Source organism: Allobosea sp. (assembly GCF_030695125.1).
In the GTDB taxonomy this organism is placed as follows: domain Bacteria; phylum Pseudomonadota; class Alphaproteobacteria; order Rhizobiales; family Beijerinckiaceae; genus Allobosea.
Window position 1 is genome coordinate 1 of sequence record NZ_JAUYTP010000008.1, and the last position, 114,392, is coordinate 114,392.

Consider the following 114,392-nt stretch of genomic DNA (forward strand, 5'->3'; position numbering starts at 1 on the left):
GCGACGGTCTTGGTGAAGCTCTTGGTCATGACGCTCATCCTCTGGCTGGGCGGCGATCCGTTCGCCGATGAATTGACCCTAGAGCCAGGCCCATCGGTGCGCTGTTCCCGCGGGAACAGGCCAGGACAGATCACGGTCCGATCTGTCGGTCACGAGTGGGAGCGGGATGGTCTTAGCGAGAGCGTGGGCGAACATTGGGCCTGCAAGTGCCGCGGTCTCGATGACGCCACTGGCGAGGAAGGCCCCGTCCGCGAGCTTGGCGGGAGCGCATCGCTCGTCAGAGAGGGCGCGCGGCAGGTCCGAAAATCGAGACGATGCTCGGCCTTTGGCGAGCGGGGCGGTCCACGCCTCGATCTGCGCGAACTGCGGCGCCTTCACGGGGTGTCGATCTCGGTTGCCGATGGTGATCAGGACGAGAAGCCAAGCGAATTGCGAAGGCCTTTCGCCGAGGGGCTGAACAGGTCGGCGATGAAAGCTTCAGCCTGAGCCCGGTTGGACGAGTTCACGCAGATGGCAGCCGAATAGAGCGTCTCGAGCGACAGTTCGTCGGGAAGGTAGCCCAGCAGTTCCACCCCCGGCTGGGAGATGATCTCGGTCGCCTGGGTGCAGCCAAGGGCGGGTTTTGCGTGCGTGGCAGCCAGCGCCGCCATCGCTGTGGCGCCGTTGGGATGAGGGCGGAGCGCCGATGCCAGACTTTCGGCAAGGCCGAGCCGTGCGAGCATCCCGGCGAAGTGGATGCCGGCGGTGGAACGCGCCAGATCCGGAACGTGGATCTCGGCCGCGTCCCGTAGCGCCGCGCTCAGCGCCGGCGCTGTCGTCACGTCGGGCCCTTCCTCTCCGCGGCGGATTGCGATCGCCGTCGGGACGACCCCGATATCGGCGACACTCCCGGCCATGACCGAGCCCTGGCGCGCGAGGTCGTCGATCAGGTCGCGCGTCAGAATGACGATGTCTGTCGGCCAGCCGGCCGAAAGCTTTTCGCGCATGGCGCCGACTGCGCCGAACTGGGCGCTCACCTTCATTCCCGTGCGGGCCTCGAAGGCCGGGGCTAGCGCCTTCACGAGGCCTTGGGCCGCGCCGCCGCTCAGCAGGACGATCGTGCTCACCTGTGTGTTCCTGTGCTGGGGGTCATAAGGCTCGCCGCCCGGCGTCGGCGGAGCGCGACGATCAGCGGCCAGACGAGAGAAGCGATGAAAAGCGCGAGCAGGATTGCCGAGATCGGCCGTTCGACGAAGATCATCGGGCTTCCCAACGAGAGCAACAGCGACTGCCGTAGCGAGGTTTCGAGCAGGGGCGCGAGAACGAGCGCCAGAACCAGCGGCGCACGCGGAATGTCGAGCTTCATCATCAGCCAGCCGACGATGCCGAACAGGAGCGCGATCACGACCGGGAACATGCTCTGCGTGCTGGACCAGGCGCCGAGCAACGAGATCGCCAGGATTCCCGGAGCGAGGTAGCCGTAGGGCACGCGCAGGAGCGAGGCGAAGACGGGCGCCAGCGGCAGGTTGATGACCAGCAGCACGAGGTTGCCGATGAACAGGCTCGCCATCAGGCCCCAGACCAGGTCGGGCTGCTCCGTCATCAGGCCGGGGCCGGGGCGGATGCCGAACAGGATCAGCGCAGCCAGCAGCACGGCCGTGCTCGACGAGCCGGGAATGCCGAGCGCCAGCATCGGAGCGAGCGCCCCCTGCGCCGCGGCGTTGTTGGCGGCTTCTGAAGCCGCCACACCGTCGATCGCGCCATGGCCGAACCGCTCCGGCTTGCGGCTGAGCTTGCGCTCGACGACATAGGCCATCATCGACGCGATGGTCGGTCCGGCGCCGGGCATCGTACCGACGACGAAGCCGACGACCGTTCCGCGCAGGATCGCGAGGCGGCTATCAGCCCATTCCTGGCCGGTCAGCCACATGTCGCGCAGCCGCGTCCGGATCGTCTGCATGCCGTCCAGCCGCTCCAGCGAGGACAGCACTTCGGCGATGCCGAAGATGCCGATCGCCACAGGCAGGAACTCGACGCCTTCGAGCAAGCTTGGCTGTCCGAAGGTCAGTCGCGGCAGGCCGACGATCGGATCGACGCCGACCTGCGAGATCATCAGGCCCAGCGTCGCGGCCAGCAGCGCCTTGACTGGCGAGACGCCGCCGAGGCTCGCTGTCGCGGTGATGCCGAGTGCGGCGAGCAGGAAGTATTCCGGCGAGGAGAATTTCAGAGCGAAGGCGCTCAGCGCCGGCGCGATGAAGACGAGCGCGACGGCCGAGACGATACCGGCGAAAAACGATCCGAGTGCCGCGACGCTGAGCGCGGCGCCGGCGCGTCCCTTGCGGGCCAGTTGATGGCCGTCGATGGCGGTGAGAAGGCTGGAAGACTCGCCGGGCACGTTGACCAGCACCGAGGTCAGCGTGCCCCCGTACATTCCGCCGTACATGATCCCGGCGAGCATGATGACGCCCGAGACTGGCTCCATGCCGTAGGTGAAAGGCAACAGCAGCGCCATGCCGGCGGCCGGACCGATGCCGGGCAGCGCGCCGATGATCTGGCCAAGGACGACGCCGATGATCAGGAAGCCGAGATTGCGCGGCGTCGTGGCGACGGAGAAACCCTGCCAGAGCAGGTCGAGGCTTTCCATCGGAGCGTTTTCCTGCCGGGGAGCGCTAGAAGCCGAGGACGCCGCGGGGAAGCGCCATCCCGAGCCATCGGACGAAGATGAGATAGGCGAGCCCGGTCGTGACGCAGACGGCGATCAGGCTCTGCGGCACAGGCTGCCGCAGTGCGACGACCGTCACGAACAGCAGCACGGCACCGACCGTCGGGATCATGCCCATCACGGGCGACAACGCCGGGAACGCGAGGGTCGCGACGAACACCAGTCCGAGTCGCAGCAGGATTGGCGTAGGCGGCCAATCGATCGCCTCGAACCGGCCGCTCGCCGCCTGGATGACGAGCAGGACGGAGAGGATCGCTCCGGCGATCGCTATCAGGGTGGGGAAGAAGGCCGGGCCGGCGGTGAAGCCGTCCCAGAAACCCATGCCCCAGGTGCCTGCGACCATCACGGTCGCGAGGACCATCATGGTCAGGCCGGGCGCCGCATGCGCGAAGCGGTTCATGGAACGAGCCTCATCGCTCGCAGCGCCCGCAGCCTCACTTGGCCAGACCGACGTCGCGCATCAGGTCGCCATAGAGCTTGGTGAGTTCGCCATGGCGCTGCTTGATGCGATCGAGGCCGTAATACTCGCTCGACTGCATCTTCGCCTTGACCGAGTTCTTCCAGGCGTCGGTCGCTACGACCTTGCGCATGATGTCGTCCCACCAGATCGCCACCTGCGGGTCGGTGTTCGGCGGCAGCGCGATCCCCCAGGACTGGCCGAAGACGATATCGAAGCCCTGCTCCCTGGCCGTCGGCACGTCCTTGTACTCGGGTTCGGTGCGGCGTGCGGCGGCCAGAACAGCCAACGCCTTGGCTTTGCCGCTGCTGATGAGCGGCACGCCCTCTTCGAGCGTCGCGAAGACGCCCTCGACATTGCCGCCGAGGAAGGTCGAGATCGCGACCGAGCCGCCGTCGAACGGCACATAGGTCAACTGGACTCCACCCGCCTTCATCAGCAGCGCGGTGGCGAGATGGTCGGTGCCGCCCGCCAGCGCCCCGGCGATGCGGACGCCGCGGGGCTTGGCCTTGGCCGCGGCCATGAAGTCCCCGAGCGACTTGAAGGGCGCGTTCGGCTGAACCAGGAAGACGAGGTCCGACTGGATGAAATCCGCCACCGGCACGACGCGATCGATGATCGCGGGCGTCCCCTGCATCATCGGGGTGGTGAAGCTCGACTGGTTCAGCGTCAGCACGAGGTTTTCATCGCCCGGACGCCCGACGACATAGTTGTAGCTGACGGACCCCGCTCCACCCGGCCGGTTCTGGATGACGATCGGGACCTTCGTGATGCCGGCCTCGGCGATGATCTTGGCCACCGAGCGCATGATCACATCGGGCGATCCGCCCGGGCTCGCGCCCACCGAAATGTCGATCGGGCCACTCGGCTGCTTGCCCTGGGCCAGCGCCTGCCCATGGGTGCCGAGGCCCAGCACCAACACGGCGGCGAGAGCGGCGATGCCGCGGCGCGACAAGCCCGCCTGCTGCGGAACGGTTTTCATGGCGTCTTCTCCCCTGAGAGATTGATTCAGGCCGTGCCGTGCGAGCGGCATGGAGTTCTCTCTGAGCCAAATCTGTGTTGATCGCGCCGGTTTGACAATCACGCAATGCTGTCGTCAGCTTTGCGCATCCTGCAAAGCTGATCGCAATCGAGGCGCCGAGATGGGCCGTTCGCGTATCGTTGGGGCCCTGCCACGCCTTCCGCTCGAAGTGCTCCGGCATGTCGTGCTGATCGCCGAATGCGGCTCGACGGTCGGAGCTGCGCAGATCGTCAACATGACGTCCTCGTCGCTCAGCCGAAAGATCGCGCAGCTCGAACACGATCTTGGCGTACCCCTGTTCGAGCGCCATTCGCGCGGCATGCGTCCCACCGATGCCGGGCAATTGGTGGCGGATGCGGCACGGCAGATCCTGGCGCGCATGGACCGGCTGGCCAGCGACATTGGCGATGTCGACGAGATGGGGCGCGGACTGGTCAGGATCTACGCCTCCCAGGCACTGGTGGAGTACTTCCTGATGCCGCATGTGGCGCGGATGGCGGTTCGCTATCCGCAGGTGAAGATCGAATTGCAGGTCGGGGCAGGGCGACAGGCCGAGCGGGCCCTGATCGACGAGAGCGCCGATTTTGCGCTGATCCTGACCGTGCCACGCCATCCCGAGATCGAGATCGTCGCGGAGCGCGCCAACCGCATCGTCGCCATCGTCAGCCCGGCCCATCCGGCCGCCGAACGCGGCCGGATCACGGTCGCCGAGGTGCTGGCACAGCCTTTTGCGGCGCTGCCACCGAGCTATTCCAGTCGTGCGGCGTTCAACACCCTCGCGCCCGAGGCGCTGCTCGGCGTGCAGCCCCAGTTCACCGCCAATTCGATTGCCGCACTCAAGGCCTATGCGCTCGCCGGGCTCGGGGTGGCCATCGTCCCCGAATTGACCGTTGGCGATGCCCCCGGTGAACAGGGTCTGGTCCTGATCGAAATCGCCGGCGCGGAGCGAACGGACACCCGCATGTGCCTCTGCCGACGCCAGTCGCGCATGTTGGGAAACGCAGCGAGCCGGCTGCTTGATGATTTCATCTCCGCTTTTGGATCTCGCGGGCCGTAGGAAGGCCACCAGGGTTCTTTGGAGGGGAGGGAGAGGCTTTTGCGCATGCCGCAGTCCCACGAGCTTGCGACTCCTTCCGATCTTGACTTGTATTGGATTTGTATCTTTCATGCGGCTTCCTCATCCGGGATGCGCGCGTGATCCGCTACCAGGAAATCGCCGAAAGCCTCGAACGCGGCCTCGCGGCCGGCGGCGGCGGCGCCCGTGCGGTGCCCTCCGAGCATGACCTCTGCGAGCGCTACGGCGCGAGCCGCACCACCATCCGCGCCGCGCTGAAGCAGCTTCAGGAGCGCGGGCTGATCGAGCGCCGCCAGGGCCAGGGCACCTTCTACCGCCCCCGCCACATCGCCAAGCATCTCGGCAGCCTCGTCGATTTCCACACCGAGGCGCGCATGGCCGGCCGCGTGCCGACCACGCGTGTGCTGTCGCTCCGCGCCCGCCCGGCCACCGCCGACGAGGCGGCGCTGTTCGGGCCGGCTGCCGCGGCCGGCCTCGTCGACCTCACCCGCCTGCGCGGCCTCGACGATCAGCCCGTCGTGCTGCAGCGCTCGCGCCTGGGGCTCGCGACGCTGGGCGAGACGCGCGCCGCCGATCTCGAGAACGCCTCGCTCTATCGCTATCTCGCCGAGTGCCGCGGGGTGCAGGTCGCCACCGTCGAGGAGACGCTGGAGCCCTGGTCCGTCAGCGCCGAGGAGGCCGGTCCGCTGGCGATCGCGCCGGGCACGGCGGTGTTTCGGTCCCAGCGCGTGGCGCGGGACGCGAATGGCGCGGTGGTCGAGGTCAGCGACAACCTGATCCGCGGCGACATCTACCGCTTCACCATCCATCGCGACGTCACGGACGCGGCCCCGGGAGCCACCGCATGAGCGTCGTCCTCGCCTGCGATCTCGGCGGCACCAGTTTCCGCGCCGCGCTGATCGACGAAACCGGCACGACCCGCGCCCAGGCCATGATCCTCGGCCCGACCGCGATCGACCGCATGGGCTGGTCGGAGATCGACGCGACCGCCTGGTGGCGCATCCTCGTCGAGGCGGCCGGACAGCTCGCGCAGGCCGAGCCGGACCTGTTTGGCGAGATCGAGGCCATCGCGATCTGCGGCGTCACCCGCACGCAGGTTTTCCTCGGCCGAGACGGGCGCCAGTTGCGCCCGGCGATGACCTGGAAGGACACGCGCTCGGAGGCCGCAGCAGGGCGGTTACGCGAGCGGCTGGGCGACCATCCCGAGGCGCAGCGCATCAACGCCTTTCATCCGCTGGCGCGCCTCGCCTGGCTGCGGGAGGAGGAAGAGGCCTGCTTCCGGGCGCTCGCCTGCGTGCTCGAGCCCAAGGACTATCTGAACGCCCGTCTGACCAGCCAGCACGCGGGCGACCCCGTCTCGATGGCACGGCTGCTGGCCTCCCGCGAGGCCGTCGGTGGCGTCGATCCCTTCGACGCGATCGGGCTTGCCTCCGGCATCCTGCCGCCCATGCTGGAGCCCTGCGACACAGTCGGGCCCGTGCAGTCGGGCTTGCCCGCGCCGCTCGACAGGCTGGCCGGCGTGCCCGTGTTCTGCTCGTCGAGCGACACCTGGGTCGCGGTGGCGGGGCTCGGTGCGCTGCGGCCGGGCTATGCCTACAACATCTCCGGCACCACGGAGGTGCTGGGCGCCGTCGGCCTGGAGCCGGTCGAGGCCGAGGGCCTGCTGAGCGTGGACTGGCGCGGCCTCTGGCAGATCGGCGGGCCGAGCCAGAACGGGGCCGACACGGTGTCCTGGCTGCTCTCGCTGCTGGCGCGGGAGGGCGCGGATCAGGGCTCCACCGGCCAGCGCATTGATGCGCTTTTGGCCGGGCGCCGGCATCCGCAGCCGCTGATCTTCCTGCCCTATCTCCAGGGCGAGCGCGTGCCCTACTGGAATCCCGCCCTGCGCGGGGCGATCCTCGGGCTCGGCCGCCAGCATGGCGCGACCGACCTGGCCTATGCGGTGCTGGAGGGCGTCGCCTTCCTGAACCGGATCGTGCTGGAGCGGGCCGAAGCCGCACTCGGAGCGCCGGTCGGCGAGATCCGCTTCGGCGGCGGCGCCGCGGCCAATCCGGTCTGGAGCCAGATCAAGGCGGATATCTGCGGGCGGCCCGTGGTCGTCGGCGCCTCCGGGGAGCCAGGCCTGCTCGGCGCCGCGATCGTCGCCTGGACCGGGCTCGGCCGCTTCGCCTCGCTGGCGCAGGCCCAGGAGGCGCTGGTGCGGCCGGCGCGGCGTTTCACGCCAGAGCCCTCGCGCCGGGCCGCCTATGGGGCGCTGTATGCGCTTTACCGGCGCAGCGAGGCGGCGCTCGCCCCGCTCTCCGCCGACCTCGCCTCGCTCTCGCGCAGCGCCGGCGCCCTGCCCGGCATCCACGCCGCGCCCCTGACCGCCAGCAAGGACTGACCGCCCATGAAGACCCTCGTCCAGACCGATTTCGGCCGCGACCACCTGCTGATCGGCTGTGTCCACACGCTCGCCCTGCCCGGCACCCCGCTCTATGACCGCAGCGGTGGCATGCGGAAGATCGTCAAGCAGGCGAAGGAAGAGGCGAAGATCCTCGAGGAGGCCGGCTTCCACGCACTGCTCTACACCAATGAATCCGACATGCCCTATGAGGCGAACATGCCGATCGAGGTCGTCGCCGCGATGACCGAGGTGATCGCCGAATGCCAGGCGCAGACCACGCTGCCGCACGGCGTCAACATGCTGATCGACCCGCCCGCCTCGATCGCGGTGGCCCATGCCACGGGCGGGCGCTTCGTGCGGGCCTTCCTGACCGGCGGACTCGTCGGCGACATCGGCATGATGACGCCGGACGGCGCGAGGGCGCTGCGTCTGCGCGCAAATCTCGGCGCCGAGCACATCCGGATCATCTGCAACGTCACGCCGGGCTTCTCGATCAACCTCGACACCCGCCCCGTCGAGCAGAAGGCCTCGGGCGCGGTCTTCATCGGGCTCGCCGACATCGTCTGCGTCGGCGGCCCGGCCGCCGGCAAGGAGGCCGACATCGCGGTGATCGAAAGCGTCGCCCGGCAGGTGCCCGACACGCCCGTCGCGGTCGGTACCGGCGTGGCCGAGGAGAACATCGCGCGGCTGGCGGAGGTCGCCGAGCTCTTCATCGTCGGCACCTCGATCAAATACGACCGCCAGACACTGAACCCGGTCGAGCCGCGCCGCGCCCAGGCGCTGGTGCGCGCCTATGAAAACCGGAAGGCGGCCTGAAGCCATGGCGGGACCGGTCACGCTCGTCACGGGCGCTTCGGGCGGCATCGGCGGCGCGCTCGCTGCGATGCTGGCGCAACAGGGCCACCGGCTGGTGCTGTCGGGGCTCGACCAGAGCGGGCTCGACGCGCTGGCTCAGGACCTCATCGAACAGGGCGCCAGCGTCGCGACGCTCGCCGGCGATGTCCGCGAGCGCGACCTCGCCCAGGCCTGCGTCGATCTCGCGGTCGAGCGTTTCGGCCGGCTCGACCATCTCGTGACGGGGGCTGGTGCGTCGCGCCCCGTCCCGATGGTCGAGATGGACGATGACGAGTGGGACCGGCTCGTCGACATCAATCTCTCGGCGGTGTTCCGCATCTCGAAGGCGGCCGCGCGCCAGATGATCGGCCAGGGCGAAGGCGGCACCATCGTCCACATCTCCTCGATCGCCCATGCCAATGGCGGGGCCAATCTCGCCTATGGCTCGGCCAAGGGCGGCGTCGCGACCCTCACCTACGGCATGGCCCAGCAGCTCGGCCCGCATGGGATTCGCGTGAATGCGGTTGCGCCCGGCATCATCGATACGCCTATGGTACGCGGCGGCTTCGCGCAGCAGTTCGACGCGCTGGTCGCCGGTGCGGCCCTGCGCACGCCGCTTGGACGTTTGGGACGACCTGAGGATGTCGCTGCCGTGATCGCCTTCCTGCTTTCGCCCTCGGCTGCCTTCGTGACCGGGGCGCTGATCCCGATCACCGGCGGCATCGAGATCCTCTCCCCGATCTCGACCATCGCGAAGGGGGCCTGAGGCATGGGCAGGCTCGATGTTCGCGAGGTGATCGGGCGCTACGGCACGGCCATCGCCGGGCTCGCGCTGGTCCTGTTCTTCCTGCTCTTCGCGCCGAATTTCGCCAGCACGATGAACATCATCAACGTGCTCAAGGATACGAGCTTCCTCGCCATCCTGGCGCTGGGCTTCGCGCTCGCCTTCACGGTCGCAGAGCTCGACCTTTCGATCGCCGAGATGGCGAGCCTGGCGGCGGTGGTCTGCGGCTGGATGGTGCATTCGCAATATCCGCCCGTCGTCGCCTTCGGGGCCGCCATCGCGGTCGGCATCGTGCTCGGCAGCCTCAACGGCTATGGCGTCACGGTGCTGCGCATCCCCTCGCTGATCATGACGCTGGGCACGGCGGCCATCGCCAAGGGGCTCGCCTTCATGATCACCCAGGGCGTCGCCTTCACCGGGCGCTGGCCCGTGAGCTTCACCGGTCAGGCGCGCGGCTACAGCTTCGGCATTCCCAATCTCGTGCTCTGGATGACCGGCGCGACGCTGTTTGCCTGGATCCTGGTGAAATGGACCCGCACCGGCGCGCATATGGTCGCGACCGGCGAGGCGGACGAGGCGGCAAGGCTCGCCGGCATCGCCACGGCGCGGATGAAGCGCATCGGCCTGCTGCTGGCGGGCGTCTTCGCCGGGCTGATGGCGGTGCTGCTCGCCGCCAACCTGTCCTCGGCGGCGCCCAACATGGCGGGCGACTACCTGCTCTACGCCATCGCCGCCGTGCTGCTCGGCATGACCATGTTCGAGCCCGGCAAGCCCAACATCGCCGGCACGGTCTTCGCGGCGCTGGTGCTGAAGGTACTCGGCAACGGCTTGGTCCTGCTCGGCGCGCCCTATTACATCCAGGACATCGTGCTCGGCGTCATCATCATCGGCTCGGTCGCCTTCTCGGCCAGCGCGATGAAGAAGGCGGCTTTCAAGGTCTGAGAACCACCACAAGAACGAGGGGAGAGGTCACATGTTCGGATTGAGGAAGATGCTGCTGGCTGCGGTCGCGATGGTCGCGCTGGGTTCGCAGGCGCAGGCCTTCGAGGTCGGGATCATCGGCTTCCAGTTCTCGTCGGAGACGCATGCCCGCGTCGCCAACGCCGCCGCCGCCGCCGCCAAGGCCAAGGGCTGGGGCGTGACGCTGCTGAACTCGGAGGGCGCGCTGCCCAAGCATGCCGAGCAGTTCGACGCGCTGATCGCCAAGAAGGTCGATGCCATCATCATCGCCATGGGCAAGCCGGTCGAGGCCGACGCCCAGTTCAAGGCGGCCAAGGACGCCAAGATCCCTGTCATCACCGTGCAGTCGGGGTCGAGCCCGCATGCGCTCTTCGACATCCAGACCAACGAGTACAAGGTCGGCGCGGATGCGGCGCTCTATCTGCTCGGCCAACTCGGCTACCAGGGCAACATCGTCACCGCCCGCTTCGACCTCAACGTCGCCTCGCGCATCCGCGGCCGCATCCTCGACGCGGTGCTGGCCGAGAACCAGGCGGTGAAGGAGGTCGGCAAGTTCTCGATGGCGCGCACCCAGAGCTGGCGCGACGACGTCCGGGCCGGCATGCAGGCGCTGCTGCTGCAGAACCAGGGCAAGATCAACGGCATCTGGGCCTCCTTCGACGGGCAGGCCTACATCATCGACGATCTGCTGCAGGCCCAAGGCGTCAAGAAGGGCCAGATCCCGCTCGTCTCGGTCGATGGCGGCAAGGAAACCTATGCCCGCATCGCCGACCCCGCCTCGACCTTCCTGGCGACCGTGGCCATCCCCTTCGAGGCGATGGGCAAGCAGGCGGTCGACGCGATCCAGACCATCGTCGTCGAGAAGAAGCCGAAGGAAACCGTCACCAGCGGGCCCTATCTCTTCACGGAGGCCGTGCTGGTCGACAAGACCAACGTCCAGCAGTTCCTGAAGTGAACCCATGCGCGTCATGCTCGGGCGAAGACCCGAGCATCTCGGAAACCAGTGCCTTCTCGGCATGAGATTCTCGGGTCGGAGCTGCGCTCCGCCCGAGAATGGCGCCGCGTTGCACCGTAGCCGGACGGACAGATCATGACCGATCCCACCCCCCTTCTCTCCCTGCGCGGCATCGGCAAGGCCTACGGCCCCGTCGTCGCCGTGCGCGAGGTCGATCTCGACATCTTCACCGGCGAGGTCGTCGCGATCTGCGGCGACAACGGCGCCGGCAAGTCGAGCCTGATCAAGGTGATCTCGGGCGCCGAGGAGCCGACCTCGGGGTCGATCAGCATGCGCGGTCAGCCGGTTGCCTTCGGCTCGCCGCATGACGCGCTGGAGCATGGCGTCGCCACGATCTACCAGGATCTCGCGCTCGCGCCGCGGCTCTCCATCGCCCAGAACGTGTTCATGGGCTCGGAGCTGACGAGGCCGCTGCTGCTACCCTTCCTGCGCGTGCTCGATAAGAAGCGCATGATCGCGGAATCGCAGCGCTACCTCTCGCAGCTTTCGGCCGCCGTCACCGACATGACGCGCCCGGTCGAGCGGCTCTCGGGCGGCCAGCGCCAGGCGGTCGCGATCTCGCGCGCCCTGCGCTGGAACGCCGAGATCATCATCATGGACGAGCCGACGGCGGCGCTCGGCGTCAAGGAAAGCGCGCTGGTGCTCGACCTCATCCGCAAGCTCAAGGCCGATGGGCGCACCGTCATCCTGATCAGCCACAACATGCGCGACGTGGTCGCGCTCGCCGACCGGGTCGTGATCATGGGGGCCGGCCGCAAATATGTCGACCGGCCGATCGGCGATCTCAAGGCCGACGACATCGCCCATCTGATCATGGCCGGCAACGCGAAGGCGGCGTGACGATGTCGATGCGACCCACACGAGCCCTCATCCTGAGGAGCCGCGAAGCGGCGTCTCGAAGGATGGTTCAGGAGGCTCTGGAAGCATCTGGAGCATCCTTCGAGACGCAGGCTGTGCCTGCTCCTCAGGATGAGGGCTGAGACATGCGCGAAGCCATCGTCATCGACACCGACCCCGGCCAGGACGACGCCGTCGCGCTGCTGCTCGCCTTCGCGTCGCGCGACCAACTCGACCTGCGCGCCATCACCACGGTGGCCGGCAATGTCCCGGTGGCGCAGACCTCCGCCAACGCCCTGCGCATCCGCGACCTCGCCGGGTCCGCGGCGGCGGCCGTCCCCGTCCATGCCGGCGCTGAGGGGCCGCTGCTCTTCCCGCTGGAGACGGCCGAATTCGTCTGCGGCCCCGACGGGCTCGCCGGCGCCGACCTGCCCCCGCCCAAGAGCGCAGCCGCGCCGGGCCATGCGGTCGAGGCGATCATCGCGCTCTGCCGCGCCGCGCCGGACGACGGCATCACGCTGTGCCCGCTCGGGCCGCTGACCAATCTGGCGCTCGCTGTCCGGCTCGCGCCCGACATCCTGCCCAAGGTGAAGCGCATCGTACTGATGGGCGGGGCGCTGGGGCTCGGCAACATGACGCCGGCGGCCGAGTTCAACGTTCATGTCGATCCGCATGCGGCGGCGATCGTCTTCGGCTGTGGCGCACCGATCGTGATGATCGGGCTCGGCGTCACGCTGCAGGCGATCGCCAGCCATGAGCAGGTCGCGCGGATCGGCGCGCTCGGCACGGCCAGCGGCCGGGCCGTCCACGGCATGCTGACGCGCCCGCGCCCGGGCGGGCTCGGCACGGCCGGCCACCCGATGCACGACCCCTGCGTCATCGCCTTCCAGCTCTGGCCGGAGCTGTTTGCGGGGCGCGACTGTCACGTCGAGATCGAGACCGGCGCAGGCTCCCTGCGCGGCCGCACGACGATCGACTGGAACGGCCGGCTGAAGCGCCAGCCCAACGCCCATGTCGTCGCCACCGTCGAGGCGACAGAGCTGTTCGAGCGGATGATCGAACGCCTCGCCACCCTGCCCTGACCGCCGTCGAGGATCAGCCATGCCCCATCTGGTCGAGGAATTGCGCGCCGAGGCGGACGCCGCCATCGCCGCGATGCGCGCAGCGGCCCTGGCCGCCCGGCAGATCCATGCCGGCGCCGAACTGATGCGCCACATGCTGACGACGGCGCGCAAGGTCAAGGACAGGCCGAAGGCGGAGGCCGTCGAGACCGTGGTGCGCGAATGGATGGACGCCTGGAATCTCGACCGGCACGACTGGCCGCACATCGCGCGTGAGATGGAGGCCTTCACCGCCGCCTTCCATGACTACGCCAATGATCCCTCCGACGCCCATGATGCGCGGCTGCGCGAGGCCTGCGCCGCCCTCGATGCGGCCCTGGCGAAGCAGGACACCTCGATTTCGGAGCAGATGGCCTTCCGCTCGCAATGTGCGCATGGCTGGTGGGAACTGGTCGCGCCGACGCCGACCGATCTCCCTGGAAAAAAGCCACGCCCATCGGTGCCACAGCCCGGACCCGGTCAACCATTCTGGCAAGCGGGCTGCGCCGATTTTTGCAGATGACGGCCGTCGAATCGGCGCTCGCAGTGATGAAGCTGGCTAGGGGGACTCCCCAACCCCCGAGATGGCGTTTGGCGGCGCGCCTCACCGCGCAAGAGTTCACCTGACGAGACCCATTCCTGCCGCGCCCCAACGCCTGGCTATGAGTTCGGTTGTGACGTCAGCCGTACGGCCGCGGCTTCGGCATCCAGAGAAAGCCGCGTCACGGAAAAGACATGGGCCTGGCTCGCCGCCATCTGCGTCCGGTCGCGAACATCGGCCAGGAACCGGTCGAAATAGGTCAGCGGCTCGGCGCTCGCGTCGATATGGCGCGTGCCCTCATGGTTGGAGAGGAAGACATGGTCCGTGCCGGGGCGGCCGGCGATGTCGAGATATTTGCGAAGCTCGATGAAGCCCTTGGTGCCGAGCAGCGTCAGCCGCCCGTCACCCCAGCTCGGCAGGCTGTCGGGCGTGAACCAGTCGACGCGGATATAGCCGGTCGCCTTCTCGCTGCGCAGCAGGATCTCGCCGAAATCGGAGAAGTCGGGGACATCGGGCATGGCATGATTGGCGGTGCTGCTGGCGACGATGTCCGCCGTGGGCGCTCCTGTGTAGAACAGGAACTGGTCGATCTGGTGCGAGGCGATGTCGATGAGGATGCCGCCATAGGCCGCGCGATCGAAGAACCAGGCCGGGCGGATCGCCCGGTTCAGCCGGTGCGGCCCCAGGCCGACGGTGTTGACGACCTCGCCGATGGCCCCCTCCGCCACCAGCTTCGCGGCGATCTCCGAGGCGCGCACGATGAAGCGCTCTGAAAAGCAGATCGAAAAGATCCGCCCGGTCCGCGCGACACACTCCATCACGTCGGCGAGCTGCTCGGGTGTCGTCAGCCCGGGCTTGTCGACCATCACGTCCTTGCCATTGGCCATGGCGCGCAAGGCGATGCCGGCCCGGTCGCGCGGGATCGCCGCGCAGCAGATGATGTCGATCGTGGGATCGTCGAGCAGGCGCTCGCGCTCCAGCGGGCGCAGATATGGGAAGCGTTCCTGGAAGCCTTCGAGCACGCGTGGGTCAGAGGTCCGCGGGCAATAGCCGGCGCATTCCGCCCCGGCCGCGATCAATTCCGCGACCATGTGGTAGATGTGCCGGTGGTCGAGACCGATGGCGGCAAAACGCAGCATGTCGTTCGCCCTCAACCCGTCGCGACGGTGACGCGGCCGGAGCTTTGCCCGGCGGCGATCAGCGCGTCGATCAGACGATGGACCCGGAGTGCGTTCTCGCCGGTGATGCGTGGCGGACGCTTCTGCCGGATGGCCTCGGCGAAATCGGCCATCACCGCCCGGTGATAATCATGCGGGAAGGCCATCGGATCGGCGCCCGTACCGCCCGCACTTTTGTCGGCCTCGATGGTGGTGCGCGTGCCGTCATGCCAGGCGATATCGAGCGCGGTGCCGACCAGCGAGGCCGTCGCATGGCGGCAGATCAGCTCGATCCGCTCGGGGAAGCCCGGATAGGCGGCCGTCGTCGCATCGATGGTGCCGACCGCGCCATTGGCGAAGCGCACCGCCGCGCAGACCATGTCCTCGGTCTCCATCGCGTGGACCGGGCTGGTCAGGGCGTAGCCGCCGACTTCGGTGATGGGACCGGCCAGGCTCAGCATCAGGTCGAGCGTGTGGATGCCCTGCGAGAGCATCACGCCGCCGCCATCGCGCGCGAAGCTGCCGCGGCCGGGCTCGTCGTAATAGGATTGCGGCCGCCAGAGCCGGATCACGGTCGAACAGCCGACGATCTCGCCCATGCGGCCGGACGTGAGATGCTCCGCCAGCGCGACGGCCGCCGGCTTGAAGCGATGCTGCAGCACGATGCCGAGCGTCACCCCGGCGGCGCGGCAGGTCGCGACCAGCTCCTGCGACCGGGCGGTGGTGATGTCGAGCGGCTTTTCCAGCAGGATGTGCTTGCCCGCCTGGGCGCAGCGCCGGGCGATGTCGAGATGGGTGTTGGCGGGGGTGAGCACCAGCATCGCCTCGACGGACTCGTCCGCCAGCAGGGCGTCGAGATCGTCGCAGAGCGGGAAGGGGAAGCGCGCGCCGAAGGCCGCCCGCCGTTCGGCGCTCGGGCTATAGGCGCCGACGACCTCGACCTCGTCCTGCAGATCGACGAGGCCCCGGGCATGGGGCGTCACGGCCATGCCGAGCCCGATGATCCCGATGCACAGCCTGCTCATGCTCTCACTCCGCCATTCAGGGGCCGAGCCAGCGCAGCGGCGCCAGCGTCAGCGACGGCACATAGGTCACCAGCATCAGCACGGTCACCAGCGCCAGGATGAAGGGCAGGATCGCCCGGAAGACCTCGACCACATTGGCCCGGCCGACGCGGGCCGTGGTGAAGACCAGCACGCCCAAAGGCGGCGTCAGCGCGCCGATGACGAGGTTCATCACGAGGACAATGCCGAACTGGATCGGGTCGACGCCCGCTGACACGACGAGTGGCACAAGGATCGGGACGAGGATGACCATCGCCGCGATCATCTCCATGAATAGCCCGACGACGAGCAGCAGCAGGTTGATCAGCAGCAGCAGGACGATAGGGCTGTCGATATAGGCGCTCATCGCGGCGGCGATCTTCTGCGGAACCTGTTCGGCCGCGAGCACCCAGGCGAAGGGCGAGGCGGCCGCGATGATGACGACGATCGACACCGTGTCGAAGGTCGATTCGCGCACCGCCTCGTAGAAGCCGTGCCCGCTTAGGCAGCGATAGAACAGCAGCCCGCAGAGGATGGCGTAGACCAGCGCGATGGCGCCGGCTTCGGTGGCGGTGAAGATGCCGAAGCGCACGCCGCCGACAATCAGCAACGGCAGCAGCAGCGCCGGAATCGCGGTCGCCGCCGCTCGCCCGCGTGCGCCCCAGGAGGCCGGGGCGATGGCGCCGCCATAGCCCTTCACCCGCGACACGACATAGACGACGAGGATCAGCGAAGCCGCCGCCATCAGCCCCGGAATAATCGTGGCGACGAAGAGCGCGCCGACCGAAACCGAGGCCAGCGCCGCATAGATGATCAGCCCGAGGCTGGGCGGAATGAGGTTCGCCAGGGTCGAGGAGGCACTCGTCAGGGCGCAGCTGAAGGCACGGGGATAGCCGTGCTTCTCCATCTCCGGCACCATCAGCTTGGCGATGGCGGAGGCGTCGGCGGTGGAGGAGCCGGAGACGCCCGCAAGCAGCGTGTTGGTGACGACATTGGCCTGCCCGAGCCCGCCGCGGAAATGCCCGACCAGGCTCGTCGCCAGCGCCACCAGCCGCGTGGTGATGCCGCCGACATTCATCACGGCAGCCGCCATGATGAAGAAGGGGATTGCGAGCAGGGTGAAGGAGTTCAGCGAGGACGCCATGTTCTGCGGCACGATGACCAGCATGATGTCGCCCAGCGGCGCGAAGGCGGCGAAGGCGCCGAAGGCGAGTGCGAAGGCGATTGGCACCTCCAGCAGCACGAGCAGCCCCGCCACCAGCATCAGCGCGGTCGGGCTGCCGGCCTCCTGCCAGACCAGCGCCGCGCCATGGCGGACCGCGAGATAGATCGCGCCGCCCGCCACGACCGCAAGCAGGCCCGACAGCTGCGGCAGGCCCCCGGCCGGGCGGATCAGATAGACGAGGTTCAACGCGCCCCCGACGGCGATGGCGATGAACAGATAGGAGAGCGGCCACTGCATCGCCGGCGAGACCTGAATCGCGCGCCCGGCGAAGTCGATGCCATGGACGACCATCATGACGCTGGTGGCCGCGATCATCGCCGCGACGAAGCCCGCATGGAGGCGCTGCAGCGGCGCCGGCAGATAGCGGCTGACGAGGTCGATGGCGATATGGGCATGCCGGCCGACGGCGAGCGCCATGCCCAGGAACACGGCCCAGGTGAACAGCCAGATCGAGACCTCTTCCGGCCAGGGCAAGGCGGCATCCAGCACGTAGCGACAGAACACCTGCAGCACCGCGACCGACGCCGACCCGAGCATCAACGTCACGCACAGCGCCTCGAACGCCTTGTCGAAGCCGAGCAAGAACCGGGCGGACGCATCGGGCGCTCGAGACGTCATCATCGGGGCTTGTTCAACCATGGTCAGGCCATCGCTCACTGCACGGGAGAAACGCCGGCCCTCAGCAGAAGGGCCGGCGCAAGGCGTCGCCAAACCGGCGTCAGGCCAGCTTGCGGATCTTCTCGATCATCGCCTTGGTTTCCGGGCTCTTGGATCCGAACTGGTCGAAGAGCGGCGCGGTCATCTCGGCCCATTTTGCCCGCTCGGCCTCGCTGATGCGGTTGACCTTGCAGCCGAGCTTCTCGAGATCGGCCAGCGCCTTGTCGGCATTGGCGCGGTTCGTCGCCCGCTGCTCGGCGAAAACCTCCTTGGCGGAGGCGCGCACCATGTCGCGCAGATCGGCCGGCAGGCTGTCCAGCCAGCGCGCATTGACGCGCACGGCCTTCGGCAGGAACCAGTGCGCCGTCGGGGTCACCTCCTTCGCCTGCTCGTGCCATTTGAAGCCAAGGATGGAGAAGTAGTCCGAATCGAGCCCGTCGATGACGCCGGTCGAGAGCGCCGAATACTGCTCTGAATAGGGCAGGGGCGTCGGATTGGCGCCGAGCGTCTTCCAGAAATCGACCCAGATCCGCAGCTCCGGCACGCGGATCTTCAAGCCTTTCAGCGTCTCCAGCGAGTTGACCGGCCGCTTCGAAAGGATGTGGCGGAAACCGGTCTCGCCATAGGCGACGAACTCGACACCCGTCTTCTTGCGGGCGATGTCGGAGACCTCCTGGCCGAGCGGGCCCTGCAGCACGCGGTCGACATGGGCCTCGTCCTTGTAGATGAAGCCCGGCGCGCCACCGAAGGCCGCGATCTCCGGCGCGATCGCCTCTTCGCTGTCAGGCCCGGCGGTGGTGACCTGGATGGTGCCGATCCGGCTGCCCTCGAGCGCCTGCGCCAGCCCGCCGAGCTGGGCCGCGGGAAAGTGCTGCGCGTCGATGCGCCCGCCGCTGCGCTCACGCAGGATGCCCGTCCACTTCTCGAAGCCGAGCGTGATCGGCGTGCCGATCCCCTCGGTATGGGCGATGCGGCAGGTGAATTTCTGCTGGGCGCGTGCCGATGTCAGTACGGCAGGCGCGGCGACCGCTGCGAGGCCGAGCCGGCCGAGAGCGCGACGGGTAAACAGGCCATCCGACGATGAAGTCATGGTGTTTCCTCTCCTGGTGCCGTTGTGTACGGCCGGCATGCTCCGGCCTTGATGGGACGCATGCCCGCCCCGGGCTGGTTTCTGGGTCTGCTCTTGCGTCTCGCCGCGAGGTCGCGAACACTCATCCCGGCCTCGCCGACGCCGCTCGCGGCAGGGCTCGAACCGCTCCTCCTGAACCGGACGCTATGCGCAATCGATTTCACTGTAAACCGCTTGCTTTGCAGGCACGCCGCGATGGTCTATGCAATAGAGAGCGCAATCGATTGCGCAATTCGGGGCGTGCTCCGACGAGGCATGGCCGATGAAGCGCCCTCCCACCATGAAGGACATCGCGGCCGAGCTGGAGCTGTCCGTCTCGACGGTCGCGCGGTCGCTGGCGGATTCGCCGCGGATCAGCCGCGAGACGCGGGCGCGGGTGGTCTCGGCGGCCGAGCGGCTCGGCTACGTCGTCGATCTCGCGGCCCGGGCCATGCGCAGCGGTACGAGTTCGATCGTCGGGCTGATCGTGCCCGACATCCGCAACGATTTTTATTCCACCGCAGCCAAGGCGATTGCCGATTGCTGCCAGGAGCGGGGCCACCAGCTCGTGCTCGCGGTCACCGACGACGATCCCAAGCTGGAGCTTGAGCATCTGCGCAATCTGCGCTCGGCCCGGGCGTTGGGTTTCATCATCATTCCCAGCGTCACGCCGGCGCAGGAGACGCTGCGCCTGATGCGGGCGACGCCGCATGTCCAGTTCGTGCGCAACTGCGCCAAGGTGGAGTCGGACTGGTTCGGCATCGAGGATGGCGAGGCCATGCGCCTGGCGGCGCGCCATCTGATCGATCTCGGCCACCGGCGCATCGCCTATATCGGCTCGACGGTCGCGATCTCGACCGGGCGCGACCGGCTCGAGGGCTTTCGCCGGACCCTGCAGGACGCCGGCATCGCCATCGACGACAGGCTGGTCAAGGCGGGCAGCTGCGACACCGAATTCGGCTTCGCCGCGATGCAGGCGATCCTCGCGGAGCCGCAGCGACCGACCGCGGTCGTCACGGCCGGCGCCCGGATGAGCATCGGCGCCTATGATTGCGCGCGCGCCGCGGGCGTCGACATCCCGTCCGAGTTGTCATTCGTCGGCTTCAGCGACAGCCCGACGCTGCGCTGGTGCGGCAACGGCCTGACCACCATCGCGCTGCCGGTGCGCGAGCTCGCGATGGCGGCAACGGATTTCCTGTTTCGGAAGACGGCATCGGACCAGCAATCCGAACGCCCCTGCCGCGTCATGCTCGCGCCGGGCCTTCTGCTGCGAGGCTCGACAGCAGCGCCGCGCTGCGCGCTCGTGACGGCCTGACAGATCTCGGTCAGTCGCGGCAGTCAGGCTGGCCCCTGCGACGGCCGGCAACGCGTCGTCGCAGCGCCATTGCTCGCTCGAGCGGCTGGATCGAGATCGCGTCTAACGGCCTCGTGGTGCGTGTCGGACGCCGCGCCCACGCGAAGACGATTGGCGTGGTAATATCGACGTTGAAGGGCGCCTCTTGAACGGTGCAACCAGCGGTTTGCGTCACGATCGCGACGCGTCAGTCGACTTCCGGAACTGCTCCGGGGCGCTTCTCGGCGACACCCTCACAATCATGGCCCAGCGCCGATCGGAGCTCGCCCTTGCCTTCCAAGGAGGGTCAAAGCTCTCTCGAGATCGCGATCCTGACGAAGAACCGGCCATCACCATCGAGCAGATATGGGTGCTTGGCGGCCATGGACTTCGATCTGATTTGTTACAGGTTTTGTAACGTCAGAATGGACGGAAGCCTTTATTCGCCAATGCCTCAGCCACATCAAGGAGATGGGCTGGTGCTGCGAGAGAGGATTGAACTCTCGACCTCACCATTACCAATGGTGTGCTCTACCACTGAGCTACCGCAGCAGGATCGTCGGCCTTGGCGTCTGGCGGTCGCGCAAGGCGAGGACAGGCGGGCGTCGTTCCGAAGCGGCGTCCTGATGCCACAAGCCCCGGGCCGACGCAACCCGTCTCGTCGCTCCGCACGACGATATTGCCGGGCGGGGCAGTCGCGGGGCTGCCGCAACGCGGTCGGCGCCGGTGCGGGTGGGGCGCGGTGAAGCAAGGTCCGGCGGGGACGGCCGGCCTGTCTCAGTCGGGCAGCAGCAGGCGCGGGTCGATGCGGAAGAGGCGCGCATCGCCCATCAGATGGGCGCTGAAGCCCGGCCCCAGCAGCGGGCGAAAGGCTTCGTCGCGCAGGTTCAGCCCGCCGGCATATGCGCCCATCGCCGGCATGACGCAGCGCCGCGCCGAGAGCGCGAAGCAGCGCCGCCGCAGCGCCCGCCCGCGCATCCTGATTTTGGCGGCCGGGTGGAGATGGCCGGCGATCTCGAAGCCCGTCTCCTGCGCATCGGGCTCATGGCGCAGGGTGACGCCGCGCAGATCGACCGTCGCGGCGCTGTCGCCTCCCATCGCCGCGCCGATCTGCGGGTCGTGATTGCCGGTCACCCAGAGCCAGTCGCGGCCCGCCTGCAGCCGCTGCAGCGTCGCGCGGTTGTCCTCGCCGAGGCGGATGTCCGCCTCGCGGTCGTGGAAGCTGTCGCCGAGCGCGATGACGCGGGTCGGCGCATGGCGGGCGATCGCGGCTGATAGCGTGGCCAGCGTCGCCGCCGAATCATAGGGCGGCAGGAAGACGCCGCGCCGCGCATAGGAGGAGCCTTTTTCCAGATGCAGGTCGGCGACGACGAGCGTGCGCTCGTCGGGCAGCCAGAGCGCGCCCGAATGATCGGGAACGACCACGAGCCGGCCGAGCAGGAAGACTGCCTCGGCCGGTGCCCGGTCGCTCGCCGCCACTGCGTTCACGCCATCGCCTCTTCGGTCAGCATCGCCTCGGCCTCCGCCAGGATCTCATCGGCCGCCTCGCCATAGACTGCCTCGCGGCCGATCTCGAGCATGACGGAGACGCCCAGCGGCGACACATGATCCAGCGGCTGATGCACGATTCGCCCGCTGATTCGTGTCAGCATCTGGCCCAGCCGCTTGATGTCGAGCAAGCCCGTCGCGGCATCCGCGCGTGTGGCCTTGAGCAGCACGTGCTCCGGCTCGTGCCGCCGCAGCACGTCGTAGACGAGGTCGGTCGACATCGTGACCTGGCGGCCGTTCTTCTCCTGGCCCGGAAAGCGCCGCTCGATCAGGCCGGCGATCACGGCGCATTGCCGGAAGGTGCGCTTCATCAGCGCCGATTCCGCCAGCCACTCCTCGAGGTCGTCGCCCAGCATGTCCTGCGAGAACAGCTCGTCGAGGCTCAAGGCCCCGCGCGCGATCGCGGCGGACATGTCGCCGAGCCCCCAGCAGGCCATGCCGTAATCATTGCAGACGAAGCCGAGCGGCCGCATCTTCGCGCGCTCGAGCCGGCGCGTCAGCAGCATGCCGAGCGTCTGATGCGCCAGCCGCCCCTCGAAGGGATAGGCGACGAGATAGAACCGCCCCCCGCGCGGAAAGGTCTCGACCAGGAGCTCGCCGGGCTGGGGCAGACGCGACTTCAGGCGCTGGGCGTGCAGCCAGGACGAGACCTCCTCGGGCAGGCTGTCCCATTCCCCGGGATTGGCCAGCATGGCGCGCACGCGGGCGGCGAGAAAGGTCGAGAGCGGGAACTTGCCTCCATTGTAGGAGGGGATCTTCGGGTCGGTGCCGGGCGGCGCGCGCGAGCAGATTGCCTCGTTGCCGGCGATGCCCTCGAAACGCAGGATCTCGCCGGCGAAGATGAAGGTGTCGCCCGGCGTCATCGTCTCCGCGAAATACTCCTCGACCTCGCCGAGAATCCGGCCGCCGCGGGTCACCCGCGAAGGCTCGCCCGGCTTGCCCGCGCGACCGCGTCCGAGCCGGACCTTGAGCATGGTCGATTCGACGATGGTGCCGACATTCATGCGGTATTGCTGGATGATCTTGGCGTTGCTGGCGCGCCAGTGCCCGGCCTTGTCCTGCCGCAGTTTGGCGAAGCGCTCATAGCTTTTCAGCGCGTAGCCGCCGGTCGCGACGAAATGGACCACCGCATCGAAATCTGCACGCGCGAGCCCCGCATAGGGCGAGGCGGTGCAGATCTCGGCATAGAGCGCGTCCGCTTCGAAGCCGTCCGAGCAGGCGACGCCGAGCACATGCTGGGCCAGCACGTCGAGCGCGCCGATGCGGGCATCCGCCGTGTCCTGCGCGGCCTCGGCCACGGCATCGAGCGCGGCGCGGCACTCCAGCAGCTCGAAGCGGTTGGAGGGCACCAGCAGCGCCTGCGAGGGCTCGTCCATGCGGTGGTTGGAGCGGCCGATGCGCTGCATCAGCCGGCTTGCCCCCTTGGGCGCACCGATATTGACGACGAGGTCGACATCGCCCCAGTCGATGCCGAGGTCGAGCGTCGCCGTGCAGACGACCGCCTTCAGCCGCCCCTCGGCCATCGCCGCCTCGACCTTGCGACGCTGCGTGGCGTCGAGCGAGCCGTGATGCAGCGCGATCGGCAGGTTGTCGTCGTTAATCGTCCACAGTGCCTGGAAGGCGAATTCCGCCTGCATGCGCGTATTGACGAAGACCAGCGTCAGCTTGTGCGCCTTGATCGCCTCGTAGATCGCGCCCATCGCATGGCCGGTGGTGTGGCCGGCCATCGGCAGTCGTGTTGGCGTCTGCAGGATGCCGATGCGCGCCGCCGCCCCGCCCTTCACCGTCACCAGCCCGGCCGGCGTCTCGCTGCCGCCGAGGAAGCGCTGCAGGTCCGCCGGCTCGCGCACCGTCGCAGACAGCCCGACGGCGCTGACCTGCGGAGCGAGGCTGCGCAGGCGTGCCAGGTCGAGCGAAAGCAGGTCGCCGCGCTTGGAGGTGACGAGCGCATGAAGTTCGTCGAGCACGATCCGGCGCAGACTGGAGAAGAAGGGCGCGGCGTCGCGATGCGAGACCAGGAGCGCGAGCTGCTCGGGCGTCGTCAGCAGGATGTCGGGCGGGCGCTGCATCTGGCGGGTGCGCTTGGCGGCGGAGGTGTCGCCGGTGCGGGTCTCGACCGTGCTGGCCAAGCCCATCTCGCGGATCGGCGCGTCGAGATTCCGGGCGATATCGACGGCGAGCGCCTTCAGCGGCGAGATGTAGAGCGTATGCAGGCCCTCGCGCTTGCCTGACCGCTCGGTCAATTCGACAAGCGAGGGCAGAAATCCCGCCAGCGTCTTGCCGGCGCCGGTCGGCGCGACCAGCAGCGTCGAGCGCCCGGCGCGCGCCGCGTCGAGCAGCGCGAGCTGATGGGGACGCGCAGTCCAGCCGCGGCTTGCGAACCAATCGTCGAAAGCGGGCGGGAGCGGGGAGGGGGCTGGCATCCCCCCAGAGATAGGATGAGACGCAGGGGAACGAAAGGGGAATGAGGGCGCGGTGTGCGCCTCTCGCGGAACGGCTCCACACAGCGGCCACCGGTGACCTTGCGGTGCGCGCTGGAAGCGACCTCGACCATTGTCGAGCGGCTGGCGAACGCCTCGGGGAAAAGGCGCGCATCGCCTGCCCTATTTGCCTCCGCGAAACCACTATCGGTCATAGCTGAGGCTTGTGATTGGAGGCCCTCGTGGAAACGTCGCTTTACCTGCCCGTCAAGACCTTCCTCGAAAGCCTGGGCTACGCCGTCAAGGGCGAGGTCGGGCATTGCGATCTCGTCGGTCTCCGCGACGAGGATCCGACCGTGGTCGTGATCGGCGAACTGAAACTGACCTTCAATCTGGAGCTCATCCTCCAGGGCGTCGACCGGATGAGTGTCGGCGACGAGATCTGGCTGGCGGCCAGGCTCTCCGCGCGCGGCAAGGGCCGCGAAAGCGATTCGCGATACCGCGCCTTGTGTCGGCGCCTGGGTTTTGGACTTCTGGGCGTCGACGGCTCCGGCGGCGTCGAGGTCCTCGTTTCGCCGGTGGCGCCAATCCCCCGCAAGGACCCGCGCCGTCGGTCGCGTCTCGTGGAGGAGCACAGGCGGCGACGGGGCGATCCGTCGGTCGGCGGCGGCACGCGCACACCCGTCATGACCGCCTACCGCCAGCAAGCTCTCGGCTGCGCGGCCGCGATGATGTCGGCACCGCAGCGACCGCGCGACCTCAAGCCGCTGTTTCCCGACGCGCAGAAGATTCTGCACCGCAACGTCTATGGCTGGTTCGAGCGCGCCGAACGCGGCGTCTACGCACTCACCGCCACCGGCCGTCTCGCTGCGGCAGGGTGGGGAGTCGAGCCGGTGGCCTGTCAGGGCGGGAATTGAGCGTCCCGGCGCCGCCACACAACGAAAGGAGCGCGCTGCTGCCGCTGTTGCGACGAGAGCCCGAAAGGCCCGCGCACTACCCCCGCTCCGCCACCACCAGCAGCCCTGGCACAGCGATGTCGCGATCCTGCCGCGTGCTGGCGGGCTCCAGCGCGACGATGCGAAGCCCCGTCTCGGCAAGCCGCTGTCGCAGCCAGGATTCACCATGCGCGAACCGCCGATCCGCCCCGACGACGACGCCTTCGCCGTCATGGCTCTGGACGGTGAAAGCGAAGAGCCCGCCGCGCTTCAGCACGCGGGACGTTTGCGCAAAGGCCGGGCGCAAGTCGCCGAGATAGACGAAGACATCGGCTGCGAGGACGAGATCGACGCTGGCATCCGGACGGCTCGACAGGAAGGCGGTCAACCCGGCGACGGCCAGTTTGTCGTAGAGAGGCCCGCCAGCATCCGTCGTCTTCGCCCGCGCCCGCTCGATCATGCGCGGCGAGACATCGCAGCCGGCGAGAAAGCCGGCCTCGTTGCGGATCGCTTCGCCCATCAGCCCGGTGCCGCAACCGAGATCGAGCACCGTGTCGAACCGAAGGGCCCGGCCGGCGTTGTCGCAGGCGGTCGTGAGCGCGGCCATCAACAGGGTGGGGGCGTTGTAGTGCAGAGCCTGCGTGAGATGGCTGTCGAAGCGCTCGGCATAGGCGTCGAACAGCGTGCCCGAAAAGTTCTCGGAGGTCGCGTCCTCGGCAGGCATGGCGCCGATGCGGGCGAGATCGAGCCGCGCGCCGAAATGGTCGTTGGGGTCGAGATCGAGACATTGCCGCCAGGCGGTCGCGGCCTCCTCTCGGTGGCCGAGCGCCTCCTGCGCCAGCCCGTAGAGATGCCAGGCGGCCGTGAAATGGTAGGCCTGCGCCAGCGTCTGGTCGAGGATCTCGACGCAGGCCTGAGCGTCGCCCTCCTTGAACGCAGCCTCGGCCCAGGCATAGCGCCGGTCGAGTGTGGGATCGCCCGAGCCGGCGGAATGTGCGGTGGAGCCCTTTTCGATCATGGCAGAGGGTCTATCTGAGGAGCATGACACTGGCCAGACTGCGCCCTGCACCAAGCCTGCGACCGTCCGAACTGCTGTTTCCGACGCCGGCCGGACTCTGGTGTCCACCGGCCGACATCTACATCGACCCCGTCCGGCCGGTGGATCGGGCGCTGATCACGCACGGCCATTCCGACCATGCCCGCGCCGGCCATGGCGCCGTGCTGGCGACGCGCGAAACGCTCGCGATCATGGCCCTGCGCTATGGCGAGGGCTTCACGGGCGAGCGGCAGGAGGCTGTGATCGGCGAGACCACGCGCATCGGCGCGGTCGATTTCACCTTCGTTCCGGCGGGCCATGTGCTCGGCTCGGCGCAGATCGTGGTCGAATCCGGCGGCCTTCGGATCGTCGTCTCCGGTGATTACAAGCGCGAGCGCGACCCGACCTGCGCAGGGTTCGAGCCCGTGCGTTGCGATGTCTTCATTACCGAGGCGACCTTCGGCCTGCCGGTCTTTCGGCATCCGCCGGCGCATGGCGAAGTCGCCAAGCTGCTGGAATCGGTGCGCGTCTTTCCCGAGCGGACGCATATCGTCGGCGCCTATTCGCTCGGCAAGGCCCAGCGCGTCATGGCCCTGATCCGTGAGGCCGGCTATGAGCGCCCGATCCATGTCCATGGCGCCATGGAGAAACTGACGGATTTCTACCTCTCGGAGGGAGCCGTTCTCGGCGAGATCCGCAAGGTCGCCGCCGCGGAGCGCAAGAGCCTGGGCGGCGAGATCGTGATCTGCCCGCCGAGCGCGATCCAGGACGTCTGGGCCCGCAAGTTTCCCGATCCGGTCACGAGCTTCGCCTCGGGCTGGATGCGCATCCGCGCCCGCGCCCGGCAGAAGGGCGTGGAACTCCCGCTGATCGTCTCGGACCATGCCGATTGGGACGATCTTCAGGCGACGATCCGCGAGACGCAGGCCGGGGAGATCTGGGTCACGCATGGCGAGGCCGAGGCGCTCGTGCATTGGTGCGGCACGGTGGGCCTGAAAGCCAGGCCGCTGCATCTCGTCGGCTATGGCGACGAGGGCGAAGCGGAATCGTCGGGAGCGGATGCGTCGTTGGAGGCCGCCGATGCGACCGCGGTCTGATGCCGGGCTAGCGGCCTTGCGCCACGATTGGGCGTCCCGTGGCGGTCAGCGAGACAAGCCCGGCGGCCATGTCGCGGGCAAGGCAGTCATAGCCGGCATCGCTCATGTGGAAGCTGTCGGGAGCCAGCGCGGCCGCGAAAGCCCGCTCGTCGGCGGCATGCCATTCGCGCATCGTGTCGTAGCGCGTGAACACCGGAACGCTCTGGCCCTTGGCGATGGTGCCGATGGCCTCGACATAGGCGCGGTAGCGGGCGGGTTCGCGGATGCCGGGGAAGAATTGCGGGTCGAGCAGGGCCAGGCTCGGCCCCGCCTGACGCACCAGGGCGATGCCGTCGCTGACCATCGCCTTGAAGGCGGCCATGTCGCCGCCCCGGACCGCGTCATTGGTGCCGACCTGCCAGATCACGAGATCGTAGCGCCGCTCGGTCAGCGCCTGCTTCAGGCGTGCCAGCGTTTGCGGAGCGACTTCACCGCCGATGCCGGCATTGGCGACCGTGACCTGCACGCGCGGCCAGGCTGCCGTCAGCAGGGCCTGCAGCCGCGAGGGATAGCTCTTCTCGCGCGTCGAGGCTCCGACACCTTCGGTCGAGGACGAGCCGATCGCGAGGATGTCGAGCTTTCCGCCTGCCGCGATCTTGGGGGCGAGCCCATTCAGTCTTTCGGTCGCGGTGACGATCGGCGTTTCGCGGCAGACAAAGGCGCCGGCCTGGGCGGCACCCGCCAGAGACGCCACCGCGATGAGGTTCAAGGCCAGAATCCGCATCGCAGAGCGCATCGGCAGTCGATCTCCCGTTCGGTCCGAGAGCCTGCCGGCCCTTTCATGAACGGAAACTGAATGATGCGCCGCACCTGCCCACTCGCATGCCCCCGGGTCCGGTCCCGCCGGGAGGCAACGCCGTGAACCGTTTTGCCTGGCTGCTCGATCGGCTGGCCTATGAACCGCGCCGCAACGCCAAGCTGGCGCTGATCGCGGACTACCTGCGTACGACGCCCGACCCCGATCGCGGACTGGCGCTGGCGGCGATGACGGGCGGTCTGGTTTTCCCCAACGCCAAGGCCGGGCTGGTCCGCGCGCTGATCGCTGCACGCACCGACCCTGCGCTCTTTGCGCTGTCCTACGACTATGTCGGCGATCTGTCCGAGACGGTGGCGCTGATGTGGCCCGCGATGCATGGCGCCAACGCCGTGCCGCATCTCCCCGACGTCGTCGAAGGCCTGCGCAGCGCCGGCAAGGCCGAACTGCCGCGCCTCGTCGCCTCCTGGCTCGACGCGCTCGACGAGAACGGGCGCTGGGCGCTGCTCAAGCTCATCACCGGTAGCTTGCGCATCGGCGTGTCGGCGCGGCTCGCCAAGACGGCGGCCGCGAGTCTGGGCGGTATCGCCCCCGACGAGGTCGAGCAGGTCTGGCACGGGTTGGAGCCGCCCTACGCAACGCTCTTCGCCTGGCTCGAAGGGCGCGGGCCGAGGCCCGAAGCGACGGATCCCGCCCCGTTCAGGCCGGTGATGCTGTCGCATCCGATCGAGGACGGCGATTTCGAGAAGATGGATCCGGCCGTGTACCAGGCCGAGTGGAAATGGGATGGCATCCGGGTTCAGGCGGTCAGCGGCACGCGGCCCGACGGGCAGCGCGTCACCCGCCTGTTCTCGCGCACCGGCGAGGACATCGCCGCTGCCTTTCCCGATGTGGTCGAGGCGATGACGCAGGACGGCGCCATCGATGGCGAACTGCTCGTGCGGCGCGGAGACGCGGTGCAGAGCTTCAACACGCTGCAGCAGAGGCTCAATCGCAAGAGCGTGACCGCCAAGATGCTCGTCGAGCACCCCGCGCACATCCGCGCCTACGACCTTCTGGTCGATGGCGAGGAGGATCTGCGCGCCTTGCCCTTGTCGGAACGCCGCAAGCGGCTCGAGGCTTTCGTCGGCAGGCTCGCCAGCCCGATCGTCGATCTCTCGCACCCGATCGCCTTTTCGACCTGGGAGGATCTGGCCGAGGCCCGGGCGCAGCCGGCTACGGCCGGTGCCGGCACTGACGCCGAGGCCGTCGAGGGCTGCATGATCAAGCGGCTCGACTCGGCCTATCTGCCGGGCCGCCCCAAGGGCTACTGGTGGAAGTGGAAGCGTGAGGCGCGGCTGGTCGACTGTGTGCTGATGTATGCCCAGCGCGGCCACGGCAAACGCTCGTCCTTCTATTCCGATTTCACTTTCGGCGTCTGGCGCGCCGGCGAGGCTGGCGCGGACGAACTGGTCCCGGTTGGAAAAGCCTATTTCGGTTTCACCGACGAGGAACTGGTCGAGCTGGACCGCTACGTCCGCAAGCACACCCTGAATCGCTTTGGGCCCGTGCGCGAGGTCACGCACACCGTCGAGAGCGGGTTGGTCTTCGAAGTGGCGTTCGAGGGGCTGCAGCGCTCGACGCGGCACAAATCTGGCGTCGCGATGCGCTTCCCCCGCATCAGCCGCATCCGCTGGGACAAGCCGCCCCGCGAGGCCGACCGCATCGAGGCGCTGGAGGCGCTGCTGCCGCCGAATGGCTGATTGCGCCGCGGCGTGGGATGGTTCACAGCCGCCGGATCGGCAGTCGCGACGCGGCATGCTTGAATGAGGCCCCGATTGGGTCACAATGCGCGTCGGGCATGAGGATGGGTTCCAATGAAACGGCAGCCTGCGACTCGGATCGTCATCGCGGACGATCATCCGCTCTTCCGGGGGGCGCTGAAACAGGCCGTCTCCACGGCGATCGAGGGAGCCGAGGTCAGCGAGGTCGGCTCGCTCGAGGCCTTGACCGCTGCACTCGATGGCGGCGGCGACGCCGATCTGGTTCTGCTCGATCTCACGATGCCGGGCGTGCAGGGCTTCTCGGGGCTGCTCTTCCTCCGCGCCGACCATCCCGAGGTGCCGGTCATCGTGGTGTCCGCCAATGACGATCCGGCCGTCATCCGCCGCTGTATCGAATTCGGCGCGCTCGGCTTCCTGCCTAAGACCGCGGATGTCGAGCAGATGGGGGAGGCCATCCGCGCCGTGCTGGAGGGGGGCGTCTGGACGCCGCCGGGGATCGACCTTAACGCGCCCGTCGACGCCGAGACCGCCACCATGGTCCGCAATCTCTCGACGCTGACGCCGCAGCAGGTCCGGGTGCTGATGATGCTGTCGGAGGGTCTTCTGAACAAGCAGATCGCCTATGAGCTCGGCGTGTCCGAGGCGACGGTCAAGGCGCATGTCTCAGCGATCCTGACCAAGCTCGACGTCGACAGCCGGACGCAGGCCGTGATCGCCGCTGCCAAGATCGCGGGCACCGCCTGGGCGACGGCCGGGGCATCGGCGACCTCGTAGGGCTGCGCTGGCGCGAGGTCTTCCGCATCGGCGGAGTTGACAGCCCGTTCAGCCCCGGTTCAACCGTCACGGCTCTTGATGGAAGCGGATCGAGGATCAGAACCGGCCATGGCCAACGGCAATATCGAACGTTTTCTCGGCGGTTCGCCGCTCGGCGTGCTGGTGCGCCTGATCTTCATTTCGCTGCTGGTCGGCGCCGCGATGGCCTTTCTCGGCCTGTCGCCGCGTGCGCTCTTTGAGGCTGCGGCGCGGTTCGTGCGCTCGCTCGGCGATCTCGGCTTCGGCGCGCTGCGCGAGGTCGGCCAATGGGTGATCGCCGGCGCGCTTCTGGTGGTGCCGCTCTGGCTTCTGTCGCGGCTCTTTGCGGCGCGGCGCTGAATCCGCGACATGGCCTGATCAGCCCGGCAAGGCGCGCAGCGCCGCGCCCAGGCAGACGATCAGCATGATCGCCGGCAGGGCCCAGCGCAGATGCAGGCGCAGCGCCGCAGCCTCGCCGTTCCAGCGTCCCCGCGGATTGGCGACGGCGACCGACAGGATGATCTCGAACATCAGCACCGCGACCAGATAGAGGTAACCCAGCGAGATCATTTCCGCGATCGGTGTGTTCAGCGAGATCGAGCCCGGGAAGCTCGATTCGAAGGTAAAGCTGATGGCTGCGAGCGCCAGCAGGGACGAGAAGATCAGGCCGCCCTTGTCCTGCTCTTTCAGCCCCGGGGACCACAGCACGAACAGGGACACTGCCAGCACGGCGATGATCGGGACGAAGACGCGCAACACATAGCGTTGCGCTTCGCGCGCCATCGTCACCGTCACGTTCAGCCGGGAGTAGGAACGCGCATTCCAGCCCATCGCCAACTCATGGGCGAAGCGCAGGCCCAGGGGGCGCCAATCGACGACGGAGGGTGCGTTGTCGATCCCGGAAAACTGCCGGTCGGCCTCTGTCGTCAGCAGCACCGCCTCCTGCTGGGCATAGCGCGGCAGCGAGAGCGACAACGTCAGATTCTGCTGGTCGAAGGGAAAGGCGTCCATGTTCATGCGAAAGCGGAAATCGCTTTCGAAACGCTCGATCAGCACGACATCGCCATGGGCATAAACGGACAGGGCGACGGTGCGGGACTCCTTGTCGCCGATCTGGTTGTCGAGCGAGAGGCCCGGCGTCCAGATCGTCTTGAGGTGCTCATCGGCCTCCTCTCCGACGCGGTCTTCCCGGCCGAGGCCGCGCGCAATGGCGTCGAAGGCCAGGCGCGGATCGTGCCAGCGTTGGGTCAATTCGACCTGAAGCCGCCCCTGGCCGGCGACCTCTTTGATGTCCAGCACGTTGAGGACGCGCAGGGCCACCCGCACCCGCACCGGCAGTTCCACGGCCTGCGGTAGGGTCTGCCGGGCACCTGGCGGGGTCTCCTGGGCACCGGCGTCCCCGCCGAGCCCGAGGACGCAGGCCAGCAGCAGGGCGGCGAGACGGAGGATCATGCGTCCTGCCGCCGCTTGCGCGCCAGGACCAGGAACCCGACGAAGGCGAGGATGCCGCCGCACAGGGCGATCACCCAGAGCTCGGTCGTCAGGCGGCGCCAGTCCGAACTCGGCTCGTCCTTGAGCATGATCGTCATGCCGATCAGGCGACCGGAAAAATCTACGAGTGGCTGCGCCATGACGCCGTAGGAGCGCCCCGCGAAGGCGCGCGTCCCGGTCTCCACATCGCGCAGCGGCTTGGTCGGAAAAGCGCGCAGATACGTGCTGAACAGAGCTTCGTTGGTCGAGGCCATCACGGTGAGATCGCCGATGGACGGCAGTTTCGGGTCGAGCGCGACCCCGCTCAGCGAGTGCGCCGCCACGACGGCGATCTCGGTATTGGTCGAGGCCTTCACGAGTTCGAGCAACGGGCGGATGTCGAGCCCGGCTTCGACGCTGCCGATCAGCGCCCCGGCCTGTTCGACCGGGGCGACGCCCCGGATGCCGATCCCCGCAAGGCCGATCTCCACCCCTGTCTGCGAGCGGCGCAGCCTGTTTGCGGCGACGATCATGGCGCGGAATGACGAAATGTCGTCGCCATGCTGGTCGGGCCGGTGCATGCGCAGCAGGTAGCGCAGGTCAGGCGTATGGTAGCCGAAGATCTGCACGCCGGCCTGGCGGTTGAGGTACTGCCAGGCGTCCTTCGACAGGGCTTCGAGCCTGGGCCGGTCGCCGGCGGCCAGGGCCTCTCGGGTCTGCGAATTGCGCGCGAAGGTTTCGGCCAGCGCCAGCGAGAACTTTGCCGCCTGGTCGAAATTGGCGTCGAGCAGCGAGCCGACGAGGCGCATCTGTGTCGTGCGGTCGCGCTCGACGACTCTCTCGAGGCTGTCGTGCTGGTGCCACAGCATGGCGCCCAGAATCAGGGCGATCAGCAGAGCGGGAGCCGACGCGCTCGAAACGAGCGCCTTCCAGTCGAGTTTAGGCAAGGCCAGGCCCTTCGGTCGCATGACGTCCCGTTGCGGCGGAGAGGCAAGGCGGGCGCATCCATGCGAAGGAACGTGATCGCGCGATAAGGCAGGTCCGCGACTTCCACAAGACCCGGGTGTCGCGTGCCTGCCAGGGGCCGCCCTACAATTTGTCCCCGCGCGCGATCGCGGCGGCATCGCGCCCCACCAGCGCGCTGAGCCTCGGCAGGCCGGCGTTGCGGGCCTCGGCCGCGAGCCCGGCCTTGATCGTCTTCACCAGTCCCGGCCCCTGGAACACCATGGCCGAATAGAACTGCACCAGATCGGCGCCGGCGCGGATCTTGGCGAAGGCGCTCGCCGCCGAATCGATGCCGCCGACGCCGATCAGCGGGAACTGACGCTCGACCCGCAGGAAGGTTTCGGCCAGGAGCCGCGTCGAAGCCTCGAACAGCGGCTTGCCCGAGAGCCCGCCCGTCTCGGTCCGGGCCGCGCTGCGCAGGGTCGGGGATCTGGCGATGGTGGTGTTGGAGACGATCATGCCGTCGATGCCGCGCTTGCGCGCCACGGCGACCATGCCGTCCAGTTCGGGCAGCGTCAGGTCCGGTGCGATCTTGAGCAGCATCGGTGTCGGCCGGCCCCCGGCCGCGGCCTCGTCGCGGGCTTCGAGCGCGCGGGCGATGAGGTCGTCGAGGGCCGATTCGGCCTGGAGATCGCGCAGGCCCGGCGTGTTGGGCGACGACACGTTGACGGTGACAAAGTCGGTGACCGGCGCCAGTCGCCGCGTCAGCACGGCATAATCGGCAGCGCGATCGACCGATTCCTTGTTGGCTCCGAGATTGACGCCGACGATGCCGCCCCGTGCGCGCCGGGCTGCCAGCCGCTGCGCCACGACCTCCATGCCGTCGCTGTTGAGGCCGTAGCGGTTGATCACGGCTGCGTCTTCGACAAGCCTGAACACGCGTGGCCTGGGATTGCCGGGCTGGGGCAGGGGCGTGACGCCGCCGACCTCGACGAAGCCGAAGCCCAGTCCCAACGCGCCGTCCACGGCCTCGGCATGCTTGTCGAAGCCCGCCGCGAGCCCGACCGGGTTGGAAAACGACAGCCCGAAGGCTTCCGTGGCCAGAACCGGGTCGTCGGCTCCAGGCCGCAGCGAAGGTGCGGCGGCCAGCGCCGCCACCGTAAGCCGATGCGCCGTCTCGGCGTCCATTTTGTGGATCAGCGGCCGGGCGAGGTTGAACAGCGAGCCGATCACGCGATGTCCTCCGAAATCAGGTGCAACCCGTCCGGCCCCGCAGCGAGCGGCACGATCCAGCGCACGGCCCGGGGATCGAGCGCGGCATAGAGATGCGGAAACAGGGCGCCGCCGCGCGAAGGCTCGTAACGCAGCGCCTCGCCCAGCCTCTCGTCATCGACCGCGATCAGCAGCAGATCCCGCTGTCCGGCAAAGTGCTTCTCGGCGGTCTCGCGCAACTGCGCCCCGGTCGAAAAATGGATGAAGCCGTCGCTCAGGTCGATGGCCGCGCCGGCAAAGCGCCCGGACGCCTCGGCCTCGCGCCACAGGCCTTCAGGGCAGATCTTGTAGATGAGCGGCACGGGAACCTCGGCGGACGGGGGTTGCGCAGGACATAGCGGCTGTCAGGAGCTTTGGGCAATTTTTATCCGCCGACAGATCGAAATCAGATTGAAATCTTAGGATATAGGGGATATTTCCTATTTCTATCCCCGCCGATCGGCAACATCTCTGCGAGGCTCCCGCGGTGCTGTCCCACGACCAGATCTGGAGCGCGATCGACGCGCTCGCCCAGCGTTACGGTTTCACAGCCTCGGGGCTGGCGCGCAAGGCCGGGCTCGACGCGACCACCTTCAACCGTTCCAAGCGGGTCGGGGCGGATGGGCGCGAGCGCTGGCCCTCGACCGAATCGATCGCCAAGATCCTCGCGGCGACCGGCGCCTCGCTCGACGAGTTCATGAGCGTGGTGATGCGACGGGGCGCGGCGCCATCGCGCACGATTCCGCTGATCGGCTTCGCCCAGGCCGGTTCCGGCGGCTTCTTCGACGATGGCGGCTTTCCAGTCGGCACCGGCTGGGAGGAGGTCGCATTTCCCGGCGTCGCCGACGAGAAGGCCTACGCGCTCGAAATCTCCGGCGATTCGATGCTGCCGCTTTATCGCGATGGCGACACCATCATCGTTTCGCCCACCGCCACGGTCAGGCGGGGGGACCGGGTCGTGGTCAAGACGATCGAGGGCGAGGTCCTGGCCAAGCAGCTCAAGCGCCAGACGGCCAAGACCGTCGAACTCGCCTCGCTGAACCCCGACCATGCCGACCGCGTCCTGGGCCTGTCCGAGATCGCCTTCATGGCCCGGGTGATCTGGGCGAGTCAGTAGACCGACAGGCGATCAGACGGCCGCGGCGCGCCGCCCCGGCAGCGTCACCTTGAACACCGCACCGCTCTCGGACGGCTCCAGCGCGATCGTGCCGCCATGGAGCCGCACCAGCTCGGCCGCAATCGCCAGCCCCAGCCCCGTGCCGCCGGGCGTCACCGAACCACGAAACGCCTGGAACAGATTGGCCCGGGCGCGCTCGGGCACGCCGGGGCCATTGTCGGCGACGCGCAGGATGACCGAGCCGTTGTCGCGCTCCGCCCTGACGGCGAGCACCGGCCGCCCTTCGAGCTCGGCCTGAGCCTGGGTCAGCGCCTGCACCGAGTTGCGCATCAGATTGAGCAGGACGCGCGCGATCTGGTCGGGGTCGCAAGGCGCGACCATGTCGTGGGGGACGTCGTTGTTGAAGTTGACCGGCGCAGTCTCGGCCAGTCCGAGCATTTCGGCCTGTTCCGCCACGAGCTGGCGCAAGCTCACATCCTTCAGCACCGGCGTCGCCTCAGCCGCCCGGCCATAAACCAACGTCGCCTCGCAGAACTCGATCGCGCGGCCCAGCGTCGCGATCAGCCGCGGAGCAAACCGCTTGATCTTGGCGTCGCGGGTCTCGGTCAGGCGGTCCGACATCAGCTGCGCGGCCGCCAGCATGTTGCGCAGATCGTGGTTGATCTTGCTGACCGCGAGGCCGAGCTCGGCGAGGTGCTTCTTGGCGCGCAATTCGTCTGCGAGCGTGATCTGCATCCGCGCCAGCGCGCGCTGGGCCTCGCCGATCTCGTCGGCGCGGCGCGTCGGCTCGATGATCCGGTGCGGGTTCTCCGGATCGATCTCGAACTCCATCACGTTGGCGGCGAGCTGGCGGATCGGCCCGACGATCATCCAGTTCAGCGCCACATAGACCGCCACCGCCGTCAGCCCCGAGATCACCAGCGAGATCAGCAGCAGATTGGTCGAGAACTTCAGCATCGCATATCGGAGCGGAGCCTCGTCGATGACGAGCTCGACGAAGTCGGCGCCGCCGACGGCTTCGCCGATCACCCGGATGGGCATCGGCGCCGGCGGCAGCACCATGGTCTCCAGCGCCTCGCGGATCGATCTGGCCCAGCCCATGCTGCGCAGGTCGACGGTGCGCGAGACGGCCGCCGGCGGCATCGAATCGAGGCTGAGCAGGCGGCGCGCCCCGCCGACGCGCGCCGCGATCGCCCGGGCGCCCACGCCCGTCAGCAAGCGGTTTTCGCTGCCTTCGGGGAGCCCTTCCTGCGGCGAACCCTCCAGGACCAGCACGGCGATCTGTGCCGCCGCGAGACGGTCGTTCAGCCAGTTGCGCCGGAAATTGGCGACTGATGGCAGGTAGATCAGCACCTCCGCCACCATCACGAACAGCACCGTCAGCACGAGCAGCTTCGCCGACAGCCCAAGCCGCGTCAGGCCGCGCGGCAGGCTGATGGAAAGCTGATCCCGATCGGGTGTGTGAGGCTGCATCGGTGCCGACCTTACCCGAAACGGCGCAGGAAGCCGATGAGCCGCCGCAAGGAGGGCTTCGTCGCCAAGGGCGTCAGATAGGAGGTGGCGGCGCGCTTGCCGATCTCGGACAGGGCGGGATGGGGCATGATCAGCTGAGCCATCTCCGGGGCGGTCTTGCCGCTTGCCAGGGCGAGGCTCCAGGTCGCGACCAGATCCCCCGCCTGCGCGCCGACGATGCAGACGCCGAGCACCTTGCCCCTGGTGTTGGTGATCAGCTTGACGAAACCATCCGTCGTCCGCTCGGCCTGGGCGCGCTCGCTCTCGGCATAAGGCCAGCGCAGCACGCGGATCGCGCCGGCCTGGGCGCGGGCCTCGGCCTCGGACAGGCCGACGGCGGCGATCGCGGGCTGGGTCTGCGTCGTCCGGGGCGCGGCGCGCCGGTCGAACCGTCCGGGCTGACGGAACAGGGCGTTGCGCAGCACGAGCCTGGCCTGTTCCTCGGCGACGGCTCCGCCTCCGACACTGCCGGCCTGGCCGCCTGCGCAGTCGCCGATGGCATAGACGCGCCGGTTGGTGCTGCGCAGCCCGCGATCGACATGGATGCCGTCCGTGCCGCTGGCGATGCCGGCGAGCTCGAGGTCGAGAGCCTCGATGGCTGCGGTTCGGCTGGTGGCGAGCAGGAGATGCGTTCCCTCGATCGCATGCTCGGCGCCTTCTTGTTCTCCGGCGAGAACGAGCGACACGCCCCCCTTGCGCGGGTGGGCGCTCAGGATCGCCGCGTTCTCATGCAGGGCGACGCCGTCCCGCAACAGCGCTCGGCGCAGGATCGCGACAGCCTCGGGATCATCGCCTGCCAGCAGCCCGCCGGCGTCGACGAGCGTGACCGCACTGCCGAGCCGGACCATCGCCTGCGCGATGGCGACGCCGGTGGCGTCACCGCCGAACACGATCAGGCGCTCGGGTCGCCGGGTCGCGGTCGCCAGGCTCGCCGCGGTCAGCCAGGGGATCGTGTCGAAGCCCGCAATGGCGGGGGCGACGTGACATGCGCCTGTCGCGATGACGAAGCGGCGGGCCTTGATCGTCTGCTCGCCGACCACCACCGTACTGCGGCTGACGAAGCGGGCCTCGCCCCGGATCACGGTGGCGCCCAGGGCCGTCAGCCGCTCGGCCGAGGCATTGGGGGCGGCTGCGGCGATGGCATGCTGGACATGGTCGTGCAGCCGGGCGTCGTTGACGGTCGGCTCGGCCGTGACGAGGCCGAAGCCATCGGCGTCGCGCACTGCCTGCGCCCTCGCTCCCGCCGCGGCAAGCGCCCGCACGGCGCTGCTGGCGACCTCCCCGCCCATCCTGTCGCGCTCGATCAGGACGACAGGGACGCCGAAGGCTGCAGCCGCCGTGGCCACGGCCAGTCCGGCCGTGCCGGCGCCGATGATGCAGAGATCCGGAGTCAGGACAGCCGCTTTGCCTGGAAGGATCGAACCCTCACTCACGCCGGCCTCCCGATGCCGATGGCTGGAAGAGGATCTCAGATCGGTCGAGCGCGCCTTGCGGCGGCGAAAGCCTGTCGTCGGGCGAGATCATTCTGTCTCCCGGGTTGCTGACGGACATCTACGCCGCTGATGCGTTGTCGGATGAGCGGAATCAAGGCCGTATCCGCCTGGGAGCGATCGCAGCCGTCAGGAAGGCGGAAGAGCTGTCGTGCCCCAAGCGTTGGCAGCGTCTGTCGACGGCCGGCGAGGCGGCGCGTTTCAGGCGACGTTGCGGCTCTTGTCCATGAAGCTCGCCAGCGGCGCGGGCCTGCCGAAGAGATAGCCCTGAGCGCGCTGGGCGCCCAGCAACTGAACGGCGATGCGCTGCTGCTCGGTCTCGATGCCTTCGACTACGACATTCATGGAAAGGCGGCGCGCAAGCTGGCAGACCGCCTCGATGATCGCCTTCGACGCCTCGCTGGAGTGGACCGTACGGGTGAAGCTCTGGTCGATCTTCACCTGTGCGAAGGGATAGGTCGAAAGATAGGCCAGCGACGAATAGCCGGTGCCGAAATCGTCGAGCGCGAAGGTGACGCCGAGCGTGCGCAACTCGTCGATGACCCCCAGCGTCGTCTTGTTGTCCTCGATCAGCAGCGACTCCGTCACCTCCAGCGTCAGGCGTTGCGAGGACAGGTTGGCGGAAATCAGTGCGTTCTTGACCGCATCCACGATGCGCCTGGGCTCGCGGAACTGCAGCGGCGAGATGTTGACGGAGACGCCGATATGCTTCTCCCAGGTCGCCGCATCCCGGCAGGCCTGCCGGATCGCCCAGTCGCCGATCGTGGCGATGAGGCCCGACTGCTCCGCCACCGGGATGAACAGGCCGGCCGGCACCATGCCGCGTGTCGGATGGCGCCAGCGCATCAGCGCCTCGCGCGACACCACCTCGCCGCTGCGCAGGTCGATGATCGGCTGGTAGAACAGTTCCAGCGAGCCGTCCTCGCAGGCCTTGCGCAGATCGACCTCGAGTTCGTGGCGCTCGAGCATCTCCTCGGCCATGCCCGGATTGAAGAACATCAGCGTGTTGCGGCCGGCCGCCTTGGCCTTGTAGAGCGCCGTATCGGCATGGCGCAGGAGATCGGCGGGGGTCGCGCCGTCGAAGGGCGCCATCGCGATGCCGATGCTGGCGGTGACGTAGACCGTCTTGTTGTCGAGCGTGAAGGCCTTGCTCATCGCGTCGATCATGCGCTGCGCGATGGCCGTGACAACGGCATGGTTGGCCGCCGGCAGGATCAGCAGGAACTCGTCGCCGCCGAAACGCGCGAGCAGATCGCTGCTTCGGATCGCGCCGCGAAGGCGTTCGGCCGTCTCCATCAGGACGCGATCGCCGATATCGTGGCCGAGGCTGTCGTTGACCTGCTTGAAGCCGTCGAGATCGACATAGAGCAGCGCGAAGGAATCGCCCGTGCGCTCCAGCTTGCCGAAGGCTTCGACGATGTTGTTGTTGTATTCGAAACGGTTGGCGAGCCCGGTCAGCTCGTCGAAGCGGGCCATCTGCTCGATGCGCGCCTCGGTCGCCTTGCGTTCGGTCGCGTCCTCCGTCGACATCAGGACGCCGCCTTCGGCCGCCGGAGCGAAGGTCACGACGAGGACCCGCCCCCCCCGCGTCTGGACCTCGCGGCTGGTGGTCTGCTGCGTCTCCTGGATTTCAGCGAGCGCCTCGCGCAGGTCGCGCATCTGGCCGGCAGGAACGACCTGTCGCTCGATCAGGAACCGCCCGATCGCAGTGATCGGGGTTCCCGGCAGGGCAAGCGTTTCGGGCAACCCGTAGAGCGCGCGATGCGGTGCGTTGCTGACGGCGAGTTTGAGGTCGCGATCGAACATCGCCAACCCATGGATCATGGTGTTCAAGGCGGCGTCGAGCGTGAGGTTTTGCGAGTGCAGCGCCGAGGCGAGCGCTTTGGACTGCTTGGTTGCGTCGCTCAGCGCCAGCAGATTGCGATGCAGCGAGTTGGTGATGGCGATGTTGGCCGCCAGGTAGAGAAACGCGAAGTAGCCGATATATTGATAATAGACGTTGTGCGCCTGGATCAGGCCGACCGCCATCGGAACGCAGAAGGTCAGCAGCTGAACCGCCACGAATTTCGGGCGGCCGGCATTGCGCGAGACATAGCCCGAGGCGATCGCAATCGTCGAAGCGACGGAGGTGATATGCGCCGCCGGATCGTCGGTATGGGCGAGCGCGGCATAGCAGCTATAGCCGAGAGCGGCGCTGAATGCGGTCGCGCCGAGGAAATAGTCCCGGTCCCACCGCCGCGTTTCCTCATAACCGTCGCGTGAATGGTCGTGGCGGCGATAGGACACGAAGGTCATCAGACGCAGCGCGACGATCGCCATGACCAGCCAGGTCAGATGCAGGAACATCGCGACATCGGTCGCGATCCAGCACAGGAAAGGCGTCAGGATGCCAGCGACGCCGCCCGGTATGATCGAGGCTGGCGAGGAAAACAGGGAATTGACCAGCAACTTGTAGCCGGGCAGGTCAAAGCCTTCGCCGGGGCGATTGAGTCTGGCGTTCCACCATTCCTTAAGAGCGCCCGCCATTCCATTCCGTCCCGGCGCGCGCAGATAAAGCGCCCGCAGCCCGCAATTCGACCCGTCTAAAAAGGTTTAAATGCGGAGAGGTAAACGTTTGGTGTGTGACGGGGCCAGTGTCTGACGTCTCACAGGCCGATCGCGAGCCCGGCAGCGTCGGGGCGCTGATACATCCGCGCCAGCATCCGGTCCTGGGTCTGTACGATCCGCTGGAGCTTCGAAATCGCGCTGGGGTTCAGCCGCAGCATGCAGTTCGTCCAGATCTCGCCGAGATGGTCGAGTTCCTCCTGCAGATCGCCGGCGCGGCGGTTGAAGGCCGAGAACAGCGCGGTCTTGGCGGCATGGACGGGCAGCGAATCATGCGCGTATTTCCGGATCCAGGCCTCGCCGGTTCCCGTCGGGACGACCGCCTCGAGACCGCCGGCCTCCATGAACGCCTGGGCGCTCATCTCCTCGCCCGACAGCAGCATGCGCTCGGCGGCGCGTGCTCCCATGCGGCGCGACAGGATCGCGACAGCGGTGATCGGGAAATGGTTGAACTTGATCTCGGGGTAGACGAAGGACGCCTGCTCTTCGGCGATCATGATGTTGCAGGAGCGCGGCGCGTCGATCCCGCCGCCGATGGCCTTGGCGTGGATCGTCGAGAGCGTCACCACCAGCCCGTTGAGACCGCTGGCGTTCAGCACGGCGCCGGCGCCCGAGAGCCGCGCATATTCGGCCAGGGCTGCGCGGTCGTTCTTGGCCAGGCAATCGAGATAGAAGTCGAGATCGCCGCCCAGCGTGAAGAACGGCCCGGCGCCGCGGAAAGCGACAAACCGCACCGGCGCGCGGTGATACTGATCCGGCGCGCCCCAGAGCGCGATGATCGCCTGCTGGATTTTGACCAGGCTGTCGAGCAATTGCAGCGTGAAGACCGGCTTCAGCTCGGGGCGGATCGTCACCCAGAGCGTCTTGATCTCGGGCTCATAGGCGAGCTGCGTCTCCGGCAGGAACCCGGCTTTCTGCCGGAGGGTATCGATGACCTCGCAGCTTTCGAGCACTGCTGCCGGTGTAGCGTCGATGACCGAAGCAAATGACTGAAACATGCCGCTGATCCCGTATTGCCGTGCATCGAGGGCGATGGCCTCAACGTACGTGAAGTTAACGAATTGTAAACGAAATCCCCGAGGAATGGTTAATTGCGTTAACGGTTATTACCTAGCGTCATCGTTATTCTTTGGCGTGTCGTAATCGCACGTCGCGCTTGATCACGCCGTTGCACGCAATTGGCGTGCCGTGCGTCCATGCGCTTGTCGGAATCGTCGCAGGCGGCTAACCATGCGCCGCGATTTCGCCGCGATCGAAGCGTTGAACCCGGTGCCGAGTTGTTGCCGTGAACCGCCAGACAGCCGCAGATGACGAGAAGAGGGCGCGCCTCGCCGCCGCCCTTCGGGAAAACCTGAAGCGCCGCAAGGCACAGGCCCGGGCTCGCCGCGCGGAGGAGGCGACCGTGCAGGACGAGACGCCGCAAGCCCAGGCCGAGCCCAACCGGTCCTGATGTCTTTTTATGCGCCGCCGGCACGCCTGCCGGGCGGTTTTTCAGGACCTGACGATGGACAAGATCCGCATCACCGGCGGCCAGCGCCTCAATGGCACGATTCCGATATCCGGTGCGAAGAACGCCGCCCTGCCGCTGATGATCGCGAGCCTGCTCACCGACGAGACGCTGACGCTCGCCAATGTGCCGCGGCTTTCCGATGTCAGCGCCCTGTCGCGCATTCTCTCCAACCATGGCGTCGATCGCTCGATCGCGGGCAAGCGTGTCGGCCAGTCCGCCGAAACCGGCCAGACCATCTCGCTGACGGCCCGCCAGATCGTCGACACCTGCGCGCCCTACGAGCTCGTCTCCACGATGCGCGCGAGCTTCTGGGTGATCGCACCGATCCTGGCCCGCATGGGCGAGGCCAAGGTCTCGCTGCCCGGCGGCTGTGCCATCGGCACCCGCCCGGTCGATCTTCTGCTGATGGCGCTGGAGAAACTCGGCGCTGAGATCACGATCGAGAACGGTTACGCTCTGGCGCGGGCGCCGAAGGGCCTCAAGGGTGCCGAGATTGCGTTCCCGAAGGTGACGGTGGGCGGAACCCACACCGCGCTGATGGCCGCCGTGCTGGCGCAAGGGACGACCGTGATCGAGAACGCGGCGCGCGAACCCGAGGTCGTCGATCTCGCCGCCTGCCTGATCAAGATGGGTGCGAAGATCGAGGGCGCCGGGACGAGCCGGATTGTCGTCACCGGCGTGGCGCGCCTCGGTGGCGCCCACCATGCCGTGCTGCCCGACAGGATCGAGACCGGGACCTATGCCATGGCGGTGGCCATGACCGGCGGCGACGTGCTGCTGGAGGGCGCGCGGCCCGATCTGCTGCAGGCGGCGCTCGACGTGCTCGTGAAGGCCGGGGTCGAGGTGACCTCGACCAATGAGGGCATCCGGGTGCGCCGCAATGGCCAGCCACTCGAATCGGTCGATGTCGACACCGATCCGTTCCCCGGTTTCCCGACCGATCTCCAGGCCCAGTTCATGGCGTTGATGACGAAGGCGAAGGGCACCTCGCGGATTCGCGAGACGATCTTCGAAAACCGCTTCATGCATGTGCAGGAACTGGCGCGGCTGGGTGCGAAGATCCGCCTCGAAGGCGATGCCGCCTATGTCGAGGGCGTTGCCAAGCTGACCGGCGCTCCGGTGATGGCGACGGATCTGCGGGCTTCGGTGTCGCTCGTCATCGCCGGTCTCGCCGCCGAGGGGGAGACCACGATCAATCGCGTCTACCATCTCGACCGCGGGTTCGAGGCGCTGGAAGCGAAGCTGACGCGCTGCGGCGCGCAGGTCGAGCGCATCACCGGTTGACGTTCCGAAGCGGCACCGCCAGAACACCGCCATGTCCGAAGATGCCGCAGACCACCTGAAGCTCATCGCGCTCGATGCCGATGATCTCGCGATCCTATCGGCCCATCTCCAGGATTCCGTCCTGAAGGTGGCCGACATCGTCTGGCTGCCGGCGGAGAAGCGCTTTGCCCTCGCGGTCCGCCGCTTTGACTGGGAAGGTGCTGCGCGTGGGCAGCGCCGCCGCCGGCTGACAGCTTTGCATTTCGACCGCGTGCGGTCGGTTCGCAGCACCGGCATCGATACGGCGACGCCCGACCGCGTGCTGAGCCTGCTGGCGATCGGCTTCACCGAAGGTGACAGCCCCGAGGGCGACATCACGCTGCATTTCTCCGACGGTGCCGCGATCAGGCTGGCGGTCGAATGCGTCGAGAGCCAGATGAAGGATCTCGGCCCGGTCTGGGAAGCGCTCGGCCTGCCGGGTCACCCCGACGAAGCCTGAGCGGCTTTTTTTCGTCATCCATTCCAGCGCCTTGAACACCAGACCCGGGGACAGCGATGCCGATCAGGCTCGACGATAGCAGCAGCGCTTTCGAACTGGGATTTCGTGATCTGCTCTCGGCCAAACGCGAGGTCTCGGAGGAGGTCGATCGCGTCGTGGCCGACATCATCGCCGAGGTGCGCGCGCGCGGTGATGCCGCCGTGATCGACTACACGGCGCGCTTCGACGATCTCCGCCTGACGGCCGGCACGCTGCGCGTCTCGTCGGAGGAGATCGACGCGGCGGTGGCCGCCTGTGCCCCGGAGCAGCTTGCGGCGCTCGAGACGGCGCGTCATCGCATCGAGGCCTATCACGTCCGCCAGAAGCCTCAGGACGCCTGGTTCACCGATGCGGCCGGCGTCCAGAGCGGCTGGCGCTGGAGCGCGATAGAGGCGGTCGGTCTATATGTGCCGGGCGGTACGGCGAGCTATCCCTCATCCGTCCTGATGAATGCCGTTCCCGCAAAGGTCGCCGGCGTCGATCGCGTCGTGATGGTGGCGCCGACCCCGCGTGGCGAAACCAATCCGCTCGTCCTGGCGGCGGCGCGCCTCGCCGGCGTCGACGAAATCTACCGCATCGGCGGCGCGCAGGCCGTGGCCGCGCTCGCCTATGGCACGGCGAGCATCGACCCTGTCGCCAAGATCGTCGGCCCCGGCAACGCCTATGTCGCCGCCGCCAAGCGCCGCGTCTTCGGGCAGGTCGGCATCGACATGATCGCAGGCCCCTCCGAGGTTCTGATCGTCGCCGATGGCAGCGCCAATCCCGCCTGGATCGCCGCCGACCTGCTGGCCCAGGCCGAGCATGACGTTTCGGCCCAGTCGATCCTGATGACGGACGATTCGGCGCTGGCCGACCAGGTCGAGCAGGCCGTGCAGGCGCAGTTGCAGACCCTGCCGCGCGCGGCCATCGCCAGCCAGAGCTGGAAGGATTTCGGCGCAATTCTGCTAGTGGCGGACCTGGAAGCCGCCGTGCCGCTGATCGATCGCCTCGCGCCTGAGCATCTCGAGATCATGACCGCCGACCCGCAGCGTCTCTCGGCCATGATCCGAAACGCCGGCGCGATCTTTCTCGGCGGCCACACGCCCGAGGCGATCGGCGATTATGTCGGCGGCCCAAACCATGTCCTGCCGACGGCCCGTTCGGCCCGCTTCTCGTCGGGGCTCGGCGTGCTCGATTTCATGAAGCGCACCTCGCTGTTGCAGTGCAGCCCGGAGGCCTTGCGCGCGCTGGCGCCGGCTGCCACGCAATTGGCACAGGCCGAGGGCTTGCACGCGCATGGCCGTTCCGTGACGATCAGGCTCAATCTCTGAGACAGGGCCTGCTCCGGGGATGGGCTGTCCTTGTCGAGTAGCATGACGAGCGGAACCGGAGGTAGGATGCCCCAGGCCGAGACATCCGCGAAGCAGTGCCTCGTCGGGGTCACGCTGGACCCTGCGTCGCTGGGCGGCGGCTCCGCCGATCAGGAGCATGAGCGGGCGGTCGCGATCTACGATCTGATCGAGCGCAACCGCTTCATCCTGCCGGGGCATGATGGCGGGCCCTATCTCGCCCATCTGGCGATGATCGAACGCCGCCTTGTCTTCGAGATCAGGCTGGCGGACGGCTCGCCCGTCATCACGCACCATCTCTCGCTCACGCCGTTTCGCCGCATCGTCAAGGACTATGCGATGGTCTGCGAGAGCTACTACGCCGCCATTCGCACCGCCACGCCCTCGCAGATCGAGGCGATCGACATGGGCCGGCGCGGCCTGCATGACGAGGCGGCCCATATTCTGGTCGAGCGGCTCGCCACCAAGGTCGAGATCGATTTCGATACGGCGCGGCGCCTCTTCACCCTGATCTACGCCCTGCACTGGAAGGGCTGAGCGTTTGGAGCCGCCGCCCTCGCGCAAGGTCCAGAGCGTGCTCTTCATGTGCGCGCAGAACGCCGTGCGTTCGCCGATGGCCGAAGCCATGGCCAAGCACTTCTTCGGCAAATCGGTCTATGTCCAGTCGGCCGGCGCCAGGCGTGGCGAGGTCGATGCGTTCGCGCTCGCGGTGCTCGACGAGATCGGCATCGACGCCCACAAGCACAAGCCGAAATCGATCGAGGATCTCGAGGAGTGGGAGGGGCTGAACTTCGACCTGATCGTTTCGCTCTCGCCCGAAGCCCATCACAAGGCGCTCGATCTCACGCGCACGGTCGCCGCTGAGGTCGAGTATTGGCCGACGGTCGATCCCACAGCCGTCCAGGGCTCGCGTGACCAGGTCCTGAACGCCTACCGAGACGTGCGCGACGGGCTGATGCGCCGGATCAAGACGCGCCTGACGGGGTAAAACATCCAACGCGACCAGGATGTGGCGAAATGTCGCCATCTCGCCTTGGCGACATGGCTCGAACCGCGGCTCAATCGGAGGTTGCCGGCGTCGCCATCCCCGGTGCTGCAGGCTCGGTAGCCCTTCTTTCGCCGTAGAGCCGTTTCGCCGATAAATCGGCTGCCGGCGTCCGCCTGCGCGTAAAACCTGGCCCCGGCCGCAGCTCTCCCATCTGCAATCCCACGTTGGTGCGCGTGAGCCATGACGGTCGCGGCAGACCCGCTGCACCGTTCGGCGGCCATCGGAGAGGTTTGTAACGGACACAGACCTTTAACCGGTATCCCATCCATTGGGAGGGTCTGCTGGGGGGCTTGCGGGCAGTCGTCGAGCTTCGGGCCATTCATGACGTCGACCACGATATCCAGCTCGCCCTGCGGGACGAGCCTGTCCCGTCGCGCCTGCGCAGGGCTGGTCCTCATGGGCTTCGCCAGTCCGCTCGTTGCGCTGGCTGCCTTGCCAGGAGCGCAGACGCAGATCGGCGGCACGCCGGCCGTGATCGTCTTTGCGCCCTGGGTCACGGCCGAGGACGCAGTGAGCCGCACCTTGTCCGCCGGCCATCGCGTTCTGCGGTCTGGTCGCTTCGCCTCCATCGTCATCGCAGCGCCTGCGCCGGGACAGGCACTGTCCGCAGCCAGGCCGCAAGGCGCCATCCTGCTGGTGGCCCTGGGCGGGCTGGCCGGCTGTCTCGACGCCGTAGCGTCGCAGGCTGCGTCATGATCTGGACCCTCGATGCCGTCCGCCAGCGCGTGGCCTGCGTCCTCCTGGGCCTGGCCTTCCTGCATGTGCCGCTGCTGGCGCTGACCTACTGGCTGCGCGGGGAGACCGGGCTTGTGCCGGTCGCGCTCGCCTTCGTCATGGCGGCGGGCGCGCTCCTGCTCTATGCCGCCCGCGGCGCTGCCCCCGTGACACAGCTCGTCATGGCGATGGTGCTGGTCGGGCAGGTCTCGATCATGGTGTTCAGCCTGGCGGGGCACCCCTGGCAGCCGGACATGCATATGTATTACTTCGCGGTTCTGGCGCTGCTCGCCGGCTTCTGCGATTGGCGCCCGATCGTCATGGGCGCGGCGTTGACGGCTGCCCATCACCTCGTGCTGCAATATGTCCTGCCCTCGGCTGTCTTCTACCAGGGGGGCAGCCTGCTGCGCGTGCTGCTCCATGCCGTCATCGTCGTCATCGAGACCACCTTCCTGGCGACCATCGCGATCATCATGGAACGCATGTTTCGGATGAATGCGGACAGCCTGGCCCTGGCCCGTGACATCGCCGAGCGTGAACGTGCGGCGGGCGAGCGCGAGAGGCTGCTGGCCGACGAACTGAGCCGGCGCGCGCAGACATTGCGTACGATCGTCGCCGGCTTTCACACCAAGATGGAGCAGGAGATGGTGGTGCTCGACCGGTCGGCCGACGTCATGCAGGCCGAAGCGGTGGCGTTGATCGAAACGTCGGACCATGCGCGGCGCAAGACTGTGGCCGTCTCGGACGCCGCATCCGAAACGATGCTCGGCATCGATCATTTGTCTGCGGCGAGCGACGAACTCGCCATGTCGATCGGGGAGATCGGACGCAGCGTGACCCACTCCGCGGAAGGTTCGACAACGGCGGCCGAACTGGCCCGCAGAGCCAGCAGCGAAGTCGAGGTTCTCGCCCGCAACAGTGAAAATGTGGGAACGGTGGTCGAACTGATCCGCAGCATTGCCGCGCAGACCAGCCTGCTCGCGCTCAACGCGACGATCGAGGCGGCGCGCGCCGGCGATATGGGCCGCGGCTTCGCCGTCGTCGCCAGCGAGGTCAAGATATTGTCCGCCCAGACGGCCAAGGCGACGGACGAGGTCTCAGCCCAGATCGGCGCCATGCAGGAAGCCTCCCAGCGTTCGCTCATGGCCATCCGCGACATCGTCAGGGCCATCGGCGATGTCGAGCGCGTCTCCGAAGCGATCTCCGTCTCGGTGCAGCAGCAGGGTCAGGCGACCTCCGAGATCGCCCATCAGGTCAGGATGTCGTTCGAAGGCGCCAGGCGCAGCGCCGACATCGTCGGCAGCTTCGAGGCGATGACCGAGGGTGCCCATCATGCCGCGCAGCAGGTGCAGGACTCGGCCGAGGCGCTGGCCGCCCAGGCGCGCGGCATCCGCGAGGAGGTCGCGGCCTTCTGCGAGCGCGTCGCCGCCGCCTGAATTGCTACCAGCCCCGGCCCGGGCCGACGGCGCCGACGCCGAGCCAGTGGCCCAGCGTCGCCGCGATGTCGGCGAAGCTCTCGCGCCGGCCGAGGGGTTCAGGCGCGATGCCGGGCCCGAAGGCGAGGATCGGCACATGCTCGCGGGTGTGGTCCGTCCCGGGCCAGGTCGGGTCGTTCCCGTGGTCGGCCGTGAGCACCGCCAGATCACCCGGGCGTAGCGCCGCCTCGAGCCGCGGGAGCATCGCGTCGAAGGCTTCGAGCGCCGCTGCATAACCCGGCACATCGCGGCGATGCCCGAACTCGGTGTCGAAGTCGACGAGGTTCACGAAACAGAAACCGCCATCCGGCAAGCGATCCCAGGCTGCCAGCGCCGCCTCGAACATGGCTGCGTTTCCAAACGGCTTGATCTCCTCGCCCGTGGCGCGATGGGCGAAGATGTCGCCGATCTTGCCGACGGTGATCACCGGCCGGCCCAGCGCCGTGAGCCGATCGAGGATTGTCTCGTCCGGAGGCGGGATGGCGAAGTCCTTGCGGTTGCCCGTGCGGGTATAACCGGTCTCGGCCGTGCCGATGAAGGGCCGCGCGATGACGCGCCCGATCCGCAGGGGATCGACCAGCACGCGCACCTTTCGACACAGGTCGTAGAGGCGCTCGAGCCCGAAATGCTCTTCATGCGCGGCGATCTGCAACACGGAATCGACGGAGGTGTAGCAGATCGGTTTGCCGGTCTCGATGTGCTCCGCGGCGAGATCGTCGATGATGGCGGTGCCCGAGGCATGCCGGTTGCCGAGGATGCCCGGCAGGTCGCCCTCTCGAATGATGGCGGCGACCAGATCTGGCGGAAACGAGTTCTCCAGCGCAGTGAAATAGCCCCAGGCGAAGGACACAGGGCAGCCGGCGATCTCCCAATGGCCCGAGGGCGTGTCCTTGCCCTGGCTGCGCTCGACGCCATAGCCATGCCGTCCGCCGGGCCTGGACGGCTTTAATGCACCGGCCAGGGGCAGGCCCGTCGAGGCTTCGCAAGCGTGGGCGAGACCCAGCCGGACCAGATTGGGCAAGGCGAGGGGGCCGCGGCGCAAGCCGGTCCGGTCGCCGCGTCCGTCATGGCAGGCCTGCGCGATGTGGCCGAGCGTATCGGCGCCCGTGTCGCCGTAGAGATGCGCGTCTTCAGCCCCGCCGCAGCCGACGGAATCGAGCACGATCAGGATCGCCCGCGCCATGCTCAGTCCCTCACAGCGGTGGCGCCGACCGGCTCCAGATTGAGCGCAGCGGCCAGCAGGGCCTGAGTGTAGGGCTCGCGCGGCCGCGAGAAGACGTCTTCCGCGGCGCCTTCCTCGACGACCTTGCCGTTCTGCATCACCAGAACCCGGTGAGCCATCGCCCGCACGACCTTGAGATCATGGCTGATGAAGAGATAGCCGAGCCGTCGGCGCGCCTGCAGGTCGCGCAGCAATTCGACGATCTGCACCTGCACCGACATGTCCAGCGCCGAGGTTGGCTCGTCCAGCACGATGAAGCGCGGGTCGAGCGCCATGGCGCGCGCGATCGCGATGCGCTGGCGCTGCCCGCCCGAGAACTCGTGCGGGTAGCGGTCCATCGCCGAGGGATCGAGGCCGACATCGTTGAGGGCCTGCGCCACCACCTCGCGACGCTGCCCATAGCTCTGCTGCTTCGCCTGGACCGTCAGCCCCTCGGCGACGATCTCCGCCACCGACATGCGCGGGGACAGCGAGCCATAGGGGTCCTGGAAGACGACCTGCAGGTCCTTGCGCTTCGGCCGGACCTGAGCGCTGGAGAGCCCGTCGATCCTGTCGCCGAGGAAGACGATCGGTCCCTCCGACGAGATCAGCCTGAGAATGGCGAGGCCCAGCGTCGTCTTGCCGGAGCCGGATTCGCCGACCACGCCGAGTGTCTCTCCCGCGCGGACCTTCACCGAGATGCCATCGACCGCCTTCACATGGCCGGTCGTCTTCCGCAGGAAGCCGGTCTTGATCGGGAACCAGACCTTGATCGGCCCCGCCTCGACGAGCGTCGCGGCATCGTCGGGGACCGGGGCCGGGCGTCCCTTGGGCTCGGCCGCCAGAAGGCGCTGGGTGTAGGCGTGCTGCGGGTTGCCGAAGATCTCCGCCACGGGCCCCTGCTCGACGATCTGACCCTTCAGCATCACGCAGACCCGCTCGGCGATGCGCCTGACGATGCCGAGATCATGGGTGATGAACAGCATGGCCATGCCGAGCCGCTCCTGCAGTTCCTTGAGCAGCTTCAGGATCTGCGCCTGCACGGTGACGTCGAGCGCCGTGGTCGGCTCGTCGGCGATCAGGAGATGCGGCTCGTTGGCCAGCGCCATGGCGATCATCACACGCTGGCGCTGGCCGCCGGAGAGCTGGTGCGGATAGGCGTCGAGCCGGCTTGCCGCGTCGCGAATGCCGACCAGTTCCAGCAACTCGAGCGTGCGTGCCCGCGCGGCCTCGCCCCGCAGACCCTTGTGAAGCTCGAGGATCTCGCCGATCTGCCGCTGGATCGTGTGCAGCGGGTTGAGCGAGGTCATCGGCTCCTGGAACACCATGGTGATGTCGTTGCCGCGCACCTTGCGCATCGCGTCCTCATCGGCCGCGATCAGGTCCTGCCCCTCGAACAGCACCTTGCCGGAGGGGTGATGGGCGGACGGATAGTTCAGCAGCTTGAGGATCGACAGCGCCGTGACCGACTTGCCCGAGCCCGACTCGCCGACGATGGCGAGCGTCTCGCCCCGGGCGAGGTCGAAGGACACCCGGTCGACGGCCAGCGTCTCGCGCCCACCCTGGCGGAAGGCGACGGAGAGATCCTGGACGGAGAGGAGGGGGAGGGAGGTCATGCGAACGTCTTCCGCGGGTCGAACGCATCCCGCACCGCCTCGCCGATGAAGATCAGCAGCGACAGCATCAGCGCGATCACGACGAAGCCCGAGAGTCCGAGCCAGGGGGCCTGCAGGTTGGATTTGCCCTGCGCCAGAAGCTCGCCCAGCGAGGGCGAACCCGGCGGCAGGCCGAAGCCGAGGAAGTCGAGCGAGGTCAGGGTCGTGATCGAGCCATTGAGGATGAAGGGCAGGAAGGTCAGCGTCGCCACCATCGCATTGGGCAGCAGGTGCTTGACCATGATGGCGCGGTCGGAGAGCCCGAGCGCCCGCGCCGCCCGGACATATTCGAAGTTGCGCGCCCTCAGGAACTCGGCCCGTACCACGCCGACCAGCGCGACCCAGGAGAACAAGAGCAGGATGCCGAGCAGTACGAAGAAGCTCGGCGTGATGATCGCCGCGACGATGATCAGCAGGTAGAGCGCCGGGATCGAGGTCCAGATCTCGATCACGCGCTGGAAGATGAGGTCGGTCCAGCCGCCGAAATAGCCCTGGATGGCGCCGGCCGCGATGCCGATCACCGAGGAGATCCCGCACAGGATCAGCCCGAACAGGATCGAGATGCGGAAGCCGTAGATCAGCCGGGCGACGACGTCGCGGCCCTGGTCGTCGGTGCCGAGCCAGTTCCATTCGATATCGCGGCAGCCTGTCCCGCCGGTCCGCTCGGCGATGCCCTTGCACTGCTCGTCCCTGAGCATCCAGGTCGGCGGCGCCGGCGCGGGCACCGGCAGATCGAGATTATGCGTGCGGAAGCTGTAGCGGATTGGCGGCCAGACCGAAAAGCCGTTGGCGCCGATCTCCTTGGCGATGACGGGGTCGCGATAGTCTGTGGTCGCGAGAAAGCCGCCGAACTTCTCCTCCGGATAGTTCACCGCGACCGGGAACAGCCATTCGCCCTTGTAGCGCACGATCAGGGGGCGGTCGTTGGCCAGGAACTCGGCGAAGAGCGACAGGACGAACAGCGTCAGGAAGATCCAGAGCGACCACCAGCCGCGCCGGTTGGCCTTGAAGTTGTCGAGCCGGCGCCGGTTGATCGGCGAGAGCTTGAGCCAGCCCTGGGCGGCCTCGGCCGGGGCCAGCGGCGCCTCGCCGCGCAGAGCCGCGGGGGGTAGGGCGATCAGCGTGTCGCTCATCTCAGGTCTCCCGCGTTTCGAAATCGATGCGGGGATCGACCCAGGTATAGGTCAGGTCGGTGAGGAGATGCACGACGAGGCCGATCAGCGAGAAGATGTAGAGATTGGCGAAGACCACCGGATAGTCGCGGTTGACGATCGCCTCGAAGGAGAGAAGCCCGAGCCCGTCGAGCGAGAAGATCGTCTCGATAAGCAGCGAGCCGGCGAAGAGCGCCCCGACAAAGGCGCCGGGAAAGCCCGCGATCACGATCAGCATGGCGTTGCGGAAGACATGGCCATAAAGCACGCCGCGCTCGGACAACCCCTTCATCCGCGCCGTCAGGACGTATTGCTTGCGGATCTCGTCGAGGAAGGAGTTCTTGGTCAAAAGCGTCGAGGTCGCGAAGGCCCCGAGCGCCATCGCCGTCACCGGCAGCGCGATATGCCAGAGATAATCGGCAATCTTTCCGAAGAAACTCAGCTCTGAAAAGTTGTCGGAATGGAGCCCCCGCAACGGGAAGATCTGCCAGAACGAGCCGCCGGCAAACAGCACGATCAGCAGGATCGCGAAGAGGAAGCCGGGAATGGCGTAGCCGACGATCACCACGGCGCTCGTCCAGGTGTCGAAGCGGGAGCCGTCCTTGACCGCCTTGCGGATGCCGAGCGGGATCGAGATCGCATAGGACAACAGCGTCATCCACAGGCCGAGCGAGATCGAGACCGGCAGCTTCTCCTTGATCAGTTGCAGGACGGGGGCGTCGCGGAAATAGCTGCGGCCGAAATCGAAGCGGATGTAGTCGCCGAGCATCTTGAGAAAGCGCTCATGCGCCGGCTTGTCGAAGCCGAACTGCTTTTCGAGCTCCTTGATGAAGGCCGGGTCGAGCCCCTGCGCGCCGCGATAGGCCGAGCCGGCGTCGCCGGCTGCCTGCGCGCCGGCATCGCCGCCGGAGCCGCCGCCGACGCGATCGGCCGCGCCGCCGCTATTGGGATTCTGAAGCTGCGAGATGACCCGTTCCACCGGTCCGCCCGGGGCGAACTGCACGATCACGAAGGAGATCAGCAGGATGCCGAACAGGGTCGGCACCATCAGGGCCAGGCGGCGCGCGATATAGCTCAGCATGCCGGCTCAAGCCTTCCCGATCCGCTTCGCCTTGTCGGCGTCGTACCACCAGATCGACGGCGCCCCCGAGCCGAACTTGGGCTTGGTCTGCGGCCGGTCGAACATGTCCCAATAGGCCAGCCATTCGGTCGGGTTCCACCACATCGGAATCCAGTAGCGCCCGGCCCGCAGCACGCGGTCGAGGCATTTGGCCGCGATCACGACCTCGGCATAGCTGTCGGCTTGCCCAATCTTCTCGATCAGAGCGTCGATCGCGGGGCTGGCGATGCCGCCGACATTGCGCGATCCGCGCGTCTTGGCGGCTTCCGAACCATAAACGATCCGCAGGCTGTCGCTGGGAATCGCGCTGCCACCCAGCGCCCGGCTGATGATGTCGAAGTCGAACTCGTCGAGCCGGCGCTGATACTGCGCGCCGTCGACGATGCGCGAGGTCGCGGTGATGCCCAGCCGCTTCAGATTGGCCTGGAAAGGCTGCGTGTGCGGCTGCAGCGCGCCTTGCGAATCGAGGAACTCGATTTCGAAGGGCTGGCCGTTCGGCAGTTTGAGAACAGCGCCATCGCGCTTGCAGCCGGCGGCGCGGAACATCTCGTCGGCACGGCGCAAAAGGGCGCGGTCACTGCCCGAGCCGTCGGAGACGGGCGGCAGGAAGGGCTCGCCGAAGACTTCGTCTGGAACCTGGCCGCGGAAGGGCTCGAGCAGCTTGAGCTCCTCGGGCGAGGGCAGGCCGACAGCCTTGGAATCCGAATTCTCGAAATAGGAGGTCATCCGCGCGAAGGAGGAGAACATGATGTTCTTGTTCGTCCATTCGAAGTCGAAGCAAAGGCCGAGCGCCTCGCGAATGCGCGGATCGGCGAATTTCTCGCGGCGCAGGTTGAAGACCCAGCCCTGGGATCCCGTCGGGTCGGTCTTCGGCAGGCTCTCCTTCTTGACCTTGCCGTCATGCAGCGCCGGGAAGTCATAGCCGGTCGCCCAGATGCGGGAGGTGAACTCCTCCTGGAAGGTGATGACGCCGCTCTTGAAGGCCTCGAACGCCACCTGCCGGTCGCGGAAGTACTCCCAGCGCACCCGGTCGAAATTGTTGACGCCGATGTTCACCGGCAGGTCGCGGCCCCAATAGGTCGCCACGCGCTCGAACTCGATGAAGCGGCCCTGCTCGAAACGGCCGACCTTGTAGGGGCCCGAGCCGAGCGGCGGCTCGAGCGTCGAGGCCTCGAAGTTGCGGGTCGACCAGAAGGCTTCCGAAAACACCGGCAGCCCCGCGACGATCAGGTGCAGGTCGCGGCTGCGCTTGGGCGAGAGTTGCGCGACGAAGATGTCGTCGCTCTCGGCCGTGGCGGAGACGAGCTCGTTCAGCATCAGCCGGTAGGACGGGTGCCCCTTGCTCTTGAGCAGGTTCATGCTGAAGGCGACGTCGCGGGCGGTGACGCGGCTGCCGTCATGGAAGCGCGCCTCCGGCCGCAGGCGGAACCGATAGGTCAGCTTGTCCTGGGAGATCGCGACACTCCTTGCGAGCAGACCGTAGAGCGTGCCCGGTTCGTCGCCCGAGCCCGACATCAGGCTGTCGAAGCAGGAATCCATTCCCGCCGCGCCGTCGCCCTGCAGGACGAAGGTGTTCAGCGTGTTGAAGGTGTCGAAGCTCTGGTTGCCGCTGGCGCGCTTGATCTGGACGGTCAGCGTGCCGCCCTTGGGCGCCTTCGGATTGACATAAGGAAAATGCGGAAAATCGGCGGGCAGGCCGAGTTCCCCGAAGGTCGAGAGACCATGCGTTTCGGCGGCCTGCGCGAAGGCGCGTCCGCCCAGACCCGGCAGCGCCGCTCCCGCCGCGGCAAGCGCGCCGGCCTCCAGGATTCTGCGGCGGCTGATGCGGATCGTCATCGTCTCGCGTCTCCTCGTCGGGCGTCTCGCGAATCGCCGGGATTCATCTCACCTGCCCCGTGAGCCGGTGCAACCCTGACACTCGACGACATCGTGGCGGCAAGACCAAGGCGCAGGCAAGCATCACGCCGACAAAGGAAAAAGCCGGGCGCGGGGCCCGGCTTCACGAAGTCATCGGCATTATCGCGGAAAACCGGCTCAGGGCGTCGGCAGCGGCTTGGGCGCGTCGGCGAGCTTGTTGAGATAGGCGACGATGTCGGCGCGGGTGTCGGCGCGCCCGATGCCGGCATAGGCCATGGTCGTGCCGGGCATGTAGGCCTTGGGATTCTTCAAGAAGCCGTCGATCTGTGCCGCCTCCCAGTTTTCGCTGGCCTTGGCCTTCATCGCGGCCGAATAGGCAAAGCCGTCAACGGCGCCCTTGGGGCGGGCATAGACGTCGTAAAGATGCGGGCCGATCTTGTTGGCGCCGCCCTTCTCGAAGGTATGGCAGGCCTTGCAGGCGCCGACGGCCTTTTCGCCCCGGGCGGCGTCGGCCTTGGCGAGGCGCACGGCGATCGGCTCGTCAGCAGCAGCGGCGGGGGCGGCAGCAGCGGCGACCGGCTCGTCGCTGGGCAGGTCGAAGCCCGGGATGGCGGGCTTCTTCGGGGCGAACACGATACCGGCCATCATATTGAGGCCCATCACCACCAGGAGCGTCGAGAGAACCGCGCCGGCGATCTTGTTGGTTTCGATATTCATCGTATTCCGAACCCTCGGCCGCCAAACGCCAACGGCGCGGGAGGCAAGACAGCTTTAAACCGGGCTGCTGGAGCCCCGTCACCACGCGTTGCTTAACCGCTTTGCGCGCTGGATTGCAACTCGTATAAGCACGCTCCGCTTTGAGACCTTTTGACGCTCGCCGCGGCGCATCTCGCGCACGGTCCCGCTTCAGACCCCTGGCTGCCGACAGACCCCAAGAGCTTCACCGATCCCGATGTCCGACCCGCTGATCCTGATACCCGCCCGCATGAAGGCCACGCGCCTGCCGGGAAAGCCGCTGGCCGACATCCATGGCGAACCGATGATTGTTCGTGTCTGGCGGCGCGCGGTCGCCGCCGGCATCGGTCCCGTGGCGGTCGCAACCGATTCCGCCGAGATCTGCGCGGCCGTCGAGGCCGCCGGCGGCTGCGCCGTGATGACCCGGGACGACCACCCCTCCGGCTCCGATCGCATCAAGGAAGCTGCCGACCTGCTCGACCCGGAAGGGCGCCACAACGTCATCGTCAACGTCCAGGGCGACTTCCCGACGCTCGAACCCGTCGCGATCGCGGCGGCCATCACCCCGCTGGCCGATCGCGCGGTCGATATCGCGACGCTGGTCGGTCTGATCGACGACGAGGAGGAGAAGACGGCGCCCAGCGTGGTCAAGCTGGTCGGCAGCCATGTCTCGCCTGGCCGACTCCGGGCGCTGTATTTCACGCGTGCGACCGCGCCCTATGGCGAGGGGCCGCTCTATCACCATGTCGGGATCTACGCCTATCGCCGCTCGGCGCTGGACCGTTTCGTCAGCCTGCCGCAGTCGCTCCTCGAAAAGCGCGAGAGCCTGGAGCAGTTGCGGGCGCTGGAGGACGGCATGCGCATCGACGCGATGATCATCGACCACGTGCCCCGCGGCGTCGACACGCCGCCCGACCTCGATCGCGCCCGCGCGATCCTCAAAGACAGCGCCGGAGCCTGAATTCATGACCGTCATCGTCTCCTATCAGGGCGAACCCGGCGCCTTCTCGTCGCAGGCTGCCTTGCAGGTCTTCCCGGATTGCGAGCTTCTGCCCTGCGCGACCTTCGAGGATGCCCTCGCAGCCGTCTCGGACGGCACGGCCCGCTACGGCATGATCCCGATCGACAATTCGATCGCCGGCCGCGTCGCCGATATCCACCATCTGCTGCCGCGCTCGGGGCTGCACATCATCGGCGAGCATTTCCTGCCGATCCGCTTCCATCTGATGGCGGTGAAGGGCGCGACGCTGGCGACGCTGACGCGGGTGCAGAGCCATATTCATGCGCTCGGCCAATGCCGCAAGATCATCCGCAAGCTCGGCCTCAAGGCTGAGGTCGCCGCCGACACGGCCGGCTCCGCCCGCCAGGTCTCTGAAGCCGCCGATCTGACCCGCGCAGCGATCGCCCCGCGCATCGCGGCCGAAGTCTACGGCCTCGACATCCTGATGGAGGATATCGAGGACGAGAAGCACAACACCACGCGCTTCGTCATCTTGTCGAAATATCCGGAATTCACCCGCCAGGGCGCCACCAAGACAGTCACGACGCTGATCTTCCAGGTCCGCAACCTGCCGGCCGCGCTCTACAAGGCGATGGGCGGCTTCGCCACCAACGGCGTCAACATGACCAAGCTCGAAAGCTACATGGTTGACGGCCATTTTGCGGCGACGATGTTCTATGCCGATGTCGAGGGCCATCCCGACGATCCGGCCCTTCGCCGCGCGCTCGACGAACTCGCCTTCTTTTCCAAGGAGGTGAAGATCCTCGGCGTCTATCCGGCGCATGCGTTCCGGTCGACGCTGGCCGAGCTGGGCGAATAAGACGCGCGCCCTCGTGCCTCGCGCAGCTTCGGCGACGAATCGATCGTCGCCCGGGCGCAGCGGCTGGCGATCATCGTGTGATTGCGGCGAAGGGCGATCATCGCTGCAACCAATGTGACGCATCGGCGTTCACTCCCCGTCATGTCATTGCTGCGCTGCAGCGATCGGGAGTGGGCCAATTGTCTTATCTGAAAATGACTGTGGCCGCTTGGGCCGGTCTGGTCGTCATGACGGGTGGAGCCACGGCGGCTGACCGGGTCGTGCCCGTCTTCGCCGAGCAGCCCGTTTCGGGCTGGACCGTGACGATCGGCGCCACTGGCAAGTTCGGCCCCCGCTATATCGGCTCGGACAAGATGGGCTTCTCCGGCTCGCCGAGCTTGAGTTGGCGCCGCGCGGGCGAGCCGCTTTCGTTCAGCGCTCCCGATGACGGCTTCGGCCTTGCGCTCTACAAGACCAGCGTCTTCAGCGTCGGCCCGGTCGGCGCGTTCAAGAGCGGCCGCTATTTCGGCGACGACAGGCGCCTGTTCGGCCTGCGCGATGTGCCCTGGACGATCGAAGGCGGCGCCTTCGTCGAGTTCTGGCCGATCCAGGATCGCCTCCGCACGCGTCTCGAGGTTCGTCAGGGCTTTCATGGCCACCGCGGCGTGGTCGCCGATGCGTCGGTCGATTGGGTCGAGCGTTTCGGCGCCTTCACCCTCTCGGGTGGCCCGCGCCTGTCGCTGGCCAACGGCTCCTACATGGATCGCAATTTCGGCGTATCACCGGGGGAAGCCGCCCTGAACGGAACCCTGACACCCTATCGCGCCAAGGGCGGGTTGAGGTCGGTCGGGGCCGGGGCGGCACTGGACTACCGCTGGACGCCGGCCTGGACGACGCGGACCTTCGTCAAATACGATCGCCTGATCGGTTCTGCCAACGACTCGCCGATCGTTCGTCTCGGCGACCGCAATCAGTTCACTGTCGGCCTGGGGGCCAGCTACACCTTCGCCTGGGGGCAGTAAGCGCCCCGCTCCCGAGAGTTTGACCGGGCCCGGGTGGTGAACGAAAGTCGCGCCCCGGGCCCTCTTTTTAAGGTCGATCTCGGTGCGGATCCCTGGCGCCTCGCGAGAGGCAATGCTCCATCTTGATCATCTCACCGTTATCGCGCCGTCGCTGGCCGAGGGCGTCTCGCATGTCAGGGCCTGCCTGGATCTCGACGTCCCGTTTGGCCAGCGCCACGGCTACATGGGCACGCACAACCACCTGCTGCAGCTGGGCGAAACGGTCTATCTGGAGATCATCTCGCTCGATCCCGAAGGTCGCGCGCCGGCACGGCCGCGCTGGTTCGGCCTGGATGATCGGACCGGCGTCCGGCGGGCCTGGGACGACGGGCGGCGCCTGCGCGGCTGGGTCGCTCGGACCGATGGCATCGACGCGTTTCTGGCCGGGCGCGAGAGCATCTTCGGCCGGAAGGTGGCATTGCCGCCCGACAGCCCGTCCTTCGACTTCGCGATTCCCGATGACGGATCGCTGCCGCTCGGTGGCGCGATGCCTTCGATCATCGATCGGCGCGGAAAGCCGCGTTCGATGGCGACAATCGCCGATCTTGGCGCCCGGCTGCGGTCGCTCGTTCTCGCCCATCCCGAGGGGGCCGCGATCGTGAAGCTCTATCGCGAGCTCAACATCGACCGTCCGCCCGAGGTCGTGATGGGCGCGGATCTGCGCTATGTGGCGCGCATCGAAACGCCGGACGGCTTGAAGGAACTGGTCTGAAAGTGCGGTCGTCCGCGTCTCAGGCCCGCTCCCCCTCGATCGCCCAGGCCCTGAGCAGGGTGTGGGCGATGGCCAGGTGCTGCGGGCTCGTCAGCCCGTCGGGATGGGCGCTCTCCAGCATTTGCAGCGCCTCGTCGCGCTTGAACCAGCGCCCGGCTTCGAGTTCGGTCGTATCCAGCACGATCTCGTCGTTGAGCGCTTCCGCGATGCAGCCGATCATCAGTGAGGACGGGAACGGCCAGGGCTGCGAGGCGATGTAGCGGACGGTGCCGACGCGCAGACCGGCCTCCTCCCAGCTCTCGCGGCGCACCGCATCCTCGAAGGTCTCGCCCGGCTCGATGAAACCGGCGATGCAGGAATACATCCCCGGTGCAAACCGGGCCTGCCGCGCCAGCAGGCAGGTTTCCCCGCGCGTCACCAGCATGATAACCACCGGGTCGGTGCGGGGGAAATGCTGCGCGCCACAGGCGCTGCACTCGCGCTTGGTGCCGGCGGCGCCCGACGTCGTCGGGCCGCCGCACTGGGCGCAGAAGCGATGCCGGGCGTGCCAGTCGAGCAGCGCCTTGCCCTGGCCGAGCGGCCCGAGTTCGTCCTTCGGAACGAGCTTCTTCAATGCGACGGAGCGCAGATCGGTCACGAAGAGTTCAGGGCGCTCGCGTAGCCCATCGGCCAGAGACCGATCGAGCAACCTGGCGAAGCGCGGGGCACCGTCCGGAGCCAGCCCGAGGAACACCTCCTCGAGCCCGTCTCCCAGCGATTGCGTCTCGCCATGGCTGAACCAGACCGAGAGTGCCTCGCCGTCCAGCCGCTTGAGGATCGGGGTCTCGCCAGCGACGACCGCGATGCGCGTATCGGAGCGGTGGCGCAGCGCGTTCACGGCGTCTGGCTTGTTCCGCAGATCCTCTCGGCGGTCGAGCATGTTGACGGCGAAGCCCGTGAGGGCGGAGCGTTCGCGAGGACGGGAGGCGTCGTTCATGCCGTCCGTCCTAAACCCGCGCTACGCCGTCTTGCAAGCCTCCTTCACGAGGCGTCGCGCCCGCGCAGCAGATGGATGATGGCCGAAAAGTCCGCCCCACCTTCACCCCAGCCATTGTGCAGGCCATAGAGTTGCGTCGCTGCCGCGCCGAGCGGCGTCGAGGCGCCGGCCGCCTGGGCCGCCTCCTGCGAGAGCTTGAGGTCCTTCAGCATCAGGGCCGAGGCGAAGCCGGGCTTGTAATCGTTGTTGGCCGGCGAGGTCGGCACCGGGCCGGGCACCGGGCAGTACGTCGTCAGCGACCAGCACTGGCCCGACGAGGTCGAGGCGACGTCGAACAGCGCCTGATGCGAGAGGCCGAGCTTCTCCGCGAGCACGAAGGCTTCGGACACGCCGATCATCGAGATGCCCAGGATCATGTTGTTGCAGATCTTGGCGGCCTGGCCGTTGCCGGCGGCGCCGCAATGCACGATGCGCCGGCCCATCGCCTTCAGGATCGGCTCGCCCAGCGCGAAGGCCGCTTCCGTGCCGCCGACCATGAAGGTCAGCGTGCCACCCTTGGCGCCGCCGGTGCCACCGGAGACCGGTGCGTCGAGCGAGAGGCAGCCGTGCTCGCCGGCCAGCCCATGCGCCTTGCGCGCGCTTTCGACATCGACGGTCGAGCAGTCGATCAAGAGGGCGCCGCTCTTCACGCGGGGCAGCACGTCGCCCCAGACGGCGAGCACATGTTTGCCCGCCGGCAGCATGGTGACGACGATATCGGCGCCCGCGACGGCCTCCTGCGCCGAGCCCGCGATCGCGACCCCCAACTCGGCAGCGGCATCTTTCGACGCCTGAACCAGATCGAAGGCGCGGACCTCATGCCCCGCCTTGACGAGGTTCCCGGCCATCGGGCCGCCCATATTGCCGAGGCCGATGAAGGCGATGCTGGTCATGGTCTTAATCCCCATTCCTGTTGACGGAATACCTTTGGCGGAATACTTTTTTGCTGTGATTGGATCGTTCGCGCAGAGAGAGGCCGAACTCCTGTTCCACGACAAGCCGGTCCGGCGGTTCGCCGCGATCGAGCGCGTGGTCAGGCGCAAGCTGCTGCTGCTTCATGCGGCCGCCAGGCTCGATGATCTGCGTGTGCCGCCCGGCAACCGGTTGGAAGCCCTGAAGGGGGACCGCGCCGGGCAGCATTCGATCCGCGTCAACGACCAGTGGCGGATCTGCTTCATTTGGAAGGAGGGCGAGGCGCATGACGTCGAAATCGTCGACTATCACTGATGCGGTCGAACGCGACGAGGCGGTGCTGGACCTGATCCCGCCCGGCGAGGTCCTGCTCGAGGACTTCATGAGGCCGCTCGGTGTCAGCCAGAACCGGCTGGCGCGCGACATCGATGCGCCGGTGAGCCGCATCTCGGGCATCGTCAAGGGCGAGCGCACCATCACGGCCGACACGGCCCTGCGCCTGGCGAAGTTCTTTGGGACGACGCCGGAGATGTGGATGAACCTGCAGACGGACTATGATCTGCGGGCGGCACGGCGCGCGTCCGGAGCCGATATCGACAAGCGCGTGAGGCCGCTTGCCGCATAGCCCTCAATTCCCCTTGGCCCGGCCGACCAGCCCGCGCGCCACGATCATCCGCATCACCTCGTTGGTCCCCTCGAGGATCTGGTGGACGCGCAGGTCGCGGACGATCTTCTCGATGCCGTAATCGGCGAGATAGCCATAGCCGCCATGGATCTGCAGCGCGTCGTTGGCGACGGTGAAGCCCGTATCGGTCGCGACGCGCTTGGCCATGGCGCAAAGCTTCGTGGCGTCCGGCGTCTTGGCGTCCAGCGCCGCCGCGGCCCGCCAGAGCAGGCTGCGCGCTGCCTCCAGTTCCGTGGCCATGTCGGCGAGCTTGAACTGCAACGCCTGGAAATCCGCGATGCGTGAGCCGAAGGCTTTCCGCTCCTGGGCATAGGCCAGCGCCTTGTCGAGCGCGCTTTGCGCGCCGCCGAGCGAGCAGGCGCCGATGTTGAGCCGCCCGCCATCCAGCCCCGCCATCGCGATCTTGAAGCCGATACCCTCGGGTCCGAGCCGGTTGGCGACGGGCACCCGGCAGTTCTCGAAGATCACGGCCCGCGTCGGCTGCGCGTTCCAGCCCATCTTCTTCTCATTAGCGCCGAAGGACAGACCGGGCGTGTCCTTCTCGACCACCAGCGTCGAGATGCCCGAGGGGCCGGCCTCTCCGGTGCGGACCATGACGACATAGAGGTCGGAGACGCCGGCGCCCGAGATGAACTGCTTCTGTCCGTCGAGGATGTAGTGGTCGCCGTCGAGGACCGCCTTCGTCTTCAAGGCCGCCGCGTCCGAGCCGGCCCCCGGCTCCGTCAGGCAATAGCTCGCCAGATGCTCCATCGCGCAGAGCTTCGGCAGGAAGTCCGCGCGCTGCTCGGCCGAGCCATAGCGGTCGATCATCCAGGCGCACATGTTGTGGATCGAGATGTAGGCGGCCACCGTCGGGCAGCCGGTCGAGAGCGCCTCGAAGATCAGTGCCGCATCGAGCCGCGTGAGGCCGGAGCCACCGACATCCTCGGCGATGTAGATACCGCCCATGCCGAGCGCGGCCGCCTGGCGCATCTCCGCGACCGGGAAGTGCTTCTCCTCGTCCCAGCGCATCGCATGGGGCGCCAGCGTATCGTTGGCGAAGGCGGTGGCCATCTCCTGGATGGCGAGTTGGTCCTCGCTCAGCGCGAACATGGCCACCACCTCCTTGCCTGACTCAACCCATCGTCGGGATGACGAAGCTCGCGCCGTCCTTGATGCCGCTCGGCCAGCGCGCCGTCACCGTCTTGGTCTTGGTGTAGAAGCGGATCGAATCCGGCCCGTGCTGGTTGAGATCGCCGAAGGAAGAACGCTTCCAGCCGCCGAAGGTGTAATAGGCCAGCGGCACCGGGATCGGCACGTTGATGCCGACCATGCCGACCTGGACCTTCGAAGCGAAGTCGCGCGCCGCATCGCCGTCGCGGGTGAAGATGGCGGTGCCGTTGCCGTATTCGTGGTCGTTGGTGAGCTTCAGCGCCTCGTCATAGCTCTCGGCGCGCAGCACGGAGAGGACGGGCCCGAAGATCTCCTCCTTGTAGATCCGCATGTCCTTGGTGACGTTGTCGAACAGGCAGCCGCCGACATAGAAGCCGTTCTCGTAGCCCTGCATGGTGAAGTCGCGGCCGTCGACGACGAGGCTCGCGCCCTCCGCGATGCCGGTGTCGACATAGGCCTTGATCTTCTCCATCGCCGCCTTCGTGACGACCGGGCCGTAATCAGCGCTGGCGTCGGTCGAGGGGCCGATCTTCAGGCTCTCGACGCGCGGGATCAGGCGCTTCACCAGTTCGTCGGCGGTCGCCTTGCCGACGGGAACCGCCACCGAGATCGCCATGCAGCGCTCGCCGGCCGAGCCGTAGCCGGCGCCGATCAGCGCGTCGACCGCCTGGTCCATGTCGGCGTCGGGCATGATGATCATGTGGTTCTTGGCGCCGCCGAAGCACTGCACGCGCTTACCGGCCGCGCAGCCGCGGGCGTAGATGTACTCGGCGATCGGGGTCGAGCCGACGAAGCCGACGGCCTTGATGTCGGGGTCGTCGAGAATGGCGTCGACCGCCTCCTTGTCGCCATTGACGACATTGAGGATCCCGGGCGGGCCGCCCGCCTCGATGAACAGCTCGGCCAGGCGCATCGGCACGCCCGGATCGCGCTCGGAGGGCTTCAGGATGAAGGCGTTGCCGCAGGCGATGGCGGGGCCGAGCTTCCAGAGCGGGATCATCGCCGGGAAGTTGAACGGGGTGATGCCGGCGCAGACGCCGAGCGGCTGGCGCAGCGAATAGATGTCGATGCCGGGGCCGGCGCCGTCGGTGAACTCGCCCTTCATCAGGTTCGGTACGCCGAGCGAGAACTCGACCACCTCGACGCCTCGCTGGATGTCACCCTTGGCGTCGGGAATGGTCTTGCCGTGCTCGCGGGCGAGCAGCTCGGCCAACTCATCGTTGTTCTGCGCGATCAGGTCGAGGAACTTCATCAGCACGCGGGCGCGGCGCTGCGGGTTGACCGCGGCCCATTTCGGCTGGGCTTCGGCGGCGTTCTCGACGGCGGCGCGCATCTCGGTGGCCGAGGCGAGCGCGACCTGGCCGATGATCGTCCCGTCCATCGGCTGATAGATGTCGGCGGTGCGGCCAGAGGTGCCTGCGACATGCTTGCCGCCGATGAAATGCCCAACCTGACGCATCGCGCCCTCCCTACGAATGGTGATGTCTCGAACTGGTGGCCACCACTACCATTCACGTTTGCGCACGGCTATAGCGACCTTGGACGAAGCGGCGTGCGCAAAAGCGAATATCGGGGAGCGTGACGATGGAGCGGTTCGACTGGGATGATCTGCGCTTCTTCCTGGCGGTCGCCCGCTCGGGCCGGCTCACGGCGGCTGCGCGCCGGCTCGGCGCCGACCATGCTACCGTCTCGCGGCGCATCACCTCGCTGGAGGATTCGCTCAAGGCCAAGCTCTTCGAGCGCCGGCCGCAGGGCTACACCCTGACTGCCCATGGCGAGCGTCTGCTGACCAAGGCCGAGAGCATGGAAACCGATGCGCTGGCGATCCAGAGCGACATCGGCGGCGCCGACATGGCGCTGGCCGGGACGGTCCGGATCGGTGCACCCGACGGCTTCGGCACCGCTTTCCTGGCGCCGCGTCTCGCCAAGCTGGCGAGCGCCTATCCCGGGCTCGAGCTGCAGCTCATCGCCATGCCGCGCCTGCTCTCGCTGTCGAAGCGCGAGGCTGATGTCGCGATCACGCTCGCCCCGCCCAAGGAGGGCAAGGTTGTCGCCCGCAAGCTGTCCGACTACCGCCTCGGCCTCTACGCGACACAGGCCTATCTCGACACGATGCCGACGGTCGACAAGCCGGAGGACCTCTTCGCCCATCGCATCGTCGGCTATATCGACGACCTGATCTTCACGCCCGAACTCGATTATCTCGACGAGATCGCCAAGGGCCTGCGCGCTCAGGTCCAGAGTTCCAGCGTGCTGGCGCAGATGAACGCGGTGGTCGGCGGCGCCGGCATCGGGGTGATCCACCATTTCATGGCGGAGGCCGAGCCGCGCCTCGTGCCGGTTCTGCCCGAGACGGTGTCGATCACGCGCTCGTTCTGGCTGCTTGTGCATGCCGATCTGAAGGACGTCGCCCGGGTGCGGGCGATCGTCGATTTCCTGGTGCGCGAGGCCAAGGCCAGCCGCGCCCTGCTGATGGGTGAAAGCCGGGTCGGGGCAAGCGAGGCCAGTTAGCCTCTCCGCAAAAAACTCAGATCCGCCAGGGCAGCACGTTCTGGGAAAGCCGCTGCGCCACCCTGTCCAGCGCCAGCATGGCGATCAGAATGACGGCTGAGGCGCTGATGGCGACTGCCGCCGCCTCACCCGCGAGCCCGGCTTCCTTCAGCGAGAACAGCACCACGCCGAGCGTCTCGGTGCCCGACGACCACAGCAGCGCCGACACGGTCAACTCGTTGAAGGCGACAAGGAAGACCATCAGCGCGCTGACGGTCGCAGCCGGGGCGAGGATCGGCGCCACGATGAAGCGCAGCATCTGCCAGAGTGTCACGCCGTCGAGCTTCGCCGCCTCCTCGTGATGTGCCTCGATCTGCGCCATCGCCGCCAGCGGAGCCTTCAGTGCCAGCGGCAGGAAGCGCGCGAGATAGGCGAAGAGGATGATGAAGGGCGTGGCGTAGATGCTCACCCCCAGCAGCGGCAACGGCTTCAGGAACATCAGGATGCAGGCGATGGCGAGCACGACGCCGGGCAGGGCATAGGGCAGCTCGATCACCACCTCGACGATGCGCCTTAAGCGTCCCATCCGCCGCTCGAGCGCATAGGCGAAGGCGATCGAGGCCAGCGCCAGGATCAGCGCGGCGCTGCCGGCGAACAGGAAGGAGTTGCGGAAGGCCCGGATCGTCACATCCTGCCGCAGCAGAACCTCGGCGAATTTGTCGAAGGTCAGGCTCTGCCAGTTCAGCGCGACGCCGAGCGCCGGCGTCAGCGCCTCGCCCAGCAGCGCCAGGAAGGGCAGGCCCAGCTTGACCACCAGCAGCAGAAGAAGGCCGCCGAGCACGAAGGGCCTGGCGCGCCCGAGTTCCCAGAACGGCTGCAAGGGCCGTTCGATCTCGACCTTGCCGCCGGCCCGCCGCGTCGCCAGCATGCCGGCGATGATGCCGAGCCCCGCGACCAGTGCGACGAGGATTGACAGCGCCGCCGCGTCGGGCAGCCCGGCCGGGCCGAAACTCGACAACCGACGGTAGATCAGGGTCGGCAAGGTCAGGTAATTGACCGGCAGGCCCAGCAGCGCCGGAATCCCGAAATTCCCGACGCCCGCGACGAAGGCGAGCAGCGCGGCGGCGATGATCTGCGGCCGCAGCACCGGCAGGAGGATACGGGTCACGATGCTGCGCGGACCCGCGCCCTCCATCTGGGCGGCCTCGATCAGCGAATGCGGCACGCTGCGCAGGCCAGTCCAAAGCGTGATCGCGACCAGCGGCGCGTGATGCAGCGCCATCACCAGCGCGATGCCGCCGCGCCCAAGCAGCGGGTTGGGCGTTCCGGGCGCCGGCGACAGGCCGAGCAGCGACAGGATCGGGGAATGCGGCGCAAACAGGCTCAGGAAGGCCAGCGCGGCCACCTGCGGCGCGATCATCATCGAGAAGACGAGCGCAAACGCGATCGGCCGCTTGCCGCGCACATCGGTGACCCCAAGCAGGATCGCGGCCGCGCCGCCGATCAAAAGCGCGCCGATCGCCGAAAGGCCGGCGGTCTCCAGCGTGTGCAGCGTCGCATTGACAGCCGCCCGGCTGCCGATCTCGGCCAGCGCGGCGTCTGGCGCAAACTGCCAGCCCGGCGCGAAGGCGGCCGCCGCCAGCCGCAGGAAGGGCAGGCCGCCGAGCAGGATCGCGCAGGCGGTCACCAGCAGCGGCAGGCCAAGGCCGGTTGGCAGAGTCAGGCCCCGCCACGGAGGGCGGGGCCTGGTCTCCTGCCAGCCCGTTGGGGCGGCGAGCGTCACTCGAAGATCGCGCTGAAGCGCTTGCGCGCCGAAGCCTCGTCGGCGAGCGCCTTGGCGGCGTCGAACGGCATCAGCTTGATCGCGCTGCGGGCGGGGTAGCCGGCGGGCAGGGCGACGTCGGGATGAGCCGCGACATAGCCCTGCTTCAGCGCCAGTTCCTGACCGTCCTTGGAGAGCAGGAAGTCGACGAAGGCCTTGGCGGCCTCCGGGTTCTTGCTGGTCTTCAGGATCGCGACCGGCTCGCTGACCGCCGAGACGCCCTCGCTCGGGAAAACGAACTCGACCGGCGCGCCCTTGGCCTTTTCACGGATCGGCATGAAGTCGACGATCATGCCGTAGAGCTTCTCGCCGGTCGCGACCTGGCGCAGGATGTCGCCATTGGAGCCGGCGGCGAGCGCGCCATTGGCCTTCAGCGCCTCGTAGAAGGCCCAGCCGGTCGGCAGGTTGCTGCTCAGCGTGATCGTGTGGATCATCGCGGCGCCGGAGTTCAGCGGGCTTGGCATCGCCAGCAGGTTCTTCACGTCGGGCTTGGTCAGATCGAGCCAGCTGGTCGGCTTCATCGGCGCCTTGGTGTTGTAGACGATCCCGGTGGTGATCAGCTTGGTCGCGAACCAGAACTTGGCGGGGTCGTGGATGCCGGCCGGATAGGCCGAGGTCTGGGCCTTGTCATGCGCCAGAAGCCGGTCTTCTTTCTTGAGGCCCTCCATCGTCACCGCATCGGCGATGAGCAGCAGGTCGGCCTGCGGCGCGCCCGCCTCGAACTCGGCGCGCAGCTTGGCCATCACGCGCGGCGTTCCGTCGCGCACGAAGCTGATGTCGACCTTGGGATGTTTCGCCTTGAACGCATCGATCGTCTGCTGCGCATCGGTGTTGGGCTGGCTGGTATAAAGGACCAGCTTGCCTTCGGCCGCCAAGGCCGGTCCGGCCAGCAGGGCCCCGGCGACAGAGACGATCGTGAGCGCTGACAGTGACGCCTTGAAACGCATGGTGCTCTCCTTTGCGGATGTCCTGAATTGAGGCTGCGCTGGCGGTAGTCTCCGCATATGACATATCCATGAAGCCGCCGTCATGGTGCCGACGCGGCGTGGCGCCAAAATCGCAAAGCCCATCACGCCGCCCGGAGGCCGTGCGGGTGCGCAAGGCTGATCTGCCTGCCGACAGCTTGACCCCGCTCCCCCTGCGCCCCACGTTCCGTCCACCTTCTGCATCCGCTCTGCGACAGGACAATCATGACCGCCTCCAAGCTCGACCAGCTCCGCCAGATGACCACGGTGGTCGCCGATACCGGCGACATCGAAGCCGTCCGCCGGCTCAAGCCTGTCGATTGCACCACCAACCCGACGCTGATTCTCAAGGCGGTGGAGAACCCTGCCTATGCCGGGCTCGTCGACGAGGCGATCGCCTGGGGCAAGAAGGCCGGCGCTGGCAACGAGGACACGGTCCATGCGGTTTGCGACCGTCTCGCTGTCACCTTCGGCGCCGAATTGACCAAGATCGTGCCCGGCCGGGTTTCGACGGAGGTCGATGCCGACCTGTCCTTCGATACGCAGGCCACGATCGCCAAGGCACGTGCCCTCATCGCCGCCTACAAGGAGCGCGGCATCGAGAAGGACCGGATCCTGGTCAAGATCGCCTCGACCTGGGAGGGCATCCAGGCCGCCAAGGTGCTGCAGGCCGAAGGCATCGACTGCAATCTCACGCTACTGTTTTCGCTGCCTCAGGCCGTCGCCTGCGCCGATGCGAACGCTTTTCTCATTTCGCCCTTCGTCGGTCGCATTCTCGACTGGCACGTCAAGGCCGGGGGCGGCCCCTACACGGCCGAGACGGATCCGGGCGTTGTCTCCGTTCGCGCGATCTACGCCTATTACAAGACGCATGGCATCGAGACGGTGGTGATGGGCGCTTCGTTCCGCAACACGGGCGAGATCGAGGCGCTGGCCGGCTGCGACCGGCTGACCATCGGGCCCGGCCTTCTTGACGAACTCGCCGCTGCGACGGGCGATCTGCCGCGCAGGTTGATGCCCGAATCGCCCGGCGAGGCCCCCGCGCGACAGAAGCTCGACGAGAAAGCCTTCCGCTTCGCAATGAACGAGGACGCGATGGGCACCGAGAAGCTTGCGGAAGGCATCCGCGGTTTCGTCAAGGATCTGCGCAGCCTGCGCAAGCTCGTCGCCGCCAGGCTCGCCTGACGAGGCCCGTCTGTCAGCGCTTGGGCGCGACTTCGGCCTGAACCGTCAGGCCCGGCTTGGGCGGAGCGGAGGCCGGATCGAAAAAGCTGCGGCCGCCGGCCGCGGCCGTCTCCAGCTGGTGTTTCCAGCCCTTGGCATCCTTGCCGCCGCCCAGGGCGGTGAATTCGGCCCTGCGATTGTCTTCGCTGCCGCGCGCGCCCTGGTAGACCATCACGCCCTGGGCGGTGACGACGATGTCGCCGCGGCGCAGCGTCGGATCCTTCAGGTACCAGTTCGGGTCGGTGGCCGGATCGAGCTGGACCACGGGCGGCTTCGGCTTCGACGAGACCTCGGGCGCCTTGGCCCTGGGCAGGCGCTGCTGCGGTTCGTCATATTCATAGATCGGCGTCGCCCGCAGGCGCGGGCCGCCGCCGAAGATGGCCCGGCCGAGCTCTTCGAACAGGTTCGCCGCCTGGACCGACGGCGCGCCCGAGACGGCCATCGCCGCCGCAAGCCCCAACATCGTTATCCGCTGCGCCGCCATCGTCATCATCCTCTGCCAATCGGCTGATCAACGAGGAATGGTCGCAAAAGGTTCAGCGCAGGTTCACCGATGCGGTTAACATTTTTTTCGCGATGCGGCGGGGCGCCAGCGTCACCCTTTCGCCGCCAGCGCCTCCGCGCGGATGGTCGAGAGCGACTTGGCCGGCGTGATCGCCTCCGGATCGAGCAGGCAATGAATGATCGAGGGCTTGCCCGAGGCGACGGCCCGCTCGAAGGCCGGGCCGAACTGCTCGGTCGTCTCGACGCGCTCGCCATGCCCGCCGAAGGCGCGCGCGTAGGCTGCGAAATCGGGATTCTTCAGCGTCGTCGCCGAAATGCGGCCCGGATACTCACGCTCCTGATGCATCCGGATCGTCCCGTACATGCCGTTGTCGACGACGATGACGATGACCGGGAGGTCATACTGGACGGCGGTGGCGAAATCCTGCCCGTTCATCAGGAAGCAGCCGTCGCCGGCGAAGGCCACGACGGTGCGCTCCGGATAGAGCCGCTTGGCGCCGATCGCAGCCGGCACGCCATAGCCCATCGAGCCAGAGGTCGGGGCCAGCTGCGTCGCGAACTTGGTGAAGCGGTGGAAGCGGTGCACCCAGGTCGCGTAATTGCCGGCGCCATTGCACAGGATCGCATCGTCCGGCAGGTGGTTGCGCAGCCAGCGCACCATCTCGCCGGGATGGAACGTACCAGCCACCGGCGCAGGCTGCTCGCTCCAGCCGAGATAGGCCTCATGCGCCGCTGCTGCCGCACCGGCCCAGGCGATTTCCTGCGGCGGATGCACCGTCTCCAGCGCGGCGCAGAAGGCGGTCGGCGAGGCATTGATCGCCAGCGACGGCCGGTAGACCCGGCCCAACTCCTCGGCGTCGGGATGGACATGCACCAGCGGCCTTCCCGGATTGGGAATGCCGAACAGCGAGTAGGACTGGCTCGGCATCTCCGAGAGCCGCCCGCCGACAAGGATGACGAGGTCGCTTTCCTTGATCCGCGCCAGCAGCTTGGGATTGGGGCCAATGCCGAGATCGCCGGCGAAATTCGGGTGGTCGGCCGGAAACAGCATCTGCCGCCGGAAGGAGACGGCGACGGGCAGGTCGAAGCGCTCGACGAAGCGCTGGAAGCGCGCGATCGCCTGCGGGTCCCAGCGCGAGCCGCCGAGGATCGCGACCGGCGATTTCGCCGCCCAGAGCCGCTTCTGCAGGTCGATCGTCTGCAGCAGAGACGGGTGGGTCTCGGTCACCTGATAGGGTTCGGCATCGACCGCTTCGACGACGTCGGTCAGCATGTCCTCCGGCAGTGCGATCACGACCGGGCCCGGCCGGCCCGAGGTGGCGACATGGAAGGCGCGGCTGATGATCTCGGGAATGCGCTCGGCCTGGTCGATCTCGGTCGCCCATTTCGTCATCGTGCCGAAGACGGCGCGGTAGTCGAGTTCCTGGAAGGCTTCACGCTCGCGCATCGAGCGGTCGATCTGGCCGACGAACAGGATCAGCGGCGTCGAATCCTGATGCGCGATATGGACGCCCGGCGAGGCGTTGGTGGCGCCAGGCCCGCGCGTGACGAAGCAGATGCCGGGCTTTCCCGTCAGCTTGCCGGCGGCCTCGGCCATCATGCAGGCGCCGCCCTCGGCCCGGCAGATCGTGACCTTCAGCTTGGCGTCATGCAGCGCGTCGAGCACGGCAAGATAGCTCTCGCCGGGCACGCAGAACGCGTCGGTCGCGCCATGGATCAGGAGTTGGTCGACGAGGATCTGCCCGCCGGTGCGTAGTGCCATAGCCACATTCCTCTCGCGGCGCCTCAAGGGTGAGGGCCGGGTACGTCACATTATCCGAGGGGCCCGCCCCAGGCCGGGTCGTTCAGGATTTCATCGACATGTTCGCCCAGCCGCGGGCTCGGGCGCGGCGACACCTGCCGGACACCGTCCATGACGATCGGCGATGCGACCGTCGGGATCGCGCCGCCCTTCGCTTGCTCGCTCTTGAGATCCACGCGCACCCCGCGCGCGACCACCTGTTGATCGGCGAAGACCTCGTCGACGGCGTTGATCGGGCCGGCCGGGACACCGACCTTCTCGAGCGCGGCCAGCAGGTCGACCTTGAGATAGCGCTGGCAAAGGACGTGCAGCCGCTCGGTGAGCGCCACGCGGTTCTTCACCCTTGAGCGGTTGTCGACATAGGCCGGGTCGTCCGCCAGGCCTGCCTCGCCCAGCACCTCGCAGAGCTTGCGCCACTGCCCGTCATTGCCGGTCGCGATGATGATGTGCCCGTCCGCGACCGGGAACACGTCATAGGGCACGATATTAGGGTGCGCGTTGCCCAGCCGCGGCGGCAGATTTCCCGAGACGAGATAGTTGAGCGCCTGGTTGCCGAGCACGGCGATCTGGCTGTCGAGCAACGCCATGTCGAGCGTCGCGCCCTCGCCGGTGGCGTCGCGCCGGCGCAGTGCCGAGAGGATACCGATCGTGGCGTAGAGCCCGGTGTAGATGTCCGCCGTCGCATAGGCCGCCTTCATCGGCGCGCCCTCGGGCTCGCCGGTGAGCGACATCACGCCGCCCATGCCCTGGACCAGGAAGTCGTAGCCGGCGCGCGGCGCATAGGGACCGGTCTGGCCGAAGCCCGTGACCGAGCAATAGATCAGCCGCGGATAGGCGGCCCGCAGCGAGGCGGCGTCGAGCCCGTACTTCTCCAGGCCGCCGACCTTGAAGTTCTCGACCACGACATCGGCATGGGCGGCGAGCTTTCGTACCAGCGCCTGGCCTTCGGCTGTGCGGAAATCGGCGGTGATCGAACGCTTGCCGCGGTTCGCGGAGTGGAAATAGGCCGCAGACAGGTGGTCATCGCCCGCGCCCTCGACGAAGGGCGGCCCCCATTTGCGGGTGTCGTCGCCCTCGGGCGCCTCGACCTTGACGACATCGGCACCGAGATCGGCCAGGACCTGACCGATCCAGGGCCCGGCGAGGATGCGCGCGAGTTCGAGGACACGCAGGCCGGCGAGGGGAGGTGTGACGGTCATGGCGCCTTTGGCTCGACGTCATGGTCGGGCTTGACCCGACCATCTCCGGGGAAGTTCACGCGGGACGAGATGCCCGGGTCAAGCCCGGGCATGACGGCTGCCGGATACGCTCAGAAGAACGCCTGCAGCCCGGTGATCGCCCGGCCGAGGATCAGCGCGTGGACGTCATGCGTGCCCTCATAGGTGTTCACCGTCTCGAGGTTCGCCGCATGGCGCATGACGTGGTACTCGATCGAGATGCCGTTGCCGCCATGCATGTCGCGGGCCTGGCGGGCGATGTCGAGTGCCTTGCCGCAATTGTTGCGCTTGACGAGGCTGATCATCTCGGGGGCCATTTTGCCCTCGTCCATCAGCCGGCCGACGCGGAGAGAGCCCTGCAGGCCGAGCGAAATCTCGGTCAGCATGTCCGCGAGCTTCTTCTGGAACAGCTGCGTCTGGGCGAGCGGCTTGTTGAACTGCTTGCGGTCGAGACCATACTGGCGCGCGCGGTGGAAGCAGTCTTCCGCCGCGCCCATCACGCCCCAGGATATGCCGTAGCGCGCGCGGTTGAGGCAGCCGAACGGACCCTTCAGGCCCGAAACGTTGGGCAGCAGATTCTCCTCGGGCACGATCACGCCATCCATGACGATCTCGCCGGTGATCGAGGCGCGCAAGCTGAGCTTGCCGCCGATCTTCGGCGCCGACAGGCCCTTCATGCCCTTCTCGAGGATGAAGCCGCGGATCTGGTTGTCGTGCGCGGCCGACTTCGCCCAGACGACGAAGACGTCGGCGATCGGCGAGTTCGAGATCCACATCTTCGAGCCGGTCAGGCGATAGCCGTCGGCGACCTTCTCGGCGCGGGTCTTCATGCCCGCGGGGTCGGAGCCGGCATCGGGCTCGGTCAGGCCGAAGCAGCCGACCCATTCGCCCGAGCCGAGCTTGGGCAGGTACTTCTTGCGCTGGCTCTCGTCGCCATAGGCGTAGATCGGATACATCACCAGCGAGGACTGGACCGACATCATCGAGCGATAGCCGGAATCGACGCGCTCGACCTCGCGGGCGACGAGCCCGTAGGAGACGTAATTGGCACCGGCGCAGCCATACTCCTCCGGCACGGTCACGCCGAGCAGGCCGAGCGCGCCCATCTCGTTGAAGATCGAGCGGTCGGTCTTCTCGTCGAGATAGGCCTCCGAGATCCGGGGCTGCAGCTTCTCCTGCGCGAAGTCGCGCGCCGTGTCGCGGATCAGGCGCTCGTCCTCGGTCAGCTGCTCATCGAGCAGGAAGGCGTCGTCCCAAGTGAACTCGGCCAGCTTGTGGCTCGTGCTGTGGCTGCGGGCGGCTTCGGCCATGGTCGTCTCCCTCATGGTTCCTGCGTCATGGTCGGGCTTGACCCGACCATCTCTCAAAACCAGCGAGCTGGTCTAAGAGATTCTCGGGTCTGCACTGCGCTTCGCCCGAGAATGACGTGTTGTTGGATCACGCACCCACATCGAAGCTGACGCCCTGCGCCAGCGGCAATGTCGTGCCGTAATTGAGCGTATTCGTGGCGCGGCGCATATAGGCCTTCCAGGCGTCGGAGCCGGCCTCGCGGCCGCCGCCGGTTTCCTTCTCGCCGCCGAAGGCCCCGCCGATCTCGGCGCCTGACGGGCCGATATTGACGTTGGCGATGCCGCAGTCCGAGCCTTCGCCCGATATGAAGGTCTCGGCCTCACGCATGTCGAGCGTAAAGATCGAGGAGGACAACCCGGCGCCCACCGCGTTCTGGATCGCAATCGCCTCGTCCAGCGTCTTGTACTTCATGACATAGAGGATCGGCGCGAAGGTCTCACGCGCGACCGGGCCGGTCTGCGCGGGCATCTCGACGATCGCGGGGCGGACATAGAAGCCCCCCGTTCCGACCGTGACGCGCTCGCCACCATGCAAGGTGCCGCCGGCGGCCTTCGCCTCCGAGAGCGCCGCCTGCATGCCCTTGAAGGCAGCCTCGTCGACCAGCGGGCCGACCAGCACGCCCGCTTCGCGCGGGTCGCCGATTGTCACCGAGCCATAGACCTTGATGAGCTTGGGGATCAGCGCGTCATAGACGCTCTCATGGACGATGAGGCGGCGCAGCGTGGTGCAGCGCTGGCCGGCCGTGCCCATGGCCGCAAAGGCGATGCCGCGCAGGGCGAGATCGAGATCGGCCGACGGCGCCACGATTGCCGCGTTGTTGCCGCCGAGTTCGAGAATGGCGCGGGCGAAGCGGGCTGCGAGCTTCTGGCCGACCTCCTGGCCCATCCTCGTCGAGCCCGTGGCGGAGACGACCGGCACGCGGTGATCCTGCACGAGGATGTCGCCGATCTCGCGGCCGCCGATCAGCACCTCCGAGAGGCCAGCGGGCGCCTCGGGGCCGAAGCGCTTCATCGTCTTCTGGACGATCGCCTGGACCGCGAGCGCGGTCAGCGGGGTCTTCTCGGAGGGCTTCCAGACCACGCTGTCGCCGCAGACGAAGGCGAGCGCGGCGTTCCAGGACCAGACCGCGACGGGGAAGTTGAAGGCCGAGATCACGCCGCAGACGCCGAGCGGATGCCAGGTCTCCATCATGCGGTGGTTGGGCCGCTCGGTCGCGATCGTCAGGCCGTAGAGCTGACGCGACAGGCCGACCGCGAAATCGCAGATGTCGATCATCTCCTGGACCTCGCCGAGGCCCTCCGACGTGACCTTGCCGGCTTCCATCGTCACCAGCAGGCCGAGATCGTCCTTGGCGGCCCGCAGTTCCTCGCCGAGCAGGCGCACGAACTCGCCGCGGCGCGGCGCCGGCACCTTGCGCCAGGCCAGGAAGGCGGCGTGCGCCCGGCCGATGGCAGCCGAGGCCTCGGCGGCGCTTGTCTCCCGCAGCGTCGCGACGGCCTCGCCCGTGATGGGCGAGCGGGCGGCGAGACCGGCGGCGGCGAAGGCGGCATCCGTGACGCCGAGGCGCTTCAGCAGCGCGAGCGCGTCCTGGGGGAAGCTGGTTGTCATGATGCGTCCTGGGCGAGGCTCGGCCGGATGAAGGTCAGGACAGCGAGAATGCCCTCTTACGCCCTGCGCGGGCAACCGATATGTTCTCACGACTTGATGAGAAGGGCTCATGAACCTCGAGATCGTGCCAGGACGCCTCACCGTGCCGTCGCTGTCCGCGCTGGCGGCCTTCGAGGCCGCCGCGCGCCATGGCAGTTTCACCCGTGCGGCGGAGGAGCTGAACCTGACCCAGGGCGCCGTCAGCCGGCAGGTCGCGCATCTCGAGACGGTGCTGGGCGTCGCCCTGTTCCAGCGCGCAAGGCAGCGCGTCGCGCTGACGCCGGCGGGTGCCGCCTACGCCGCCGAGATCCGCGACGGACTCTCGCGGCTGGCGGCGGCGACCGTCTCGACGATGGCCTTCCGGGGTGCCGGCGGTGTGCTGAATCTTGCCATTCTTCCCACCTTCGGCACGCGCTGGCTGATCCCGCGCCTGCCGCGCTTCACCGAGGCGCATCCCGGCATCACCATCAACTTCACCACGAAGCTCGTGCCCTTCGATTTCGCGCGCGAGCCGCTCGATGCGGCGATCCATTTCGGCGACCCGGTCTGGCCCGGCGCACGGCTGCACCGCCTGATGGGCGAGGAGATCGTGCCCGTCGCGGCGCCCGGCCTGGTGGCACGCCTGGGCCTCAAGGAACCCGCCGACATGCTCAGGGGCTCCCTCCTGCAGCAATCGACGCGGCCGCGCGCCTGGGCGAACTGGCTGGAGCAGCAGGGTCTGCCGCCGCAGCGGGCGCTGATGGGGCCGCGCTTCGAGCAGTTCGCCATGGTCTCGCAGGCCGCCGTCGCCGGTCTCGGGCTGGCCATCGTGCCGCGTTTCCTGGTCGAGGAGGAGTTGCGCTCCGGCTCCCTGGTCATTCCCTTCGATCGGCCGGTCACCGGCACGGAAGGCTACTACCTGGTCTATCCCGAGACCCGCGCGGAACTGCCGACGGTCGCAGCCTTCCGCGACTGGCTGCTGGCCGAATGCGAGATGGCGAGCTGACTCGACAAGTTTCGCCGGCCGCGCCATTCATGCGTAGCGTTCATCAACCGGGTCGCAGCGCGCACCCGTCTCTGGCTTGGGACCCGCCATGTCGTCTTCGTCCGAATCCGCCGACGTCGTTATCTGCGGCGGCGGTGCCCTTGGCTCCTCGGTCGCCTATCACCTCGCTGCCGATCCGGGTTTCAGGGGCCGGATCGTTGTCGTCGAGAAGGACCCGACCTATCGCTACGCCGCCTCGGCGCTGTCGGCCGCCTCGATCCGCCAGCAATACTCGAGCGCGGTGAACATCCGGATCTCGCTGCACGGCATCGATTTCCTGCGCAACATCGGCACCCGTCTTGCGGTCGAGGGCGAGGCGCCGGTCATCGATCTGCACGAGGGCGGCTATCTCTATCTGGCGGGGGAGGAAGGGGCTCCCGTGCTCGCCGCCAACCAGGCGTTGCAGGCCGCCGAGGGCGCCGATGTTGCACTTTATGCTGCACCCATGCTGCGCAGCAAATTCCCCTGGATGAACACAGAGGACATTGCCTGCGGCAGCTTTGGCGTCAGCGGCGAGGGCTGGTTCGACGGCTGGGCCGTGTTGCAAGCGTTTCGCAAGAAGGCGCGATCGCTCGGCGTCGAATACCGCCAGGGAGAGGTGGCCCGTTACATCGTCGAGGGCGGCCACGTCACCGGCGTCGCACTCGCCGATGGCAGCCGCATCGCCTGCGGCGCGGCGGTCAACGCATCCGGAACCCATGGTGCGCGGCTTGCCGCCACGGCCGGCGTGACGATCCCCGTGCGGTCGATGAAGCGCTACGTCTTCTCCTTCCTCTGCAAGGGCGAGGTCGAGAACTGCCCGCTGTTGATCGACCGCAGCGGCTCCTGGTGCCGGCCGGAGGGCAAGCGCGGCAGCGACGGCCAGCTCTTCATCGGCAGCTGCTCGCCGCTGACGCCCGAGCAGGACCGGGAGTGGATCGAGACCGACGCGGATGTCGAGGATGTCGACTGGGGCTTCTTCGAGGAGGTCGTCTGGCCCGCGCTCGCCCACCGTGTCCCGGCCTTCGAGCAGATCAGGCCCGGCCGCGCCTGGGCCGGCCCCTATGACATGAATGAGCTCGACCACAACGCCATCGTCGGCCCGGCGGTCGGCCTCTCGGGCCTCTACCTCGCCAACGGCTTTTCAGGGCATGGTCTGCAGCAGGCACCGGCGGTCGGGCGCGGCCTCGCCGAGCACATCCTGCATGGTGGCTATCGCAGCCTCGACCTGTCCGATCTCGGCCATGAGCGCATCGTCGCGGGCAGACCGCTGCTGGAAACGAACGTCATCTGAACGGAGGCGGCCATGATCGACACGGGCTATGTCCGGACCATGGCGCGCTACAACGCCTGGCAGAACGAGAGCCTCCTGAAGGCAGCGGCCACGCTGGACGACGCGGCCCGCCGGCAGGATCGCGGCGCCTTTTTCAAATCGATCCATGGAACGCTGTGCCACCTCCTCTGGGCTGACCGAATGTGGCTGTCGCGCTTCGCCGGTACGCCGAAGCCGACCCTGCGCATCCACGAATCCGGCGACCTCGTTGCCGAGTGGGATGATTTCGTCGCGCAGCGTTCGGAGTGGGACGGGAGGATCGCCGACTGGGCGATGAGCCTGTCCGCCGACTGGCTCGCGGGCGATCTGGTCTGGTTTTCCGGGGCGACGCAGCGCGAAATGCGCAAGCCGCGTGCCTTGCTGGTCGCCCATCTTTTCAACCACCAGACCCATCACCGCGGGCAGGTCCACGCGATGCTGACGGCAGCCGGCGCCAGGCCCGACGATACCGACCTGATGCTGCTGGAGCGGGACGCCTAAGCGGCGCGCGCGAGCGCATGACGGCATCCCGACCTCATGTTACGCTGCCTCCGCGTAGGCTGGCACGAGCCAGGCATGAGGGAGGTTGGCATGGCCTGCTCGTTCACGCGTATCGCCTGCTGGGCAGGGCTGGTCGCATCTGCGGCAGCCCTCTGCTTCCACGCCAGTCCGGCCCTCGCCCAGAAAGCCGAGACCGTCGCGCTTTGCAGGGCCGAGAAGACCGAGCGGGCGATCGCCGCCTGCACCACGATCATCAAGGGGCGCGGGGATCGCAAAGCGAAAGCCTCGGCTTTGCTCAGCCGCGCCCAGGCCTACTGGGCGCTCAACCGCCTGACCGAGGCGGAGAAAGACTACAGCGAGACGATCAAGCTCGCTCCCACCGCGATGGCCCTCTATCGCGACCGCGCCCAGATCCGCTTCGGTCTGGGCAACACTGAAGGCGCGATGGCGGACTTCACCACAGCGCTCGAGATGGCGCCCTTCGACGCCGACAACTACGCCAATCGCGGCTATCTGAAGATGCTGCAGTATGACTTCGCCGGAGCGGGCGCCGATCTCCGGCAGGGCCTGTTCTGGCAGAAGGACCATCCCCGCAGCGCCTATACGCTTGGGCTGCTGCACTATTCGACCGGCCGCTATGGCGATGCCGTAGAGCAGATCGACAAGGCCCGCGCCGCCGGCTTTCGCGGCCCCGAGGCCTTCATCACCAAAGCGCGCAGCCTGTTTTATCTCGGGACCTTCGATCCCGCGATCCGCGAAGCGACGGAGGGGCTGCAGGCCTTTCCGACCCAGTCCAGCCTCACCGAAATCCGCGCCCGGGCGCGTCTGGCCCGGCGGGATCTCGAGGGGGCGCTGGCGGACGCCGAGACGGTGGTCCAGGCCGCCCCGCGCTTTGGCCGTGCCTATGCCACGCGCGCCGCGATCCGGCTGGCGATGAAGGATGTCGCCGCGGCGACCGCCGACGCCGACAAGGCGATCGAACTCGATCCGTCGCTGTTCGACGCCCATGAGCTCAAGGCCGACATCCTGCTGGCTTCGGGCAACGAAGCGGCGGCCCGCGCGGTCCTCGCGGCCTCGGCCGCGCGCACCGATGCGAAGATGGGCTACGACATCGCCTCGCGTGCTCGCCACGCCGCCCGTGTCGCGGAACTCGACAAGCCCAAACCGATCCTCGTCACCGATCTCGACGAAGCCGAGTTGAAGGCCCGTTGCGACAAGCGTGACGATCCATTGCGTTTCCAGAGTTGCAACCGGCTGGTCGAGACCGCGACGACGCCGCAGGAGCGGGCCGAGCGGCTGATCCTGCGCTCGCGGGCGCGCCCTTTCGCCGAGCAGCTGGGCGATCTCGATCTCGCCGTCGCCGCGGCGCCGGAGCACCTCCCGGCGACGATCGCCCGCGCCTACGCGCACATGGCGACCTATCGCTACAATTCCGATCTGAAACCCTATGAGCGGGCCTGGGCGGACGCCGACAGCGCCGTGCGTCGTGCGTCCCCCGGGGCACCGGCGTATGAGGAAGCCCTGCTGACGCGCGCGACGGCGGCTCAGGGCAAGGGCGATTACGAGGCGGCCATCGCGGACCTGACCCAGCTTGTCACGCGCGAAGGGGCGGCTCCCTTTTTTCTCGAAATGCGCGGGAAGATGCAGCTGATGGCCGGCCTCGCAGCGGCGGCGCTGGTCGACCTGCGGGAAATCCGGCGCGTGGCGCCCGAGGACCGCCGCCGGTTTCTCGATGACGATCTGTTCGTCATCGCCCTCATCGAGACCGACAACACCGATGAAGCGCTGGCCGCCCTCGATGCCCGGCCGCAGGAGGGCCATCTCGGCAACGAGATGACGCGTCAGGCGCTGCGCGCGCGGGCCCTCCTCGCGCGTGGCGAAGCGGCTGCGGCACGCGAGGTCGCTTCGGCCGCCCTCACCACCAATCGCGCCCACAGCGGCGCCAGCGCCGTCCGCGGGATCGCCTCCGCCCAACTGGGGAATGCCCTCGATGCGGTTGCCGACCTGACCGCCGCAATCGACGAGACTGTCGCGATCCCTCTTAAAGCTGCGAGCATGGGCATCACGCCTGGGCACATGGCGAATCTGTTCCTGCATCGCGGGCTCGCGCGTGTTCAGCTGAACCAGAGCCGGGCCGCCCATGCCGATTTCAGCGAGGCGATCCGGCGCGCTCCCGATCGCGCACGCCCCTATGGCGAACGGGCCAGACTGTCCCTCGCCGCCGACAATCCTGCCGCACTGACCGACATCGCGATGGCGCTGCGCATCGAGCCCAATGAGCCGCGCTGGCTGGCGCTCGCCGCGCGCATCAATCTCGCGACGGGCGATCTGCCCGCCGCCGAGCGCTTCGCCGGCCTGGCCCTGGCGGCTCCCGCCCCGGAGCCGGGCCTGCTTGTGCTGCGCGCGAAAGCCCGGCTCGGGCTGCGCAACTTCGGCGGCGCAGCGGAGGACACGACGGCGCATCTGGCTTCGCGCGCAACGGATGCAGAGGCGCTGCTGATCCGGATCGAGGCACGGACGGGGCAGGGCGATCTGAAGGCGGCGCTGGCCGATGCGGAGGCGGCTCGCAATGTTCGCAGCGACGACGCCAGGATCCTGCTGGCGCTGGCCGAACTGAGACGCCGCAACGGTGACGCGCCGGGCGCCATCGGCGCCTTCGAGGATGCGGCAGGGAGGCCCGACGCCGCCCTGCTCGCCAACAAGCGGCTGGGCGATGTCTATGCCGAGATCGCCTCGGACCAACTGGCGCTGGGCTATTACGCCAAGGCGCTCGAGCAGCCGGTCAGAACACCCGACGACGAGGCGCTGCGTGCCCAGGCTCGCGCCGCGCGGGACGCGCTCATCCGGAAAATGGCGGCGCCGAAATAGGCGCTCCGCGCTTTTTGCGCAGCCCCGCTGGCAGCGATGCGCTTCCGATCTGCTGGCACGTTGTCTAAGGTCCAGACTAGTCCCGTCCGGAACCATGAGAACGAGCGATGAGCGCGATGACGCCCGAGGAAGCCAAGGTCACAGCGTGGCTCGCCGACCGCAAGGACGCGATGGTCGCGCTCCTGCGCGAGATGGTCGATACCGATTCCGGCTCCTACGACAAGGAGGGCGTCGATCGCGCCGGTCAGGTGCTCGCCCGCTTCCATGAGCGCAACGGACTCGAGGTCGAGATCATTCCCGATAGCCGCTATGGTGATGCGGTGAAGGCGCGCCTGCCCAACCCCACCGCCAACGACCAGCGCCCCGTGCTGCTGCTCGGCCATCGCGACACCGTCTTCCCCAAGGGCGAGCCGACGCGACGGCCGTTCTCGATCAAGGACGGCCGGGCCTATGGGCCGGGCGTCGCGGACATGAAGGCGGGCCTCGTCATCGAGGCGTTCGTCGCCGCGGCCTTCGCCGAATGCGGCGGCCTCTCCGCACCGCTGACGATGCTGACGACGAGCGACGAGGAGATCGGCTCGCCCTCCTCGCGCCCGGTGATCGAGGCGGCGGCGCGCGAATCGCGCTGCGTCTTCAACGCCGAGCCCAGCCGCCTGCCGGTCGGCAGCGATTTCGCCCGCGACCGGCGTCAGTCGGTCACCAGCGGCCGCAAGGGCGGCGTCTTCATGCGCGCCGAGTTCACCGGCAAGCCCGCCCATTCCGGCGCGAATTACGAGAAGGGCGCCTCGGCCATCGTCGATCTCGGCCACAAGATCCCCAAGCTCCAGGGCCTCACCGATCTGGAGAAGGGCATCACGGTCAATGTCGGGCTGATCGGCGGCGGCCAGACCGTCAACACGGTCGCGCCCCATGCCTGGTGCGAGATCGACCTGCGCTACGTTACGGCTGCCCAGCGCAGCGCGATGGTGGATGCCATCCGCAGCATCGTCGAGATGCCGGTCGTGCCGGGCACGGGCGCCGTGCTCTCGATCAAGGGCGAGTTCCTGCCGCTGGAAGGCACGTCTGAATCTCAGAAGCTGTTCGAGACCTATCGTGAGGCGTCCGCCGGCTTCGGCATCGCGACGATCGCCGAGTTCACCGGCGGCTGCGCCGATTCAGGCTTCACCGCGGCGCAGGGTTGCCCGACGCTCTGCAGCGTGGGCCCCATCGGCGGCATGGCCCATACGCCGGACGAATTCCTCGAGGTCGAGAGCATCGTGCCGGCCGCGCAGGTGCTGGCGCTGTCGGTGATGCGCGCGGCGAAGCTGATGGAGTGAGGCCGCCCGAAACGTCATGCTCGGGCGACGCAAAGCGGCGACCCGAGCATCTCCGGCCGGAGGACTTATTTCAGGAGATGGTCGGGTCAAGCCCGACCATGACGCTACCCCTGTTCAGAATGCCTCTTCCCAGTTGCGGCTCAGCCGCATCGCCGAGTTGATCAGGCCGACATGGGAGTAGGTCTGGGGAAAGTTGCCCCAGAGTTCGCCGGTCTCCAGATCGGCGTCCTCCGACAGCAGGCCGAAGCTGTTGCGGCGCTTCAGGATTCGGCCAAACAGCGCCTTGGCTTCCTCTGTCTTGCCGATGGCATGCAGCGCATCGACATACCAGAAGGCGCAGATCAGGAAGCCGGTGTGCATGTAGCCGAAATCGTCCTGTGTCGCGTAGCGCAGCAGCAGGTCGCCGCGCGTCAGATCGCGGCCGATCGCCTCGACGGTCGCGACGAACCGCGGATCGTCGGCTTTGAGAAAACCGAGTTCTGAAAACAGCAGCAGCGTGGCGTCGAGTTCGGCTCCATCGAAGGTCGAGACAAGATGGCCCTTCTGCGGGTTCCAGATCCGCTCCAGGATGACGGCCTTGAGCCGCTTCGCCTCGCGTTTCCAATAGTCCTTGCGGTCGGCCAGTCCGAGCGTTCCGGCGATCCGGGCCAGCCGGTCGCATGCCGCCCAGCACATCACGCTGGAGAAGGAATGCACTGCCTCCTTCTCGCGCAGCTCCCAGGGGCCGGCGTCGGGCTTGTCGAAATAGGCGATGGCGAGTTCGCCCATCCGCTCGAGCTGGCCGAACAGGGCCTCCTTGCCCGGGCGGATCAGGCGCTGGTCGAAAAAGGCATGCGTCGCCGCTAGGACCACGGCGCCATAGCCGTCATTCTGGATCTGCGTCGCCGCGCCATTCCCGAACCGCACCGGCTGATGACCGCGATAGCCCGCCAGCTTGGGCGCTTCGAACTCGTCGAGCACGCCGCCGCGCGTGATCGGATAGAGTGGCGGCAGGTGCTGGGCGCCGCTTTCGGTGAAGCTGTCGACGATATTGGTGATGAAACCGAGATAATCCTCCATCGTCCGCGTCGTGCCGAGACGATTGAGGGCATGGACGACGAAATAGGCGTCGCGCAGCCAGCAGAAACGATAATCCCAGTTGCGCTGCGTTCCCGGCGCCTCGGGAATCGACGTGGTCAGCGCGGCGACGATCGCGCCCGTCTCTTCGAAGGCGCACATCTTCAGGGTGATCGCGGCGCGGATGACCTCGCGCTGATATTCGAAGGGCAGCGACAGCGAGCGCACCCAGTCGCGCCAGTAATCGGTTGTCTTGTCGAGGAACTCGCGCGACGTTTCCTCGATCTCCGCGCGCAGCGCCTCGTCGGAACCGACGAAGAACGAGAAGGGCCGGTCGACCGCGAAGGGCACGCCATCGACGACATAGGAGATCGGCGCATCCGTGGTCAGCCGGATCGTTTGGTCGGCGCCGACGAAGCGGACATGGTTGGAGCCGCGTGTGATGTCCGCTGGCTCTTCACCGAGCCCGAGGCAGGGTTTGACGACGGTGCGAATGCGCGGCCGGCCGGAAATCCGGCGCACGCGACGCACCAGCTGGGGCGGCCGGAAGAAGCGTTCGAACCGGACGAAGCGGGGCGCAAAATCGAGAATCTCGATGGCGTTGCCGTGATCGTCGGACAGCACCGAGGACAGGATCGCGGTGTTGTCGAGGTAGGACTGCTCGCAGCGCGTCATGCCGACGAGTTCGATCGCGAAGACGCCCTTGCTCGGCATCGCATCGCCGTCGCCGGGCTGGTTGTCGATCAGCGCACAAAACACGGGGTCGCGGTCGAAGCGCGGGAAGCAACCCCAGACGATCCGGGCGCGCCGGTCGATGAGGGCTGCGATCGAGCAATTGCCGATCACGCCGAGGTTCAGCGAGGCCGAATGCAGCCCCGCAGGCATCGTCGTCGATACTGTCATGGTCACCCTTCTGAGAAATCGGAGGCTGTCAGACGGCCGCGCTCGGCGGCATTCAGCAGAATGGACCGCAGCGTGGTGGGAGAGGCGATGCGACCAGCGGCTCGGGTTTCGCCATCGCCGATGCGGATCGAGAGGCCTCCGAGCGCATTGACGGCGGCAAATCCGTGTTCGTCCGTAACGTCGTCCCCGATGAAGACGGGCCGGCGTCCCGCATAGGGCGGCAACTGCATCAGCTGCGAAATGGCCGCGCCCTTGCTGGCGCTGGCGGGGACGATTTCGGCAACCGACTTGCCCTCCTGCAGCCGGACACCCGGCCCCATCCGGGACGCCACCGCCCGCAGCAGATCGAGCGCCTCGTCCGCGAGTTGCGGGGCCAGCCGCCAGTGCATCGCGACCGAGATGTGCTTGTCCTCGACGATGATGCCGACATGGCTGTTGGCGAACCGCACCAGATCACGCAAGGCGGAGCGCATCTCGGCGGGAACCGCGGCACGGGAATGGACGTCACCGCCAAGCCGGATTTCGGCGCCATGGAGCGCGGCCGTGTCGAACCGGTACGGATCTAGCGCCGAATCCAGGAACGAAATCGGGCGGCCAGAAACCAGGGCGAGCGCCCCGCCGAGGCTGTGGCGCAGCGTATCGAGGGCCGCGGGCAGGCGCCTGTCGACGTCAACATCCGCGGGCGACGGCGCAATCTCGACCAGCGTGCCGTCAAAATCCAGGAACAGTGCGATCTCGGCCTCGGTGGGTGCCAAGTCACTGGTCGAATTCATCATTTCTGACGTGGTCAGTGTCATCACAAAAGCCCGTTCGTCTGCTGAAAGCCGCGAGAAGGGTGCAACGCTCGAACGTTGACGCTGCAGCGCGGGCGAAGCTGCGGCGCAGGCGAGGCTGCCCTTCCCACGCTCGCCGCATTTCGGCGTCACCCTCAGCGATGTCACCCATCTTCGACGCATGGTCGTGCTCGCGACACCGGGGACGGCCGCACGCCATGGAAACATTACGCTCTCGGGAGCGTTCTGTTCCTGCGTCGGTGGCGAAATTCGGGCCGCCGCGACATTCCCGCCAGGGGTGCAACCCCGGCCGGGGTGATCCGGTCAGGGCCCTATGGCCTACAGGAGGACCCAGGTGCCATGCGTCTCGTTATCGTTTCGAACCGCGTCACGATCCCCGACCGCCATGAAAAGGCGGCCGCTGGTGGGTTGGCCGTCGCGTTGCGCGAGGCGCTGGAGAAGCAGGGCGGGCTCTGGTTCGGCTGGAGCGGTGCGGTCAGCGAGACGGCGGCGGCGCCACGCGTGGTTCAGCGCGGCAAGGTGACCTATGCCGTGACCGACCTGACGGAGGCCGAGCGACAATCCTACTATCTCGGTTTCTCCAACCGCGCGCTCTGGCCGCTGATGCACTACAGGCTCGGCCTGACCGAGTTTTCGCGCACCGACTATGCCGGCTATCTGGCAGTCAACCGGCACTTCGCCAAGGCGCTGATCGCGTTGCTCCAGCCCGACGACATCATCTGGATCCACGATTATCATTTGATCCCGCTCGCCGCCGAGTTGCGTCGTCGCGGCGTCACCAATCGCATCGGCTATTTCCACCACATCCCCTGGCCGCCGGCCGAGGTCTTCGGAGCGCTCCCCTTTGCCGCCACCTTGGCGAGCACGATCGCGGCCTACGACCTCGTCGGCATGCAGACGACGCTCGACGTCACCAATCTGATCGGCGGGCTCGTCGGGATGTGCGGCGCCCGCAGCGACGGCCGAAAGGTGAGGATCGGGCGCCGCGAGACCATCGTCCAGGCGTTCCCGATCGGCATTGACGTCGAATCCTTCCGCAAACTGGCGGCGGCTTCGGTCCGCTCGGCCACGACCCCGCTCAAGGCGACGCGCCAGTCGCTCGGTGAGCGCAAGCTCGTGATCGGCGTCGATCGGCTCGACTATTCCAAGGGGATCGTCCAGCGGCTGGAGGCTTTCGGTCGTTTCCTGCGCAGCCATCCCGATCAGCGCGGCCGCGTCGGCCTGCTGCAGATCGCGCCACCCTCGCGTTCGGATGTTCCCGAGTATGCCGAGCTCGACCGCCAGTCCGACGAGGTCGCGGGCCGTCTCAACGCCGCGCTCGGCGAATTCGACTGGACCCCGATCCGTGTCGTCAAGAAGGCCTATTCCCGCAATGCGCTCGCCGGCTTCTATCGCCGGGCCCAGGTCGGGCTGGTGACCCCGATGCGGGACGGCATGAACCTCGTCGCCAAGGAATACATCGCGGCGCAGGATCCCGCCGACCCCGGCGTCCTGGTCCTGTCGCGCTTCGCAGGCGCGGCGCAGCAGATGGGCGAGGCGCTGATCGTCAACCCGTTCGACACCCATGAGGTCGCGGAGGCGATCCGCACCGCGCTCGCCATGCCGAAGTCGGAACGCCTGCGCCGGTTCGAGCGGCTCTATGCGACGATCGACGCCACCGACATCGGCTGGTGGACCAGACGCTACCTGGACGCGCTGTCGGGCCTCGACATGACCGCGGGCGAAACCCCGGCCAGCAACGCAGAAATGTCGGGCGCGCCCCGACGGTCGTCGTCCAAAACCAGGCCAGTCGCCGAAAAGGCGCCGCCGAAGCGGCAAACCAGGGCCCCGGGCGCGAAAGTCGTGGCGAAGACGAAGCCCCGCTCCGCAAAGCCGGGTAGCCGGGTGGGGCCGGACGTCGCGTGACGGCCCGATCGCCGATCATCCCCGGTCGCGCGATGCCATGGCAAATGCAACGACCACCGCGCGGCCTTATCGGCGTGTCTTGCCGCCGGGCCTTGCCGAGTGCGGCCTCGGGTGGATAGAAGGCCTCGATTGCGGAAGCGCTTGCGACTCGGCCGTGACAGGTGTCAGGTCTGCGGTGGACGGCGGCCATGACGGGCCGGCCGGCGGGGGGCTCTAGATTCATGCGAGGTGCTCACGGAGGATCGGGCGTTCTGCTGCGCCGTCTTCGTGAGGTGATGGCGGCGTCCATCAGCCCGCAGGAAAGGCTCGATCGGCTCGTCGTTCTGATCGCCGGCAATCTCGTCGCGGAAGTCTGCTCGGTCTATGTCCTGCGCGAGGATGGCTCGCTCGAACTCTTCGCCACCGAGGGCCTCAACCGCGAGGCGGTGCATCTCACCACGATGCGCGCCGGCGAGGGCCTCGTCGGCCTGATCGCGCGCGAGGCGGAGCCCCTGGCGCTCTCCGACGCCCAGAACCATCCGGCCTTCTCCTACCGGCCTGAAACCGGTGAGGAGATCTATCGCTCCTTCCTCGGTGTGCCGATCCTGCGCGGCGGCGCGGTGATGGGCGTGCTCGTCATCCAGAACCGCGCCACGCGCCTCTACAGCGAGGAAGAGGTCGAGTCGCTGCAGACCACCGCCATGATCATGGCGGAGATGATCGCGGCCGGCGGCCTGAAGTCGCTGGCCCGGCCGGGCGCCTCGATCGGGCTCGACCGCCCGATTCATGGCGTCGGCGTCTCGCTCGCAGACGGCGTCGGGCTGGGCCATGCCGTCCTGCACGAACCGCGCGTCGCCATCACCAACCTGATCGCCGAGAACCCGGCCGCCGAGGTGCAGCGTCTCGAGGCGGCGATCGGCGAGATGAGGGCCTCGATCGACGAGCTCATCGAACGCGGCGACGTGGCCCATATCGGCGAGCATCGCGACGTTCTCGAAACCTTCCGCATGTTCGCCCATGATCAGGGCTGGCTGCGCCGCATGCGCGAGGTCGTGCTCACCGGGCTCACCGCCGAGGCTGCCGTCGAGCGCGTCCAGTCGGACACGCGCGCCAAGATGCTGCGCCAGACGGACCCTTATCTGCGCGAGCGTCTCCACGATCTCGACGATCTCGCCAACCGGCTGCTGCGCACCCTGGTCGGCAAGGCCAATGGCGTGGCGCGGGAGGAGATGCCCGAGAACGCCATCCTGATCGCGCGCTCGATGGGCCCGGCCGCGCTGCTGGACTATGACCGCGCCCATCTGCGCGGCCTCGTGCTGGAGGAGGGCGGTCCGACCAGCCATATCGCCATCGTCGCGCGTGCGCTCGGCATTCCCGCGGTCGGCGAAATCGTCAACGCCACTGCGCTGATCCAGGCGGGCGACGCCGTCATCGTTGACGGGCAGGCCGGTGAGGTCCAGATCCGGCCGCAGCCCGATGTCGAGAACGCCTACAAGGACAAGGCGCGGCTGCGCGCCCGCAAGCAGGAACAGTACCGTAAGCTCAAGAGCCAGCCGGCCGTCACGCGCGATGGCGTGCCGATCGTGCTTCAGATCAATGCCGGCCTGCTCGTCGACATGCCCAATCTCGAGGCGACGGCGGCGGCGGGCATCGGCCTGTTCCGCACGGAGCTGCAGTTCATGGTCGCCGAGCACATGCCGACGACCAGCGAGCAGCAGGCGCTCTACACCGCCGTGCTCGACCAAGCTCAGGGGAAGCCCGTCACCTTCCGCACGCTCGACATCGGCGGCGACAAGGTGCTGCCCTATATGGAGCGTGTCGAGGAAGAAAACCCGGCTCTGGGCTGGCGCGCCATCCGCATCGGGCTCGACCGGCCGCGTCTGCTGCGTGCGCAGGTGCGGGCGTTGCTGCGGGCGGGGTCGGGCCGCGACATGAAGATCATGCTGCCGATGATCGCCACCGTCGACGAGTTCCAGCGCGCCCGCACCATCGTCCGGCGCGAGCAGGCCATGCTGGCAAAGCAGGGTCATGTGCCGCCGCTCAGCCTCCAGCTCGGCGTCATGGTCGAGGTGCCCTCGCTCCTGTTCGAGCTTCCAGAAATCGTCCGCGAGGCCGATTTTCTCTCGATCGGCACCAATGATCTGATGCAGTTCCTGTTTGCGGCCGACCGCGAGAACAAGCGCGTCGCCGACCGGTTCGACCCGCTGGGCGTGGGCGCCTTGCGGGCTTTGCGCAGCATCGTGGACGCGGCGGCGGAAACGAACTGCCCGGTGACGGTCTGCGGCGAGATGGGTGGCAAGCCCATCGAGACGATGGCATTGATCGGCCTCGGCTACCGTGCCTTCTCGATGTCGGCGGCGTCCATCGGTCCGGTCAAGGCCATGCTGCGGGCGCTCGACGTGGCGAAGCTGTCCGAGCGGCTCGACTGGATGCTCGCCTCGGGCGAGGGGGCTGCCAGCCTGCGCCCCCAGCTCGCCGCCTTCGCAGCCGAGTTCAAGGTTCCGGTCTAGCGACGCGGCGCGCGCCGGCCGAGCCCTTCCCATGTCGTTTTCGAGTTTGCCATGTCCCTTCAGCTTCCGCAGGATCGTCTCGACGCCATCGTGGCGCGTCACGCCGCAGCCTCCGCCGAGATCAACACGGCCACCGACTCCACGCGCACCGTCGAACTGGCCAAGGAGCTCTCCGAACTCGACCCCGTGGTTGCGGCCATCGCGAGTTGGCGCCAGGCGCAGACCAGCCTGGAGGAGGCGGAGGCCCTGATCGCGGACCCCGCGACCGATGCCGATTTTCGCGAACTCGCCTATGAGGAGCGCGAGGCGGCGCGCGTCGAAATCGACTCGCGCGCCCGCGAAATCCTGATCGCCCTGCTGCCGAAGGACGCCGCCGATGAGCGCGGCGTCATCCTCGAGATCCGGGCCGGCACCGGTGGCGACGAGGCCTCGCTGTTCGCCGGCGATCTGTTTCGGATGTATCAGCGCTACGCCGCCCAGAAGAACTGGAGCGTCGATCTGCTCTCCGAGAGCGAGGGCACGGTGGGCGGCTTCAAGGAGGTCATCGCCGAGATCGCCGGCAAGGGCGTCTATGCGAAGCTGAAATACGAATCCGGTGTCCATCGCGTCCAGCGCGTGCCCGACACCGAGACCAGCGGGCGCATCCACACCTCGGCGGCGACCGTCGCCATGCTGCCGCTCGCCGGCGATGTCGACATCGTCCTCAATGACAGCGACATCCGCATCGACACCATGCGCGCCGGTGGCGCCGGCGGCCAGCACGTCAACAAGACCGAATCGGCCGTCCGCCTGACCCATCTGCCGACGGGGATCGCCGTCGTCGTCCAGGACGAGCGCTCCCAGCACAAGAACAAGGCGCGCGCCTATGACTTACTGCGGGCGAAGCTCTACGACATCGAGCGCGGCCGGATCGATGCCGAGCGCTCGGCCGACCGGCGCTCGCAGGTGGGTTCGGGCGATCGCTCCGAGCGTATCCGGACCTATAACTTCCCCCAGGGGCGCGTCACCGACCACCGCATCAACCTGACGCTCTACAAGCTCGACGAGATGATGCAGGGGCTGGTGCTCGACGACGTCATCGACGCCCTGACGGCCGAGCACCAGGCAAGGCTGCTGGCGACGGAGGGCATCGCGTGACCGATGATGATCCGCCCGGGTCGATGCAACCTCTTCGCCCGCCCCGCGTTGCACCTGCATCGACAGTGCAACTGGGGGAACCCTCCGATGATCAAGATCTTTTCAAGCTTCGCCGTGGCCGGTCTCATGGCGGGGCTGCTGGCGATGCCGGCGCAGGCGCAGGGCACGGCAGAGCGGGTGGAACGCTCGATGGAGCGAGGCCTGAAGAGCATCACGGCCGGCGAGCCGGCTCGCATGAACAAGGCGATGACGCAGTCCCAGGCGCGACGCACCTGCCGGGCGGAGATGCGCGGCTCGGGCGAGAGCCGCTCCTCGATCCGCACCAAGACTCGCGACTGCATCATCCGCAAGACGCAGGGCAACTGACCACCCGCTCGCTTCCCAAGGCGACGCTCGACGCCAACGCCGCGCTTTCCCCGAGGGAGGCGCGGCGTCTCGTCTTTGCGCGCTTGACAGAGGCGGGCTTTGACAATGCCTTCCACGAGGCGAAATGGCTCGTCGATCACGTCGCTGGAGAGCGGCTGGGCGAGGCCGAGCCGCTATCGGAGGCGGATCGCGTTCGGCTCGATGACGCTCTGGCGCGGCGGCTGGCGGGTGAGCCGCTCTGGCGTGTGCTGGGCGAGCGCGAGTTCTGGGGGCTTACCTTCAGGCTGTCGCCCGCGACCCTCGAGCCACGGCCCGACAGCGAGACCCTGATCGAAGCGGCGCTGGAGCGTATCGGCGATCGCCGGCACGCGCCTCTGTCGATCCTCGACCTCGGCACCGGCACCGGATGCTTGCTGATCGCCCTGCTCAGCGAATGCCCTGCCGCAACGGGTCTCGGAATCGATCTGTCGCAGGAAGCTGTCGAGACTGCGCGTCTGAATGCGGCGGCCAACGGCGTGTCAGACCGCGCCGCGTTCCGGCAAGGCGCCTGGACCGCAGAGTTGAACCGCCGGTTCGATGTGATCGTGTCGAATCCGCCCTATATCCGCACCGCCGACATCGCAACCCTCGACGCCGCGGTGCGCGAGCACGACCCCAGACTCGCTCTCGACGGCGGCGCGGACGGCCTCGGCCCCTACCGGATTTTCGCGCAGACGCTCGCAGCCGTGCTCGCCGATGACGGTTTCGTCGTGCTGGAGATCGGCGCGGACCAAGAAGACGACGTCAAGGGCATCATGCAACAGGGCGGCTTTGTCTGGCAGGGTTCGCGCCGCGATCTGGGCGGGCATCCACGCGCACTGATCTTCGCTCTCCCCTGAAATAGCACGATCAACGGTGTGATTTTGCTTGGAGCGGCGCGGAAAATCCTCTATGCACCATCTCAGCCGAAGCTGGTGCCGGCAGCCCGAAGTCGCAGACAATGACTGTGGCGATCAATCGTTTCTTCCGGACATGTCCGTGGATCGGCGGGGCTGACGAGCCGAATTGGATACCGAGGGCGCCGAGGCGCTGATCGGCTCATGGGACTGGAAGTCCTTTTTGGAAAGAGCGCGTGAAGACCAGGAACGGCGCAAAGCCACTTCAGGTCACTCTCACCCGGCGCAGCGACGCAACCCGCTGTGCGCCGAAACACGCATGATGACCCCACGGTTGCCTTGAGCATAGAGCGCGAGATTCACGCGAATGAGACCAGGTCAGAACCGGCGCATGCGCGGCCGTAACAACAACAATAACAACAATAACAATAACAGCAGTGGCAACCGGAAGGCTCCCAATCCGCTACAGCGGAGCTACGAGTCGAACGGCCCGGACGTGAAGGTTCGCGGGACCGCGCAGCATGTCGCGGAAAAGTACCTGCAGCTGGCGCGCGATGCGCAATCCTCGGGCGATCTCGTCTCCGCCGAGAACTATTTCCAGCACGCCGAGCATTATTACCGGATCCTGTTGGCTGCGCAGGAGCAGATGGCCCAGCAATTCGGCCATAGCTTCCCGCCCAATCGCGCCTTCAATGAAGACGCCGATGACGGCGAGGAGGAGGGCGACGAGGATGGCCAGCCTTCGCAGCAGGGCGGACCGCAGCCCGAGATGCGCAATGCTCCCATGGGTGGCGGCAACGGCAATGGCTACAATGGCAACGGCGCCCGCTATGAGGGCGAGGCCGGCGAAGGCCAGCCGGGCGGACAGCGCTTCGACCGTCCCCCGCGCAACAACGACCGACCTAACGACCGCCCGAACAACGACCGCCCGAACAATGATCGCCCCAATAGTGATCGAAACGGCAATCGGCGGTTCGACCGCAACGAGCGTCCCGATCGGAATGGCGAACGCCGCTTCGAGCGTCCCGAGGGCGGGCAGAACGTCCAGGGCGGTTATGCCCCGCGTCCCGATGCGCCGCGCTCCGACATTCCGGTGTCTGGCGATCAGCCCGATCTGGCGCCGCAGCCGGTTCAGGGCGAGCGCCGTTTCGAGCGCCCCGAGCGCGCCCCGCGCCCCGAGCGTCGCCCGCGCCGCGACCGCGATGCCGATCTCGATGGCGATCAGCCGGGCGATGTGGCCGCTGCGCTGCCGTCGTTCCTGACGACGCCGGTGCGCGTGCCCGTGGCGGAAGCCGAGCCGGTCGCGATGGCGGAGGACGTTCCCGAGGCCGGCCCGGCCGAGGACGCCCCGAAGCGCCCGCGCCGCCGCCGTTCCCCCCGCGAGGTCATGGACGCTCTCGGTTCTGAGACCGACGGCACGCCCGAGTGATCGGGACGAGGCCTTGATCGACGACGAAAGGGCCCGCAAGGGCCCTTTTTCATGGCCTATGCGATGCCGAGCCCGGCCGGCGCTGCGGGCGTCTCGACGACGTCGAGCCGCTCGCCCTCGGCCAGGCGGCCGCCAGCGATGATCCTGCAATAGATCCCGCAATCGACATGGCCGAAGGCGGTCATCAGCGCCTTGGGCAGTTGCAGGTCGCGCGCGCCTGTCTGCGGATCGACATTGGTCGCCGCGCAGCGCTCGATCCGCTTGATCACCTCCAGCCGCACGCCGGAGGCCGCCGCCAGCTGGCTGCCGACGAGAGCCAGTTCAGCCCAGGGCTCCAGACCCTCGACCATGATGTTGCCGCGGAAGCGCAACGGATCGACGGCTGAGCCGATGCGCTTTTCCAGATCGGCGACGCTGGCGAGGTTGATGAGCGACACGAACCCAGAGCGCGAATCGGTGAAGCGGTAACTCTCCGGCGCCCGCAGCAGCCGCGGTTGGCCCCGCAGGGCCTGCGGCATGAAAGCTTCGAAGAACGCACTGATGGCGCCCTGGCCCTCGGTCGTGACGGTGTTGGCCCGCAACACCTCCTCGCCGTCTCGGGCGATCACGAGATCGCCGCTGGTGTCGTCGAAGCGGGTGCGCAGCGTCGCCAGCGCCTCGTGGCGCATGAGCATCAGATACTTGATCTTGGGCTGGTGGACCGGCTCGGCCGGATCGAAGCCCGAAGGCCCGTTCTCGATCGCAAACAGCCGGTCGCCGGGGAAATAGGCGTTCGCTTCGAGCGGCGCCGAGGTCAGGCGCTCGGGCGACAGGCCCTTCACGGGATAGCGGTAGAGCGAGGCGATGCGCATGGAGAAGGCCCTGGAGCGAGACGGATCGAAAGAATAGCGCGCCTCAGGCGCGATGAGCGATGAATTCCTCGCATGGCCGCAATCAGCCCCGCGAGATGCGGGTGCGGACCGCGTCCTCCTCGACCTCCGGCAGATCCGCCACCGAACGCTGGCAGCCCCAGCCGGCCAGCACGGCATCGGTGTCCTCCACCACGAAGAAGCGCGCCGCCTCGCGGTCATAGCCATCCGCCAGCAGCTGCTCGTAATCGGTATGGACATGCCGGACATGGCTGCCGAGCGCGAGCCAAAGCGCCGTCGTCGGTGGCAGATCCTTCATGTGCCGCCGCTCGGCCAGCGCCACCACGGCCTGCGCATCAGATAGCGGGATGCCGGGCGCGAGCGCCCGTAGCGCCTTGCGGATCGATTGCTGTCGCTGCGTCCCTGCCATGGCCCATGGTGCGCCCGCGATTTGACCCAGGTCAATTCTGGATCGCAGCTCTTCCGTTGCGCAGATGCCACACCTATCTCTGGTGGCGAGAGGCGGCCCGAGCGGGAGCCTCATCCAGACAAGAGGCAACCGGAACACGTCGCTACGGGGCGTGCCGGTGGGCGGGAGTGACGAGATGAACATCGAAAAATACACCGATCGCGCCAAGGGCTTTCTCCAGGCAGCGCAGACCATCGCGCTGCGCGAGGGCCATCAGCAGTTCACGCCGGAGCATCTGCTCAAGGCGCTGCTCGACGACAGCGAGGGCATGGCGGCCGGGCTGATCGACCGCGCTGGCGGCAATGCGAAGCTCGCGCTGCAGCTCACGGATGTCGCGCTGGCGCGGCTGCCCAAGGTCAGCGGCGCCGGGGCCGGTGGCGTCAACCTGACGCCCGGCTTGGCGCGCGTATTCGACACGGCGGAGAAGGCGGCCGACAAGGCCGGCGATTCCTTCGTCACGGTCGAGCGGCTGCTGCTGGCCTTGGCGATCGAGAAGGACAGCGAGGCCGGCAAGGCGCTGGGCAAGGCCGGCGTCACGCCGCAGGCGCTAAATGCCGCCGTCGAGGCGATCCGCAAGGGCCGCACCGCCGATTCGGCATCCGCCGAGCAGAGCTATGACGCGCTCAAGAAATACGCGCGCGACCTCACCGCGGCTGCCCGCGAGGGCAAGCTGGACCCTGTGATCGGGCGCGACGAGGAGATCCGCCGGACGATCCAGGTCCTCTCGCGGCGAACCAAGAACAACCCCGTGCTGATCGGCGAGCCCGGCGTCGGCAAGACCGCGATCGCCGAGGGGCTCGCGCTGCGGATCGTCAATGGCGACGTGCCGGAAGGCCTCAAGGACAAGGAACTCCTCTCGCTCGACATGGGCTCCCTGATCGCCGGCGCGAAGTATCGCGGCGAGTTCGAGGAGCGGCTGAAGGCTGTGCTGAACGAGGTCTCGGCGGCCGAGGGCGGCATCATCCTGTTCATCGACGAGATGCACACCCTCGTTGGCGCCGGCAAGAGCGACGGCGCGATGGACGCCTCGAACCTGCTCAAGCCCGCTCTGGCGCGCGGCGACCTGCACTGCATCGGCGCCACCACGCTCGACGAGTACCGCAAATATGTCGAGAAGGACGCGGCGCTGGCGCGGCGCTTCCAGCCCGTCTTCGTCGACGAGCCCTCGGTCGAGGACACGGTCTCGATCCTGCGCGGGCTGAAGGAGAAGTACGAGCAGCACCACCGTGTCCGGATCACGGATTCGGCTCTGGTCTCGGCCGCGACGCTGTCGAACCGCTACATCACCGACCGCTTCCTGCCCGACAAGGCGATCGACCTCGTCGATGAGGCCTCGGCGCGACTGCGCATGCAGGTCGACTCCAAGCCCGAGGAACTGGACTCGATCGATCGCGAGATCGTCCGGCTCCGGATCGAGCAGGAGGCGCTCAAGAAGGAGAACGACGCAGGCTCGAAGGAGCGCCTGAAGCGGCTCGAATCCGAACTCGCTGATCTGGAGTCACGCTCGGCTACGATCACGGCGAAGTGGAAGGCCGAGAAGGACAAGCTCGGTGCCGCCGCTGAACTGAAGACGAAGCTCGACAACGCCCGTAACGAACTCGCCCAGGCGCAGCGCAAGGGCGAGTACCAGCGCGCCGGCGAACTGGCCTATGGCGAGATCCCGCAACTGGAGAAGGCGCTGGCCGAGATCGAGGCCATCGGCGACAGCTCCGGCATGGTCGAGGAGGCCGTCACCTCCGATCACGTCGCCCAGATCGTCAGCCGCTGGACCGGCGTTCCGGTCGACAGGATGCTGCAGGGCGAGAAGGAAAAGCTGCTGCGCATGGAGGAGGTTCTGGCGTCGCGCGTCGTCGGCCAGCGCGAGGCGGTCGAGGCCGTGTCGACGGCGGTTCGCCGCGCCCGTGCCGGTCTGCAGGACCCCAACCGGCCGATCGGCTCCTTCATGTTCCTGGGGCCCACCGGCGTCGGCAAGACCGAGCTGACCAAGGCCCTGGCCTCGTTCCTGTTCGACGACGACACCGCGATGGTGCGCCTCGACATGTCCGAATACATGGAGAAGCACTCGGTTTCCCGGCTGATCGGCGCGCCTCCCGGCTATGTCGGCTATGAGGAGGGCGGGGCGCTCACCGAAGCCGTGCGCCGCCGGCCCTATCAGGTCGTGCTCTTCGACGAGGTCGAGAAGGCGCATCCGGACGTGTTCAACGTCCTGCTGCAGGTGCTCGACGACGGGCGCCTGACCGACGGCCAGGGCCGCACGGTAGACTTCCGCAACGTGCTGATCATCATGACCTCGAACCTGGGCTCCGACTATCTGGTGAACCAGCCCGAGGGGCAGGATTCGGAGGCTGTCCGCGACGAGGTGATGGGCGTGGTCCGGCAGGCCTTCCGGCCGGAGTTCCTGAACCGCATCGACGACATCATCCTGTTCCACCGGCTGCGGCGCGAGGACATGGGCGCGATCGTCGACATCCAGATGGCCCGCCTCGCCAAGCTCCTGACCGACCGCAAGATCGTGCTGGAGCTGTCGAGCGAGGCCCGCCAGTGGCTCGCCGACAAGGGCTATGACCCCGCCTATGGCGCGCGCCCGCTCAAACGTGCGATCCAGAAGTCGGTGCAGGACCCGCTGGCGGAGCTGCTGCTGTCCGGCAGGATCCATGATGGCGAGACCGTGCCGGTGACAGTCGGTCCCGGCAGCTTGATGCTGGGAGACATTGCGGCGGTGAGGGAGAAGCGCCCCGCGGGCGTGCCGCTGAACTGACCGGCGTAACCGACGTCATCCTCGGGCGGTGCGCAGCGCCGACCCGGGGATCTCCGGCAGGATCAATCTCCGGCGAGAGATGCTCGGGTCTTCGCCCGAGCAAGACGCCTTCACCCCCGCTTCAGCAAAAACACCGCCTGCGCGCCAAACAGGTTCCAGAACCACCAGGGCGCGCTGACGCCGACGCGGCCGCCCGCCGCGTCGAGCGCGACCGCCCGCTCCTTTTCGGCGCCGATCGTGTCGCACAGCGTTACGAAATCGCGGATCGTGCAGAAATGGATGTTGGGCGTGTCCCACCAGGCATAGGGCAGTGAATCCGTCACCGGCATGCGGCCGAGGAAGAAGACCTGGCTGCGCATTTTCCAATGCCCGAAATTGGGGAAGGAGATGATCGCCCGCCGGCCGATCCGCAGCATCTGCTCGAGCACGAAGCGGGGATTGCGCGTCGCCTGGATCGTCTGGGACAGGATGACGTAGTCGAAGGCGTCGTCGGGATACTCGGTCAGGTCGGTGTCGGCGTCGCCCTGGATCACCGAGAGCCCGCGCGCGACGCAGCCGGCCACGCCCTCGCGCGACAATTCGATCCCGCGCGCATCGACATTCCGGGTCTCGGCCAGCAGCGCCAGCAATTGGCCGTCGCCGCAGCCGACATCGAGCACGCGAGACCCCGGCGTCACCATCTCGGCGACGAGCTTCAGGTCGATGCGGTTGGTGTGGGTGTCCATCGTCGTCAAGAGGATCTCCCCATGTCATTCCGGGGCTTCGCGCAGCGAAGAACCCGGAACCCACGACTGGGCGCCGCACTGAAAAGCGCCTGCATAACAGGGCTCGCCCGGTCGTGGGTTCCGGGTTCGGCCCTCCGGGCCGCCCCGGAACGACAGGGAAAAGCGCTGGTCATCAGATCCCCCGCGCCCGTGCCGCCGCGCCGAGGAAGCCCCGCGTCGTCGCAAACAGGTTCGGCTCCTCCAGCAGGAAGGCGTCGTGGCCCTTGTCGCTCTCGAGTTCGACGAAGGAGACCGAGGCGCCCGCCGCGTTGAGCGCATGCACGATCGCGCGGGAATCGGCGGTCGGGAACAGCCAGTCGGAGGTGAAGGACGCCACGCAGAAGCGCGTCTTCGTGCCGGCAAAGGCCTTGGCCAGCACGCCGTCATGGTCGGCGGCGAGGTCGAAATAATCCATCGCGCGCGTCACGTAGAGATAGGAGTTGGCGTCGAAGCGCTCGACAAAGGACGAGCCCTGATAGCGCAGATAGCTCTCGACCTGGAAATCCGCGTCGAAGGAGAAGGTCGGCGCCTCCCGGTCCTGCAGCTTGCGGCCGAATTTGCGGTGCAGCGCCGGCTCGGAGAGATAGGTGATGTGCGCGCCCATGCGCGCCACGGAGAGCCCCTTGGAGGGGCGCGTGCCCTCCTCGAGATAACGCCCGCCGCGCCAGTCGGGATCGGCCATCACGGCCTGGCGGCCGACCTCGTGGAAGGCGATATTCTGGGCTGAGTGCTTGGCGGCGCTCGCCAGCGGCAACGCGGCGAAGACGCGCTCGGGATAGCTCGCCGCCCATTGCAGCACCTGCATGCCGCCCATCGAGCCCCCGGCGACGCAGAACAGGGTTTCGATCCCCAGGCTGTCGATCAGGTGCCGCTGCGCCCGCACCATGTCGCGGATCGTCACCATCGGGAAGGCGAGCCCCCAGGGCTTGCCGGTCTCGGGGTTGGTCGAGGCCGGGCCGGTCGTGCCGGTGCAGCCGCCGACGACATTGGCGCAGATCACGAAGAAGCGGTCGGTGTCTACAGGCTTGCCCGGCCCGACCATGGCCGTCCACCAGCCGCCCTTGCCGGTGATCGGGTTGCGGCTGGCCACATGCTGGTCGCCGGTGAGGGCATGGCAGACCAGGATCGCGTTCGAGCGGCCCTCATTCAGAACGCCATAGGTCTGGTAGGCGATCTGCCAATGGTCGAGGCTGACGCCGCAGTCCATCCGCAACGGCGTATCGGGGCCAAAGCGCGCCACCGCGCTCGTCGGCTCGTTCGCTTCCTTCAGGGGGTCGGCCAGGTTCGCGGAAAAGTCGCTCATTCTTGTCCGTTTCGACGCGATAATCTGTCCTGCCGGTCAGCTCGTTCGGAAGATCGAACCCTAGCGATGCCGCGACGCGTGCGTCATGTCAACGCGGCGTTGCGTCCGCGGCTTTGCCAAGGGCCCGTGGCAGCGCTATGGAGCCTGACGATCCCCGAAGCCCTCATCCTGAGGAGCCGCGGAACGCGGCGTCTCGAAGGATGCTCCAGCGCACTCTGGATCATCCTTCGAGACGCAGGCTTCGCCGGCTCCTCAGGATGAGGGCTGAGGACTTCAGCCGAGAAGCGCGTCTTGCCATCATGACCGAAGCCGCTCCGACCACGCTCGCCGCGCCCACGACCCTTGCCGATCTGCGCGCCGAGATCGACCGCATCGATGCGCAGATGCACGGCCTGCTGATGGAGCGGTCCGCGATCATCGAGACGCTGATCTCGGTCAAGAAGACGCAAGTCTCGGGCTCGGCCTTCCGCCCCGGCCGCGAGGCCGACATGATGAAGCGCCTGGCGCTGCGCCATCAGGGGCTGCTGCCGCTCGATACGATCGAGGGCATCTGGCGCATCATCATCGCGACCTTCACCTATGTTCAGGCGAATTACGCTGTCCACGCCGATGTCTCGGGCGGCGACGCTGCGATGCGCGATTCCGCCCGCTTCCATTTCGGCTTCACCGTCCCCTTCGTCACCCATGAGGATGCGCGCGCCGTCATCCGCGCCGTGGCGGATTCGGCCGGCGATCTCGGCATCTTTCGCATGGACCAGGGCGCCAGCGCCGGCATCTGGTGGCGCGATCTCGTCGGCGCCGATGCCCCCAAGATCATCGCGCGCCTGCCCTTCATCGAACGGCCGAACCACCCGGCCGGCACCCCGGTCTACTGCATCGCCAAGCCGCTGGCGGACGCCGCCATGCGCGAGATCGTGCTCTATGCCGCCCGCGTCGAGCGCTGGTCGGAGACGCTGAGGGCCGGGCTCGCCCAGCATCTGGCCGAGGTCTCGGCCTCGGCCGCCGACGGCTCGCATCTCTCGCTGCTGGTGGCTGCGTCGGGTGAGGTCGATCAGGCCGCGATCCGCGCCTCGCTGGAACCCGCCGGCCTGAGCGACTTCGCCGAGATCGGCAGCCACGCCGCCCGCTTCGCCTTCAAGCCTGTCCGTTCGTGAACCCGCTTCCGATGTCCTCCTGAACCACCCGTCGTCATCCTGGGCGCCGCGCAGCGGCGATCCGGGATCCATCGTAGCGTGTCGCGCCCTCTGATGGATCCCGGTCGACCTTCGGTCGCCCAGGATGACGGCGCGGGTGTTACAATCGAAGAGAGCAACACCATGTCCGCAGCCACCCGCCCCATGCCCCGCCCCGGCGTCCTCGACATCGAGGCCTATGTCCCCGGCAAATCGGCCGCTCCGGCCGGCGTGAAGCTGCACAAGCTCTCCTCCAACGAGACGCCACTGGGCCCGAGCCCCAAGGCCGTCGAGGCCTATGGCAAGATCGCCGGCAAGCTCGAACTCTATCCGGACGGCTCCTCCACCAAGCTGCGCGAGGCGATCGCCGGACGCTACGGGCTCGATGCCGGCCGCATCCTCTGCGGCACCGGCTCGGACGAACTGCTTCAGCTCATCACCAAGGCCTATCTCTGCGACGGGGACGAGGGCGTTTTCACGCAGCACGGCTTCCTCGTCTACCGCATCGCCATTCTGGCAGCGGGCGGCAAGCCCGTCGTGGTCGACGAAAAGAACTTCACCGCCGATGTCGACGCCATCCTCGCCGCCGTGACGCCGCGCACGAAGATCGTCTTCCTCGCCAACCCCAACAACCCGACCGGGACCTATCTGCCCTTCGACGAGGTCAAGCGCCTGCACGCCGGGCTGCCCTCGAACGTGCTGCTGGTGCTGGACGCGGCCTATGCCGAATATGTCCGCCGCAACGACTATGCCTCGGGCCTCGAACTGGTCGCCGAGAGCGAGAACGTCGTGATGACGCGCACCTTCTCGAAGATCTACGGCCTCGCCAATCTCCGCATCGGCTGGATGTATGGCCCCGCCCACATCATCGACGCGCTGGAGCGCATCCGCGGCCCCTTCAACGTCAACGGCGCGGCGATCGAGGCCGGCGCGGCCGCGATCGCAGACGAGGCCCATGTCGCGGCCGCGATCGAGCACAACGACACCTGGCTGGCCTGGACCACCGCCGAGCTGGAAAAGCTCGGGCTGACGGTCACGCCCTCCGTCGGCAATTTCGTCCTGGTCCATTTCCCCGCGACGCCCGGCCGCACGGCGAAGGAGGCCGACGCCTTCCTGACGCAGCGCGGCCTGATCCTGCGCGGCGTCGGCTCCTATGGTCTGCCGGGTGCGCTGCGCATGACCATCGGCACCGAGGAGCAGAACCGGCTCGTCGTCGCCGCCCTCAGCGAATTCCTGGCGGCGTGATGGCGCCGTCGCAGGACAGCTTCGCACCGCGGCGTGAGGCCCCGCTCTTCGGGCGGCTCGCGATCATCGGCATCGGGCTGATCGGCTCCTCCATCGCCCATGCCGCCAAGGCGCTGAACCTCGCCGGCCGCGTCGTGCTCTATGACCGCGAGCCGGAGGTGCGGCAGCGGGCCCGCGAACTCGGCCTCGGCCAAGAGATCGCGGACACGGCCGCCGCTGCCGTCGCGGACGCCGACCACATCATCCTCTGCGTGCCGGTCGGCGCCTGCGGTGCGGTCGCGGCCGAGATCGCCGCGATGCTCAAGCCGGGCGCGATCCTCTCCGATGTCGGCTCGGTCAAGAAGTCCGTGGTCGAGGCGGTGACGCCGCATCTGCCCGACGGTGTGCATTTCGTGCCGGCGCACCCGGTGGCGGGCACGGAGAATTCCGGCCCCGACGCCGGCTTCCCCAGCCTCTTCCTCAACCGCTGGTGCATTCTGACCCCGCCCGAGGGCGCCGATCCGGCCGCCATCGCCGCCACCCGCCAGTTCTGGGAGGGCATGGGCGCGATCGTCGAGGTGATGACCGCGAGCCATCATGACCTCGTGCTCGCCGTCACCAGCCATCTGCCGCATCTGATCGCCTACAACATCGTCGGCACGGCGGAGGATCTGGCGGCGGTGACGCAGTCGGAGGTGATCAAGTTCTCCGCCGGCGGCTTCCGCGACTTCACCCGCATCGCGGCCAGCGACCCGACGATGTGGCGCGACGTCTTCCTGCACAACAAGGATGCGGTGCTGGAGATGCTCGGCCGCTTCAGCGAGGATCTGGCGGTGCTGACCCGCGCCATCCGCTTCGGCGACGGCGACACCCTGCACAAGCATTTCACCCGCACCCGCGCCATCCGCCGCGGCATCGTCGCGCTCGGCCAGGAGAAGCCCGAGACGGAAAAGCTGCGCAAGGACTGACACAAGGGCGGACTGACGCCAGCGCAGACGGACGAAAGCAGGGGGCGGACGAAAAAGCCGGGGTTTCCGGCCAGAGGCCCGCCCCATCGCCTTGCCAAGAACTCGCCTTGCCAAGAATCGGCCGGACTGGTAGAGGCTGCCGCGTCGCCGCTTTAGCTCAGCTGGTAGAGCACCTCATTCGTAATGAGGGGGTCGGGGGTTCGAATCCCTCAAGCGGCACCATTTCTTTCCCTAATTTTCTGGCGCCTTCGACGTTTCGCGTTGAGAGCAATCCGTCTGGAGCGATCTGCGTTCCGGAATCAGCCTGAACGGCTAGATGATGCTTGCTCGGGCTTGCTGAGATCCCAATCCGGGAATAGGGCGTCCCTCATCAGCCCTATCGGACTCAGGCGTCCCCACTCCGCAACGCCGCTCGTTCTCAGTTCATCCTTCGCCCTGGCCAATGCGTTTTGCATTGATGTCCGAGCTAGAAGACGCGGTTGCCAGCGCTCTATAGCCATTCGCACGAGAGAGGCAGCGCGGTACCCACCGTTGTTGTTGAAGTTGTTGGCGATCGAGATCAGCTGAGGATGGCCGGACCCGGTGACAAAGCCGGCCTCAAGAGAAATTAGGAGCCGGACGAGCGCAAGCATGCATTCACCAGAGCTGCTGCGCTCAAACGGTGGAAGCTTGGCCCTTGCCGCCAGTTCGTTGAGCATCCCGAAAGGATCGATCTTTCCGGGGCCGCCATACGATGAACCTTTGTACTCTTCGATCCATCTTCGCTTGAAGTCGTCCGACCACCGCACCGGGCGGGCCAAGGAGGCCGCCTCTGCAATGGTCACGACGCTCGCTTCCCACGGCTCTGCGTGCCCAGCCCCCAGGAATGTCCAGACGCGCAAGCGGAACACGCCATCGCCCCGGCTTAGCGCGACGATGTCGCTATCCAGAGAAAACAGAGAGCCGCTTTGGTCTGCTACGATGTCGCGGACGGACGCGCGCATCGGCCCCCTCGGATCGAAGTTTCGCATGACCCAGAGCAGGCAGGCCCCTGAGCGGTCGTAGAACGCCCGGCGCCCGTTGATGCCATGCAGAGTGATCGTGGCGAGCTGCGCCTCCAGGACGACCCGATTGCCGTTGCAGTTGAACTTGACGTCGGGAAACCGGCCATAGGGAAACTCGTCGCGCATGGCGTCGGTCGGCGCCTCATAAGCGCCTAGCTCGACCCCCTCGACCGATGCATCGCTTTCAGCGAGGCCGGCCAGTAGCCTCACGAGGTCCTTATGCGCGTCGCCCTCTTGGCGGCCATGGAAGATCCGTGCGCTGATCTGATCAGGGGTGAGCTTCCGCTTTCGTTCAAGCGGGCACTCATCGGCGCCTCCTCGCAGGTGCGTCCAATAGTGGCGGCCGTGCTTGGCGGTCGGTGCGTGCGGGTAGAGCTTCTGACCGCAGGCCGGGCATGAAAAACGCAGCGCCTTTCGTGAAATCGTATCAGCGGATGCCGTCGCTTGCAGGCGTACCGTCGAGCGTGCGTCGCTCATGATGGTGGCTATCTCGTCAGCCGATATCCTGCCGTCGCGCTCCAGGTCCAGTGCGTACGGTATAAGAAGCTCGCGTCGCATACGCAGAGCCTGACCCATGTGTTCAGTTGGAGCAAGCTGCCCAAGTACACCTAATGTGAGGCCTTCAACGGCTAAAACACAATGGCGTACAGCAACGCTCCCAGCGCCGCTGAAATCTCAAGCGGCACCACTTCCTTATCTACCCCAGCGTCATCTCACCGAGCCTTGCTCAGCGAGCGAGCGCGCGCGATGCTGCCCATCTCTTCATCGCCGGACTGGCGCATTTTGCTGCGCGCCCCGCGATTGCCCGGGGATTTTTTTGATGCCATGAATTGGTTCCCGGAGGAACTAATTCCATGCCTAGCCTGCCCCATGCCGATCTCGTCCTCCAGAACGGTCCGGTCTATCTCGGGCTGAAGGAGGGTTACGCCTCGGCGGTCGCGCTCTGGGCCGGCAAGGTTCTGGCCACCGGCACGCCTGCCGATATGGCGCCATTGATCGGTCCCGGCACGAAGGTGATCGACCTCGCCGGCCGCATGGCGACGCCCGGTCTCTACGAGGCGCATCTTCATCTGCTGCCGCTCGGGCTGACGATGAAGGAGCTCGACATCCGGCCGCGCTTCGTGCGCACGCTGGACGGGCTGCTGGAGATGATCGCGCAGGCGGCGGCCAAGGTGAAGCCCGGCGAATGGATCCTGGCGCGCGGCTACGACCATTTCGAACTCGACGTGAAGCGCCACCCGCACCGCACGGAGCTCGATCGCGCCGCGCCGTACAACCCCGTCTACATCGTGCGCGCCTGCGGCCATCTCTCCGTCGCCAATTCGCTGGCGCTGAAGCTCGCCGGTGTCGACGAGAAGACCCCCGTTCCGGCCGGCGGCGCGATCGAGCAGGTCAATGGCGTGCTGACCGGGCTGATGGCCGAGAACGGCCGCGATCCGGTCAAGAAGGTCATCCCCGATCCGACCGACGAGGAACTCGTCGCGGCGATCGAGCGGGCCGGGCGCTACTGCAATTCCTTCGGCATCACCTCGGTGATGGACGCTGCCGTCGGCATGCGCTCGCGCTATCGCGAGGTCGCGGCCTATCGCACGGCGCAGCGCACGGGCCGCCTGCCGGTGCGCACCAATATGTGCCTGCTCGGCGGGCATAACGGCATCGTCGAGCAGTGCTTCGCCGACGGGCTGGTGACGGGTGCGGGCGACGACTGGCTCAGCGTCGGCCCGGTCAAGATCTTCACCGACGGCTCGGCCGGCGGCCGCACCGCGGCGATGAGCCTGCCCTATCTCGGCGAGCCGGAAACGACGGGCATCTTCTGCCTCACCGATGCCGAGATGGACGCGCTGACCCGCGACTACCATGCCAAGGGCTATCAGCTCGCGGTGCATGCCATCGGCGATGCCGCGATCGAGCAGACGCTGAACGCGATGGAAAACGGCCTGAACGACCACCCCGATGCCGACCGCCGCCACCGCATCGAGCATTGCGGCTTCAACTCGAAGGAGCAGATCGCCCGCATGGTCCGGCTCGGCATCGAGCCCGTGCCGCAGCCGGTCTTCATCTATGATTTCGGCGATCTCTATCTCTCGGTGCTGGAGGCCGACCGCGTCGAGGCCTGCTATCCGATGCGGGACTGGATCGAAGCCGGGCTGAAGCCGGCAGCCTCCTCGGATGCGCCGGTCTGCGACGCGAACATCTGGCCCAACATCTACACCATGCTGACCCGCAAGACCGCGCGCGGCACGGTCATCTCGCCGGACCAGACCCTGACGATCGACGAGGTCATCTCCGCCTATACCGAGTTCGGCGCCTATGTGAACCGCTGCGAGGACAGCCGTGGCCGCCTCCTGCCGGGCATGGCGGCGGATGTCGCGATCTTCTCCCGCGACTTGTCCACCGCCACGCCGGAACAGCTCTTGCACGAGACCCGCTGCGACATGACGATCATCGCAGGCAAGGTCGTGTACGAGGCGGACGCGTGATGGTGTTGAGAGCATTGTCGTCATTGCGAGCGCAGCGAAGCAATCCAGAAGCGCGTCGCGCGCGCGCTGGATGGCTTCGTCGGCTTCGCCTCCTCGCCATGACGATGACGGTTCGCCCATGCTGAACCACATCGCCCAGCGCCTTGCCATGTCGGTGCCGGTGCTGCTCGGCGTGCTGCTGTTCGGCTTCCTGCTGCTGCAGCTCGTCCCCGCCGACCCCGCCGCCATCGTCGCCGGCCCCATGGCGAGCCCGGAACTGGTCGAGCAGGTCCGCAAGGATCTCGGCCTGGATCGTCCCGTCTATGTCCAGTTCGGCATCTATCTCGCCCGCGTCCTGCAGGGCGATCTCGGCGTCTCGCTGATCTCCAACACCAGCGTCGTCGCCGAACTCGGCGAGGCGATCGGCCCCACCGCCGAGCTGATGTTCGCCTGCCTGGTCTGGGCCGTGCCGCTCGGCATCGCGCTCGGCACCATCGCGGCCGTCTATCGCGGCCGCCTGCTCGACCGCATCGTCATCGCGATCTCGGTCGCGGGCGTCTCGACACCGGTCTTCTTCATCGGCCTGATCCTGATGCAGTATATCGGCTACCATTGGGGGCTGTTGCCCTTCATCGGGCGCGGCGGTCCGCTCTGGAGCCTGGAGGGGCTGGCCGCCATCGCGCTGCCGGCGCTGACGCTAGGCCTCGTTTTCGTCGGCCCGATCGCCCGCATGACGCGCACCGCCGCGCTCGAGGTGCTGAGCGCCGACCATGTCCGCACCGCCCGGGCCAAGGGGCTCTCGGAGCGCGCCGTCGTGCTGCGGCATGTCCTGCGCAACGCCCTGATCCCCGTGGTGACGCTGATCGGCCTGCAGGCCGGCTATCTCCTGGGCGGCGCCGTCGTCACCGAGACGATCTACTCTTGGCCTGGCGTCGGCCGGCTCGCCGTCGGCGCCATCCTCGCCAGCGACTTCCCGCTGGCCCAGGGCGCCATCCTGATCCTGGCGCTGGCCTTCCTGATCATCAATCTCATCGTCGACATGCTCTATGCCGTGCTCGATCCGCGGGTGGACAAACATGGCTGACATCGCTGTCACCGCACCGGTCGCAAGCCGGCCGCTCAAGGCCTTCGGGCGCCGCATCCTGCGCGACAAGCTCGCTTTGCTCGCGGCGCTCGTCCTGATGATCATCGTGCTGGCGGCCCTGTTTGCGCCCTGGCTCGCCCCGTTCGACCCCTACAACACCACGCGCCGGCCCTTCATCCCGCCGATCTGGAGCGAGGGCTCGCTGCCGCAATACTGGCTCGGCACCGACGGGCAGGGCCGCGACATGCTCTCGCGCCTGCTCTACGGCACGCGGCTGACGCTGGTGATGGGCCTGGCCTCGATCATCATCGGCGGGGGGCTGGGCGCGCTGATCGCGCTGCTGGGCGTCTATTACCGGCGGCTCGACCCCTACATCATGCGCGCCGCCGACATCCTTCTGTCCTTCCCGGCGATCCTGCTCGGGCTGGCGCTCGCCGCCGTCGTTGGGCCGGGCCTGACCGCGATCGTGATCGCGCTCTCGATCGCGACCATCCCCGACGTCGCCCGCATCACGCGCAGCGCCGCCATCGTCATCATGGGGCAGGACTATATGGAGGCCGGCCGGGCCATGGGCCTGCCGGACCGGACGCTGATCTGGCGCTACCTCGCGCTCAACTGCCTGTCGCCGGTCTTCGTCTTCATGACGCTCCGTTTCGGCCAGATCATCCTGATCGGCGCCGCGCTGTCCTTCCTCGGGCTCGGCGTGCGGACGCCCGAGGCTGAACTCGGCATGATGGCCTCACTCGGCCGCGACGCGCTGTTCTTCGCGCCGCATATCTCGCTTCTGCCAAGCCTCGTGATCATCGCCATCGTGCTCTGCGTCAACCTGCTGGGCGATGCCCTGCGCGACCTGCTCGATCCGCGCATGAGGAACCAGTGAATGAGCCACGCGCCCCATTCACGCGGTCAACCCGGGCGCAGCGAAGCGAAGACCCGGGATCCATTCCGGAACGCCAGCCGGAGAGGTTCCGGAATGGATCCCGGATCGGCGGGGCTTTGCCGCTAGTCCGGGATGACGGCGCGGATGGAGCGAGGTCGATCCAAAGCTGACGGTACGTGACACAAAAAGGGGAGAACGATCGTGAAGCATCTGACATCCATCGCCACCGGCGCCCTGCTGGGGCTGGCGGCGCTTGCCGGGCCTGCCCTGGCGCAAGGCTCCAACACCAGCCTGACCATCGTGCGCGAGGTCGACAGCGACCGCTACGACCCGCACCGCTCGACCGCGCGCGCGGCCTCCGAGGTCATCTTCATGATGGCCGATACGCTGGTCTCGCTCGACCACGACATGTCGACGATCAAGCCCGGCCTCGCCACCTCCTGGACGATGTCGCCGGACGGCAAGACCTACACCTTCAAGCTGCGCAACGACGTCTCCTTCTGCGACGGCAAGAAGCTGACCGCGCAGGACGTCGTCTATTCGATCAAGCGCTGGATCGACCCGGCCACGCGCTCGCCCGTGCGCTGGCGCGCCGGCAAGGTCGACGACATCGTCGCGGTCGACGACACCACGGTCGAGTACAAGCTGACCGACCCCTTCTCGGAGCTGCTCTACCAGCTCACCCAGAGCTTTGCCGTCATCATGGACAAGGCGAATGTCGAGGCGCTCGGTGCCGATTTCGGCGTCAAGGGCTTCAACGGCACCGGTCCCTACTGCTGGGGTGACTGGAAGCCGCGCAACGAATTCCGCCTCAAGAAGCACGCGGCCTACAAATGGGGCCCGCCGATCTACGAGAACAAGGGCGCCGCCCAGATCGAGGAAATCGTCTGGCGCATCGTGCCCGAGGAGAACACCCGCCTCGCCGCCGTCATGACCGGCCAGAGCCAGGTCACGCAGTACGTGCCCTATTCCGGCCTGTCGCAGATCCGCGCCAACCGCAACCTCAAGCTCGTCGAGTCCAAGGAAGCGTTCTGGACCTATTTCGTCGGCTTCAAGATCGACAAGGAGGGCGTCAACGATCCGGCCGTCCGCAAGGCCATGGTCATGGCGGTCGACCAGAAGGCGATCGCCGATAACCTCTATTTCGGCGAGGTCGAGCCGGCCTACAGCTACATCTCCAGCGAGGCGCTCGACTGGAACAAGGCCGTGACCCCGATCAAGACCAATGTCGCCGAGGCCAACAAGATCCTCGACGCGGCGGGCTGGGTGAAGGGGTCGGACGGGTTCCGCGCCAAGGACGGCAAGAAGCTCTCGCCGATCGCCTATGGCTTCACCGGCTCGACCTGGCAGAAGCTGATGGAGGCGATCCAGGGCGATCTGCGCAAGATCGGCGTCGATCTCCGGGTCCAGCTCTTCGATGCGACGATCGGCTGGGGCAAGCTGGCGACGCAGGAGTTCGACATGTTCGGGATGAGCTTCCCCTACATCTCGGCCGGCGACGCGCTGAACCTGTATTTCCCCTCCGCCAATGCGCCGACGCCCAACCGGATGAACTGGAAGGACGCCGAAACCGACGCACTGCTCACCAAGGGCATGACCGCGCTGAACGACGCCGATCGGGCGGCCGCCTATGGCGAGGTGCTCAAGAAGGTGCATGACGCGGCGGTCTGGCTGCCGCTCTATCACGAGCCGATGAAGATCGCGGCCTCGGCCAGGCTCGCCCCCTTCAAGGCCCACAACATTTATGGCTGTGGGTTGTATAAGGGCCTGGACCTGAAGTTCGTCCGCTGATCCCGCGTCATTCTCGGGCGAAGCGAAGCGCAGACCCGAGAATCTTCTGACTGTCATGGTCGGCTTGAGCCGACCATGACGCCCTGATTCTGCCCAGCCGGAGCCCGCCATGCCCATCACCCTCATCGCCAACGCCAGCTGGATCGTCGCCTACGACGCCAAGGCCAAGGGCCATGTCTATCTGCGCGACGGCGACGTCGCCTATGACGGCGACCGGATCGTTCATGTCGGCGGCAGCTACAAGGGCAAGGCCGACGTCACCATCGACGGGCGCGGCAAGATGGTGATGCCCGGCCTCGTCAACATCCACTCCCACCCCTCCTCGGAGGCGATGACCAAGGGCTGGAACGACGAGCTCGGCTCGCCGAAGATGTACGGCACGGCGCTCTACGAGTTCATGCCGCTGTTCCGCTGCGACGCGCAGGGCATCAAGTCCTGTGCGCAGGTGACCTATTCCGAGCTGCTGATGTCGGGCGTCACAACGCTGGTCGACATGTCGGTCGCCTGGGACGGGTGGCTCGAGACCTTCAAGGCCTCGGGCCTGCGCGGCGTCTTCTCGCCGATGTATCGCTCGGCGCGCTGGTACACCGACAACGGCCATCTCGCAAAATACGAATGGGACGAGAAGGCCGGCGAAGCCGCCATGGCCGCCGCCATGAAACTGCTCGACCAGGTCGCGGCCGATGGTTCGGGACGCCTCTCCGGCATGGTCTCGCCCTCGCAGATCGACACCTGTTCGCCCGAACTGATCCAGGCCAGCTACGCCGAGGCCGAGGCCCGCAAGCTGCCCTTCCAGATCCACGCTGCCCAGAGCGTGGTCGAGTTCCACGAGATCACCCGCCGCCACGGCATGACACCGGTCGAGTGGCTGGAAGAGCTCGATGTGCTCGGGCCGTTCTCGATCATCGGCCACGGCATTTTCCTCGACCACCACTCCTCGGTGAAATGGCCGGCGACGGACGATCTCGGCTGCCTCGTCGAGACCGGCACCAACGTTGCCCATTGCCCGATCGTGTTCCAGCGCCGCGGCATCGCGATGCAGAGCTTCGGGCAGTATGTCGCCGCCGGCGTCAATGTCGGCATCGGCACCGACACCTACCCCCATCACATGCTCGAGGAACTGCGCGCCGTCTGCATCGGCTCGCGTATGATGGCCGAGGACGTCTACGATCTCAGAACCTCGGACGCCTTCAATGCCGCGACGCTGGGCAGCGCCAAGGCGCTGGGCCGCGATGATATCGGCCGCCTCGCCAAGGGCGCCAAGGCGGACATCGTGCTGGTCGACGTCACCCACCCGATGATGCGCCCGCTGCGCGATCCGATCCGCAGCCTGATCTACGCGGCAGGCGAGCGCGCGGTGACGACGGTCATCGTCGACGGCGTCACCGTCGTCGACAACGGCAAGGTCCTGACGATGGACTACGCCGCCGCTGCCGCCGAGCTGGAAGAGGCGCAGCGCCGCGCCGAGCCCAAGGTCAAGGACCTCGACTGGGCCAAGCGCGACCATCTCGAAATCTCGCCGCTGACCTTCCCGACGAAGCGCTGAGCCGCATCAGCCGATTCTTGATCTCGCCACGTCGCGCCCCTACCGTCCGTGCCAAGGATCGTCAGGGAATGCGGAGGGCGTCATGTCGGCAGTCGAGAAGATCGGTGCGGAGGCAGGCGCCCGCTCGCCCTATTTCGGCGAGGAGCATGAAGCGCTGCGCGATCAGGTGCGGCGTTTCGTCGAAACCGAGATCAAGCCGCACGCGCTCGCCTGGGAGGAGGCCGGCTTCGTCCCGCGCGAGGTCTTGCGCAAGATGGGCTCGCTCGGCTTCCTCGGCATTCGCTACCCCAGCGACTATGGCGGCTCGGACATGGACACGATGGCCACCGTCGTGTTCGCCGAGGAGCTGGGTCGGTCGACCTTCTCCGGCGTTGCCATCACCGCGCTCGTCCACACCGACATGGCGTCCGTCCATATCGCCAATGGCGGCAGCAAGGCGCAGCGCGACCGGCTGATGCCGGCCATCGTCGCCGGCGAGAAGATCGTCGCGGTCGCCGTGACCGAGCCCGACGCGGGCTCCGACGTGAAGGGCATCCGCACCACGGCACGGCGCGAGGGCGACAGTTACGTCCTCAACGGCGCCAAGGTCTACATCACCAACGGCGTCCATGCCGATCTCTACTGCGTCGCTGCCAAGACCGACCTCTCGGCCAAGCCCTCGCAGTCCGTCTCGATCTTCCTGGTCGAGAAGGGCACGCCGGGCTTCCGCGTCGCGCGCGAACTCGACAAGCATGGCTGGCGCTCGTCGGACACCGCCGAACTCGTCTTCGAGGATTGCCGCATCCCGGCCGAAAATCTGCTCGGGCAGGAGGGGCGCGGCTTCTACGCGATCATGAGCAACTTCCAGAACGAGCGCATCGTCATCGGCGCCATGGCAATGGGCGAAGCCCAGGCCGCCATCGATCTGACGCTGGACTACGTGAAGACGCGCAAGGCCTTCGGGGCACCCCTCTGGGACAAGCAGGCGATCCGCCAGAAGCTGGCCATGCTCGCCGCGAAAGTCGAGGCCGGCCGCCAGCTCGTCTATCACGCCGCCTTCCTCGACACGCAGGGCCACGACGCCACCCGGGAGGTCTCGATGGTCAAGGCCTATTGCGGCGAACTGGTCAACGAGGTGATGTATGCCTGCCTGCAGTTCCATGGCGGCATGGGCTACATGCGCGAGAGCACG

98 protein-coding genes and 2 tRNA genes (1 of these 100 running past the window's edge) are annotated in these 114,392 nt (G+C 67.5%); 55 read left to right on the forward strand and 45 right to left on the reverse strand.

Going from position 1 to position 114,392, the window contains the following annotated elements:
• Positions 1-407: 407 nt before the first annotated feature.
• Genes Q8S38_RS01320 through Q8S38_RS01335 form a run of 4 tightly spaced genes read right to left on the reverse strand, consistent with a single transcriptional unit; the run spans position 408 to position 4,140 of the window.
• A complete protein-coding gene (locus Q8S38_RS01320) occupies positions 408-1,106 on the reverse strand; it encodes a molybdate ABC transporter substrate-binding protein (RefSeq protein WP_305678615.1) in 699 nt (232 codons plus the stop codon).
• A complete protein-coding gene (locus Q8S38_RS01325) occupies positions 1,103-2,623 on the reverse strand; it encodes a tripartite tricarboxylate transporter permease (protein WP_305678616.1) in 1,521 nt (506 codons plus the stop codon). The genes Q8S38_RS01320 and Q8S38_RS01325 overlap by 4 nt, the downstream gene beginning before the upstream one ends.
• A 25-nt stretch (positions 2,624-2,648) precedes the next feature.
• On the reverse strand, positions 2,649-3,101 hold the full coding sequence (locus Q8S38_RS01330) for a tripartite tricarboxylate transporter TctB family protein (protein WP_305678617.1): 453 nt from the start codon (positions 3,099-3,101) through the stop codon (positions 2,649-2,651).
• A gap of 34 nt (positions 3,102-3,135) precedes the next feature.
• Positions 3,136-4,140, reverse strand: coding sequence for a Bug family tripartite tricarboxylate transporter substrate binding protein (locus Q8S38_RS01335; RefSeq protein ID WP_305678618.1), 1,005 nt, complete (start codon positions 4,138-4,140; stop codon positions 3,136-3,138).
• Between the two features lie 160 nt (positions 4,141-4,300).
• Between Q8S38_RS01335 and Q8S38_RS01340 the strand changes: the two genes are divergently transcribed.
• The 10 genes from Q8S38_RS01340 to Q8S38_RS01385 all read left to right on the forward strand — a co-directional run bounded on the left by Q8S38_RS01340 (position 4,301) and on the right by Q8S38_RS01385 (position 13,693).
• Positions 4,301-5,236 carry a LysR family transcriptional regulator gene (locus Q8S38_RS01340; protein WP_305678619.1) on the forward strand — a complete coding sequence of 312 codons (936 nt, stop codon included), beginning with the start codon at positions 4,301-4,303 and terminating at the stop codon, positions 5,234-5,236.
• A gap of 137 nt (positions 5,237-5,373) precedes the next feature.
• Positions 5,374-6,102 (forward strand): GntR family transcriptional regulator, encoded by a 729-nt coding sequence (locus tag Q8S38_RS01345; RefSeq protein ID WP_305678620.1) that lies wholly within the window; start codon positions 5,374-5,376, stop codon positions 6,100-6,102.
• Positions 6,099-7,637: a xylulokinase gene (locus tag Q8S38_RS01350; RefSeq protein WP_305678621.1), complete on the forward strand. Its 1,539-nt coding sequence runs from the start codon at positions 6,099-6,101 to the stop codon at positions 7,635-7,637. Before Q8S38_RS01345 ends, Q8S38_RS01350 begins: the two co-directional genes overlap by 4 nt.
• 6 nt (positions 7,638-7,643) lie before the next feature.
• Positions 7,644-8,456: a BtpA/SgcQ family protein gene (locus Q8S38_RS01355; RefSeq protein WP_305678622.1), complete on the forward strand. Its 813-nt coding sequence runs from the start codon at positions 7,644-7,646 to the stop codon at positions 8,454-8,456.
• A gap of 4 nt (positions 8,457-8,460) precedes the next feature.
• Positions 8,461-9,240, forward strand: a complete 780-nt coding sequence (locus Q8S38_RS01360) for an SDR family NAD(P)-dependent oxidoreductase (protein ID WP_305678623.1) — start codon at positions 8,461-8,463, stop codon at positions 9,238-9,240.
• Positions 9,241-9,243: 3 nt separating this feature from the next.
• Positions 9,244-10,200, forward strand: coding sequence for an ABC transporter permease (locus tag Q8S38_RS01365; protein ID WP_305678624.1), 957 nt, complete (start codon positions 9,244-9,246; stop codon positions 10,198-10,200).
• 31 nt (positions 10,201-10,231) lie between these two features.
• Positions 10,232-11,173 (forward strand): sugar ABC transporter substrate-binding protein, encoded by a 942-nt coding sequence (locus tag Q8S38_RS01370; protein ID WP_069055446.1) that lies wholly within the window; start codon positions 10,232-10,234, stop codon positions 11,171-11,173.
• Between the two features lie 135 nt (positions 11,174-11,308).
• Positions 11,309-12,073, forward strand: a complete 765-nt coding sequence (locus tag Q8S38_RS01375) for an ATP-binding cassette domain-containing protein (RefSeq protein WP_305678625.1) — start codon at positions 11,309-11,311, stop codon at positions 12,071-12,073.
• Positions 12,074-12,216: 143 nt separating this feature from the next.
• The gene (locus Q8S38_RS01380) at positions 12,217-13,152 is read left to right on the forward strand and encodes a nucleoside hydrolase (RefSeq protein WP_305678626.1); all 936 of its coding nucleotides are present in this window, start codon (positions 12,217-12,219) and stop codon (positions 13,150-13,152) included.
• 19 nt (positions 13,153-13,171) lie between these two features.
• Complete coding sequence (locus Q8S38_RS01385; protein WP_305678627.1) at positions 13,172-13,693, forward strand: hypothetical protein; 522 nt, start codon at positions 13,172-13,174, stop codon at positions 13,691-13,693.
• Between the two features lie 137 nt (positions 13,694-13,830).
• On the opposite strand, the gene Q8S38_RS01390 is transcribed toward Q8S38_RS01385, so the two are convergent.
• The 4 genes from Q8S38_RS01390 to Q8S38_RS01405 form a co-directional block, all read right to left on the reverse strand.
• Entirely contained in the window at positions 13,831-14,850 is a 1,020-nt protein-coding gene (locus Q8S38_RS01390) for a Gfo/Idh/MocA family protein (protein WP_305678628.1), read from the reverse strand.
• A gap of 11 nt (positions 14,851-14,861) precedes the next feature.
• Positions 14,862-15,893, reverse strand: a complete 1,032-nt coding sequence (locus Q8S38_RS01395) for a Gfo/Idh/MocA family protein (protein ID WP_305678629.1) — start codon at positions 15,891-15,893, stop codon at positions 14,862-14,864.
• A gap of 16 nt (positions 15,894-15,909) precedes the next feature.
• Complete coding sequence (locus Q8S38_RS01400) at positions 15,910-17,757, reverse strand: TRAP transporter large permease (protein WP_305678630.1); 1,848 nt, start codon at positions 17,755-17,757, stop codon at positions 15,910-15,912.
• A 97-nt stretch (positions 17,758-17,854) separates the two neighbouring features.
• On the reverse strand, positions 17,855-18,883 hold the full coding sequence (locus tag Q8S38_RS01405) for a TRAP transporter substrate-binding protein (protein WP_305678631.1): 1,029 nt from the start codon (positions 18,881-18,883) through the stop codon (positions 17,855-17,857).
• A 301-nt stretch (positions 18,884-19,184) separates the two neighbouring features.
• On the opposite strand from Q8S38_RS01405, the gene Q8S38_RS01410 reads away from it, so the two are divergent.
• Positions 19,185-20,216, forward strand: coding sequence for a LacI family DNA-binding transcriptional regulator (locus Q8S38_RS01410; RefSeq protein WP_305678632.1), 1,032 nt, complete (start codon positions 19,185-19,187; stop codon positions 20,214-20,216).
• A gap of 495 nt (positions 20,217-20,711) precedes the next feature.
• On the opposite strand, the gene Q8S38_RS01415 is transcribed toward Q8S38_RS01410, so the two are convergent.
• The 3 genes from Q8S38_RS01415 to Q8S38_RS01425 all read right to left on the reverse strand — a co-directional run bounded on the left by Q8S38_RS01415 (position 20,712) and on the right by Q8S38_RS01425 (position 24,205).
• Positions 20,712-20,786: transfer RNA gene (locus Q8S38_RS01415), tRNA-Thr, on the reverse strand.
• A gap of 225 nt (positions 20,787-21,011) precedes the next feature.
• On the reverse strand, positions 21,012-21,722 hold the full coding sequence (gene pdeM / locus Q8S38_RS01420) for a ligase-associated DNA damage response endonuclease PdeM (RefSeq protein ID WP_305678633.1): 711 nt from the start codon (positions 21,720-21,722) through the stop codon (positions 21,012-21,014).
• Positions 21,719-24,205, reverse strand: coding sequence for a ligase-associated DNA damage response DEXH box helicase (locus Q8S38_RS01425; protein WP_305678634.1), 2,487 nt, complete (start codon positions 24,203-24,205; stop codon positions 21,719-21,721). Before Q8S38_RS01425 ends, pdeM begins: the two co-directional genes overlap by 4 nt.
• Positions 24,206-24,444: 239 nt before the next feature.
• Between Q8S38_RS01425 and Q8S38_RS01430 the strand changes: the two genes are divergently transcribed.
• Positions 24,445-25,119, forward strand: coding sequence for a DUF2161 domain-containing phosphodiesterase (locus Q8S38_RS01430; RefSeq protein ID WP_305678899.1), 675 nt, complete (start codon positions 24,445-24,447; stop codon positions 25,117-25,119).
• Between the two features lie 76 nt (positions 25,120-25,195).
• Here Q8S38_RS01430 and Q8S38_RS01435 read toward each other — a convergent pair whose 3' ends face one another.
• Positions 25,196-26,155: a class I SAM-dependent DNA methyltransferase gene (locus tag Q8S38_RS01435; protein ID WP_305678635.1), complete on the reverse strand. Its 960-nt coding sequence runs from the start codon at positions 26,153-26,155 to the stop codon at positions 25,196-25,198.
• A 23-nt stretch (positions 26,156-26,178) separates the two neighbouring features.
• Here Q8S38_RS01435 and Q8S38_RS01440 point away from each other — a divergent pair, with 23 nt between their 5' ends.
• Positions 26,179-27,270, forward strand: a complete 1,092-nt coding sequence (locus Q8S38_RS01440) for a ligase-associated DNA damage response exonuclease (RefSeq protein WP_305678636.1) — start codon at positions 26,179-26,181, stop codon at positions 27,268-27,270.
• A gap of 7 nt (positions 27,271-27,277) precedes the next feature.
• On the opposite strand, the gene Q8S38_RS01445 is transcribed toward Q8S38_RS01440, so the two are convergent.
• Positions 27,278-28,045, reverse strand: a complete 768-nt coding sequence (locus Q8S38_RS01445) for an SGNH/GDSL hydrolase family protein (RefSeq protein ID WP_305678637.1) — start codon at positions 28,043-28,045, stop codon at positions 27,278-27,280.
• A gap of 122 nt (positions 28,046-28,167) precedes the next feature.
• On the opposite strand from Q8S38_RS01445, the gene Q8S38_RS01450 reads away from it, so the two are divergent.
• The 3 genes from Q8S38_RS01450 (at position 28,168) to Q8S38_RS01460 (ending at position 30,978) form a co-directional block, all read left to right on the forward strand.
• Positions 28,168-29,805: a cisplatin damage response ATP-dependent DNA ligase gene (locus Q8S38_RS01450; RefSeq protein ID WP_305678638.1), complete on the forward strand. Its 1,638-nt coding sequence runs from the start codon at positions 28,168-28,170 to the stop codon at positions 29,803-29,805.
• Between the two features lie 114 nt (positions 29,806-29,919).
• The gene (locus Q8S38_RS01455) at positions 29,920-30,600 is read left to right on the forward strand and encodes a response regulator (protein WP_305678639.1); all 681 of its coding nucleotides are present in this window, start codon (positions 29,920-29,922) and stop codon (positions 30,598-30,600) included.
• Between the two features lie 108 nt (positions 30,601-30,708).
• A complete protein-coding gene (locus Q8S38_RS01460; RefSeq protein ID WP_305678640.1) occupies positions 30,709-30,978 on the forward strand; it encodes a DUF6460 domain-containing protein in 270 nt (89 codons plus the stop codon).
• A gap of 18 nt (positions 30,979-30,996) precedes the next feature.
• Here the strand turns inward: Q8S38_RS01460 and Q8S38_RS01465 are convergent, their stop codons facing one another.
• From Q8S38_RS01465 to Q8S38_RS01480, 4 genes are all read right to left on the reverse strand, one after another.
• Positions 30,997-32,070 (reverse strand): ligand-gated ion channel, encoded by a 1,074-nt coding sequence (locus Q8S38_RS01465; protein ID WP_305678641.1) that lies wholly within the window; start codon positions 32,068-32,070, stop codon positions 30,997-30,999.
• Complete coding sequence (locus Q8S38_RS01470; RefSeq protein ID WP_305678642.1) at positions 32,067-33,056, reverse strand: cache domain-containing protein; 990 nt, start codon at positions 33,054-33,056, stop codon at positions 32,067-32,069. The genes Q8S38_RS01465 and Q8S38_RS01470 overlap by 4 nt, the downstream gene beginning before the upstream one ends.
• A gap of 121 nt (positions 33,057-33,177) precedes the next feature.
• Positions 33,178-34,266, reverse strand: a complete 1,089-nt coding sequence (locus Q8S38_RS01475; RefSeq protein WP_305678643.1) for a quinone-dependent dihydroorotate dehydrogenase — start codon at positions 34,264-34,266, stop codon at positions 33,178-33,180.
• Positions 34,263-34,607, reverse strand: a complete 345-nt coding sequence (locus Q8S38_RS01480) for a DUF952 domain-containing protein (protein ID WP_305678644.1) — start codon at positions 34,605-34,607, stop codon at positions 34,263-34,265. The genes Q8S38_RS01475 and Q8S38_RS01480 overlap by 4 nt, the downstream gene beginning before the upstream one ends.
• 164 nt (positions 34,608-34,771) lie before the next feature.
• Here Q8S38_RS01480 and Q8S38_RS01485 point away from each other — a divergent pair, with 164 nt between their 5' ends.
• A complete protein-coding gene (locus tag Q8S38_RS01485) occupies positions 34,772-35,401 on the forward strand; it encodes a S24 family peptidase (protein WP_305678645.1) in 630 nt (209 codons plus the stop codon).
• Positions 35,402-35,413: 12 nt separating this feature from the next.
• Here Q8S38_RS01485 and Q8S38_RS01490 read toward each other — a convergent pair whose 3' ends face one another.
• The 4 genes from Q8S38_RS01490 to Q8S38_RS01505 form a co-directional block, all read right to left on the reverse strand.
• Entirely contained in the window at positions 35,414-36,874 is a 1,461-nt protein-coding gene (locus Q8S38_RS01490) for a sensor histidine kinase (protein ID WP_305678646.1), read from the reverse strand.
• An 11-nt stretch (positions 36,875-36,885) separates the two neighbouring features.
• Positions 36,886-38,346 carry a dihydrolipoyl dehydrogenase family protein gene (locus Q8S38_RS01495; RefSeq protein ID WP_305678647.1) on the reverse strand — a complete coding sequence of 487 codons (1,461 nt, stop codon included), beginning with the start codon at positions 38,344-38,346 and terminating at the stop codon, positions 36,886-36,888.
• A 258-nt stretch (positions 38,347-38,604) separates the two neighbouring features.
• Positions 38,605-40,929 (reverse strand): putative bifunctional diguanylate cyclase/phosphodiesterase, encoded by a 2,325-nt coding sequence (locus Q8S38_RS01500; RefSeq protein ID WP_305678648.1) that lies wholly within the window; start codon positions 40,927-40,929, stop codon positions 38,605-38,607.
• Between the two features lie 119 nt (positions 40,930-41,048).
• Positions 41,049-42,005, reverse strand: a complete 957-nt coding sequence (locus tag Q8S38_RS01505; RefSeq protein WP_305678649.1) for an enoyl-CoA hydratase-related protein — start codon at positions 42,003-42,005, stop codon at positions 41,049-41,051.
• 287 nt (positions 42,006-42,292) lie between these two features.
• On the opposite strand from Q8S38_RS01505, the gene Q8S38_RS01510 reads away from it, so the two are divergent.
• The 8 genes from Q8S38_RS01510 to Q8S38_RS01545 all read left to right on the forward strand — a co-directional run bounded on the left by Q8S38_RS01510 (position 42,293) and on the right by Q8S38_RS01545 (position 48,844).
• On the forward strand, positions 42,293-42,457 hold the full coding sequence (locus Q8S38_RS01510) for a hypothetical protein (protein WP_305678650.1): 165 nt from the start codon (positions 42,293-42,295) through the stop codon (positions 42,455-42,457).
• Positions 42,458-42,511: 54 nt separating this feature from the next.
• Complete coding sequence (gene murA, locus Q8S38_RS01515) at positions 42,512-43,801, forward strand: UDP-N-acetylglucosamine 1-carboxyvinyltransferase (protein ID WP_305678651.1); 1,290 nt, start codon at positions 42,512-42,514, stop codon at positions 43,799-43,801.
• Between the two features lie 31 nt (positions 43,802-43,832).
• Positions 43,833-44,279 (forward strand): DUF2948 family protein, encoded by a 447-nt coding sequence (locus Q8S38_RS01520; RefSeq protein WP_305678652.1) that lies wholly within the window; start codon positions 43,833-43,835, stop codon positions 44,277-44,279.
• Between the two features lie 56 nt (positions 44,280-44,335).
• Positions 44,336-45,628, forward strand: coding sequence for a histidinol dehydrogenase (hisD, locus tag Q8S38_RS01525; RefSeq protein WP_305678653.1), 1,293 nt, complete (start codon positions 44,336-44,338; stop codon positions 45,626-45,628).
• A gap of 66 nt (positions 45,629-45,694) precedes the next feature.
• Positions 45,695-46,183, forward strand: a complete 489-nt coding sequence (locus Q8S38_RS01530) for a UPF0262 family protein (RefSeq protein WP_305678654.1) — start codon at positions 45,695-45,697, stop codon at positions 46,181-46,183.
• A gap of 46 nt (positions 46,184-46,229) precedes the next feature.
• A complete protein-coding gene (locus tag Q8S38_RS01535; protein ID WP_305678900.1) occupies positions 46,230-46,634 on the forward strand; it encodes an arsenate reductase/protein-tyrosine-phosphatase family protein in 405 nt (134 codons plus the stop codon).
• 456 nt (positions 46,635-47,090) lie between these two features.
• Positions 47,091-47,390 carry a hypothetical protein gene (locus Q8S38_RS01540; protein ID WP_305678655.1) on the forward strand — a complete coding sequence of 100 codons (300 nt, stop codon included), beginning with the start codon at positions 47,091-47,093 and terminating at the stop codon, positions 47,388-47,390.
• A complete protein-coding gene (locus Q8S38_RS01545; protein ID WP_305678656.1) occupies positions 47,387-48,844 on the forward strand; it encodes a methyl-accepting chemotaxis protein in 1,458 nt (485 codons plus the stop codon). The genes Q8S38_RS01540 and Q8S38_RS01545 overlap by 4 nt, the downstream gene beginning before the upstream one ends.
• Before the next feature lie 4 nt (positions 48,845-48,848).
• Here Q8S38_RS01545 and Q8S38_RS01550 read toward each other — a convergent pair whose 3' ends face one another.
• From Q8S38_RS01550 to Q8S38_RS01575, 6 genes are all read right to left on the reverse strand, one after another.
• Positions 48,849-50,066, reverse strand: a complete 1,218-nt coding sequence (locus Q8S38_RS01550) for a phosphopentomutase (RefSeq protein ID WP_305678657.1) — start codon at positions 50,064-50,066, stop codon at positions 48,849-48,851.
• A gap of 2 nt (positions 50,067-50,068) precedes the next feature.
• A complete protein-coding gene (locus Q8S38_RS01555) occupies positions 50,069-51,700 on the reverse strand; it encodes an ABC transporter ATP-binding protein (RefSeq protein WP_305678658.1) in 1,632 nt (543 codons plus the stop codon).
• A complete protein-coding gene (locus tag Q8S38_RS01560) occupies positions 51,697-52,872 on the reverse strand; it encodes an ABC transporter permease (RefSeq protein ID WP_305678659.1) in 1,176 nt (391 codons plus the stop codon). The genes Q8S38_RS01555 and Q8S38_RS01560 overlap by 4 nt, the downstream gene beginning before the upstream one ends.
• Before the next feature lies 1 nt (position 52,873).
• Entirely contained in the window at positions 52,874-53,971 is a 1,098-nt protein-coding gene (locus tag Q8S38_RS01565; protein ID WP_305678660.1) for a microcin C ABC transporter permease YejB, read from the reverse strand.
• 6 nt (positions 53,972-53,977) lie between these two features.
• Positions 53,978-55,846, reverse strand: a complete 1,869-nt coding sequence (locus tag Q8S38_RS01570; protein WP_305678661.1) for an extracellular solute-binding protein — start codon at positions 55,844-55,846, stop codon at positions 53,978-53,980.
• Positions 55,847-56,044: 198 nt separating this feature from the next.
• Positions 56,045-56,584, reverse strand: a complete 540-nt coding sequence (locus tag Q8S38_RS01575; RefSeq protein WP_305678662.1) for a c-type cytochrome — start codon at positions 56,582-56,584, stop codon at positions 56,045-56,047.
• A 235-nt stretch (positions 56,585-56,819) separates the two neighbouring features.
• Here Q8S38_RS01575 and Q8S38_RS01580 point away from each other — a divergent pair, with 235 nt between their 5' ends.
• The 4 genes from Q8S38_RS01580 to Q8S38_RS01595 all read left to right on the forward strand — a co-directional run bounded on the left by Q8S38_RS01580 (position 56,820) and on the right by Q8S38_RS01595 (position 60,174).
• Complete coding sequence (locus Q8S38_RS01580) at positions 56,820-57,563, forward strand: 3-deoxy-manno-octulosonate cytidylyltransferase (RefSeq protein ID WP_305678663.1); 744 nt, start codon at positions 56,820-56,822, stop codon at positions 57,561-57,563.
• 4 nt (positions 57,564-57,567) lie between these two features.
• Positions 57,568-58,422: a prephenate dehydratase gene (locus Q8S38_RS01585; protein ID WP_305678664.1), complete on the forward strand. Its 855-nt coding sequence runs from the start codon at positions 57,568-57,570 to the stop codon at positions 58,420-58,422.
• A 179-nt stretch (positions 58,423-58,601) separates the two neighbouring features.
• Entirely contained in the window at positions 58,602-59,423 is an 822-nt protein-coding gene (locus tag Q8S38_RS01590; RefSeq protein WP_305678665.1) for a MipA/OmpV family protein, read from the forward strand.
• 112 nt (positions 59,424-59,535) lie between these two features.
• Complete coding sequence (locus Q8S38_RS01595) at positions 59,536-60,174, forward strand: VOC family protein (RefSeq protein ID WP_305678666.1); 639 nt, start codon at positions 59,536-59,538, stop codon at positions 60,172-60,174.
• A gap of 19 nt (positions 60,175-60,193) precedes the next feature.
• On the opposite strand, the gene nudC is transcribed toward Q8S38_RS01595, so the two are convergent.
• The gene (nudC, locus tag Q8S38_RS01600) at positions 60,194-61,150 is read right to left on the reverse strand and encodes an NAD(+) diphosphatase (protein ID WP_305678667.1); all 957 of its coding nucleotides are present in this window, start codon (positions 61,148-61,150) and stop codon (positions 60,194-60,196) included.
• Positions 61,151-61,194: 44 nt separating this feature from the next.
• The gene (mmsB, locus tag Q8S38_RS01605) at positions 61,195-62,082 is read right to left on the reverse strand and encodes a 3-hydroxyisobutyrate dehydrogenase (protein WP_305678668.1); all 888 of its coding nucleotides are present in this window, start codon (positions 62,080-62,082) and stop codon (positions 61,195-61,197) included.
• Positions 62,083-62,137: 55 nt separating this feature from the next.
• Between mmsB and Q8S38_RS01610 the strand changes: the two genes are divergently transcribed.
• A complete protein-coding gene (locus Q8S38_RS01610; protein ID WP_305678901.1) occupies positions 62,138-62,416 on the forward strand; it encodes a type II toxin-antitoxin system RelE/ParE family toxin in 279 nt (92 codons plus the stop codon).
• Positions 62,388-62,726: a HigA family addiction module antitoxin gene (locus Q8S38_RS01615; RefSeq protein ID WP_305678669.1), complete on the forward strand. Its 339-nt coding sequence runs from the start codon at positions 62,388-62,390 to the stop codon at positions 62,724-62,726. Before Q8S38_RS01610 ends, Q8S38_RS01615 begins: the two co-directional genes overlap by 29 nt.
• 3 nt (positions 62,727-62,729) lie before the next feature.
• On the opposite strand, the gene Q8S38_RS01620 is transcribed toward Q8S38_RS01615, so the two are convergent.
• Positions 62,730-63,878 (reverse strand): isobutyryl-CoA dehydrogenase, encoded by a 1,149-nt coding sequence (locus tag Q8S38_RS01620; RefSeq protein ID WP_305678670.1) that lies wholly within the window; start codon positions 63,876-63,878, stop codon positions 62,730-62,732.
• 22 nt (positions 63,879-63,900) lie between these two features.
• Positions 63,901-65,397, reverse strand: a complete 1,497-nt coding sequence (locus tag Q8S38_RS01625) for a CoA-acylating methylmalonate-semialdehyde dehydrogenase (protein WP_305678671.1) — start codon at positions 65,395-65,397, stop codon at positions 63,901-63,903.
• A 125-nt stretch (positions 65,398-65,522) separates the two neighbouring features.
• Here Q8S38_RS01625 and Q8S38_RS01630 point away from each other — a divergent pair, with 125 nt between their 5' ends.
• On the forward strand, positions 65,523-66,449 hold the full coding sequence (locus tag Q8S38_RS01630) for a LysR family transcriptional regulator (protein WP_305678672.1): 927 nt from the start codon (positions 65,523-65,525) through the stop codon (positions 66,447-66,449).
• A gap of 16 nt (positions 66,450-66,465) precedes the next feature.
• Here Q8S38_RS01630 and Q8S38_RS01635 read toward each other — a convergent pair whose 3' ends face one another.
• Both Q8S38_RS01635 and Q8S38_RS01640 read right to left on the reverse strand, forming a co-directional pair.
• Complete coding sequence (locus Q8S38_RS01635) at positions 66,466-68,211, reverse strand: ABC transporter permease (protein WP_305678673.1); 1,746 nt, start codon at positions 68,209-68,211, stop codon at positions 66,466-66,468.
• The gene (locus tag Q8S38_RS01640) at positions 68,208-69,197 is read right to left on the reverse strand and encodes an ABC transporter substrate-binding protein (RefSeq protein ID WP_305678674.1); all 990 of its coding nucleotides are present in this window, start codon (positions 69,195-69,197) and stop codon (positions 68,208-68,210) included. Before Q8S38_RS01640 ends, Q8S38_RS01635 begins: the two co-directional genes overlap by 4 nt.
• Before the next feature lie 243 nt (positions 69,198-69,440).
• Between Q8S38_RS01640 and tal the strand changes: the two genes are divergently transcribed.
• Positions 69,441-70,400, forward strand: coding sequence for a transaldolase (gene tal, locus Q8S38_RS01645; RefSeq protein WP_305678675.1), 960 nt, complete (start codon positions 69,441-69,443; stop codon positions 70,398-70,400).
• A gap of 13 nt (positions 70,401-70,413) precedes the next feature.
• Here the strand turns inward: tal and Q8S38_RS01650 are convergent, their stop codons facing one another.
• The 5 genes from Q8S38_RS01650 to amaB all read right to left on the reverse strand — a co-directional run bounded on the left by Q8S38_RS01650 (position 70,414) and on the right by amaB (position 76,919).
• Complete coding sequence (locus tag Q8S38_RS01650) at positions 70,414-70,923, reverse strand: hypothetical protein (RefSeq protein ID WP_305678676.1); 510 nt, start codon at positions 70,921-70,923, stop codon at positions 70,414-70,416.
• 111 nt (positions 70,924-71,034) lie between these two features.
• A complete protein-coding gene (locus Q8S38_RS01655; RefSeq protein WP_305678677.1) occupies positions 71,035-72,705 on the reverse strand; it encodes a thiamine pyrophosphate-binding protein in 1,671 nt (556 codons plus the stop codon).
• 50 nt (positions 72,706-72,755) lie between these two features.
• On the reverse strand, positions 72,756-73,943 hold the full coding sequence (locus Q8S38_RS01660; protein ID WP_305678678.1) for a CaiB/BaiF CoA transferase family protein: 1,188 nt from the start codon (positions 73,941-73,943) through the stop codon (positions 72,756-72,758).
• A 110-nt stretch (positions 73,944-74,053) separates the two neighbouring features.
• Complete coding sequence (locus Q8S38_RS01665) at positions 74,054-75,271, reverse strand: acyl-CoA dehydrogenase (protein ID WP_305678679.1); 1,218 nt, start codon at positions 75,269-75,271, stop codon at positions 74,054-74,056.
• 127 nt (positions 75,272-75,398) lie between these two features.
• A complete protein-coding gene (gene amaB, locus Q8S38_RS01670; protein WP_305678680.1) occupies positions 75,399-76,919 on the reverse strand; it encodes an L-piperidine-6-carboxylate dehydrogenase in 1,521 nt (506 codons plus the stop codon).
• A 109-nt stretch (positions 76,920-77,028) separates the two neighbouring features.
• Here amaB and Q8S38_RS01675 point away from each other — a divergent pair, with 109 nt between their 5' ends.
• From Q8S38_RS01675 to Q8S38_RS01695, 5 genes are all read left to right on the forward strand, one after another.
• Positions 77,029-77,943 (forward strand): LysR family transcriptional regulator, encoded by a 915-nt coding sequence (locus Q8S38_RS01675; RefSeq protein WP_305678681.1) that lies wholly within the window; start codon positions 77,029-77,031, stop codon positions 77,941-77,943.
• Between the two features lie 88 nt (positions 77,944-78,031).
• Positions 78,032-79,255 carry an NAD(P)/FAD-dependent oxidoreductase gene (locus Q8S38_RS01680; RefSeq protein WP_305678682.1) on the forward strand — a complete coding sequence of 408 codons (1,224 nt, stop codon included), beginning with the start codon at positions 78,032-78,034 and terminating at the stop codon, positions 79,253-79,255.
• Positions 79,256-79,267: 12 nt separating this feature from the next.
• Positions 79,268-79,774: a DinB family protein gene (locus Q8S38_RS01685; protein WP_305678683.1), complete on the forward strand. Its 507-nt coding sequence runs from the start codon at positions 79,268-79,270 to the stop codon at positions 79,772-79,774.
• 90 nt (positions 79,775-79,864) lie between these two features.
• A complete protein-coding gene (locus Q8S38_RS01690; RefSeq protein ID WP_305678684.1) occupies positions 79,865-82,642 on the forward strand; it encodes a tetratricopeptide repeat protein in 2,778 nt (925 codons plus the stop codon).
• Between the two features lie 116 nt (positions 82,643-82,758).
• Positions 82,759-83,958, forward strand: a complete 1,200-nt coding sequence (locus Q8S38_RS01695; protein WP_305678902.1) for a M20 family metallopeptidase — start codon at positions 82,759-82,761, stop codon at positions 83,956-83,958.
• A gap of 114 nt (positions 83,959-84,072) precedes the next feature.
• Here Q8S38_RS01695 and Q8S38_RS01700 read toward each other — a convergent pair whose 3' ends face one another.
• Positions 84,073-85,917 (reverse strand): glycoside hydrolase family 15 protein, encoded by a 1,845-nt coding sequence (locus tag Q8S38_RS01700; protein ID WP_305678685.1) that lies wholly within the window; start codon positions 85,915-85,917, stop codon positions 84,073-84,075.
• A 2-nt stretch (positions 85,918-85,919) separates the two neighbouring features.
• Positions 85,920-86,918: a trehalose-phosphatase gene (otsB, locus tag Q8S38_RS01705; protein WP_371125813.1), complete on the reverse strand. Its 999-nt coding sequence runs from the start codon at positions 86,916-86,918 to the stop codon at positions 85,920-85,922.
• Positions 86,919-87,050: 132 nt separating this feature from the next.
• On the opposite strand from otsB, the gene Q8S38_RS01710 reads away from it, so the two are divergent.
• From Q8S38_RS01710 to Q8S38_RS01735, 6 genes are all read left to right on the forward strand, one after another.
• The gene (locus Q8S38_RS01710; RefSeq protein ID WP_305678686.1) at positions 87,051-88,616 is read left to right on the forward strand and encodes an alpha,alpha-trehalose-phosphate synthase (UDP-forming); all 1,566 of its coding nucleotides are present in this window, start codon (positions 87,051-87,053) and stop codon (positions 88,614-88,616) included.
• Between the two features lie 221 nt (positions 88,617-88,837).
• The gene (gene ptsP / locus Q8S38_RS01715; protein ID WP_305678687.1) at positions 88,838-91,105 is read left to right on the forward strand and encodes a phosphoenolpyruvate--protein phosphotransferase; all 2,268 of its coding nucleotides are present in this window, start codon (positions 88,838-88,840) and stop codon (positions 91,103-91,105) included.
• Positions 91,106-91,156: 51 nt separating this feature from the next.
• Complete coding sequence (gene prfA, locus Q8S38_RS01720) at positions 91,157-92,242, forward strand: peptide chain release factor 1 (RefSeq protein ID WP_305678688.1); 1,086 nt, start codon at positions 91,157-91,159, stop codon at positions 92,240-92,242.
• 87 nt (positions 92,243-92,329) lie between these two features.
• Positions 92,330-92,608, forward strand: coding sequence for a hypothetical protein (locus tag Q8S38_RS01725; RefSeq protein ID WP_305678919.1), 279 nt, complete (start codon positions 92,330-92,332; stop codon positions 92,606-92,608).
• Positions 92,605-93,486 carry a peptide chain release factor N(5)-glutamine methyltransferase gene (gene prmC, locus Q8S38_RS01730; RefSeq protein WP_305678904.1) on the forward strand — a complete coding sequence of 294 codons (882 nt, stop codon included), beginning with the start codon at positions 92,605-92,607 and terminating at the stop codon, positions 93,484-93,486. Before Q8S38_RS01725 ends, prmC begins: the two co-directional genes overlap by 4 nt.
• A 388-nt stretch (positions 93,487-93,874) precedes the next feature.
• Positions 93,875-94,912 carry a DUF4167 domain-containing protein gene (locus tag Q8S38_RS01735; protein ID WP_305678689.1) on the forward strand — a complete coding sequence of 346 codons (1,038 nt, stop codon included), beginning with the start codon at positions 93,875-93,877 and terminating at the stop codon, positions 94,910-94,912.
• A gap of 56 nt (positions 94,913-94,968) precedes the next feature.
• Here the strand turns inward: Q8S38_RS01735 and Q8S38_RS01740 are convergent, their stop codons facing one another.
• Positions 94,969-95,763, reverse strand: a complete 795-nt coding sequence (locus tag Q8S38_RS01740; protein ID WP_305678690.1) for an MOSC domain-containing protein — start codon at positions 95,761-95,763, stop codon at positions 94,969-94,971.
• Positions 95,764-95,845: 82 nt separating this feature from the next.
• Positions 95,846-96,190 (reverse strand): DUF2293 domain-containing protein, encoded by a 345-nt coding sequence (locus Q8S38_RS01745; RefSeq protein WP_305678691.1) that lies wholly within the window; start codon positions 96,188-96,190, stop codon positions 95,846-95,848.
• 175 nt (positions 96,191-96,365) lie between these two features.
• Here Q8S38_RS01745 and clpB point away from each other — a divergent pair, with 175 nt between their 5' ends.
• On the forward strand, positions 96,366-98,987 hold the full coding sequence (gene clpB / locus Q8S38_RS01750; protein WP_305678692.1) for an ATP-dependent chaperone ClpB: 2,622 nt from the start codon (positions 96,366-96,368) through the stop codon (positions 98,985-98,987).
• 110 nt (positions 98,988-99,097) lie between these two features.
• Here the strand turns inward: clpB and metW are convergent, their stop codons facing one another.
• Positions 99,098-99,712, reverse strand: coding sequence for a methionine biosynthesis protein MetW (metW, locus tag Q8S38_RS01755; protein ID WP_305678905.1), 615 nt, complete (start codon positions 99,710-99,712; stop codon positions 99,098-99,100).
• Between the two features lie 172 nt (positions 99,713-99,884).
• Entirely contained in the window at positions 99,885-101,054 is a 1,170-nt protein-coding gene (gene metX / locus Q8S38_RS01760; RefSeq protein WP_305678693.1) for a homoserine O-acetyltransferase MetX, read from the reverse strand.
• Between the two features lie 299 nt (positions 101,055-101,353).
• Between metX and Q8S38_RS01765 the strand changes: the two genes are divergently transcribed.
• From Q8S38_RS01765 to Q8S38_RS01780, 4 genes are all read left to right on the forward strand, one after another.
• Positions 101,354-102,208, forward strand: a complete 855-nt coding sequence (locus tag Q8S38_RS01765; RefSeq protein WP_305678694.1) for a chorismate mutase — start codon at positions 101,354-101,356, stop codon at positions 102,206-102,208.
• A gap of 162 nt (positions 102,209-102,370) precedes the next feature.
• On the forward strand, positions 102,371-103,471 hold the full coding sequence (gene hisC / locus Q8S38_RS01770; RefSeq protein WP_305678695.1) for a histidinol-phosphate transaminase: 1,101 nt from the start codon (positions 102,371-102,373) through the stop codon (positions 103,469-103,471).
• Entirely contained in the window at positions 103,471-104,418 is a 948-nt protein-coding gene (locus Q8S38_RS01775; protein WP_305678696.1) for a prephenate/arogenate dehydrogenase family protein, read from the forward strand. The genes hisC and Q8S38_RS01775 overlap by 1 nt, the downstream gene beginning before the upstream one ends.
• Before the next feature lie 146 nt (positions 104,419-104,564).
• Positions 104,565-104,640 (forward strand) — tRNA-Thr (locus Q8S38_RS01780).
• A gap of 77 nt (positions 104,641-104,717) precedes the next feature.
• Here the strand turns inward: Q8S38_RS01780 and Q8S38_RS01785 are convergent.
• Positions 104,718-105,938 (reverse strand): DUF6035 family protein, encoded by a 1,221-nt coding sequence (locus tag Q8S38_RS01785; protein ID WP_305678697.1) that lies wholly within the window; start codon positions 105,936-105,938, stop codon positions 104,718-104,720.
• A 377-nt stretch (positions 105,939-106,315) separates the two neighbouring features.
• Here Q8S38_RS01785 and Q8S38_RS01790 point away from each other — a divergent pair, with 377 nt between their 5' ends.
• From Q8S38_RS01790 to Q8S38_RS01815, 6 genes are all read left to right on the forward strand, one after another.
• Complete coding sequence (locus tag Q8S38_RS01790; RefSeq protein ID WP_305678698.1) at positions 106,316-107,941, forward strand: amidohydrolase; 1,626 nt, start codon at positions 106,316-106,318, stop codon at positions 107,939-107,941.
• Between the two features lie 118 nt (positions 107,942-108,059).
• Positions 108,060-109,004 carry an ABC transporter permease gene (locus Q8S38_RS01795; protein WP_305678699.1) on the forward strand — a complete coding sequence of 315 codons (945 nt, stop codon included), beginning with the start codon at positions 108,060-108,062 and terminating at the stop codon, positions 109,002-109,004.
• Entirely contained in the window at positions 108,997-109,884 is an 888-nt protein-coding gene (locus Q8S38_RS01800) for an ABC transporter permease (RefSeq protein WP_305678700.1), read from the forward strand. Before Q8S38_RS01795 ends, Q8S38_RS01800 begins: the two co-directional genes overlap by 8 nt.
• Positions 109,885-110,085: 201 nt before the next feature.
• Positions 110,086-111,675 (forward strand): ABC transporter substrate-binding protein, encoded by a 1,590-nt coding sequence (locus Q8S38_RS01805; RefSeq protein ID WP_305678701.1) that lies wholly within the window; start codon positions 110,086-110,088, stop codon positions 111,673-111,675.
• Between the two features lie 109 nt (positions 111,676-111,784).
• Entirely contained in the window at positions 111,785-113,221 is a 1,437-nt protein-coding gene (locus Q8S38_RS01810; RefSeq protein ID WP_305678702.1) for an amidohydrolase family protein, read from the forward strand.
• Between the two features lie 82 nt (positions 113,222-113,303).
• Positions 113,304-114,392 carry the 5' portion of an acyl-CoA dehydrogenase family protein gene (locus Q8S38_RS01815; RefSeq protein ID WP_305678703.1) on the forward strand. Its footprint extends 90 nt past the window's final position, so only the first 1,089 of its 1,179 coding nucleotides appear in the window; it begins with the start codon at positions 113,304-113,306; its stop codon lies off the right edge, out of view.

Excerpts from the sequence above, each read along its gene's own strand:
- Q8S38_RS01505 (WP_305678649.1), bottom strand. The coding sequence starts at position 42,005 with ATGTTTCAGTCATTTGCTTCGGTCATCGACGCTACACCGGCAGCAGTG.
- prfA (WP_305678688.1), top strand. The coding sequence starts at position 91,157 with ATGTCCCTTCAGCTTCCGCAGGATCGTCTCGACGCCATCGTGGCGCGT.
- Q8S38_RS01330 (WP_305678617.1), bottom strand. The coding sequence starts at position 3,101 with ATGAACCGCTTCGCGCATGCGGCGCCCGGCCTGACCATGATGGTCCTC.
- otsB (WP_371125813.1), bottom strand. The coding sequence starts at position 86,918 with ATGTTTCCATGGCGTGCGGCCGTCCCCGGTGTCGCGAGCACGACCATG.
- ptsP (WP_305678687.1), top strand. The coding sequence starts at position 88,838 with ATGCGAGGTGCTCACGGAGGATCGGGCGTTCTGCTGCGCCGTCTTCGT.
- Q8S38_RS01735 (WP_305678689.1), top strand. The coding sequence starts at position 93,875 with ATGCGCGGCCGTAACAACAACAATAACAACAATAACAATAACAGCAGT.
- Q8S38_RS01530 (WP_305678654.1), top strand. The coding sequence starts at position 45,695 with ATGCCCCAGGCCGAGACATCCGCGAAGCAGTGCCTCGTCGGGGTCACG.
- Q8S38_RS01325 (WP_305678616.1), bottom strand. The coding sequence starts at position 2,623 with ATGGAAAGCCTCGACCTGCTCTGGCAGGGTTTCTCCGTCGCCACGACG.
- Q8S38_RS01795 (WP_305678699.1), top strand. The coding sequence starts at position 108,060 with ATGCTGAACCACATCGCCCAGCGCCTTGCCATGTCGGTGCCGGTGCTG.
- Q8S38_RS01470 (WP_305678642.1), bottom strand. The coding sequence starts at position 33,056 with ATGCGACCGAAGGGCCTGGCCTTGCCTAAACTCGACTGGAAGGCGCTC.
- Q8S38_RS01550 (WP_305678657.1), bottom strand. The coding sequence starts at position 50,066 with ATGGCGCGGGCGATCCTGATCGTGCTCGATTCCGTCGGCTGCGGCGGG.
- Q8S38_RS01520 (WP_305678652.1), top strand. The coding sequence starts at position 43,833 with ATGTCCGAAGATGCCGCAGACCACCTGAAGCTCATCGCGCTCGATGCC.
- Q8S38_RS01785 (WP_305678697.1), bottom strand. The coding sequence starts at position 105,938 with ATGAGCGACGCACGCTCGACGGTACGCCTGCAAGCGACGGCATCCGCT.
- Q8S38_RS01350 (WP_305678621.1), top strand. The coding sequence starts at position 6,099 with ATGAGCGTCGTCCTCGCCTGCGATCTCGGCGGCACCAGTTTCCGCGCC.
- Q8S38_RS01700 (WP_305678685.1), bottom strand. The coding sequence starts at position 85,917 with ATGACAGTATCGACGACGATGCCTGCGGGGCTGCATTCGGCCTCGCTG.
- Q8S38_RS01790 (WP_305678698.1), top strand. The coding sequence starts at position 106,316 with ATGCCTAGCCTGCCCCATGCCGATCTCGTCCTCCAGAACGGTCCGGTC.
- metW (WP_305678905.1), bottom strand. The coding sequence starts at position 99,712 with ATGGACACCCACACCAACCGCATCGACCTGAAGCTCGTCGCCGAGATG.
- Q8S38_RS01740 (WP_305678690.1), bottom strand. The coding sequence starts at position 95,763 with ATGCGCATCGCCTCGCTCTACCGCTATCCCGTGAAGGGCCTGTCGCCC.
- Q8S38_RS01490 (WP_305678646.1), bottom strand. The coding sequence starts at position 36,874 with ATGCAGCCTCACACACCCGATCGGGATCAGCTTTCCATCAGCCTGCCG.
- Q8S38_RS01725 (WP_305678919.1), top strand. The coding sequence starts at position 92,330 with ATGATCAAGATCTTTTCAAGCTTCGCCGTGGCCGGTCTCATGGCGGGG.
- nudC (WP_305678667.1), bottom strand. The coding sequence starts at position 61,150 with ATGAACGACGCCTCCCGTCCTCGCGAACGCTCCGCCCTCACGGGCTTC.
- Q8S38_RS01655 (WP_305678677.1), bottom strand. The coding sequence starts at position 72,705 with ATGGCACTACGCACCGGCGGGCAGATCCTCGTCGACCAACTCCTGATC.
- Q8S38_RS01570 (WP_305678661.1), bottom strand. The coding sequence starts at position 55,846 with ATGACGATCCGCATCAGCCGCCGCAGAATCCTGGAGGCCGGCGCGCTT.
- Q8S38_RS01580 (WP_305678663.1), top strand. The coding sequence starts at position 56,820 with ATGTCCGACCCGCTGATCCTGATACCCGCCCGCATGAAGGCCACGCGC.
- Q8S38_RS01410 (WP_305678632.1), top strand. The coding sequence starts at position 19,185 with ATGAAGCGCCCTCCCACCATGAAGGACATCGCGGCCGAGCTGGAGCTG.
- Q8S38_RS01560 (WP_305678659.1), bottom strand. The coding sequence starts at position 52,872 with ATGAGCGACACGCTGATCGCCCTACCCCCCGCGGCTCTGCGCGGCGAG.
- Q8S38_RS01810 (WP_305678702.1), top strand. The coding sequence starts at position 111,785 with ATGCCCATCACCCTCATCGCCAACGCCAGCTGGATCGTCGCCTACGAC.
- Q8S38_RS01435 (WP_305678635.1), bottom strand. The coding sequence starts at position 26,155 with ATGATCGAAAAGGGCTCCACCGCACATTCCGCCGGCTCGGGCGATCCC.
- amaB (WP_305678680.1), bottom strand. The coding sequence starts at position 76,919 with ATGACAACCAGCTTCCCCCAGGACGCGCTCGCGCTGCTGAAGCGCCTC.
- Q8S38_RS01695 (WP_305678902.1), top strand. The coding sequence starts at position 82,759 with ATGACGCCCGAGGAAGCCAAGGTCACAGCGTGGCTCGCCGACCGCAAG.
- Q8S38_RS01400 (WP_305678630.1), bottom strand. The coding sequence starts at position 17,757 with ATGATGACGTCTCGAGCGCCCGATGCGTCCGCCCGGTTCTTGCTCGGC.
- Q8S38_RS01440 (WP_305678636.1), top strand. The coding sequence starts at position 26,179 with ATGACACTGGCCAGACTGCGCCCTGCACCAAGCCTGCGACCGTCCGAA.
- Q8S38_RS01455 (WP_305678639.1), top strand. The coding sequence starts at position 29,920 with ATGAAACGGCAGCCTGCGACTCGGATCGTCATCGCGGACGATCATCCG.
- Q8S38_RS01500 (WP_305678648.1), bottom strand. The coding sequence starts at position 40,929 with ATGGCGGGCGCTCTTAAGGAATGGTGGAACGCCAGACTCAATCGCCCC.
- Q8S38_RS01620 (WP_305678670.1), bottom strand. The coding sequence starts at position 63,878 with ATGTTCGCGCTGAGCGAGGACCAACTCGCCATCCAGGAGATGGCCACC.
- Q8S38_RS01365 (WP_305678624.1), top strand. The coding sequence starts at position 9,244 with ATGGGCAGGCTCGATGTTCGCGAGGTGATCGGGCGCTACGGCACGGCC.
- Q8S38_RS01640 (WP_305678674.1), bottom strand. The coding sequence starts at position 69,197 with ATGCGTTTCAAGGCGTCACTGTCAGCGCTCACGATCGTCTCTGTCGCC.
- Q8S38_RS01425 (WP_305678634.1), bottom strand. The coding sequence starts at position 24,205 with ATGCCAGCCCCCTCCCCGCTCCCGCCCGCTTTCGACGATTGGTTCGCA.
- Q8S38_RS01690 (WP_305678684.1), top strand. The coding sequence starts at position 79,865 with ATGGCCTGCTCGTTCACGCGTATCGCCTGCTGGGCAGGGCTGGTCGCA.
- Q8S38_RS01445 (WP_305678637.1), bottom strand. The coding sequence starts at position 28,045 with ATGCGCTCTGCGATGCGGATTCTGGCCTTGAACCTCATCGCGGTGGCG.
- Q8S38_RS01660 (WP_305678678.1), bottom strand. The coding sequence starts at position 73,943 with ATGACCGTCACACCTCCCCTCGCCGGCCTGCGTGTCCTCGAACTCGCG.
- Q8S38_RS01360 (WP_305678623.1), top strand. The coding sequence starts at position 8,461 with ATGGCGGGACCGGTCACGCTCGTCACGGGCGCTTCGGGCGGCATCGGC.
- Q8S38_RS01545 (WP_305678656.1), top strand. The coding sequence starts at position 47,387 with ATGATCTGGACCCTCGATGCCGTCCGCCAGCGCGTGGCCTGCGTCCTC.
- Q8S38_RS01650 (WP_305678676.1), bottom strand. The coding sequence starts at position 70,923 with ATGGCGGCGCAGCGGATAACGATGTTGGGGCTTGCGGCGGCGATGGCC.
- Q8S38_RS01355 (WP_305678622.1), top strand. The coding sequence starts at position 7,644 with ATGAAGACCCTCGTCCAGACCGATTTCGGCCGCGACCACCTGCTGATC.
- Q8S38_RS01460 (WP_305678640.1), top strand. The coding sequence starts at position 30,709 with ATGGCCAACGGCAATATCGAACGTTTTCTCGGCGGTTCGCCGCTCGGC.
- Q8S38_RS01680 (WP_305678682.1), top strand. The coding sequence starts at position 78,032 with ATGTCGTCTTCGTCCGAATCCGCCGACGTCGTTATCTGCGGCGGCGGT.
- Q8S38_RS01745 (WP_305678691.1), bottom strand. The coding sequence starts at position 96,190 with ATGGCAGGGACGCAGCGACAGCAATCGATCCGCAAGGCGCTACGGGCG.
- Q8S38_RS01800 (WP_305678700.1), top strand. The coding sequence starts at position 108,997 with ATGGCTGACATCGCTGTCACCGCACCGGTCGCAAGCCGGCCGCTCAAG.
- Q8S38_RS01710 (WP_305678686.1), top strand. The coding sequence starts at position 87,051 with ATGCGTCTCGTTATCGTTTCGAACCGCGTCACGATCCCCGACCGCCAT.
- Q8S38_RS01405 (WP_305678631.1), bottom strand. The coding sequence starts at position 18,883 with ATGACTTCATCGTCGGATGGCCTGTTTACCCGTCGCGCTCTCGGCCGG.
- Q8S38_RS01465 (WP_305678641.1), bottom strand. The coding sequence starts at position 32,070 with ATGATCCTCCGTCTCGCCGCCCTGCTGCTGGCCTGCGTCCTCGGGCTC.
- metX (WP_305678693.1), bottom strand. The coding sequence starts at position 101,054 with ATGAGCGACTTTTCCGCGAACCTGGCCGACCCCCTGAAGGAAGCGAAC.
- mmsB (WP_305678668.1), bottom strand. The coding sequence starts at position 62,082 with ATGACCAGCATCGCCTTCATCGGCCTCGGCAATATGGGCGGCCCGATG.
- Q8S38_RS01395 (WP_305678629.1), bottom strand. The coding sequence starts at position 15,893 with ATGAGCAGGCTGTGCATCGGGATCATCGGGCTCGGCATGGCCGTGACG.
- Q8S38_RS01540 (WP_305678655.1), top strand. The coding sequence starts at position 47,091 with ATGGGCTTCGCCAGTCCGCTCGTTGCGCTGGCTGCCTTGCCAGGAGCG.
- Q8S38_RS01775 (WP_305678696.1), top strand. The coding sequence starts at position 103,471 with ATGGCGCCGTCGCAGGACAGCTTCGCACCGCGGCGTGAGGCCCCGCTC.
- Q8S38_RS01575 (WP_305678662.1), bottom strand. The coding sequence starts at position 56,584 with ATGAATATCGAAACCAACAAGATCGCCGGCGCGGTTCTCTCGACGCTC.
- Q8S38_RS01335 (WP_305678618.1), bottom strand. The coding sequence starts at position 4,140 with ATGAAAACCGTTCCGCAGCAGGCGGGCTTGTCGCGCCGCGGCATCGCC.
- tal (WP_305678675.1), top strand. The coding sequence starts at position 69,441 with ATGACCGCCTCCAAGCTCGACCAGCTCCGCCAGATGACCACGGTGGTC.
- Q8S38_RS01615 (WP_305678669.1), top strand. The coding sequence starts at position 62,388 with ATGACGTCGAAATCGTCGACTATCACTGATGCGGTCGAACGCGACGAG.
- Q8S38_RS01675 (WP_305678681.1), top strand. The coding sequence starts at position 77,029 with ATGAACCTCGAGATCGTGCCAGGACGCCTCACCGTGCCGTCGCTGTCC.
- hisC (WP_305678695.1), top strand. The coding sequence starts at position 102,371 with ATGTCCGCAGCCACCCGCCCCATGCCCCGCCCCGGCGTCCTCGACATC.
- murA (WP_305678651.1), top strand. The coding sequence starts at position 42,512 with ATGGACAAGATCCGCATCACCGGCGGCCAGCGCCTCAATGGCACGATT.
- Q8S38_RS01535 (WP_305678900.1), top strand. The coding sequence starts at position 46,230 with ATGTGCGCGCAGAACGCCGTGCGTTCGCCGATGGCCGAAGCCATGGCC.
- Q8S38_RS01380 (WP_305678626.1), top strand. The coding sequence starts at position 12,217 with ATGCGCGAAGCCATCGTCATCGACACCGACCCCGGCCAGGACGACGCC.
- Q8S38_RS01390 (WP_305678628.1), bottom strand. The coding sequence starts at position 14,850 with ATGCTGCGTTTTGCCGCCATCGGTCTCGACCACCGGCACATCTACCAC.
- Q8S38_RS01385 (WP_305678627.1), top strand. The coding sequence starts at position 13,172 with ATGCCCCATCTGGTCGAGGAATTGCGCGCCGAGGCGGACGCCGCCATC.
- Q8S38_RS01765 (WP_305678694.1), top strand. The coding sequence starts at position 101,354 with ATGACCGAAGCCGCTCCGACCACGCTCGCCGCGCCCACGACCCTTGCC.
- Q8S38_RS01685 (WP_305678683.1), top strand. The coding sequence starts at position 79,268 with ATGATCGACACGGGCTATGTCCGGACCATGGCGCGCTACAACGCCTGG.
- Q8S38_RS01370 (WP_069055446.1), top strand. The coding sequence starts at position 10,232 with ATGTTCGGATTGAGGAAGATGCTGCTGGCTGCGGTCGCGATGGTCGCG.
- Q8S38_RS01630 (WP_305678672.1), top strand. The coding sequence starts at position 65,523 with ATGGAGCGGTTCGACTGGGATGATCTGCGCTTCTTCCTGGCGGTCGCC.
- Q8S38_RS01595 (WP_305678666.1), top strand. The coding sequence starts at position 59,536 with ATGCTCCATCTTGATCATCTCACCGTTATCGCGCCGTCGCTGGCCGAG.
- Q8S38_RS01565 (WP_305678660.1), bottom strand. The coding sequence starts at position 53,971 with ATGCTGAGCTATATCGCGCGCCGCCTGGCCCTGATGGTGCCGACCCTG.
- Q8S38_RS01375 (WP_305678625.1), top strand. The coding sequence starts at position 11,309 with ATGACCGATCCCACCCCCCTTCTCTCCCTGCGCGGCATCGGCAAGGCC.
- Q8S38_RS01340 (WP_305678619.1), top strand. The coding sequence starts at position 4,301 with ATGGGCCGTTCGCGTATCGTTGGGGCCCTGCCACGCCTTCCGCTCGAA.
- Q8S38_RS01625 (WP_305678671.1), bottom strand. The coding sequence starts at position 65,397 with ATGCGTCAGGTTGGGCATTTCATCGGCGGCAAGCATGTCGCAGGCACC.
- hisD (WP_305678653.1), top strand. The coding sequence starts at position 44,336 with ATGCCGATCAGGCTCGACGATAGCAGCAGCGCTTTCGAACTGGGATTT.
- Q8S38_RS01665 (WP_305678679.1), bottom strand. The coding sequence starts at position 75,271 with ATGGCCGAAGCCGCCCGCAGCCACAGCACGAGCCACAAGCTGGCCGAG.
- Q8S38_RS01585 (WP_305678664.1), top strand. The coding sequence starts at position 57,568 with ATGACCGTCATCGTCTCCTATCAGGGCGAACCCGGCGCCTTCTCGTCG.
- Q8S38_RS01555 (WP_305678658.1), bottom strand. The coding sequence starts at position 51,700 with ATGACCTCCCTCCCCCTCCTCTCCGTCCAGGATCTCTCCGTCGCCTTC.
- clpB (WP_305678692.1), top strand. The coding sequence starts at position 96,366 with ATGAACATCGAAAAATACACCGATCGCGCCAAGGGCTTTCTCCAGGCA.